Below are 81,563 nucleotides of genomic sequence, written 5' to 3'. Positions count from 1 at the left end.
GGCAGACCCCTCGCCCGCACCCGTATCTCACCCTTCTCAGCACTCCGCCCCGCTGGATGAGATCCAGCGGGGCGGAATTAGCCAACAGCGTCCGGCGAAGTTCCGGGCGGGGACGTCCTCGTGTTGCCGGGGGCGTCAGAGCCCGTGCACGTGCGGCCCCACCGCGTTGGACCACGCGTTGCCCGCCGACGCGTCCCAGTTCGTGGACCAGGTCATCGCGCCGCGCAGGGCCGGGTAGGTCCTGGACGGCTTGAACGTGCCGCAGTTGGTGCCCTTGGCGAGGCAGTCGAGGGCGTTGTTGACGATGGCGGGGGAGACGTAGCCGCTGCCCGCGCCGCTGGTGGAGGCGGGGACGCCGAGGCCCACCTGGGACGGCGCGAGGCCGCCCTCCATCTGGATGCAGGCGAGGGCCGTGAGGAAGTCGACCGTGCCCTGGCTGTAGACCTTGCCGTCGCAGCCCAGCATCGAACCGCTGTTGTAGTACTGCATGTTGACGACCGTGAGGATGTCCTTGATGTTCAGGGCCGTCTGGAAGTAGGTGTTGGAGGTCGACTGCATGTCGATCGTCTGCGGGGCCATCGTGATGACGAGGGACGGGCCGGCCTTCGCGGACAGGGACCTCAGCGCCTGCGTCATGTAGGTCGCGTTGAGGCCGTTCTCCAGGTCGATGTCGACGCCGTCGAAGCCGTACGTCTGCATCAGGGAGTGGACGGAGTTCGCGAAGTTCGTGGCGGACGCCGAGTCGTTGACGGAGATCGTGCCCTTCTCGCCGCCGATGGAGATGATGACCTTCTTGCCCGCGGCCTGCTTGGCCTTGATGTCGGCCTTGAACTGGTCGACGGTGTAGCCGCCGAGCCCGGCCGAGTCGAGGTTGAAGGTCACGGCGCCGGGTGTGCCCGTGGTGTCCGCGAAGGCGACGGCGATGATGTCGTACTGCGACTGGACGTCGGACAGCTTCTGGACCTTCGCGCCGTTGTTGAAGTTCTGCCAGTAGCCCGTGACGGCGTGCGCGGGAAGCGTTCCGCCACCCCCGCCGCCCCCACCGGAGGCGGCCGTCGTGCCGGTGACCGCCGCGGACCTCGCGGACTCACCGGCCGCGTTCGTCGCGGTGACCTGGAAGGAGTACGAGGTGGACGCGGCCAGGCCGGTGACGGTCGCCGAGGTGCCGGTCACCGCCGTGACCTTCGTGCCGTCCCGGTAGACGTTGTAGCCCGTCGCGCCCGAGACCGTGTTCCAGGCGAGGGACGCGGACGAGGACGTGGTGGAGGCGACCTTCAGACCGGCCGGGGCCGCCGGGACCGTCGGCGCCGGGTCGGTGCCGCCCCCTCCGTCGGGGCCGAACACCGAGAGGTCGTCCGCGTGGTAGGCGGCCTGCCCGTACCAGCCGTGCGTGTACACCGTGACCGAGGTCGTCGAGGCGCCCGTGGTGAAGCTGGTCGTCAGCTGCTTCCACGTCGAGGAGTCCGGGGTCCAGGTGGAGACGTCCGTCGTCCCCGTGCCGCTCGCGCCGAGGTAGGCGTACCCGCCCTGCACCCAGGCGCTCAGCGTGTACGTCGAGTTGGGCTTGACCGCCACGGTCTGCGTGCACTTGGCGTTGTCCTGCCCGGCGGGCGTCGCCTTCAGCGCGGCCGAGCCGCCGTGCACCGGCGAGGACATGGTCGTACCGCTGCCCGCGGAACAGGTCCAGTTGCCGAGGCCCGACTCGTAACCGCCGTTCCTCGCGTTGTTGACGTCGGCGGCCTGCGCCTCGGTGGCGAGGCCGGTGAGGGTGAGGGCCGACGCCCCGAGCGCGGCGGCGAGGAGCCCCGCCCATGTCCGTCTGCGTCTGGGCATGCCTGGTACGCGGTCCACTGGTGCCTCCGGTGAGGGGGAGAGGGCGGGGAGGTTGCGGAACGGTGGCCACCGCTGGAGGTCCAAGGTGGTCCAGACCAATACGGTTGTCAAGACCTCTGAAGGCGCCTCGTTCGCCCCAACATCCCCACAGGCACGCCCTGTTGCCGTGGACGCGATTCACTCTCCGTTGATCACGCCCGCACCTTCGGTGAGTTGATCTGCCGAAGTCGGTGTTGGGCGGGGCACACCGTGGATATGGTGCAGATGCAGGAGGACGTCACAGTGACCAGGTGTGGCCATCTGTGACGGTCCATGGCGAAACAGGGGCGATCCGAAGGCGGCGGTGACCATCCCGCCTCGGTGAACGGGGTGGTTCCAGCGTGCCGACCGCGATAGCCGTCACCAGTCCCGATCTGGTGCTCCCGCCGCACGACCGGCAGACCCCGCCCGCGGTGGTGCAGCCGCTGGACACCCTCGAGGACTCCCTCACCGGCATGCACACCCTCATCGAGCAGCACGGGTACGTGATCTCGCTCTACTCGGCCTCCCCCTCCCGCGCCGACGACCTCGCCCGGCGGCTGCACACCGTCCGCTCGGTCCTGGAGAGCGACCGCATCGCGCTGCTCGGAATCGACCTGCCGCCGCTCGGACTCGCGCTGCTGGCACAGCAGTTGCGCCAGCTGTCCGTCTGCGACTTCAGCCCCGGCGTCCTCGCCTCCGCCGCCCGCCTGCTCGCCCACTACATCTACGCGGGCGCCCTGCTCGGCTCCGTCGCCAGACTCGACCGCGTCCCGGTGTCCCTGAAGTCGCACGCCAAGTCCTGGGTGCCCGGCGCCCAGTTCGCCGTCCTGGCCAACCCGCGCCCGCAGCTCGTGCGGGTCGGCCAGGAGGAGCTGACGGGCCCGGAGTTCGGCACCCGGCTGCTCGTCGCTGCCGACCAGCCACCCTCCGACTGGATCACCACGACCCTCGCGCCCGCCTGGCAGGTGCAGAGCATCGCCACCGTCCCGCTCCCCGGCCAGTCCGCGCGCTGGTGGGGGACGGCGAGACTCGCCGAGTTCGCCGCCGGTCTGTACGACGTCTCCGTGCTCTACCAGCTCGTCTCCTCCGTCCGGCGCGAGACGTGCCACTGGTGCGGCCTCGAACTCATCGGCGACCGCTGCGGGTTCTGCTCCGCGCCACTGCCGGCACCGGGAGAGCTTCCGAACGCCGCCGCACGGGCAGGCTCCTCGGTGCGCGCCCTGCCCCCAGCCGTCACCTAGGCCCACCGCACCGTACGCACAGCCGAACAACGCCAGGCACGACCGCTCGACCCCGCTGTCCCCGCCCCCCGATCGAGGTTGTCCGCGTCATGAACTCACGCCAGCGCCGCGGCGTCATCCTGCTGGTCCTCTCGGTCCTGTGCGCCCTCGGCGCCTTCGCCGGAGTGCTCTCGGTGATCCGTGACGTGAACTCGAAGGTGGGCCCCGAGGTGGTGGCGTACCGCCTCAGGAGCGACATCGCGCCCTACCGGGAGCTGTCCGCCGACCAGTTCGAGAAGGTGTCGATGCCCGAGCGCTGGGTGTCGTCCACGGCCGTCACCAGCCTCTCCCAGATCCGCGGCAAGATCGCGGTCACCCGGCTGGAGAAGGGCTCGCTGCTCCAGGCCGACATGATCGTCGACCGGCCCTCGCTGGAGGCCGGCCAGCAGGAGATCGCCATCATGATCGACGCCGCGACCGGGGTGGCCGGAAAGATCGACCCCGGAGCCCGGGTCAACATCTACGCCACCTTCAAGGCGGAGAACGACAAGGGCAGGAACCAGTCCAAGGTCATCGTCGCGAACGCCCGCGTCATCGACGTCGGCGAACTCACCGCGCTGGACCCCGGCCAGTCGAGCGACGACCGGCGCCGCACGGCGAGCGAGGCCGTCCCCATCACGTTCGCACTCGACACCGCCGACGCCCAACGGGTCGCGTACGCCGAGTCGTTCGCGACCCACGTCCGCCTCGCCCTGGTCGCGGGCGGCTCCGACACGACCGTCGCCCCCGGCGACCGTACGTACACCCTCGACGAGGACAAGTAGGAGGCCGCACATGTCGACCGCTCCCGCCGGGGCCCGTCGCAGAGGGTGCCGCCGATGACCGTCCGCATCCTTCCCGCCGTAGGTGACATCGACTCGGCCCGCGCGCTCACCACGCTGCTGAGCCAGCTCGCCGACACCGAACCCGCCCCGCCCGTACCCGACTCGACGGCCCTCCTCGACACCCTCGCGCGTCTCGCGACGCAGTCCCTGGACGAGCTGCCCGAGGTCGTCCTCGTGCACGAACGGATCGGCCCGGTCCCGGCCCTGGACCTGATCCGCGACGTCGTCATGCGCTTCCCGGCGGTCGGCGTCGTCCTCATCACCGCCGACACCGGCAACGGCGTCCTCACCGCCGCCATGGACTCCGGTGCCCGCGGCATCATCGGCCTGCCGCTCGGCTACGACGCCCTCTTCGAGCGCGTCCAGGCCGCCGCCGCATGGTCGCTGGGCATGCGCCGCCACCTGGGCAGCACACCCGAGCTGTACACCGGCCCCGGCGGCACCGTCGTCACCGTCACCGGCGCGAAGGGCGGCGTCGGCGCCACCGTCACCGCCGTCCACCTCGCCCTCGCCGCGCAGGCCTCCGGACGTACGGTCGCCCTGCTCGACCTCGACCTCCAGTCCGGGGACGTCGCCTCCTACCTGGACGTGCAGTTCCGCAGGTCGGTCGCGGACCTCGCCGGGATCAGCGACATCAACCCGCGCGTGCTCCAGGACGCCGTCTTCACGCACGACAGCGGCGTCGGCCTGCTGCTCGCCCCCGCCGAGGGCGAGCGCGGCGAGGAGATCACCGACCGGGTCGCCCGCCAGGTCCTGGCCGCCCTGCGCTCCCGCCACGACGTGGTGGTCGTGGACTGCGGCTCCCAGATGACCTCCGCGACCGCGGCCGCCGTGGAGATGGCCGACCAGGCCCTGCTCCTGGTCACCCCCGACGTCGTCGCCGTACGCGCCGCCAAACGCATGGTCCGCATGTGGGACCGCCTCCAGATCCGCAAGGCCGAGGAGACGACGACGGTCGTCAACCGGCACTCGCGCGGTACGGAGATCCAGCCGTCCCTCGTCGAACGCGTCACCGGCACCAGGGTCGCCCGCACCACGGTGCCCGCCGCGTTCAAGGAACTCCAGTCCGTGGTCGACGCCGGCCGCCTCCAGGACCTGGACGCCCGCTCGACGGTGAAGCAGGCCCTGTGGGCCCTCACCGGCGAACTGGGCCTCGCGGTCCCCGCCCCCGAGGGCGGAGGCGGCCGGCGCCGCAAGGCCGCCCCGGAACGCGGCGCGCTCGCCCTGCGCCGCAAGGGCGGCGACCGGGGCGCGGTGACCCTCGAATTCGCGGGCATGTTCCCGCTGCTGCTCGTCGTGATGACGATCCTGTGGCAGTGCGTGCTGTACGGCTACACCTGGTCCCTGGCCGGGAACGCGGCCGACGAGGCGGCGCGGGCGGCCACGGCGGCGTACGCCGTGAACGGCGACGCGGACGGTGCCTGCCAGGCGGCCGGGGCGGAGCACCTGCCGGGGGCCTGGCAGGACGCGGCCATCGTCTGCACCCTCGAAGGCGACGTGTGGAAGGCCCGCGTCACCGCCCAAGTGCCTTTGTTCTTCCCCGGTTTCGACGCCGGCTGGGAGGTCGCGGGCGAGGCGGGCGCGGCGGCGGAGGGGGACGTGGGATGAGCCCGGTGGTGCTCTCTCTGCTACGCGGACGCAGGCTGCCGGGGCGCCCAGGCCCCGACGGGCGCCGGTCGTCACGCCTGCACGGGCCCCCGGCGCCCGCCGCGTCCCGGCGGCCCCGCCCCTGGGGCGACCGCGGTGTCTCCATGCTGGAGTTCGCCGGGTTCCTGCCCATCCTGCTCGTCATCGGGATGGCGGCCATCCAGCTCGGCCTCGTCGGCTACGGCATCAACCAGGCCGGGTCCGGGGCCCGGGCGGCGGCACGCGTCGCCGCCCAGAAGGACGCGGCGGCCGGAACCGCGGCGGGCCAGGCCGCGATGGACGGCCGGTTCGACGCGAACGTCTCGGTCGGCGGCGGAGGCGACACGGTGGTCGCCACCGTCCAGGTCGACATCCCCTCCGTCATCCCCTTCATGGACGGCTTCACCGCCGAACGCCACGCCACCATGCCCAACGACCAGGACGACTGACCGGGAGGAGCTGAAGACATGAGCCTGCGTTCCCGCATCGCCGCCGCCCCCGAAGAAGGGGGGCCCGCCCGCGAGGACGGACACCTCGTCGCCGTCTACCGCGCCAAGCTCCTCGAGGAGATCGACCTCGCGGAGATGTCCAGCCTGGCGGCGGCCGAACGGCGCGCCCGCCTCGAGCGCGTCCTCGGCCACATCATCAGCCGCGAGGGCCCCGTCCTGTCCTCCGCCGAGCGCTCCCAGCTGATCCGGCGCGTCGTCGACGAAGCCCTCGGCCTCGGCGTCCTCGAACCCCTCCTCGCCGACGCGTCCATCACCGAGATCATGGTCAACGGCCCCGACTCGATCTTCGTCGAGCGGGCCGGCCGCGTCGAACAGCTCCCGCTGCGCTTCGCCTCCACCGAACAGCTCATGCAGACGATCGAACGCATCGTCTCCACCGTCAACCGCAGGGTCGACGAGTCCAATCCGATGGTCGACGCGCGGCTCCCCACCGGCGAGCGCGTCAACGTCATCATCCCGCCGCTCGCCCTCACCGGCCCCACCCTCACGATCCGCCGCTTCCCGCGCGCCTACACGCTCCCGGAACTCATCGGGCTCGGCTCCCTGGACGAGCAGATGCTCATGCTGCTGGCGGCCTTCGTCCGCGCCCGCTTCAACGTCATCGTCAGCGGCGGTACGGGCACCGGGAAGACGACCCTGCTCAACGCGCTCTCCGGACTCATCCCCTCCCAGGAGCGCATCATCACCATCGAGGACTCGGCCGAGCTCCAGCTCCAGCAGGAGCACGTCATCCGCCTGGAGTCCCGGCCCCCGAACGTCGAGGGCAAGGGCCAGATCACCATCCGCGACCTCGTCCGCAACTCCCTGCGCATGCGTCCCGACCGCATCATCGTCGGTGAGGTCCGCGGCGGGGAGACCCTCGACATGCTCCAGGCGATGTCGACGGGCCACGACGGTTCCCTCGCCACCGTGCACGCGAACTCCGCCGAGGACGCCCTGATGCGGCTCCAGACCCTCGGCTCGATGTCCGAGGTGCAGATCCCCTTCGAGGCGCTCAAAGACCAGATCAACTCGGCCGTCGAGGTCGTCGTGCAGCTCTCCCGGCACGCCGACGGCTCCCGCAAGATCGCCGAGATCGCCCTGCTCGTCTCGCACGGCCGTGAACAGTTCCGCATCGCGACAGTCTCCCGCTTCGTCCCGAGTCCCACCGGCCCCGACCGTGTCGTCCACGGCCGCTTCGAACACCTCCCGCTGCCCCGTCAGATCGCCGAGAAGCTGTACGTCGCGGGGGAACCGCTGCCACCGGCCTTCGGCGTCGCCGAGGCAATGGACGTCCTCGACACGAGGCAGGCCATCGGATGACGGCCCCCACCCCGCACGGGAGGCAGGCGTGAACAACCCCGCCCTGCTCACCCTCGGCGCCACCGTCCTGTGCGGCACCCTCGCCGTCGCCGGCGTGCACGCGTACGCCGCGGGCCGCGCCCAGCGCCGGGCCCTGGAGGACCGCCTGTCCGGCGGATCCGTCCGGGACACCGCGGGCCGCGTGCGCCGGTTCACCGGAATCGACCGCCGGCTGCGCCGCACCCGCCTCGGGCGCACCATCCACCTGCGGCTGTCGGCGACCGGACTCGACCTGACGGCCGGCGAGTTCTCCGTCTACGTCGTCGCCGTCGTCGTCGCACTGTGGCTGATCGCGGCCACCACCCTGGCCCCGTTCTTCGGGCCGATCGCCGCTCTCGTCGGCGTCTGGAGCGCGGCGATCTTCCTCAACTGGCAGCGCCAGAAACGCATCGAGGCCTTCATCAACCAACTGCCCGACGTGGCCCGGCTGCTGGCCAACGCGACCGCCGCCGGACTCGCCCTGCGCACGGCGCTGGCGATGGCCGCCGAGGAACTGGAGGCGCCGGCCGGCGAGGAACTGGCCCGGGTGGCCGACCACCTGACCCTGGGCAGGTCCATCGACGACGCGCTCAGCGAGCTCGCCGAGCGCCTCCCGTCCCGTGAACTCGTCGTCCTGGTCACCACCCTCGTTCTCGCCAACAAGGCGGGCGGCTCGGTCGTCAGCTCGCTGCGCAACCTCACCCAGACCCTGGAGGACCGCAAGGAGACCCGGCGCGAGGTCCGCACCATGCTCTCCGAGGTGAACGCGACGGCCTTCACCGTCCCGCTTCTCGGCCTCGGCTCGCTGCTGCTGATCAACTCCTCGAACGAGGGCGCCCTCGCCCGGGTCACCGGCTCCCCGCTCGGCCAGGCGCTCGTCCTGATCTCGCTCGGCCTCTACACCGTCGGCTTCTTCGTCATCCGCCGTCTCGGCAAGATCGAAGTGTGAGGGGGAGATTCCATTGCAGGCCTTGCTGCTCGCCGTCGTGATGGGCGCGGCCGTCGCGGGCGCCCTCCTCGGCATCCGCATGATCCGCGCCGACGCCAAGCTCCCCAGCGACCTGGTGCTCGCCCTGGAGGTCGGCGCGACCCGGGTCTCCAAGGCGGACTCGGCCGTCGACCGCCTCGGCATGCGCTTCGCACCCGTCGTCCTGCGCATGATGGGCCCCAGCCGCGTCGACGCCAAACGGCGCCGCATCGACATGGCGGGCAACCCCGGCGGCCTCACCCTCAGCCGCTACGCGGCCCGCCGCGCGGTGTACGGCGTCTTCGGCCTCGTACTCGGCCTGGTCTTCCTCTCCAACGGCCGGCCCCTCTTCGCCGTCGCCACACTCGCCTTCGGGCTGCTCGCCGCCGACGCCCTGATCTGGCAGGCGATCCGGGAGCGCAAGGACGTCATCGACCGCACGCTGCCCGACTTCCTCGACGTGCTGGCGGTCGTGGTCTCCGCCGGCCTCGGCTTCCGCCAGGCCCTGGACCGGGTCGCGGAGAAGTACGAGGGCCCGTGGGCGGACGAACTGCGCATCACCCTGCGCCAGATGGACATGGGCGTCAGCCGCCGCCAGGCCTTCGACGAACTGCGCCGCCGCAACTCCTCCGAGTCCGTCGCCCAGTTCGTCTCCGCGCTCCAGCAGGGCGAGGAACTGGGCTCGCCGATCGCCGAGACGCTCATCCAGCTCGCCACCGACATGCGCAGGACCGACGCCCAGAACGCCCGCCGCCGCGCCGCGAAGACCATCCCCAAGGCGACGATGGTGACGCTCGTGTTCATGCTCCCCGCCACGATGATCCTCATCGCGACCGGGATGTTCCTCGGGTCCGGCACGAACTTCGGCTCGATCCTGGGCCGCTGATGAGAGGCCTCCGGCTCGGCCGAGGGACGGCACACCGCGGCGGGCGGTACGCGCCGGCACGGCGCTACGACGCGCGTCCGGACGCGGAGACGAGCCCGGGCCCGGAGACGAGCGCGGGCCCGGGGACGAGCGCGGGCCCGGGCGCGGAGGCGGGCCCGGACATGAGCACATACGCACGCACCGGCCCCGGCGGTGACCGGGCCGGCGGGGCGGACCCGGGCTGGCCCCGGGGCGCCGACGCCGGATACCTCGCCGACGACGCCCCGGCCCCCGGCAGCGTCCGACTCCAGCTGAGCGCCCTCCAGGCCCTGTGCCGCCAGGCGTTCGCCGTGCGCCTCGCGGCCGTCGCGGTCGGTGCGCCCTTCGCGATGGCCAACGCGGCGGACGGCCCGGCCCGCCACACGGTCCTCGCCGCGGCCGTCCTCGGCGTGATGGGCTCGTACGCCATGCTCCGGGACTGGGACCGCTTCGGCCCCCGCCTCCTCGCCCACCCGAGCCTGCTGGCCGTGGACCTGACCTTCGGCGCGGTCCTGCTGCTCACCGCGTCCCCGGCCTCCCCCCTCGCCTACGCCACGGTCTGCACCCCGCTCCTGGCGGGCCTGCTGTACGGCTGGCGCGGCTCCGGCGTCTTCACCGGCCTCCAGCTGGCCGTCCTGCTGACGGTGTTCCGGACTTGGGAGCACCGGCCGGGCACCGGCGCCAGCACCCTCCTGATCGCCGGGTTCTGCGTCGGCGCCGGCATCATCGGCGTCACCCTGCGCAACCTGATGTTCCGCTTCGGTACGGCGAGTCAGGCCCTGTCGGAGGCGACCTCCCGGCTCGCGGTGGCCGAGGCCCTGGAGTCCGAACGGGCGCGCCTCGCCCGTGAGATGCACGACTCGGTCGCCAAGACCCTGCACGGCCTGGCCCTCGCGGCGGAGGCGCTGGCCGGATCGGCGGACTCCTGCGACCCCGGCACCCTCAAACGCCGGGCGACGCTGGTGGCGGGCGCCGCCCGCCGGGCCGCGACGGAGTCCCGCGAACTGCTCTCCGGCCTGCGCCACCACACCGACCTGACCGCCGCACGAAGGGACCTGGCCCGCGAGCTCGCGCGCCGCGTGGACGACTTCACGGCCCGTACGGCCCTCCCCGCGGAACTGCGCTGCACGGGCGCCGTCCCCGCACTCCCGTACGCGACGGCACAACACCTGCTGGCGATCGTCTCGGAGGCGCTGGAGAACGCCCACCGGCACGCGCGCGCCACCGTCGTGGTCCTCGGCCTCGACGCCGACACCGCGTCCGGGGTCCTGCGGCTGAGCGTCCGGGACGACGGCGTGGGACTCCCGCCCACCGCCGTGCTCGACGAACTGACGGAATCCGGCCACTTCGGCCTGCTCGGCATGGTGGAACGGGCGTCCTCCCTCGGCGGGCGCCTGCACCTGTCGGGCCCCCCGCAGGGCGGCACGGAGATCCTCCTGACCTGCCCGCTCCCCGGACCGGCCCGCCCCATCCCCCGAGAGGAGGCCGCCCATGCCTGACCAGGCACGCTCCGACCGGCCCCTGCGTGTGCTCGTGGCCGACGACAACCCGGTCGTCCGCGCCGGACTGACCGCCCTGCTGGGCGCCCACCCGGACATCGACGTCGTCGCCGAGGCGGCGGACGGCCGCGAAGCCGTCACAGCCGCGAGCCGGAGCGCCCCGGACGTCGTCCTGCTCGACGTCCGCATGCCCGGCACCGACGGCCTCACCGCACTGCCCCAACTCGCCCTTCGGACACCGGTGATGATGCTGACGTACAGCCGGGAACCCGAGGTCGTGGCCGAGGCGCTGCGCCGGGGCGCCGTCGGCTATCTCGTCCACGGGGAGTTCACCGCCGCCGAACTGATCACCGCCGTACGGGACATGAGGTACGGACGAGCCACCGTCACGGATTCGCTCGGTGTTTCCTACGAACCGGACGAAATCTCTTCGCATGTGCAACCGGCTGTGGCACATTCGTCGCAGACGCGGTCCGCGACCGTCACCGGGCCGCCCCGTCACGGCACCAACCGAGATGACTACGGCCTGAGTTCACGGGAGGTGGAGGTCATGGATCTCATCGCGTCCGGCATGAACAACCGGCAGATCGCCGCCGCCTGCTTCATCAGCGAGAAGACCGTGAAGAACCACATCAACCGCATCTTCGCGAAGCTGCACAGTTCTTCGCGCAGCGAAGCGATCGCCCACTGGCTGGGTACCGCCCGCGGGGGGTGGTCACGGTGATTCCCGCCCCCGGAAGTTGGGCCCCTGGACCCACCCGGAGTAGGCAAGTTCTCACGTACGGTGCTCGGGTCGGAAGTGGCGTCGGGCGGGAGGGCAGTGACGATGAACAGGTTCGACAGCTGGACCAGGACCGTGATCACCCGGATGAAGGGCAAGGACCGGGACGCGGGGGCGGGGTTCGTGGAGTATGCGGGGTTGATGATCATCATTGCGGGGATCTTCACGTTGATCGACAGCCTCGGGCTGGACGGTCTGATCTCGACAGCGATCCTCAACGCCGTCACGGACGTCATCGGCGGCTGACGGGCGTAGGCTCACTGGATGACCATGGGCAGACGCTGCCGATCTATATCTGGCTGACGGCGATCCTGCTTTTCGCCGCTCTCGCCCTTTTCGCGTTCGCCCAAGCAGCGTCCGCCCGTAATGGAGCTCAGTCCGCGGCGGACGCTGCCGCGTTGGCGGCGGCGCAGGACGCCAGGGACGAGATGCTCGACGACCTCTTGGTCGCCATGGGCGAAGGGGGCGACTGGCTGGACTGGCTGGGCGAGGGTCCTCCGGCGAGTGCCGGGGCCACGGCCGCGGCCGAGCAGCTGGCGGCCGAGAACGACTCGGCCCTGCTGAGCGCAGAGTTCGTCCAGGTGAACGGCCTTCCGGGGTACGAGGTCGAGATCGAGACCAACTACACGGTCGGCGACTCGATCCTCCCCGGCACCGAGGGCATGCAGGCGCACGCCCATGCCACCGCCGTCATCGAACCCCGGTGCGACTTCGACCCCGAGGCGGATCCGGAGAAGCCCGTGGAGCTGAACTGTGATGGCGAGAGCGTGAACATCGACCCCGAAGATTTCGATCCGGACGACCTTCCTGACGCGTCCGTGATGTTCTCTGTGCATCTGGCCGAGTGAAGGGAAGCCGTACCGATGTATCTCCGGCACACCATGAAGGGCCGCAGGGCACTGGCCACGGTGGCGATCACGGCGGGTCTGTTCCTCACGGTGTCCGGCTGCGGCGGTGGCGACGACGACAAGTCGGACAAGGGCACCTCGTCCTCGACACCTTCCAAGAGCAGCAGCGATGACGGTAGCGAAACCTCGCAGGCACCTGAGCAGGACCAGGTGCTGGCCGAGGTGAAGGGCGAGAACGGCCTGACGCTCGCAGTCACGTCCGCCAAACGCGACGAAGGCGGGTTCGTCACCGTTGAAGGGACGGTGACCAACAACACCGAAAGTGCATGGGTCGCCGCGAGTTGGCGCGGCGATGAACGCGAGTTGTCCAAGAACGGTGCGTCCATCGCAGGCGCCAATCTGGTCGACCAGAAGGGGAAGAAGAAGTACCTGGTCCTCCGGGACACCTCGGGGCGCTGCCTCTGCACGCAGTTCACCGGCGGTGTGCGCCAGGGGGAAACCGCCCAGTGGTTCGCCCAGTTCCCCGCCCCGCCCGCCGGCACCACGCAGGTCAGTTTCCAGGTGGGCGCCATGCCCCCCGCCTCCGTCGAACTCTCCGAGGGCGAGTGACCCATGCCCCTCCCGAACCGCACCGCAGCGACGACGTTCACGGCCCTGGCCGTGCTGGTCACCCTCGGGCTCCCCGGGCCGGCGTACGCGGACGACGAGGACCCGAGCGCCCCGCCGGGCAGCGTGACGACCTCCCCGCCCCCCGAGGTGGACGGGAACAGCCCGGGCCTGAAGCTCGCCGACGGCGCCACCCTGGCCCCCGCCAAGGTGCTGGACATCAAGTCGGTCGTGGAGGACCTCGGCGGTGAGGAGCGCCGGGAGGACACGAACGAGAACGTGACGTTCGCGTTGCAGGCGGAGGTGCTGTTCCCGAAGGACAGTTCGAAGCTGAACCCCGAGGCGCGCTCCCGTATCCAGGCGATCGCGGACGAGATCAAGGCGCAGAACGCCACGAACGTCCGGGTGTTCGGCTTCACCGACAACCTCGGCTCGTACGCGCACGGCCTGACGCTCTCCAAGAAGCGCGCGGAAGTGGTCCACGAGGAACTCGCGGGCGACCTCGACGGAGACGTCACGTTCGAGGTGCGCGGCTACAGCGAGGACTATCCGATCGCCGACAACACCTCCGAACAGGGGCGCCGGAAGAACCGCCGGGTGGAAGTCTCGTTCCCCAAGGGTGACTCCACGGGCGAGGGCGAGGGCGAACGGAGCTGAACCCGGGCCCGTGGTGAAAGACGCGATGAAGGGGACAGGCTCGATGAGGAAGATCGTTCTGATGTCGGCGGTGTCGCTCGACGGGTTCTTCGAGGGACCCCGCCGGGAGATCGACTGGCACGTGATCGACGATGAACTGCACCGGCACTTCAACGAGCTGGTCCGGGGCATGGGCGGTCTGCTGTCCGGACGCGTGACGCACGAGCTGATGGCGGAGTTCTGGCCGGAGGCGGACGCGGGTCCGGACGTCGAACCCGCGATCGCCGAGTTCGCCGAGATCTGGCGGACCATCCCGAAGACGGTGTACTCGCGGACGCTGCAGCACGCCGACTGGAACACCACGATCGTGCGCGATGTCGTCCCCGAGGAGATCAGGGCCCTCAAGGAGGCACCCGGCGGCGACCTGTGCCTCAGCGGACACGATCTCGCCGCCACCTTCCTGCACTACGGCCTGATCGACGAGTTCCGGGTGTACGTCCATCCGGTGATCCTCGGCCGCGGCAGGCCCCTCTTCGCGCCGGCGGACGCCCCGACCCCGCTCCGGCTCGTCGAGACCCACACCTTCGGCAACGGCGTCGTCCTGCTGCGCTACGAGCGGGACGAGCGGGGCGGGCAGGGCGCGTCGGCCAAGGCGGGCGAACGGTAAAGGAGTTGCCCGGCGGGCGGGCGGTCGGTAGGAAGTGACCATGACCGCACTCGGCGCCGTGTTCCGTCCCCAGCTGCCTCCCGAACGACTCCGTGCCCTGGCCCGTCTGGCGGACGACGCCGGCCTGGAGGAGCTGTGGCTCTGGGAGGACTGCTTCCTCGAAGGCGGGATCTCCACCGCCGCTGCCGCCCTGGCCTGGACCGAGCGGCTGCGGGTCGGCGTGGGCCTGCTGCCGGTGCCGCTGCGCAATGTCGCCCTCACCGCGATGGAGGCGGCCACCCTGCACCGCCTGTTCCCCGGGCGTGCCTCCCTCGCCGTCGGCCACGGCGTGCAGGACTGGATGGGGCAGGTCGGGGCGCGCGCCGAATCGCCGGTGACGCTGCTCCGCGAGTACCTGGCGGCCCTGCGCGCGCTGCTCGCCGGTGAGCGCGTCACGGCCGACGGGCGGTACGTCAGGCTGGACGGCGTGGCCCTCGACTGGCCGCCCGTGACTGCGGCCCCGGTGCTGGCCGGGGTCACCGGCCCCCGTTCCCTGCGGCTCTCGGGCGAGGCCGCGGACGGCACCGTCCTGACCGCCGCCACCGGTCCCGAGGGCGTACGGCGGGCGCGCCTCCTCATCGACGAGGGCCGCGTGTCGGCGGGCCGCACCGACCCGCACCGGGTCGTCGTCTACCTGCACGCGGCGACCGGTCCGGACGCCGCCGCCCGGCTGCGGGCCGAGATCGAGGCCAACGGCGAGGACCCCGCCGAGGAGCACGGCGTGGCGGGGGACGCGGAGGCCGTCGCCGAGGCCGTCCGGCGCCTCGCGGACGCCGGCGCCGACACCGTCGTCCTCCAGCCCACCGCGGACGAGCCCGACCCCGAGGGCTTCCTCCGCTTCGCCGCGACCGAGGTACGCCCCCTCGTGGGCTAAGGACTGTCCCGTGTGAACCGCCCCGGGTCCGCGGCCGGGCCCGGAGTTCAGCCGGGCCGGTGGTCTCCCGTGCCGCCGTCGATCAGCTCGCGGACGATGTCCATGTGACCCGCGTGCCGCGCCGTCTCCTCGATCATGTGGACCAGGACCCAGCGAAGGGACACGGCCGTGCCGTTCCACGACGTGCCCACGTCGTCCGGCGACAGCTCCGCGACGGTGCGGTCGGCGGCGGCGCGGGCACGGCCGTAGAAGTCGGTGATCCGCCGCGTCGTGTCGTCAGGACCCGCGCTCATGTCCTGGTCGGTGAACGGGTCGAACCACAGCGGCTCGACCTCCCGCCCGAAGGTCCGGCAGAACCAGCCGTACTCCACGGACGCGAGGTGCTTCACCAGGCCGAGGAGATTGGTGCCGGAAGGGGTCATCACCCGCCGCACCTGCTCGTCGTCGAGCCCGTCGAGTTTCCACAGCACCGCGTCGCGGTGCCGGTCGAGGCTCGCGCGCAGGACTTCCTTCTCGCCACCGGTGTAAGGCACCGCATCCGCATCGCTCGTCATGCCCGGAACGTAGCAGCGGGCACCGACAGAGAGACGGAGCACACCGTCCCACCGCGGGCACGGACAACGCTCGCGGAGTCACTTCATGAGATGTCCGTCCGTATCCCGGACTTCCTCACGGGGTTTCCACATCGTTACCGGGGGCTGCTCGCGCCCGATCGGCCGCCTCACGTAGGTTCGGATCAACGGAATTCGCGTGAGTAGAGCTGCGCGTGTGGTACCGCGCAGTGGAGGGGGCTGCGCGGTGCCCGTTCCCCTTCGCGGCGTCACGTGGGTGTTCCCGGACCGTCGTCCCGGATGGTCACCCGCACCCCCCGCCGTACGCCCCAGCGTTCCATCGCCCCGGCCTCGGCCTCCAGGACGTACCGGGCCCACGGGCGAGGCAGCCCCACTCGGCCCGGCCGCATCGTGCGCACCGTCCTGACCCGCAACGTCCGGTCCAGATAGGCGACATCGATCGCGAACCGCATCCCCAGGGTGTGCACGGAGTTCGCCGGGCTCAGCAGCAGTGCCCCCTCGATCCCGTCCCGCCCGAGCAGCCCCCGCCGTCGCGCGTGCGCCGACTCGGCGAGTTCCAGCGGAACCGGCGTGGGAGTTCCGGGAGCGGTGAACGTGGCCATGACGGCGAAGTTAACGGCCGCGTCAAGCCGGCGTCCGCGACGCGCGTCACCCACCTGGAGTACGGCGGCCCACGGGTACCGGGCGCCTCATACGTGCGCGAGGACCCCCGAAACCTCCATGGATTCCCCTGATCCTCCTTGGAATCCGCTGCGATCCGGCCGGGGCGATGCCTGGAATCACGGGTTCCGTGTTCATCGGGATGTCGCCGGGCGACTTCGGAGAGTAGTTGTCTGCCGCCGATGCACGCAGCATCACTTACGAAGGGTTATGGTGGAAACCCCCCCTCGGGCCGGTCCGTCTCCCCCCCCACGGACCGGCCCGTTTTTTGTGCTTTCACGCGGTGGCCCCCACGAGGCGTCCCGGCCCGGTTCCGTTCGGTGCCGCGTGCGAGACGGGGGAGTCGTCCATGGATGCGAAAGCGCCTCACCCCGCTGACACCCCTGGGCGGAGCCCCAGTTGCGCGGGGGTAGGCTTCGCCTCCGGGGACCGCCATATGGACAGGGATTGCGCCCGCTCGCGCCTGTCTGATCCGCACGGAGGGGCTGACAACACGTGACCTTGCGCGACAACCTGCGCCGTCTGCTGGTCAGGTTCTACACACGCAGGGTGGAAGGCCACCTCGACCACGACCAGGTGCCCAAGCACATCGGCGTCATCATGGACGGCAACCGCCGGTGGGCCAAGGCCGCGGGCAGCACCGCCGCCCAGGGCCACCGCGCCGGGGCGGACAAGATCGAGGAGTTCCTCGGCTGGTGCTCCGAGACCGATGTCGAGGTCGTCACCCTCTGGCTGCTCTCCACGGACAACTTCGACCGTCCGAAGGAGGAGCTGGTCCCCCTCCTGGAGATCATCGAGGGCGTCGTGCGCACCCTCGCCGCCGACGGCCGCTGGCGCGTCCACCACGTGGGCACGCCCGACATCCTGCCCTCGCAGATGCAGACCGTCCTCAAGGAGGCCGAGGAGACCACGGCGCACGTCGACGGCATAGTCGTCAACGTCGCCATCGGCTACGGCGGCCGCCAGGAGATCGCCGACGCCGTGCGCTCCATGCTCCTCGACGCCGCCGACAAGGGCACCACGATCGCGGACCTCGCCGACTCCGTCGACGTCGACCTCATCGGCAAGCACCTCTACACGGGTGACCAGCCCGACCCGGACCTGGTGATCCGCACCAGCGGCGAGCAGCGCCTGTCCGGGTTCATGCTGTGGCAGACGGCCCACTCGGAGTACTACTTCTGTGAGGTCTTCTGGCCGGCCTTCCGCAAGGTCGACTTCCTGCGCGCCCTGCGCGACTACGCGGCGCGACACCGGCGGTACGGCGGCTGACAACACCGCACCCCGGGGAGACACGTCACCGGGAGTTAACGAACGCGCCGTCATGCCCTTTGGCATGGCGGCGCTCGTTACCGGGCATAAAGCCTCCAGGTCGACACCCGAACCACGGGTGTCGGATCTCAGCGGACGGCACGGGGCCGTCCGCCCGGGAGGCCCTTTGCACCAGCCCGACCGTGTGGTCAGCACGGACGAAGCGGAGGGCCGGTCCCCGGCCCGCGCAGCGTGGCCGAGACCGGTCCAGATCTCCTTCGTCGCTCCCCGACCTCATCCGAGGGGGTACGTCCTTCCGTGGTGACCAGCGCAAAGCGCCACAAGCCAGACCGGCGCACCTATGTTCTCGACACCAGCGTCCTGCTGGCCGATCCGCACGCGATGAACCGCTTCGACGAGCACGAAGTCGTGCTGCCGATCGTCGTGGTCACGGAACTGGAGGCCAAGCGGCACCATCCCGAACTCGGCTACTTCGCCCGGCAGGCCCTGCGCCTGCTCGACGAGTTCCGGGTACGACACGGCCGGCTCGACGCCCCGATCCCGGTCGGGGAACTCGGCGGGACCGTGCGCGTCGAGCTCAATCACTCGGACCCCAGCATCCTGCCCAGCGGCTACCGCCTGGGGGACAACGACTCGCGCATCCTCGCGGTCGCCCGCAACCTGCAGGCCGAGGGCTACGACGTCACGGTCGTGTCGAAGGACCTGCCGCTCAGGATCAAGGCGTCGTCCGTCGGCCTCCTCGCCGAGGAGTACCGGGCGGAACTCGCCGTCACGGGCTCGTCGGGCTGGACCGGGATGTCCGAACTGACGCTCCCGGGCGAGCAGGTGGACATCCTCTTCGAGGAGGGCCACGCCTACGTCCCCGAGGCGGCCGAGCTGCCGGTGCACACGGGCCTGACGATCCAGTCGGAGCGCGGCAAGGCCCTCGGGCGCGTCACGCCCGACGGCAACGTCCGGCTCGTCCGCGGTGACCGGGAGGCCTTCGGGATCAAGGGACGGAGTGCCGAGCAGCGCATCGCTCTCGATCTCCTGCTCGATCCGGACATCGGGATCGTGTCGATGGGCGGCCGGGCCGGCACCGGCAAGTCCGCGCTCGCGCTCTGCGCGGGTCTGGAGGCCGTGCTGGAGCGGCGCCAGCACCAGAAGGTGATGGTCTTCCGGCCGCTGTACGCGGTGGGCGGTCAGGAGCTCGGCTATCTGCCCGGCTCCGAGTCCGAGAAGATGAGCCCCTGGGCGCAGGCGGTCTTCGACACGCTGTCCGCGGTCACCAGCCGCGAGGTCATCGAGGAGATCACCTCACGCGGGATGCTGGAAGTCCTGCCGCTCACGCACATCCGCGGCCGTTCCCTGCACGACGCCTTCGTGATCGTGGACGAGGCGCAGTCCCTGGAACGGAACGTACTGCTGACCGTGCTGTCCCGGATCGGCGCCAATTCGCGGGTCGTACTGACCCACGACGTGGCGCAGCGGGACAATCTGAGGGTCGGCCGGTACGACGGAGTGGTCGCCGTGGTCGAGAAACTGAAGGGCCATCCGCTCTTCGCGCACGTCACCCTCAATCGGTCCGAAAGGTCGCAGATCGCCGCCCTGGTGACCGAAATGCTGGAGGACGGACACATCTAGGGTCACCCGCCCCGTACCGGCCAACTTGGTGCGGTTGCGGACTGATTGGCGCCGTCCGGTAAAGGCCAAGAGCCTAGCCGGACGGCGTCTTGTTGCGCGCCCGTTTCCGATAAACCACTGGGGCAAACGAGGTGTGAGCTTTCACACGCAACGGAGAATTGCCTCGCGGCGTCGGGTTACGGCAGAGTCTCATTCCTGTCAGGCCCCGCATACGACACACGTGTACCCATGGGGGTACCTCCCAGGCCCCTCAAGGCACTGGGGGAGATACGGCACAACAGGAACCACCAGAACTCCATAGAGCCGTCGTATGCCGCCCGAGCACCACGCGGCACTCCCCGAGCGGGAGTTGCCCACCGGGTCCGTGCCTCCCGTGACCCCGCAGTTGGGAGGCCAGCGCCAAGGGGCACGATTGCGTCCGCGAGGGTCACCTACAGCGGGCGATGCTGGAAGGAAACCGAGTGAGCCGGATTTCGGTCCGGGGATTCGCAGTGGCTTCTGCCACCGCGGTCACCGCTGTTGGCGCCGTCACCGGTGTTGCCGCGGGCAGCACCGCGCAGTCCCCCAACGACGCCGAGGCGACGGCCAGCGACGCGACGCTCCTCGCGGACATCCCCGCGGGGCAGCAGGCCCAGGTGCAGACCGCCTCCCTGACGCAGCAGGCGGACGTCCAGGCCATCGCCGCGGACGCCAGCGCCAAGAAGGACGCGGAGGAAGCGGCCCGCAAGCAGGCCGCCGAGGACGCGATCGCCAAGCAGAAGGCCGCGGAGAAGGCCGAGCAGGAGGCCAAGGAGCGCAAGAAGGCGGAGGCCGTTACCAAGGCCAGCCGCTCCGCCACGCGCGACGTCTCCACCTTCGCCGTCCAGAGCTCGTACACCATCGCGCAGATCCAGGCGATGGCGCGCCAGGTGGTGCCGAGCGGCCAGTTCCAGTGCTTCAGCAACATCGTGGACCACGAGTCCAGCTGGAACTACAAGGCGGTCAACGCCTCTTCCGGTGCCTACGGTCTCTTCCAGGCGCTGCCCGGCTCGAAGATGTCGTCCGTCGGTTCCGACTGGCAGACGAACCCGGCCACCCAGATCAAGTGGGGCCTCAACTACATGGACAGCCGCTACGGCAGCCCGTGCGAGGCCTGGTCGTTCTGGCAGGCCAACCACTGGTACTAGGAACGGTCCGGCGGTGACGCGCCGACGGAACCTCACGAAGCCCCTCCCCGTCCTCGGGTGAGGGGCTTCGGCCGTGCCGTGACGGGCGAGGTACCGTCGGACGGTACGACTCCGGGGGAGTGGTGGGGAGCAACGGGGGAAGAGGACGGATCATGTCGCGAGTGCCCAGATGGCTCGGTCGTATCGGCGCAGCACTGACCGAGTTGGAGGAGCGGTTGGACGAGCGCCGCGCCGAGGTCGAGCGAGAGACGCAGGGGGAGCCCGACGACGCGGACATCCCCCGCGGATCCGCGGCGCCCGTTCCGGGCCGCCGCGCGCCCGGCCGTACCCGCAAGGACCCGGCGGACGGCGGGGACGGGACCACCGCCCCCGCGGCGGAGGACTCCGCGCCCGAGCACGTCCCGGCGCCTCCCCTGTACGCGCCCGCCGTGGCCGCCCGCCCAGACCCCTCCGCGGCCGTGCCGTGGGGCGTACGGGTCGCGGCCGAGGCCGGCTGGCGGCTGCTCGTCCTCGCGGGCACCGTCTGGGTGCTGATGCGGGTCATCAGCGCCGTGCAGCTGGTGATCCTCGCCTTCGTGGCGGCGCTGCTCATCACCGCGCTGCTCCAGCCCACGGTGGCGCGGCTGCGCCGATACGGCGTCCCGCGCGGACTGGCGACGGCGCTCACCGCGATCCTCGGGTTCGTCGTCATGGGCCTGGTCGGCTGGTTCGTGGTGTGGCAGGTCATGGAGAACATCGACAACCTCTCCAGCCAGGTCCAGGACGGCATCGACGAGCTGCGCAAGTGGCTCCTCAACAGCCCGTTCCACGTCACCGACAAGCAGATCAACGAGATCGCCAAGAACCTGCGCGAGGCGGTCGGCGCCAACACGGACCAGATCACGTCCGCGGGGCTCGAAGGCGTCACGGTCATCGTCGAGGGCCTGACCGGGATCCTGCTGACGATGTTCTCGACGCTGTTCCTGCTGTACGACGGCAAGCGCATCTGGCAGTGGACGCTCAAGCTCGTCCCCGCCGCCGCCCGTCCGGGTGTCGCGGGCGCCGGTCCGCGCGCCTGGCGCACGCTGACCGCCTACGTCCGGGGCACGGTAATCGTAGCTCTGATCGACGCCATATTCATCGGCCTCGGCATCTACTTCCTCGACGTCCCGATGGCCGTCCCGCTCGCCGTCTTCATCTTCCTCTTCGCCTTCATCCCGCTCGTGGGAGCCGTGGTGTCGGGCGCCCTCGCCGTCGTCGTCGCGCTCGTCACCCAGGGCGTGTTCGCGGCCGTCATGGTCCTCGCCGTGGTCCTCGCCGTCCAGCAGATCGAGGGGCACATCCTCCAGCCGTTCATCCTCGGGCGGGCCGTGCGGGTGCACCCGCTCGCCGTCGTCCTGTCCGTCGCCGCGGGCGGGATGATCGCGGGGATCGGCGGCGCGGTCGTGGCGGTGCCGCTGGTCGCCGTCACCAACTCGGTCGTCGGCTACCTCCGCTCCTACGCCGAGGAATCCGCCCTGTGCCAGACCCCGGTGCAGAACTCCGCGGGGGCTGAACTGCCGCCCCGTCCGGCGTTCGCGGACGAGCGCGAAGCGCGATGACGGGGGTCCGGGGACGGGACGGGTAGGGGCACAGGGGGCGAGAACGGGCGGAGCCCCGCCCACCTGACGGTGGGCGGGGCTCCGGGAAGCGGCCGAGGACTACTCGGCGAGAACGGCTTCCGCGTCCAGCGTCGTACCGACCGCCTGGATCACCGAGGCGATCTTGAACGCCTCCTGGATCGTCTCCCGGTCGACCCCGGCCTTGCGGAGCACCTGCTCGTGCGAGTCGAGGCACTGCCCGCAGCCGTTGACGGCCGAGACGGCGAGCGACCACAGCTCGAAGTCGACCTTCTCGACACCGGGGTTGCCGATGACGTTCATCCGCAGACCGGCGCGCAGCGTCCCGTACTCCGGGTCGGAGAGCAGGTGCCGCGTCCGGTAGAAGACGTTGTTCATCGCCATGATGGCGGCCGCCGACTTGGCGGCGCGGTACGCCTCCGCCGAGAGGTTCGCCTTGGCCTCGGGCTCCAGCTCCCGCAGGACCCGCGGGGAGCGGGACGCGATGGCGCAGGCGAGCACCGTGCCCCACAGCTGCTGCTGCGGAAGCTCGGAGTTGCCGATCACCGAACCGAGGTTCAGCCGGAGGTCCTTGGCGTAGTCCGGTATGGCGGACTTGAGTTCATCGAGGGCCATGAGGGTCACTCACCGGCCAGCAGCGCGACCGGGTCGAGGGTGTTCTCGCCCTTGGTCCAGTTGCACGGGCACAGCTCGTCCGTCTGCAGGGCGTCGAGCACCCGCAGGACCTCCTTGGGGTTACGGCCGACGGAGCCGGCGGTCACCATGGAGAACTGGATCTCGTTGTTCTGGTCGACGATGAAGACGGCGCGCTTGGCGAAGCCGTCCTCGCCCTCGATGCCGAGGTCACGCATGAGCTCGTGCTTCGAGTCGGCCATCATCGGGAAGGGCAGGTCGCGCAGGTCCTCGTGGTCCTTGCGCCAGGCGTGGTGGACGAACTCGGAGTCGCCGGAGAAGCCGAGCACCTGGGCGTCACGGTCGGCGAACTCGCTGTTCAGCTTGCCGAAGGCGGCGATCTCGGTCGGGCACACGAAGGTGAAGTCCTTGGGCCACGCGAAGATGACCTTCCACTGACCCTCGTAGGTCTTGTGGTTGATCTGCTGGAACTCCTCGCCCTTCTCCAGCGAGACGCAGGCGGTCAGGTCGAACTCGGGGAACTTGTCACCAACAGTGAGCACGCGCTCTCCTTGCAGCGAGGAAACACCCCTTTTGAGGATGTATCCCATGGGTTGGACGCTGATGATGTTGGCACAGGCTGCATTGATTAGTGAAATAGCTACACTCGGTCGTGTTGATCGGTGTCAGCTATCAGTAGCAATGAGTAAGGGGTATGGCCATGGTGAGCGCGAGCGGCTCGACGGGTCCCGTGGTCTCCCCGGGTGTGAAGGGCCCCTTCGGGAACGGGCCGCTCGGCTCCAAGGGCTCCCTCGGTCCCAAGGGCTCCCTCGGCTCCAAGGGCAACGGCCGGCGGCAGCCCAGCCTCGCGCAGCTGCGGGCGTTCGCCGCCGTCGCGGAGCATCTGCACTTCCGGGACGCCGCCGCCGCGATCGGCATGAGCCAGCCCGCTCTGTCGGGTGCCGTCTCGGCCCTGGAGGAGACGCTCGGGGTGACGCTGCTGGAGCGTACGACCCGCAAGGTGCTCCTCTCGCCCGAGGGCGAGCGTCTCGCCGTACGCGCCAAGGCGGTGCTCGACGCGGTCGGGGCGCTGATGGAGGAGGCCGAGGCGGTACGGGCGCCGTTCACGGGGGTGCTGCGGCTCGGAGTGATCCCCACCGTGGCGCCGTATCTGCTGCCGACCGTCCTGAAGCTGGTCCACGACCGCTACCCCGACCTCGATCTCCAGGTCCACGAGGAGCAGACGGCCAACCTGCTGGACGGGCTCGCCGTCGGGCGGCTTGACCTGCTGCTGCTCGCGGTGCCGCTCGGCATGCCGGGCGTGGTCGAACTCCCGTTGTTCGACGAGGACTTCGTATTGGTCACCCCGCTCGACCACTGGCTCGGCGGCCGGGAGGGTATCCCGCGCCAGGCGCTGCGCGAGCTGAACCTGCTGCTGCTGGACGAGGGGCACTGCCTGCGCGACCAGGCGCTGGACATCTGCCGGGAGGCCGGCCGCGCCGACGCGCCGGTCACCACCACCGCCGCCGGACTCTCCACGCTGGTCCAGCTGGTGGCGGGCGGGCTCGGGGTGACCCTGCTGCCGCGCACCGCCGTCAAGGTCGAGACGAGCCGCAGCAACCAGCTCCTCACCGGGTACTTCGCGGATCCGGCGCCCACCCGGCAGATCGCGCTGGCGATGCGGGCGGGCGCCGCGCGGGGCGCCGAGTACGAGGAACTGGCCGCAGCGCTCAGGGAGGCGCTGCGGCCCCTGCCGGTCCGGGTGCTGTGACCCGCCGCCGGGTCCGGCCGGTGCTCCTCGGTGCGCAGGCCGTCCGGTGGCAACCCGGCCGGTGCTACTCGGTGCGCAGGCCGTCCGGCCGCATCAGCCGCAGCAGCGGGGGCAGGCTCAGCACTGTCACCAGCAGGACGACGCCCGCGCCGATGCCCGCCATCGACAGCACGCTCGGCCAGTCCACGGCCACCGAGGTCTGCGTCATCTTCAGCAGGACGGTGCCGAGGGTCAGGCCCACCGTGGTGGCGAGCAGCAGGCCGAGTGCGATCGGGATCGCGGTCTGCCACAGCACCGACAGGCTCAGCGTGCGGCGCCGGGTGCCGAAGGCGACCAGCGCCGAAAGGAGCTTCTTGCGCTCGCGCAGTTGCTCCAGCTGTGAGACCAGCAGGCTCGCGCCGATCAGGACGAGGACACAGGTCGCGCCGACGAACAGACCCGTGCGGATGGAGTTGAAGCGCCCCGAACGCTCGCTCTCCGACCAGGAGTTGGTGTTGGTGAGCGGACCGATCTCCGCCGCGGTGTTCCGTACGAGATCGTGGACGTCCGGCACCGAGCGGTCGATCTTCAGGAAGAGCTGGCCCTCGACGGCCGAGGCCGCCTTCGCGGGCAGGGCGCCGGTGGTGATCAGCATTCCCCCGCGCTCCCAGCCCGTCGGGTCCTCGCGCGACGCGGCCTTCTTGAGGTGCCGGGGCACGGTCCAGGCGACCTGGTGGCGCTTGGGGCTGCCGTCGTAGGACGGGTCGATGTAGAGCGTCCGGCCGGACTTGCCCAGGTCCAGGGTCCCCCTGTCGTACTCGGCGCCCTCCACGGCGAAGACGTCGCCGTCGCGGCACGAGGGCAGCCGCGCCACCTCGCGCAGCGACGTGCAGTCGCCGACGGTCAGGTTCACGGACACGTCGGGGTTCCTGGCGCTGTCGCCCAGCGAGGCGAAGGACAGCGGCGTCACGCGCCGCACCCCCCGCGTCTGTTCGAACCGCCCGGCGGCCTCGGTCACCGGGACGCCGTACGGCACCGTGATCTGCATCTGTGCACGCGAGAGGTCGTTGCGGGAGTCCTTGGTGTAGTCGTCCTCGACCCCGGCGAACAGCATCTGCAGGGCGATCGCACCGGCCACCGCCACCGCGATGCCGTTGACCATGCGCGCCGCGCTGCCGCTGCTCAACTGGAGCCGCCGGACGGCCAGTTGCCAGGCGACCCCGCCCGAGTTCAGCCGGGCCACGACGGATTCGACGACCCAGGGCAGCAGTGCGGTCACGCCGACCAGCAGCAGGATGACACCGCCGACCACCATGTACTGGTTGAAGTCCCCGTTGTCCCGCCCCTGCCCGACCATCGGGTAGAGCAGCGCCAGTCCGCCCAGCGGCACCAGCAGCCGCCACCACAGCCGCCGCCGCGCGGGCCTGGCCGTGCGGACGACACCCAGGGGCTCGATGACGACCCCGCGCAGCGCGAGGAGGGTCACCGCGACCGCCGCGGCCGGGACGGTGACGGCGATCAGCGCCACCAGCGTGGGCGTCGGGCGGAGATCTCCGGGGAACACACTGATCTCGAACAGCTCGATCATCCCCGCGAGCCGGCGGCCCGCCAGGAAGAACCCGGCGCCGAGGACCAGTCCGACGAGTGCCCCCGCCAGGGCCTCGCCAGCCGCGATCCTGCGGGTCATCCGCCCGTCGGCGCCGACCAGGCGCAGCGCCGCGAGCCTGCGGTCGCGCCGCTCGCCGCCGAAGCGCACGGCCGCGGCGATGAAGACACCGACCGGCATCAGCAGCACCACGAAGACGATCAGGATGAGCAGCAGCAGGACGGGGTCGAGCCTCTCACCGCTCTGCCGTACCGACCCGAACGAGTCGATGCGCTCGATCCGGACAGCGCTCGTGCGCTCCGTCCCGGAGAGGTCCTGGGAGCCCGCGTAGTAGACGAGTTCGTGCGGGCCGACCAGGCCCGTGTCGCCGACCGTGCCGCTGATCCGGTACGGCAGCCGCTCGCGCAGCAGCCTGCCCTCGCCGGACTTCAGGAGCCGGGCCAGGTCGGGCGAGACGACCATCTCGCCGGCCGCGGGGAACTTCCCCACGCCCGGCGGCAGCGGTGCGCGGACGCCCTCGGGCTGGAGCAGCCGCCCGCGCACGTCCGTGGACCGGAAGGTGGTGTCGGCGGTGCCGATGAGCAGGGACTTGTCGCTCTTCTTGCCGACCACCGAGCTGTACGTCATGTCGTTGCGGGCGCGTTCCCGCTCGTGCCGGGAGTTGAGGGCGCTGGGGATCGCCGTGGTGAGCAGCAGCAGTGCCACCCCGAGTCCCACTCCGACCGCCGTCAGCAGGACGCGTCCCCAGCCCTCACGGCCGCCGGTGACCGCGAACCGGGCGCCCATGGCCAGGTCCCGGGTCCACTGGCGGGCGCTCATACGACGCGCTCCATGTCGCGGGACTTGCCGTCGCGCACGACGATCTCGCGGTCGGAGTACGCGGCCACCCGGGCCTCGTGCGTGACGAGGACGACGGCCGCGTTGGTCGAGCGGGCCGCGTCCGTGAGCAGCTCCATCACGCGCTCGCCGTTGAGCGAGTCGAGCGCGCCCGTCGGCTCGTCCGCGAAGAGCACCCGCGGGGCGGTGACCAGCGAGCGGGCGACGGCGACCCGCTGCCCCTGGCCGCCGGAGACCTCGCCGGGCCGCTTGCCCGCGAGATCCTCGACCTCGAGGCGCTCCATCCACGACAGGGCGGTGCGCTCGGCCTCCCTGCGCCCGGTGCCGTTGAGCCGCAGCGGCAGCGCGACGTTCTCGACGCAGGTCAGCTCCGGGACGAGCTGCCCGAACTGGAACACGAACCCGAAGTCGCTGCGCCGCAGGGCACTGCGCTGCGCGTCGCTCATGCCGGCCATCTCCCGGCCGTCGTACATGATCGAGCCCGAGTCGGGCGGCACGATGCCGGCGAGGCAGTGCAGCAGCGTGGACTTGCCGGAGCCGGAGGGGCCCATCACGGCGACGACCTCGCCCGGGTGGATGGAGAACTCGGCGCCGTCCAGGGCGGTGGTCGGGCCGTACGTCTTGCGGAGTTCCGTCGCCGTCAGCAGGGAACCGGCGGGGGGCGTCACCGGGTCACCGCCTCGGCGAGCTTGTCGAGCCGCGCCGCAGTGAGTTCGAGCCACCGCAGGTCGGCCTCCAGGTGGAACAGGGCGTGGTCGCAGATCAGCTGGTCCGCGAGGTCGCCCTTGCGCTTGCGGTCGGTCAGGATCCGCATCGTCCGCAGGTGCTCGGCGCGCTGCGTGTCGAGGATCTGCGCCGCGTCGCGGTGAGTGAGCAGCGCCAGGACGACCTTCGTGTACAGGGTCGACTGGAGGTACGGGTCGGGGGGTTCGGGGGTCGCGAGCCAGCGCTGGACATCGGTGATGCCCGCGTCGGTGATGGCGTACCGCTTGCGCTCCGGTCCGCCGCCCGCCTCGATCCCGTCGACCTCCACGAGGCCGTTCTTCAGCAGGCGGGACATCGTCGAGTAGACCTGGCCGTAGTGCAGCGACCGGTCGTGACCGAACTTTTCGTCGAAGGCCCGCTTGAGGTCGTAGCCGTGGCGGGGCCCGGACTCGAGGAGTCCCAGGAGTGTGTGACCGATGGACATGCGGAGCACTCTACACAGTGCGTATACACCCCGCGTATACATGCGGCGGACAGACCGCGGCGGGGTGCGCTTCCGGCCAGGTCAGCGACGGATGTCACGGTTCCGTCAGCGAGTCTCCCGGCCCCCGTACGCCACCCTGCTCGTCCTGGATCGCCGGACGGGCCGGGGGTTCCGGGGCGGCCCGGCGGGGATTCGCCACGCCGGACGGGTCAGGGCTTCTCAGCCCGTCCGGCGATCGAGGACGAGGCCGGTCAGGCCGATGGGGTGGCCGTGGCGGGGCTGGGTTCCTCAGCCGATCCGTGGAGGTCCCGGCCCGTCCGGCGTTCGAAGGCGAGGCCGGTCAGGCCGATCCGGCGGGCGTCACTCCTCCGGCTCCCCGGAGACTGCCGGTGGACGCCCCCGGCGGGGAATCGGTCCCGCCGCCCCCGGCAGCCGCCCCGCCTCCCCCAGCGCCCGCCGCAGCAGGAACTCGATCTGCGCGTTGGTGGACCGCAGCTCGTCCCCGGCCCAGCGGGCCAGCGCGTCATGGACGAGCGGGTCCAGCCGCAGCAGCACCTGCTTGCGCTGCTGCGGCCGGCGCCGGGGCGCCCCTTCCGCGGGAGTCCCCTCCGCTGGAGCCGTCACTGGTAGAGGGACCCGGTGTTCAGCACGGGCTGCGCCGCACGGTCCCCGCAGAGCACCACCATCAGGTTCGACACCATCGCCGCCTTCCGCTCGGAGTCCAGCTCGACGATCTCCCGTTCGGCGATGCGGGCGATCGCCGCCTCGACCATCCCGACGGCACCGTCGACGATCTGCCGCCGCGCCGCCACGACCGCCCCCGCCTGCTGGCGCTGGAGCATCGCCGACGCGATCTCGGGAGCGTACGCGAGATGCGTGAACCGCGACTCGATGATCTGGACGCCGGCGGCCTCCACGCGCGCGTGCAGCTCGACGGCGAGCTTCTCGGTGATCTCCTCCGCGTTGCCGCGCAGCGACAGGCCGTCCTCGTCGTGCGCGTCGTAGGGGTACTCGATGGCGATGTGCCGCACGGCCGCCTCGGTCTGGGTGGCGACGAACTCCAGGAAGTCGTCCACCTCGAAGCTGGCCTGCGCGGTGTCCTCCACCTTCCAGACCACGACCGCGGCGAGCTCGATCGGGTTGCCGTAGGCGTCGTTGACCTTAAGGACGGCGGTCTCGTGGTTGCGGACCCGGGTCGAGATCTTGGTCCTCGACGTCAGCGGGTTCACCCAGCGCAGACCGTCCTGCCGGATCGTCCCCCGGTACCGCCCGAAGAGCTGGACCACCCGGGCCTCGCCGGGCGCCACCGTGTTCAGGCCGCACATGGCGAAGAAGGCGGTGGTGCCGATCAGGATGCCCCCGATGATCAGCGCGGCCTTGACGCCGGTGGCGGTGACCGTCGTGGCGCCGGCGATCATGCCGGCGGCCGCCAGCAGTCCGAGCAGTCCCAGCAGCAGCGCGAGCCCGCCGCCGATGCTGTGCGCGGCGAACTCCCGCACGCGCGGCGCGGGCATCTGTGGCAGGTCGGCGTCGGTCGTCGCGTCCGGCGCGGTGTCGTGTGCGGACATGGATGTCCCCCGTTCCGTGCCGCGCGGCGCTCGTCCGGACGGCACTGGTTGCTGACTCAGCAGTATCTAAGTGCTATCACTTTATAGCGTCCGGCAACCTTCTGTGTCCATGGATCGTCGGTTCTGTCAGGACGGGTGCTGATTCTCACGTCCGTAAAAGACCGGATCGGCTGCGCTTTGTCATACCGCGCGGTGTTAGCTTTCTGAGCTGACCTGAGCGGCGAACCTGTGTGACGCATGAGCACCGGCGGGGCGCAGGAGCACGGCACGACCACGCGACACGACCACGCGACACGAGACCGAAGCGGAGCGGATCGGACCCATGGGACGAGCGGAAGAGAGACGAGCGCGGCAGCGTGGTGGCCGCCGCGCGGCGCCCCGGAGCTCGTCCGGGGCCAAGGGCACCCGCGGTGGCATACGCCGCTTCTTCACCTGGAAGAAGATCGTCGGCACGTTCTTCGGCCTGTGCCTGCTCGTGATGGGCGCGTTCGTCGTGCTGTACATGGTCGTCGACGTCCCCGAGGGCAACGCGTCCGCGAAGCTCCAGAGCAACGTCTACGAGTACAGCGACGGCACCGTCCTCGCGCGGACGGGCGACGTGAACCGCGAGATCGTCGACCTCGCCAAGGTCCCCAAGAAGGTCCAGCGCACCTTCGTCGCCGCCGAGAACAAGTCCTTCTACAAGGACTCGGGCGTGGACCTCAAGGGCACCGCCCGCGGAATGGTCAACACCCTCTCGGGCAAGGGCAAGCAGGGCGGCTCGACGATCACCCAGCAGTACGTCAAGAACTACTACCTCACCCAGGACCAGACCGTCACGCGCAAGCTGAAGGAACTGGTCATCTCGCTGAAGGTGGACCGCCAGAAGTCCAAGGACGCCATCCTCGCGGGCTACATCAACACCAGCTACTACGGCCGCGGCGCGTACGGCATCCAGGCGGCGGCGCAGGCCTACTACCACGTCGACGCCGAAAGGCTCTCGGTGCGGCAGGGCGCTTACCTCGCCTCGCTGCTCCAGGCCCCGAGCCAGTACGACTGGGCGGTCGCCACCGACACCGGTAAGAAGCTGGTCAAGAACCGCTGGAACTACACCCTCGACAACATGGTCGAGCAGGGCTGGCTGGACCCGGCCAAGCGCCGGAGTCTCACGTTCCCCGAGCCGAAGGCCCCCAAGGGCGCGCCGGGCATGGAGGGGCAGACCGGCTACCTCGTCGACGCGGCCAACAAGGCGCTGATGAAGCAGCTCGTCGCCCAGGGCTCCGCCGTCAACCTGGAGGACGCCGAGGCGAAGGTCGAGGCGGGCGGCTGGACGCTCACCCTGAACATCGACAAGAAGAAGCAGGAGCAGCTGGAGAAGGCCGTCAAGACCCAGTTGACCAGCAAGCTGAACGCCAAGAAGCGCCCGGTCGACGGTGACGTCCAGGCGGGTGCCGCGTCCGTGGACCCGAGGACGGGCAAGGTCCTCGCGCTGTACGGCGGCAAGGACTACGTCAAGCACTTCGTGAACAACGCGACCCGGCGCGACTACCAGCCGGCGTCGACCTTCAAGCCGCTGATCCTCGCCGCCGCCCTCGACCAGGGCGCCACGACCCAGGACGGCAAGCCGATCACGGCGAGCACGGTCTACGACGGCACCAGCAGGCGCCCCGTCGTGGACAGCGGCGCCAAGGTCGGGTTCGCGCCCCCGAACGAGGACAACCACAGCTACGGCGACGTCACCGTCCAGACCGCGATGAACAAGTCCGTCAACTCCGTCTTCGCGCAGATGGGCGTCGACGTCGGCATGGACGAGGTCCTGGAGACCGCCGGCGACCTGGGCATGGACACCGAAGGCCTGCAGGCGGTGCCCGCGCAGACCCTGGGCACCATGGGCGCCAGCCCGCTGGAGATGGCCGGCGTCTACGCCACCCTCGACAACCACGGCAAGAAGGTCACCCCCGCCGTGGTGAAGTCCGCCGAGCACAAGGACTACGAGGTCACGATCCCGGCCGCGATCGGACAGCGGGTCATCAGCCGCGAGGCGGCCGACACCGTCACCTCCGTGCTGACCGGCGTGGTCGACGACGGTACGGCCCAGGCGTCGGTCGCCCAGGCGGTGGACCGCAACGGCCAGCAGGTCGCCGGCAAGACGGGCACGTCCGACAACAACAAGTCCGCCTGGTTCACCGGCTACACGCCGGCCCTGGTCACCTCGGTGGGCCTCTTCGGCGAGGACGCCAAGAACCAGACGCAGGTCTCCCTCAAGGGCGCCACGGGTCTCCTCCCGGGCAGCGGCCGCGTCAACGGCGGTGGTTACCCCGCGCAGATCTGGGCCTCGTACACCTTCGCCGCCATGGGCAGGGTGACCGCGTTCGACCTGGAGACCACCCAGGGCGCGGCCGTCCCGCCGACCGAGACGCCGACGCCGACTCCGACGCCCAGCGACACGCCGTCGGCGACGCCGTCGACGAAGAAGCCGACGTCGCAGCCGCCGACCAGCGACAGCGCGACCCCGTCGGAGAAGCCCTCCACCAAGCCGACGACCAAGCAGCCGGTCACACCGAGTCCGACGACCAGTGCGGAAGTGCCGGAGGACCCGTTGCGGCCCGACGACGACCGCTGACCACGCGAGGAGGGCGCCCGGCCGTCCGGCCGGGCGCCCCCCGTCGTACACGTGCCCGCGGTGCCGCCGGGCCTCGGGCTCAGCTGCGGTTCAGCTCGAACCAGACGACCTTTCCGGTGCTGAGCCTGGTCGCGCCCCACCGCCGGGCCAGCCGGTTCACCAGATAGAGGCCGCGTCCGCCCTCGTCCGTGGCGCGCGCCTGGCGCAGCCGCGGCAGCTGCGGCACGTCGTCGCCGACCTCGCAGCGCAGCACGTCGGTGCGCAGCAGCCGCAGGGTCACCGGCCGCGAGGCGTAGCGCACGGCGTTGGTCACGACCTCGCTGACGAGCAGCTCCACGGAGTCGCTCATGTCCTCGAGACCCCAGCGGGACAGCGCGCGGCGGGCGAGCCGCCGGGCGCGCCCGGGTGCCGAGTCCTCCGGATCCAGCGTCCAGTACGCCACGTCGCTCGGCGCGATGCCGTCGAACCGGGCGGCGAGCAGGGCGATGTCGTCGTCCCGGTCGCCCGGGCCGAGCATGTCGAGCACCTCGTCGCAGAGCGCCTCCAGCGGCGGCGGATGGTCGGGGCCGGTCAGCTGGGCGGTGGCGGCGAGCCGCTCGCGCAGCTGCTCTATCCCGGTCCACACGTCCCGCAGCCGGGACTCCACCAGGCCGTCCGTGTACAGGAACAGCGTGGCCCCGGCGGGCGCGTCCAGCTCGACCGCCTCGAAGTCCACCCCGCCCACGCCGATCGGGGCGCCCGGCGGCACCCGCAGCACCTCGGCCCGGCCGCCCAGGTGCAGCAGCACCGGCGGCGGATGGCCCGCGTTGGCGATGGTGATCCGGTGCGCGACGGGGTCGTAGACGGCGTACAGGCAGGTCGCCATGCGGTCGGTGCCCAGCCGCTGGGCCTGCTCGTCCAGGTGGTGCAGCACCTCCTGGGGCGGCAGGTCGAGCCCGGCGAGGGTCTGCGCGGTGGTGCGCAGCTGGCCCATGATCGCCGCGGACGTCATCGAGTGCCCCATGACGTCGCCGACGACGAGCGCGACGCGGCTGCCCGGCAGCGGAATCGCGTCGTACCAGTCGCCGCCCACCCGGGCCGTCTCGGCTGCCGGAAGATAGCGGGACGCCAGCCGCACACCCGTGGGCCGCGGCAGGGTCTCGGGGAGCATCGTGCGCTGCAGCTCGTCGGCGATGTACGCCTCGCGGCCGTACAGCACCGCCTTGTCGATGCCGAGCGCGCTGTGCGTGGCGAGCTGGGCCGCGACCAGCAGGTCGTCGGTCTCGAACGCGATGCGCTCCGGGCGGCGCAGGAACAGCGCCGCGCCGATCACCCGGCGGCGGCCCCGCAGCGGCGCCAGGATGGCGCGCTGGCCGCCCGGCACGCGGACGTCGTCGCCGAGCAGTTCGGGAAGGGCGGCCCGGGCGGCGGGCGCGTCCGCGAAGACGGGCCGCACCCCACGCAGCACCTCGGCCAGGGCGCCGCCGGGACGCACCTCGCACAGTTCCGCGGTCGTCGTGGACAGGTCACTCGGCTCGGGCTGGAGCGCGGCGATGAAGCCGCCCTCGGTGTCCCGCTCCTCGGGGATCCGGTCGGTGCGCCGCAGCCGCAGCACGACGGGCCCGGTGGGCCGCTCGTCGCCCACGGGCAGCGGGTCGCGCAGATAGACGAGGATCGCGTCGGAGAAGGTCGGCACGGTCGCCCGGCACAGGCCCATCACGATCTCGTCGAGGTCTATGCCGCGGGCGATCCGCCGGGTCGCGGCGCCCACGAAGCGCAGCCGGTCACCGTCGCGGCGCATCGGCATGGGACCGCTCGGCGGCAGGCCCTGGCCGGTACGCCGGTCCTTGCCGCCGGGGGCCGCGGGTGTCCGCTCCTGCTCGCCGCCCGGCTGGACCGGAATGCCCTCCGGAGCGGGGCGGGGGCGGTGCGGGTCCTGCTCGGCGGCGGAGGGCTGCGCGTGCTCGGGGCCGGACGGTGCGGGCGCGGGCGCACCCGGGCCGGTCGGGGCGTCGCCCGTGCGGGCCTGAGCCGGTAATGCCGAGGGGCCGTGGGCGTCGCCGCGGTCGAACGGAGCGACGGCCGGGGCAGTGCCCGGCTGCTCCGGGGTACGCAGGAGCGCCCCGCGGGGGTCCGCGGGGGAGGGCGGCCGGCCGGCGCTGGGCCGGTGGCGCTCGTGCGAGGTCGGGTGCTCCGTCACGCGTGTCGAATCCATCCGTCCGGGGCCGCGCGCCGTGCGCGCAGTTCGTCCCGCAGAAGTGCCGATACCCGGAATACGTGTCCCGGGAACGGAATTTCCGCGTCATGAGGAACGGACCGGCCGGCGATCGGCGCGGACAGCCCGTCCGGTCGCCCGCAGGCCGTACCCGTGTGGCTCTCGTACCCCTCGCTCACGTCCTGCCGCCCCTCGGTGACGTATGGCCAAGCCCATTGCCTGCTGCGGGAGTTGCCGCCGTGCGCCCTCCCGTCACCGGCCACCACCCCTCAACGACGGTTCCGCGCACCGGCCTTGACCGAATTTGATGCGGAGGACGATCCTACGTTTGTACCACGGGGGCGCATCAAGGGTCTCACGTGGACACGTGCGCGGGCGTACGGTCCCAGTCGTCCGGCAGTGAGGGTACGCCCCATGCCGGGTCCGGGCGCCAGTGCTGCCAGCCGTCCGAGAACGGCGGGCCCCACGCGCGGATCACCTCCACCGCGGAGCGCCCCGCTTCCCGCACCCGCTCCGCCAGTTGAGTATCCATCAGACCGGCCCGCTGCGCCTGTGCGAACTCGTCCTCGTCGAGCCAGCGCCAGGTGCGGTCCGGGTGGACGGCGATGTCCAGGAAGTGGTCGCGGGAGTCGACGCCGCCGGACCAGCGCGCGAGCGGCTCCTCCAGGTTCACGTACCAGTTCTTGAACCGCCAGCCCGGCTCCCAGAACAGCCACACCGACCAGGCGTCGCCCGGACGCGCCAACTTCAGTACGCCGGTGCCGGACCAGCGGCCGCGCCGTACCACCCGCGGCTTGGTGTAACGCGACTCCAGCGGCTCGGAGTGCACCGGCGTGCCGTCGGCGAGCACCGGCTTCACACACTCCGTGCCGGGAGCCATCCACACGGCGAGCAGTTCACCGTCGTCCTGGACGACGGTGACGGGGCGGCAGATGTGGAAGCGCTCGCCGGCGTTCTCCCGGTACCGCCACAGGATCGGGGTCCCGGGGGCCCAGTGCGCCGTCGGTCCGTCCGTTTCCGCTCGTCTCACCGCTCCGCCGTCTGCCATGAACAGATATTAGGTGCCGCAGGCATACGACGCTGCGGTGTGCGTCACGGTTCACGCGGGCCCCGGCTGTCACGGATGTCACGGATGCGTCATCCGCAGCACGTCGAGTGCCTCGTCGAGCTGCTCGCGCGTGAGGTCGCCGCGCTCCACGTAACCGTTCTCCAGGACGACTTGGCGGATCGTCTTCTGCTCGGCCAGGGCCTTCTTGGCGACCTTGGCCGCCTCCTCGTACCCGATGTACTTGTTGAGCGGGGTCACGACCGAGGGCGACGACTCGGCGTACTCACGGGCGCGTTCGCGGTTCGCGGTGATGCCGTCGACCGTACGGTCGGCGAGCAGGCGCGCCACGTTGGCGAGCAGCCGGACGGACTCCAGCACGTTCTTGGCGATGACCGGGAGCATCACGTTCAGCTCGAAGTTCCCGGCGGCGCCCGCCGCGGCCACGGTCGCGTCGTTGCCTGTCACCTGGGCGGCGACCATCAGCACGGCCTCCGGGATGACGGGATTCACCTTCCCCGGCATGATCGAGGACCCCGGCTGGAGGTCGGGCAGGTTGATCTCCGCGAGCCCGGTCCGCGGCCCGGACGCCATCCACCGCAGGTCGTTGGCGATCTTCGTCAGTCCGACGGCGATGGTCCGCAGCTGCCCGCTGGTCTCGACGATGCCGTCCCGCGCGCCCTGCGCCTCGAAGTGGTCGCGTGCCTCGGTGAGCGGCAGCCCGGTCGTCCGGGCGACCTCCTCGATCACCGCGGCCGCGAACCCGGCCGGGGTGTTGATGCCCGTGCCCACGGCCGTGCCGCCGAGGGGCAGTTCGGCCAGCCGCGGCAGCGAGGACCGCAGCCGCTCGACCCCGTACCGCACCTGCGCCGCGTAACCGCCGAACTCCTGGCCCAGCGTCACCGGCGTCGCGTCCATCAGGTGCGTACGCCCGGACTTGACCACGTCCGCGAACTCCTCGGACTTGCGCCCGAGGGAGGCGGCGAGATGCTCCAGGGCCGGCACGAGGTCGCGCGTGACGGCGGCGGTCGCCGCGATGTGGATGCTGGAGGGGAACACGTCGTTGGACGACTGCGAGGCGTTCACGTGGTCGTTCGGGTGCACGTCCCGGCCCAGCCGCTCGGTGGCGAGCGTGGCGATGACCTCGTTGGTGTTCATGTTGGACGACGTGCCGGACCCCGTCTGGAAGACGTCCACGGGGAAGTGCTCGTCCCAGCGCCCCTCGGCCACCTCGGCCGCGGCGTCCCCGATGGCCTCGGCGACGTCCTTGCCGAGCACCCCCAGTTCGGCGTTCACCTTCGCGGCGGCCGCCTTGATCCGGGCGAGTGCCTCGATGTGGGCGCGCTCCAGACGCTGCCCGGAGACCGGGAAGTTCTCCACGGCCCGCTGCGTCTGGGCCCGCCACTTGGCGTGCGCCGGGACGCGGACCTCTCCCATGGAGTCGTGCTCGATGCGGTAGTCACTCATACCGGGTACAGCGTGGGAGGGACGGGGGATGTTCCCCCGCCGCCCCCATCCACCCGGACGGCCGGACAGGCTCTAGCCCAGCCCGGGACCCCGTACGGGGATCGACGTGAACGTCGGTGCCGGGGCGGGGTCCTTGAAGAAGTCGTTGCCCTTGTCGTCGACGACGACGAACGCCGGGAAGTCCTCGACCTCGATCTTCCAGACCGCCTCCATGCCGAGCTCCTCGTACTCGACGACCTCGACCTTCTTGATGCAGTCCTGCGCGAGCCGCGCCGCCGGCCCCCCGATCGACCCGAGATAGAAGCCGCCGTGCGCACCACACGCGTCGGTCACCTGCTGGGACCGGTTCCCCTTGGCGAGCATCACCCTGGAACCCCCCGCCGCCTGGAACTGCTCGACGTAGGAGTCCATCCGGCCGGCCGTGGTCGGGCCGAACGAGCCGGACGCGTAACCCTCGGGCGTCTTCGCCGGGCCCGCGTAGTACACCGGGTGGTCCTTCAGGTACTGCGGCATCTCCTCGCCCGCGTCCAGCCGCTCCTTGATCTTGGCGTGCGCGATGTCGCGCGCCACCACGAGCGGCCCGGAGAGCGAGAGCCGGGTCTTCACCGGGTGCTTGGTCAGCTCGGCGAGGATGTCGTCCATCGGCTGGTTGAGGTCGATCCGCACCACGTCGGACGCCTCGTCCAGGTGCTCGTCGGTGGTGTCCGGCAGGAACCGCGCCGGGTCCGTCTCCAGCTGCTCCAGGAAGACGCCCTCGGCGGTGATCTTCGCGACGGCCTGGCGGTCGGCGGAGCAGGACACCGCGATCGCGACCGGGCAGGACGCGCCGTGCCGGGGGAGGCGGACCACGCGCACGTCGTGGCAGAAGTACTTGCCGCCGAACTGCGCGCCGATCCCGATCCGCTGCGTCAGCTCGAAGACCTTCTCCTCCAGCTCCTTGTCCCGGAAGCCGTGGCCGAGCGGCGAGCCCTCGGCCGGGATCTCGTCCAGGTAGTGCGCGGAGGCGTACTTGGCGGTCTTGAGGGCGTACTCGGCGCTCGTGCCGCCGACGACGATCGCCAGGTGGTACGGCGGGCAGGCGGCCGTGCCGAGCGAACGGATCTTCTCCTCCAGGAACTTCATCATGGAGGACTCGTTCAGGACGGCCTTCGTCTCCTGGTAGAGGAACGACTTGTTGGCCGAGCCGCCGCCCTTCGCCATGAAGAGGAACTTGTAGGCGCCGCCGTCGGTCGCGTACAGCTCGATCTGGGCCGGCAGGTTCGAGCCGGTGTTCTTCTCGTCCCACATGGTCAGCGGGGCCATCTGCGAGTACCGCAGGTTGAGGTTCAGGTACGCGTCGTAGATGCCGCGGGAGAGGGCGGCCTCGTCGCCGCCCTCGGTCAGCACGTTCTGCCCGCGCTTGCCCATCACGATCGCCGTGCCGGTGTCCTGGCACATCGGGAGCACGCCCGCGGCGGCGATGTTCGCGTTCTTGAGCAGGTCGAGCGCGACGAACTTGTCGTTGCCCGACGCTTCCGGGTCGTCGATGATGCGGCGCAGCTGGGCCAGGTGGGCGGGCCGCAGGTAGTGCTGGATGTCGTGGATGGCCTCCGCGGCCAGCTTGCGCAGTGCCTCCGGCTCCACCTTGAGGAAGGTCCGCCCGTCGGCCTCGAAGGTGGAGACACCCTCGGAGGTCACCAGCCGGTAGGGGGTGGTGTCCTCTCCCATGGGGAGCAGATCGGTGTACGCGAACTCAGGCATGTCGCCCATTCCTCACTCGACAGACAGCGGCTGGCCTCCGTTGGCAGCGTCCACTAGCGTAGAACCTGGCGGAAGCGGCGGGCTTGTGAGGTAGGGCTCAGTTCGGGCGGCCGGACGGGTCGGGCTTGCCGCCGGAGTTTTCCACAGGCCGCGACAAGGGGTAGTCGCGATCTATCGCGTTTGGGTACGCTGCTGCCGTGGACCTTCACAAGAGCGCCGCCCCGACCGCCAGCACGCCCGACGCCCGGCCCGTGGCGCCGGCCGAGCTGCGCTGCTCCGATGCCGACCGCGACGGGATCACGGACATCCTGCGCGACGCCCTGGCCGAGGGCCGCCTCACCCCCGACGAGCACGCCGAGCGGGTCGAGGGGGTGCTGAGCGCCCGGACGGTGGGTGAGCTCGACGTGTTCGTGCGGGACCTGCCCGCCGCCCACCGGCGCCGCGCGGCCCCGGCCTACGCGCCCGCGCCGAACCGCCCCACCGAGGGCGCCATCCCCGTCGACGCCGACGAGAACGTGGTGGCGGTCTTCAGCACGGCCGTCCGCAAGGGCCGCTGGCGAGCAGGCCGCCGCATGCACGCGTACGCGATCTTCGGCAACGTCGAGATCGACCTCAGCGAGGCGGTCTTCGAGTACCAGCAGGTCGTGATCAAGGCCATCTCTGTCTTCGGCAACGTGGAGGTCCGCGTCCCGGAGAACGTGTCGCTGCGCGGCAGCGGCGGCGGCGTCCTCGGCAACTTCGAAGTGGCCACGCTGGACGCGGAGGACCCGGACGCCCCCGTGATCTACGTCGACGGGATGGCCGTCCTCGGCAATGTGGAGGCAAGAGCCAAGCGCGGCAAGGTCGTTGCCGACATCCTCGGCCGGGAGGCGGACCAGGTCGCGGGGCGGGTCGACCGCGGCGCGCGCAAGCACCTGGGGCACTGACGGGCATGGACGCCTGTGAAACCGGCGGTTTCCGGAGCGAATTGCTCAGGTGGCGCGGCCGGTCCGCGGCGGAGAAACTCCGCGCTTCGGAACGCAGTGCATAGGCGCGCGTACAGCGGGTAGGCCTTGCTGCATCGTCTCTCGAGGGCGCTGTGGGAAGGTCCGCGGCGCCCGGCACGCTCGCGAAGCCGTCGTCAGGAGTAGACCGTGCTGCAACCGCCGCATCAGTCCCTGCAGGTAGCTGCCGTTCCGGCCCAGCGGACGCCAGTGGGGGACAGGGATCAGGAAGCCCCGTGGCATACGGAGGCCGTCTGCCGGCGTGATGAGGCGGGCCTGTTCTTCGCACCCTCCAAGGAACCCACCGCGGCCCGGCTGTCCCGGGAGGAAGCGGCGAAGCGGGTCTGCGCCCGCTGTCCCGTCATGGTCGAGTGCCGGGAACACGCGCTGCTGCAACCGGAGCCCTACGGCGTGTGGGGCGGCCTCACCGCCGCCGAGCGCCGCGTGGTGCTCGCCCGGCGCCGCCGCAGGGACCTCGAACTGAAGAAGACCGCCCGCGCCTCGGGGGCGATAGCCGCCGCCGGCTGACCGGCGTCGCGCGACGCGCAAGGGGCGCCCTCCCCGCACGGAGGGCGCCCCTTACGCGTACGCACGGGCCGTCGTTCTCACGGCCCGGCGGGCCGGCGGCCCGGCCCGGACTGCTACTTGGCGCGGTCGAAGTCGATCGCGCTGTACGCACGCAGCTTGCTCAGCCGGTGCTCAGACGTGATCTGGCGGACCGTCCCGGACTTGGAGCGCATCACGATCGACTCGGTCGTGGCGGTCTCCGCGCGGTAGCGCACCCCGCGCAGCAGCTCGCCGTCCGTGATGCCGGTCGCGACGAAGAAGACGTTCTCGCCGGAGACCAGGTCGTCCGTGAGGAGGACGCGGTCGAGGTCGTGGCCCGCGCCGACGGCCCGCTCGCGCTCCTCGTCGTCCTTGGGCCACAGCTTGCCCTGGATGGTGCCGCCGAGGCACTTGACGGCGCAGGCCGAGATGATGCCCTCGGGCGTGCCGCCGATGCCGAGCAGCAGGTCGATGCCGGTGCCCTCGCGCAGCGCCAGGATCGAGCCCGCGACGTCGCCGTCGGAGATCAGCTTGATGCGGGCGCCGGTCTCCCGGATCTCCTTGATGATCCCGTCGTGGCGCGGCCGGTCCAGGATGACGACGGTGACGTCCTCGGGCGTGACCCGCTTGGCCTTGGCGACCCGGCGGATGTTCACGGACACGGGGGCGTTGATGTCGACGAAGTCGGCGGCCTCGGGGCCGGTGACCAGCTTGTCCATGTAGAAGACGGCGGACGGGTCGAACATGGTGCCGCGGTCGGCGGCGGCCAGCACCGCGATCGCGTTGGTCATGCCCTTCGCGGTCAGCGTGGTCCCGTCGATCGGGTCGACGGCGATGTCGCACTCGGCGCCGGTCCCGTCGCCCACGCGCTCCCCGTTGAAGAGCATCGGGGCTTCGTCCTTCTCCCCCTCGCCGATGACGACAACGCCGTTCATGGAGACGGTGGAGACGAGGGTCCGCATGGCTCGTACGGCGGCGCCGTCGGCGCCGTTCTTGTCACCGCGGCCGACCCAGCGGCCCGCGGCCATCGCGGCTGCTTCGGTGACCCGGACGAGTTCCAGGGCCAGGTTGCGGTCGGGGGCCTCGGACGGGACCTCGAGTTCGGACGGCAAGTGATGCTCGGTCATCGGAGCGCACCTTTCTGATACGACGACGGCCGGATGAGGGTGTGCCCCGACTCTATCGTCAGGCGGACAGAATGAGCAGGGGGCCCCACGGATGAGCAGGCCACTGCACCTGCGACGATAGGGGGCGTGGCAGGTATGAAAGGCAAGCAGACGGTCCGGGACATGATTCTGTCCCTGGGCTTCATCGGGCTGGTCGCGGGCTTCATCTACATCTTCATCCCGCACGACGACTCCGAGCCCCCGGTCAAGCGCGTCGACTACGCCGTCGAGCTGAGCACGGCCCGCCGCGCCGCGAGCTACCCGGTGGCGGCTCCGAAAGGTCTGGCGGCGGACTGGAAGGCGACGTCCGTGCGGTTCCGGGGCGACAGGTTCGACGCCTGGCACCTGGGCTACCGCGCCCCGGACGGCGAGTACGTGGCGGTGGAGCAGTCCACGCAGCGGCCGGCCGTCTTCATCGCCGACGCCAGTCAGGACGCCCGGGACACGTCGAGGACCCAGCGCATCGGCGACCGGACGTGGCAGCGCTACGAGGGCGTCAAGTACGACGCGCTCGTGCTGAAGGAGAAGGGCGCCACGACGGTGGTGACCGGCACGGCGTCGTTCGACCGGCTCGCCGAGATGGCCAGGGCCCTGCGGACTTCGTAACGCCTCCGAGAGCACGAGAAGGGCCCGCGGCGTGCTGCCGGGGGCCCTTCTGGCTGCTGCGCGGGGATCAGACGGTCGTGATGACCTCGTCCGGCGCCAGGCGCGGGGAGCGGGGGAACCAGGCGTCCTCGCCCGGCCTGCCGATGTTGACGATCATCAACGGGGTGTGGTCGCCGTCCAGGAACTCCTTCTGGACACCGGCGAAGTCGAAGCCGGTCATCGGGCCCGCGGCGAGACCGGCGGCGCGGACGCCGATGATGAAGTACGCGGCCTGGAGGGCGGCGTTGAGCGCGGCGGCACCCTCACGGGCCGGGCGCTCGGAGAAGAACGCGTCCTTGGCCTGCGGGAAGTGCGGGAAGAGCTGCGGCAGCTCCTCGTGGAACTCGTTGTCCGCGGCGAGGATCGCGACCAGCGGGGCGGAGGCCGTCTTCGGCCGGTTGCCCTCGGCCATGAGCGGGACCAGGCGCTCGCGGGCCTCGGCGGAGCGGACCAGGGTGATGCGCAGCGGCGACTGGTTGAAGGCGGTCGGGCCGTACTTGACCAGGTCGTAGATCGCCTGCACCTGCTCGTCGGTCACCGGCTCGTCGGTGAACGTGTTCGCGGTGCGGGCCTCGCGGAACAGCAGGTCCTGGGCGGCGGGGTCAAGGACGAGAGACATGGGGAGAACCTTCTCGAGACGTGCGTCCGATCCGGTGGACCGGCTTGCGGGAACGACAGTACGACCGAGAAGTTCAAAGTTCAACAAAAACGGGGCCGTCGTGATCTGCTTCACATCAGTGAGGTGATGCCGGGCCACTCTCCGAGGTGCGGGGGCCGCTTCCCGAGATGGCAGGGCAATCTCGGAGTGTCGGGGGCCGCTCCCTGCGATGTCAGGGCCACCCCCTGTGCTGTCGGGGCCGCTTCCCGAGGCGGTGCCGGGGCGACTACTCCCCGTCCGCCCCGTCCTCGCCGTCGCTCTCCTCCGCGAGGGCGGCGTCCAGGCGCGCCCGGGCCCCGTCCAGCCAGCGCCGGCACACCTTCGCCAGCTCCTCGCCCCGCTCCCAGAGCGCCAGGGACTCCTCCAGGGTCGTGCCGCCCGCCTCCAGGCGCCGGACGACCTCGATCAGTTCGTCCCGCGCCTGCTCGTACCCGAGAGCCTCGTCCACCTTGCTGGTCATGCGTCCACCCTATGCATCGACTCGTACCGTGAATTCACCCTCGGCGACCCGCGCCCGCAGCGGCTCGTCCGCCGCGACCTCGTCCGGCGCGCGGACCACATGACCGTCGGACTTCTGCAGCACCGCGTATCCCCGCTTGAGGGTGGCGGCGGGGGAGAGGGCCACCACGCGCGCGTGCGTGTGCGTCAGCTCGGAGTCCGCGCGGTCGAGCTGGTGCCCGAGACAGCGCCGGCCGCGGTCCAGCAGCGAGGCGACCTGGTCCGCCCGCTCGTCGACCATCCGGTGCGGGTCCTCTATCGAGGGCCGGGCCAGCGCGTGCGCGAGGCCGCGCTCCTCGCGGTCGACGAAGGACTGGACGGCACGCCGCGCCCGGTCGCGCAGGAACTGCACCCGCTCGTACTCCTCGCCGACGTCCGGGACGACCTTCTTCGCGGCGTCGGTCGGGGTGGACGCGCGCAGGTCGGCCACGTAGTCGAGGAGCGGGGTGTCGGGCTCGTGCCCGATCGCGGACACGACCGGCGTACGGCAGGACGCCACGGTCCGTACGAGCTGCTCGTCCGAGAAGGGCAGCAGGTCCTCCACGCTGCCGCCGCCGCGCGCCACGATGATCACGTCCACGTCGTCGCGCGCGTCCAGCTCCTTCACGGCCTGGACGACCTGGGGTACCGCGTGCACCCCCTGCACGGGGACGTTGCGGACCTCGAAACGGACGGCCGGCCAGCGGTGCCGCGCGTTCTCCAGCACGTCCCGCTCGGCCGCCGAGGCCCGCCCGCAGACGAGTCCGATCAGCTGCGGCAGGAACGGCAGGGCCTTCTTGCGTGCGGCCGCGAACAGCCCCTCGGCCGCCAGGGACTTCTTCAGCTGCTCCAGCCGGGCGAGCAGCTCGCCGACGCCCACCGGCCTGATCTCTGCGGCCCGCAGCGACAGCTGCCCCCGCGGCGCGTACCACTCGGGCTTGGCGAGGACGACCACGCGCGCGCCCTCGCTCACCACGTCGGCCACCGAGTCGAACACCTGTCGGTAGCAGGTGACGCCCACCGAGATGTCGTGCGACGGGTCGCGCAGCGTCAGGAAGACGACGCCCGCACCGGGGCGCCGTGACAGCTGGGTGATCTGCCCCTCGACCCACACCGCGCCGAGCCGGTCGATCCACCCCCCGATGAGCCGGGACACCTCACCGACGGGCAGCGGTGCGTCCGCGGACGTGTTCAGAGCCATGTGCCGAGCGTAACGGCCACCGATGACAACACCGCCCAGCCGGCCGCCCACCCCTCAACCCGCACCCGCAGCTGCCGCGCCCCCGCCCACCTGTCCGGGTCCTGCCGGTGTCCGCACCCGCAGTCGCCCTCCGGCGGGAGGGATCGTGCCGGTACATCAGATGCCTGTTGCAGGTCGGGCGAACATCCCACGGCACCCGCACGACGCAGGGTGCCGCCCGGCATGCAACGGGCGGATGTACCGGCACGTCCCCGCCCCACCTCCCGGAGATCAGGCGCCCCCGGAAGCGGACACCACAAACCCCGGAGCGCTCCGGCCCCGCCCGCCTCACCCGTCGGACGGAACCGCCCGCCCCCGCTGCCCCACCAGCACCCCCAGCCCGACCGCCAGCCAGACCGCCCCCACCACCTGCGCCGTCCGCGACGCCTCCACGATCACCGCGACGGTGATCGCGGCGCCGACGGCCGGCATCAGGACGTGCCGCCACCAGATGACCGGACCGCTGCCGCGCAGGGCGAACCAGCCCACCACGCTCGCGTGCAGCAGCGTGAAGGCGGTCAGCGCGCCGATGTCGACCACCGACACCAGGTGGTCGAGACCGTCGTCGCGCCGCGCCGCCCACACCGCGGCGACCAGCGTGATGACGGCCGCGCACAGCAGCGCCGCCCGCGGCACCCCGGCGTCCGTCCTCGACAGCGCCCGCGGCAGCCGCCGGTCGCGGGACATCGCGAACAGCAGCCGCCCGGCCGCCGCCTGCCCGGCGAGGGCCGCGAACGCCGCCCCGATCGCCTTGCTCACGGCCACCAGGTTGTGCAGCCAGCCGCCCACGGAGGAGTCCACCGCGTCGTAGAAGGCCGACCCCTGCCCGGCCGGGTCGGCGGCAAGCTCGGCGGACGACACCGGCTCCAGGAGCGCCACCAGATACGTCTGCGCCACGAAGAGCACACCCGCAAGCGCCAGACAGAACAGCACCGCCCTGGCCACCTTGTGCGAACCGCCCGTGACCTCCTCGGCGAAGGAGGCGATCGCGTCGAAGCCCAGATACGACAGGACCGCGACCGAGACGGCGCCGATGACCGCCGACAGCGCGAACGCCCCCTGCGAGCCGTCGCCGGACAGCGGGGACAGCCAGCCGCGCTCGGCCCCCTCGCGCGCGAGGACGACGACCGCGGAGACGACGAAGACGAGCAGGACCACGATCTCCATCGCGAGCACCAGGAAGCCCACCCGGGCCGCGATCCGTACGCCCCACAGGTTCAGCAGCGTCGTGAGGACGACGGCGAGCGCGGTCCACACCCACCGGGAGACGTCCGGGACCAGGGCGTTCATCGCGATCCCCGAGAACAGGTAGGCGACCGCCGGGATCAGCAGATAGTCCAGCATCGCCATCCAACCGGCGATGAACCCCGCCCCGCTGCCGAGACCCGCGCGCGCGTAGGCGAACACCGAACCCGCCTGCGGGACCACCCGCACCATCTGGGCGTAGCTGAACGCGGTGAACGCCATCGCGACCGTGGCGACGACGTACACCAGCGCGACCGCGCCGTGCGACCTCGCGTCCAGAGTGCCGAAGATGCCGACGGGCGCCATCGGGGCGATGAACAGCAGCCCGTAGACCACCAGGTCCCGGAAGCCCAGACTGCGCCGCAGCGCGCCGTCCCCACCGGCGTCACCCGCCGCGCCGGGCTTGGTCTGCGTGTCGGACATCCGTGCCTCCCGAGCGTCGCGGCGGCCCCGCCCCTCGCCGTTCGACCCCAGTCTCCCCAAGGAGGCGATCTTCGACCTGCCGGGCGCGGCCTTACGATGGTCTGCATGACCGCTTCGTCTGGCCGCCGTGTCCTGCTCGCCGCCCCCCGTGGCTACTGCGCGGGCGTGGACCGCGCCGTGATCGCCGTCGAGAAGGCCCTGGAGCAGTACGGGGCCCCCATCTACGTCCGGCACGAGATCGTGCACAACAAGTACGTGGTGCAGACCCTGGAGAAGAAGGGCGCCATCTTCGTCGAGCAGACGGCGGAGGTCCCCGAGGGGTCCATCGTGATGTTCTCGGCGCACGGCGTCGCCCCGGCCGTCCACGACGAGGCGGCGCGGGGCAAGCTCGCCACCATCGACGCGACCTGCCCGCTGGTCACCAAGGTCCACAAGGAAGCGGTCCGGTTCGCCGGTGACGACTTCGACATCCTGCTGATCGGACACGAGGGGCACGAGGAGGTCATCGGCACCTCCGGAGAGGCGCCCGACCACATCACCCTCGTCGACGGCCCCGAGGACGTAGCCAAGGTCGAGGTCCGCGACCCCTCCAAGGTCGTCTGGCTCTCCCAGACCACGCTCTCGGTCGACGAGACCATGGAGACCGTCGACGCGCTGAAGGAGAAGTTCCCGCAGCTCATCTCCCCGCCCAGCGACGACATCTGCTACGCCACGCAGAACCGTCAGCTCGCCGTGAAGCAGATGGGCGCCGAGGCCGAGCTGGTCATCGTGGTCGGCTCCCGCAACTCCTCCAACTCCAAGCGGCTCGTCGAGGTCGCCAAGCTCGCGGGCTCGCGCGAGGCGTACCTGGTGGACTTCGCCGACGAGATCGACGACGCCTGGCTGGACGGCGTCACGACCGTCGGCGTCACCTCGGGTGCCTCCGTCCCCGAGGTGCTGGTCGAGCAGGTCCTGGAGCGGCTCGCCGGCCACGGCTTCGAGGACGTCGAGCTCGTCAAGGCCGCCGAGGAGTCCATCACCTTCTCGCTGCCGAAGGAGCTGCGCCGCGACCTGCGCGCGGAGGCGGCGGCCCTGGTCGCGGAGCGCACCACGCGCACGTGAAGGTTCCCGGTGGATCACGGGGGCGCGGAGTGACTGTCAGTCGTACGACGTAACGTAGAGCCATGCAGATCTTCGGTGTGGACATCGGCGGGTCGGGGATCAAGGGTGCCCCGGTGGACCTCGACAAGGGTGAGCTGACCCAGGAGCGTCACAAGGTGCTGACCCCGCACCCGGCCACGCCCGACGCGGTGGCGGACGGCGTGAAGGAGGTCGTGGACCACTTCGGCTGGACCGGCCCCGTCGGCATCACCTTCCCGGGGGTGGTCACCGGCGGCTCCACGATCCGTACGGCCGCCAATGTGGACAAGCGCTGGATCGACACGGACGCCCGTGCCCTGCTCGGCGACCGGCTCGGCGGCCTCCCGGTGACCGTGCTGAACGACGCGGATGCCGCGGGAGTCGCCGAGATGCGCTTCGGCCAGGGCCGCGACCGCCGGGGCACGGTCATCATGCTCACCTTCGGCACGGGCATCGGCAGCGCCCTGTTCATCGACGGCGCCCTCGTGCCGAACACCGAGCTCGGCCACCTGGAGCTGCACGGCCACGACGCCGAGAAGCGCGCCTCCACCAAGGCGAAGGAGGACCACGACCTCAGCTGGGAGCACTGGGCGTCCCGCGTCCAGAAGTACCTGGCGCACGTCGAGATGCTGTTCTCGCCCGACCTGTTCATCATCGGCGGCGGGGTCAGCCGCAAGGCCCAGAAGTTCCTGCCGCTGATCGAGGACATCAAGGCGGAGATGCTCCCGGCGGCCCTGCAGAACAACGCGGGCATCGTCGGCGCGGCGATGCGGGCGGCCGAGCACGCGTAGCGGGCCCGCCGGGGGAGTGCCCTGGGCGGGCGGGCGGCGCGGTCGGCGCCGCCCGGGTGGCACGCGGGTGCTGTGCCGCCCCGCCGTGTCGGCTCCGCCGAGGCCGCCGCTGAGGAGCTGCTGTCACTCGATGACCGGGCCGGAGTTCGAGGAGTGCGGGGACCGCAGGGCGGTCCCCGCGGTCACGCGGTCGGGCGGCGGCGGGGCGGGGCCATCGCCGCTCGCGGGGGCTGGGAGCGGCGCTGGGCGGCCCGCCGTGTCATGAGGCGTGCCTTGCGCACGGTCGCGATGAGCCCCGCGACCAGTGTCCCGCCGTACAGCCAGCCCGCCTGCGTGGCGAGCGCGGTGACGAGCCCCATCAGATGCCCGCCGAAGCCCCCGCCCCCGTCGGCGACCGGCAGCAGCCCGAAGGCGAACGCGATCGGCACGACGACCGGCGCGGTGACGAGGTCACCCCGCCGCACCCACACGGCCGTCACCGCGCACACCGGCAGGAACAGCACGCCGTACACCGTCAGGGACGCCCCGAACAGCAACTGGTCGAGGCAGGCGAGCGCGAACATCAGCGCACCGCAGAACAGCCCGCTGCCGAGCCCGGTGAGCCGGGGGTTCGGCATCCGCCGTACCGCCTGCACCAGGGGGGACACGGGGCGGCGGGCGCCCGGGGCACCCCGCTGCACACCGTTTCCGCCCCGGGCGGCGGCCGCACCGCGCGGTACGGCGGCACCCCGCCCCGCGGACGGTGCCCGGCCGGGCCGGCCCGCGGCGATGCCGCCCCGCCCCGTCTGCGGGGGCAGGGGCGTGCCGCGTCGGGTTCTGGGCTGCGGGGGGCGCGTCCTGTGTTGCTCCACCGGACCAACTTAGGTCGTTTTATGTGTGGAATGGCTCCTGGGACACGCCGACAGGCAGACCTTGGCCATGCGTTCGATACGTCGCCGGTGCGAAGCCCCGCACGCCGTAGACTGGTGGATCGGCCCGCTCACCACGCAGGCCCTGCCGCCCATCCTCACGTACGGGAAGTCGCAACGTGTCGCTCACGATCGGAATCGTCGGTCTGCCCAATGTCGGCAAGTCGACCCTGTTCAACGCCCTGACCAAGAACGACGTGCTGGCGGCCAACTACCCGTTCGCCACGATCGAGCCGAACGTGGGCGTGGTCGGTGTCCCCGACCCCCGTCTCACGAAGCTGGCCGAGATCTTCGCCTCGCAGCGCGTCCTGCCGGCGACCGTCGACTTCGTCGATATCGCGGGCATCGTGAAGGGCGCCTCGGAGGGTGAGGGCCTGGGCAACAAGTTCCTCGCGAACATCCGTGAGTCCGACGCGATCTGCCAGGTCATCCGCGCCTTCAAGGACGAGAACGTCGTCCACGTCGACGGCAAGGTCTCGCCCAAGGACGACATCGAGACCATCAACACCGAGCTGATCCTCGCGGACCTCCAGACCATCGAGAAGGTCCTGCCGCGCCTCCAGAAGGAGTCGCGCATCAAGAAGGACGTCGCGCCGAAGGTCAAGGCGGTCGAGGAGGCCAAGGAGATCCTGGAGCGGGGCGACACGCTCTTCTCGGCGGGCATCGTCCAGGGCTCCGGCAACGAGGAACTCCTCCACGACCTGCACCTGCTGACCACCAAGCCGTTCCTCTACGTCTTCAACGTGGACGAGGACGAGCTGGTCGACGAGGACTTCAAGGCCGAGCAGCGCGCCCTGGTGGCCCCCGCCGAGGCGATCTTCCTGAACGCCAAGCTGGAGCAGGACCTCGCCGAGCTCGACGAGGAGGACGCGATGGAGCTCCTCCAGTCCGTCGGCGCGGAGGAGCCGGGCCTCACCACCCTGGCCCGCGTCGGCTTCGCCACCCTCGGCCTGCAGACCTACCTGACGGCCGGCCCGAAGGAATCCCGCGCCTGGACCATCAAGAAGGGCGCCACCGCCCCCGAGGCCGCGGGAGTCATCCACACGGACTTCCAGAAGGGCTTCATCAAGGCGGAAGTCATCTCCTTCCACGACCTCGTCGAGACCGGCTCGGTCGCCGAGGCCCGCGCCAAGGGCAAGGCACGCATGGAGGGCAAGGACTACGTGATGCAGGACGGCGACGTGGTGGAGTTCCGCTTCAACGTGTAGCGGGTGACGTATCGCCACGTCGCTGATCTGGCAAACATGCAGGGAAGACGAACACCATCGCCTGGACGGCCCACCGGCTGGCCCGGCTGCATGTCGATGATCGGAAGGTCTTCGACTCGGTCATCGTGGTCGTGGACCGTACTGTGCTCGACTCCCAGCTGCAGGATGCGATCCGGCAGATCGACGGCACCGGCAAGATCGTCGCGACGATCAGTCCCGAAGACGTCCGCAAGGCCGGTGCGAAGTCGAAGTCGGGTCTGCTGGCACAGGCGTTGAAGAACGGTGAGCTGATCATCGCGGTGACGGTGCAGACCTTCCCGCATGCGCTGGATGAGATGCGCACCGACGCCGGCCTGAAGGGCAAGCGGTTCGCCGTCATCGCCGATGAGGCACACTCCTCCCAGTCGGGCCAGATCTCCTCGAAGCTGAAGCAGGTGCTGACAGCCGAGGAGGTTAGGGAGATCGAGGAGGGCGGCGAGGTCGACGTGGAGTCGATCCTGGCCTCGGAGATGACCGAGCGGGCCGAGTCGGAGAACATCTCCTACTTCGCCTTCACTGCGACGCCGAAGAACAAGACCCTCGAACTCTTCGGCCGCAAGGGCGCCGACGGGAAGCCGCACGAGTTCCACCTGTACTCGATGAAGCAGGCGATCGAGGAGGGCTACATCCTCGACGTGCTCAAGGGCTATCAGTCCTACGACACCGCGTTGAAGATCGCCGGCAGGGCCGAGAGCGGTGACGGGGGAGAGGTCGAGGAGGCCGCCGCTCGCAAGGGTCTGATGCGGTGGGTGCAACTCCACCCGACGAACATCAGCCAGAAGGTGCAGATCATCGTCGAGCACTTCCACGCCAACGTCGCCTACCTCCTCGAAGGCAAGGCGAAGGCGATGGTGGTGACCGACTCGCGCAAGTCCGCGGTGAAGTACAAGCTGGCCATCGACGCCTACATCGCCAGGCGTCGCACCGAGGATGCCTCGTACAACTACCGCACCCTGGTCGCTTTTTCCGCCGGGGTGACGATGGCCGAGGACGAGACCTGGCACAGCGACTGGGGCCCGCAGCCGTCGAAGGATGACGAGTTCACCGAGGCCAACATGAACCCCGGCGCCGGGGCTGATCTGGCGGCCGCATTCAAGGGCGATACGTACAAGATCATGCTGGTCGCCAACAAGTTCCAGACCGGCTTCGACCAGCCCCTGCTCTCGGCGATGTACGTCGACAAGAAGCTGTCGGGGGTCACCGCGGTGCAGACGCTCTCGCGGCTCAACCGCACCCACCGCACCGCTGGTGGGGAGCAGAAGCGCAAGACGTTCGTCATCGACTTCGCCAATAAGCCCGAGGACATCAAGGCGGCCTTCGAGCCGTTCTTCAAGAACGCGACCCTGGAGACCGAGACCGATCCGTACGTCGTCGTCCACCTGGCTGCCAAGCTCGCCCAGGCCGGGATCTACACCGAGGGCGACGTCCGCAAGGTCGCCGAGCTGTGGGTGACGCGGAAGGGTAACAACGCGCTCTCGGCGGCGATCGGCCCGGCGCAGCACGACTTCCGGCGCCGCTACGCGCGGGCGATCGAGGAAGAGGACAAGGTCGCCCTCAACGCGCTCGACCTTTTCCGCAAGGATGTCTCCACCTACATACGCCTCTATGACTTCATGTCCCAGATCGTCGACTACGGCGACCCCTACATGGAGATGCTCTCGATCTTCCTGCGCCTGCTGGAGAAAGTCATCGCCGAGTCCGCTTGGGCGGCCGACATCGACCTCTCCGACGTGGTGCTGGTCGGGGTCAAGCACAACAAGGCGATCCCGGTCGACATCTCACTCGTCGGCGATGGGCAACTGAAGGGCATCAGTGCCGCCGGCACGGGAGCGAAGAAGGATCCGAAGTACGTTGCGCTCCAGGTCGTCATAGACAAGATGAACGACCTCTTCGGCGCCGAATCGTTCGCCGAGTCCCAGGTCAGGGAGTTCGTACAGGGGCTCGTCCAGCGGTTGCTTGCCGACCCGAACCTGATCAAGCAGACCCAGGTGAACTCCAGAAAGCAGTTCGTGGAGTCGCAGGACTTCCAAGCAGCCGTTACGGAGGCGGTTGCAGACAACCAGGACGCCCACAACACGATGGCTGACTACTTCTTCACCGACGGGCCGGCTATCAACTCGATCATCGTCGCCCTCGCGGACGCCTTCTACGAAGCAGCGGTCGATCAGCAGGTGGATTCCACCTGAGTGGACGCCGAGGTCAGACGTCCTTGATCTGTACGCGGTCGCCGCACAGTTTCGACCAGTCGTCGCGGTCCGAAGTCAGCACAAGGACGGGTGCCGGGGAGCGGAGCGCCATCGCGGCGACGAGGGCATCGATGGCGTACTTGTGGCCGTGCAGGCCACCGGCGTCGCTCAGCAGCTGCACCGCGGTGAGACTGTCCGCCTGGGTGACGTCTTGGACTTGAAGCCTGGAGAGCATCCAACGCAGCCGGGCGGTATCTGTCTTCCCGTAGACGGCCTCCACCACCGTCAGGGCCGACACGAGGACGGGCACGCCTACGCGCCGTGCGGCCTCGATCCGGGTGACCATCTGGCGGTCGTTGCGCAGGAGCAGCGACAGTGCCTGGGAGTCCAGAACCAGGGACCTGGCCGCGGGTGTCTTCATGCGGCGCTGTCGCCGGACGCGTACGGCGCCGGTGCGTCACCGAACAGTTCGCGTTGCGCGGCCTGGACTTCGACCTCGCTCAACGGTTCGTGCTCGGCTTCGTAGGCGGCCACGATCTCGGCGAGGCCGTCCATCGCCAGTTGGTGCCGGACCGCCGCTGTCACGTACGCGGACACGCCGCGCTTGCCTGTGCGCGTGCGCAGAGCACCGAGGAGTTCCGAGGGCATCGAGACGGAGATGTTCTCCGTGCCTCCGGGGCGGGGTGACTTCATGACGTCAGTCTAGTACAGGAACTATTACATCGGGTGGAATGCTGCGCAGCCCGCATCTGGCGGCGTGGTCTCGGCGCCATTGGATCTTCTTGTACTTTGTCGCGGCTCCCGTGCTGGGATGGTGCTGGGATGCGCCTGCATTTCCGCAGGTCAGAGCCTTGTGGTGGAGTTCCGCTTCAACGTGTAGCGGGTGACGTGTCACCACGTCGCTGATCTGGCAAACATGCAGGTCAAATTGGGTCCGGCTCTTCGGAGTCGGGCTCTTAGTTTTTCCCGTGCTGGGATAGCTGTGGGATCGTGCTGGGATGCCGGTGGGCTGCCCGCGCTGGGATGAACCTGGCGTACAGCTCAGCTCTTCTGTGTCTACAGCCATCTGGGCGGGGCGTTCCCGCCAGTTCCGGAGTGGTCATGATCCAGCACTGAACACGTGGAATGCTTGCTGATCTGAACCGGTGTGAAGGGGGCTACGCATGCTCGAAGAGCCGAGCGAACCGTTGGGCGGAGTGGATGAGGGGATATACATCCCCGCGCGCACTGAGGAGAACTTCTCCAGTAGACACTCACGCATCGAGTTCATTTCCTTCGAGCACCGAGTCGCGTCTCTCGCCTGGCTAAGCGGCAAGATCGAGAACAACGTCGACCTTGAACTGTCGGAGTTGCGGGCGATAGGTGCGGCTGGAACGCACAGGGTCAAGGGTTGGGAGGGCGAGTCCGATGAGGCGCTCGATGAGTCGGTGTTCATGCTGGACTCGGACATCCGGCAGATCAGTGCTGGAGTGATCATCGTGGCTGCTGTTGCCGCGCTTGAGTCCCTCATGAATCAGATCTTGGACCAGCCCGGCGACGAGGCTCTACACCGGGCCGGCCTGACGCGAAAGGCTCGTGAGTTCGCTATCCGGTGGTCGGAGGCTTTGGACCCCGCAGCCCTTGAAGAGGATGTGGTCTGGCTTCGGAAACGACGCAACTCCTTCGCGCACCGGTTGATCGATGACGTTGACGTCCAGTGGCGAGGGAACGTTCCGGACTGGGACTTCGATGGCGAGGCGGCGGACGAAGCCCTGGTAAGGGTCGGGCAGATCGCGTCGATGCTGGAGGAGGGCTGGGAACAGCAGCTGCTCAGTGCTGGGAGGTGACCTGCCCTTGTCCTAGGTCGTCCCGCTCCTGGGACCACACCGCCCATGCCTTGGGTGCGCCTCGGCCTTTCCCTAGGCTGGTGAGCCTCAACCTCGCGCAGTCACCCTGCCCAACACTTCCGACCTCCTGGCCGACGAGGCTGAAGGCGTCGCGTCTGAGGCACTCCGAGGCTGTATCGGTGAAGGTCGTTGCGCCTCTGGCGGGCGGTGCACTGGCCGCGCTGGGGTGCTCAGAATCGTCTGGTAGGGCGAGTGCTGTTAACGGGTGCCACCTTGAGCTTCTGAACGAGCCGTGCGTGAGTCGTTAGTTCCGCCCCATTGTCTGCGCTCTCTACGCGCGACAGCCTAGAGAGAGAACTGCAAGGCTGAGGCGAACGCTAGGTACTGGGACGGTGAGGCGGCGATCTTCCGCGTCCTCATCGCTCACTCCGCTGAGGCCCCGGCGATACGGCTGCCCCACGAGTCCAGCTGCCGCAGTAACGGATGTGGCCCTTCGGTGCCTTCTGTCGTACCAGGTTGCCCATGGGGCCGGCGACAACGTCGCTGCGGCCCCCGATCCAGGTGCTCTGGGCATCCAAGCATGCCGATGTCATTTGTGGCTTAGAATTGATATCATTGTTCGGTCGTTGGGCTGTGGAGGGATGACTGATGGCCAGGACTGTGATCGATCTGGACGAGGAGATCGTCGAGCAGGCGATGCGGGTATACGGGGTGAAGACGAAGGCCGCCGCAGTGCGGGCGGCCATGGAGGAGGGGGTGAGGCTGCGGCTGCGCCGGGAGCTGTTCGATGCCATTGACGAGGGTGAGTTCGAGGACGCGTTCGCGGAAATCCGGGCGAAGACGGGGCCGCGGAATCCGGACGGCTCGCTGAAGCGCGAAGGCGGGGCTTCGGCGGCGTGAAGGAGCGTTACCTCATCGACAAGTCGGCGCTGGCCCGCCGAGGTAAACCGGCAGTGCGGGCGCGGCTGGATGTGCTGGACCGCGATGGGCTCCTGGCAGTGTGCGCCCCGACCGAGTACGAGGTTCTGTACTCGGCGCGGGCAAAGCCCGAAGCGCTGCGGCTGCGCACCCTGCTCCGTGGCTTCGACTACCTGCCCTGCAACGACGAAGAGTTCGAGCGGGCGCTTGAGATCCAAGCCCTGGCCCTGAACGTTGGCTTTCACCGGGCGCTGTCGTTGGCCGATGTCCTCATCGCGGCAACTGCCGAGCGGCACCGAGCCACGGTCCTGCACTACGACGGCGACTTCGACATGATTGCTTCGGTGAGCGGGCTGCAAGCCGAGTGGGTCGTGGAGCCAGGCACCGCCGACTAAGCGGGGAACGTGCATCGGAAGCCACGGGGGTTGGGTAGCGTTCTCGGTGTCGATTTTTTTGTACTTTGTCGAGACCCCGTGCTGTGATGGTGCTGGGATGCGCCCACATAACCGCAGGTCGGACTGGTTGTGGTGGAGCTCCGCTTCAACGTGTAGTCATGCACATGCTGTGCGCTAGTCGTTGAGTCAAGCGTGCAGGTCAGGAGGGGGCGGACTTGGTCGAGTCCGGCCCCTTCGTCGTCACCGTGCTGGATGGGTGCTGGATATTCTGACGTGGGATCAGAGGCATCCAGGTCTCGTAGCCGGTGGACCGGTGTCCCACGTGAACGACCCAGACCACCAGCTCTCCTCGGCCTCCCTGGCTCCGCTCCGGCCCCCGGGCCTCTGTCGGCACCCGCGTCGGCCCCCGGCCTCCCGCTGTCGGCACCCGCTCCGGACCCCGGCCTCCCGCTGTCGGCACCCCGCCCCCGCGCCCCGATGTCGTCCCCGCTGTCAGTCCTCCGTGGAAGACTGCGCGGATCCGGGCGGGCAGCGCAGGCGGCGAGCACACGAGGGGCGTCATGGCGGGTGGCGGCGGGACGGCGGGCGGGGCTTCCGCGGTGCCGGGCGCGGGCGGTACGCGGGAGCGGGCCGGGGGGCCGCGGCCGGAGGAACCACCCGTGGGGCGCAGGGCCCGGGACCTGCTCGCGGAGGGCGGGCGGCTGTACGACGCCGCCCGCACCGTCCTCGCCGACCACACCCGCGCACGGGAAGCCGTACGGGCGGCGCTGGAGCCGCTCCGGGCCGAACTCGTCGCCGGCGAGCTGGAGTCCATCCCCGTCTCCCGGCTCAAGGACGTCACCGAGGGCCGGCTGCGGCTCGCGGCGATCGAGGCGGCCGGCCTCGGCTCGGTCCGGGCGGTGCACGAGGCGAGCCGCTACGAACTGCGGCAGATCCCCGGAGTCGGCGCCCAGACCGCCGACCAGGCGCTCGCCGCCGCCCGCCAGATCGCCCGGGCGGTCGAGGAGACCGTCTCCGTGCGCATCGACGTGGACCGTCCCGAGCCGCGGACCGCCGCTCTCGTCGTCGCGCTGCGCAGGCTCGTCGAGGCCGGCCCGGAGCTGCGGCGCGCCGTGGACGCCGCCGGGCGGCTGGACGAGCGGCTCGGCGCACTGCTGCCCGCGGCCCGCCCGGCCGCCGGGCGGCTGCGCATGGCGCTCGCCGGACGCCACGGGCGCGAGAGCGCGACCGCGGCGATGACCGAGCTGCGCGAGCTGACGGCCGACGCGAGGGCACGCGGCCTGCGGCTGCTGCTCGCCCAGGCCTCCGCGGACCTGCTGCGCGAACCGGCCTCCGACATCGAGGCGTGGGTCGACTTCGAGCTGCGCTCCGCCGACTACTACAGCCAGCTCGCCGAGGTGTCGGACCAGGCACCCGACGTCGCGGCCGCCGAGGGTTTCCTGCCGTCGGAGGTCGCCGAACGGGTGCACGCGCAGGCGCTCGACGACACCCACCTCCGGGTGTCGTTGCGCGGCTACCAGTCCTTCGGTGCCCGTTTCGCGCTGGCCCAGCGCCGGGTCGTGCTCGGTGACGAGATGGGGCTCGGCAAGACGGTGCAGGCCATCGCCGCGCTGGCCCACCTCGCGACGGAGGGGCACAGCCACTTCCTGGTGGTGTGCCCCGCGAGCGTGCTGATCAACTGGACGCGCGAGATCCGCTCCCGCAGCACCCTGCGGGCCCTGCCGGTGCACGGCCCCGACCGGCAGGACGCGTACGCCGAGTGGTGCGAGCGCGGCGGGGTCGCGGTCACCACCTTCGACGTCCTGCACACCCTGCCCCGGCCGGACGCCGCGGCGAAGACCACGGTCCCGGCCCCCGGCGGCCCGCGACCGGTCCCGGCCCACGGCGGACCTCGACGGATCCCGGCTCCCGGCAGAGCGCGGCGCACCACGAAACCCGACGCGGCGCGGGCCACGGCGCCCGGTGCCACGCGGCCGGCCACGGCACCGGGCGCGGCGCAGGCGATCACGGCACCCGGCGCGGCGCAGGCGACCACGGCCGCCGACGCGGCGCCCGCGGCCCCCGTACCCGGCGCCCGGCCCGGCCTGCTCGTCGTCGACGAGGCGCACTACGTGAAGAATCCGGAAACCCGCCGGGCCAGAGCAGTGGCCGTCTGGACCGCGCACTGCGACCGGGTCCTGTTCCTGACGGGCACGCCGATGGAGAACCGGGTCGGGGAGTTCCGCAGCCTCGTGCGCCATCTCCGTCCCGAGCTGGTGCCCGGGATCCACGGCAGCGACGCGGTCGCGGGCCCGCACGCGTTCCGCAGGTCGGTCGCCCCCGCCTACCTCCGCCGCAACCAGCAGGACGTCCTCACTGAACTGCCCGCGCTCGTGGAGGTCGACGAGTGGGAGGAGTTCGGCGCGGCGGACCAGGACGCCTACCGCAGGGCGGTCGAGGCGGGGAACTTCATGGCGATGCGCCGGGCCGCCTACGCCGACGCGGAGCAGTCCGCCAAGCTGCAGCGGCTGCGCGAGCTGGTGACGGAGGCGGCGGAGAACGGACTGAAGGTGGTCGTGTTCTCGTACTTCCGGGACGTGCTCGGCACCGTGCACGAGGCCCTCGGCGAGCGCGTGTTCGGGCCGATCTCCGGATCGGTGCCCGCCGCCCGCCGCCAGCTTCTGGTCGACGCGTTCGCGGCGGCCGACGGGCACGCGGTGCTGCTCTGCCAGATCGAGGCGGGCGGCGTCGGCCTCAACCTCCAGGCGGCGTCCGTGGTGATCCTCTGCGAGCCGCAGGTCAAGCCGACCCTGGAGCACCAGGCCGTGGCCCGCGCCCACCGCATGGGCCAGGTCCGCACGGTCCAGGTGCACCGCCTCCTCGCCGCGGACAGCGTGGACGAGCGGCTGTTGGAGATCCTGAAGAACAAGGACCGGCTGTTCGACGCCTACGCGCGCCGCAGCGACGTGGCGGAGGCGACCCCGGACGCGGTCGACGTGTCGGACGGCCGGCTCGCCCGCCGTCTCGTGGAGGAGGAGCAGCTGCGGCTGGCCGCCACCCGCACCTGACGCGCAGGCGGCCGAGAAGCAGCTGCGGCCGGCTCGCCGCCACCCGCGCCTGACGCGCCGGCGGCCGAGGCGGCGTCAGATGCCGTGGACCTGGGCCACCGTGAACGGGGTCCGGGGTGTCCCCGGGCCCATCGGTCCGCCCTTGTCGAACTGCGACCGGACGACGAGCGTGCGCCCGCCGTGCCGCACGAGCGTGGTCGGGATGCACAGGGCGGTGTCGGTGACCCTGCGTTCCAGGCGGGCCGCGGTGCCGTCGCGAGAGAGCCGCCAGCGGGTGATCGTGTCGGTCGTGTTGTGGGCGGCCCACAGGGTGCCGCGGACCAGTTCCAGTCCGTCGCCGTTCACCAGGTCGCCGCCGGACAGCGTGACGGGGCGTATGCCGCCGGTGGCGAGGTCCACGCGGTACAGAGCGCCCGCGGTCATGTCGACCGTGAGCAGGTAGTGGCCGGTGGCGACGATGCCGTTCAGGGTGAAGGTGCCGGGCGGATGCGGGGCGAGGACACCGCCGAGGTCGTACGCGGTGGTCAGCGCCGACCGGCCGCCGTGCGCGGCCGTTCGGGCCAGCTCGGCCGGCGTCACGCGGTAGACGACCTCGCGCACGCTGTCCGTCAGGTACGCGCTGCCGTCCGGCGTGATCGCCAGGTCGTTGACGAACCGGGCGGCGTCGCCGGGCACGTCGAAGCGGGCCAGCAGGGCGCGGGTGCGCAGGTCGTAGACGTCCACGCCGGACGTCGAGTCGGTCACCCAGAGCCGTCCCGCGCGGTCGGCCTTCAGCCCGTTGGCGGTGGTGCGGCCGTCCGTGCCGCCGGGCAGGAAGACCTCGGCCGTACGGCGGCCGGGTGTCGCGCGGTAGACGGCTCCCGTGGCGTACGAGCCCACGTAGAGGTCGCCCGTCCGCGGGTCCGCGGCGATGCCCTCGGGGTACACGCGGTCGCCCGGAAGCTCGTACGCGGTGGTGACGCGGGCCGGGGCGGTGCAGGTCGCGGCGGTGGCCACGGGCGGTGCGGTGACCGCGGTCGCCGCGACGGTCAGGGCGGCGGCGGTCAGGAAGGTGCGGCGCTGGATCGGACGGGACACGACGGTGCCTCTCGGTCGGCGTCTGAAGCGATGAACAGGTACGAAGTTAAGTTAGGGCTCTAATGCTCGTCAAGGTAATCATGTGCGTAAGAATGCTCGGCATCGAGTGGTCGATACGATGCGGACATGACGTCCATGCCCGCGGCCGAGCGGCTCGGCTCCCACATCAAGCGGGCCGAGCAGGCTCTCAACGCGACCAAGACCGCCGTCCTCAAGCCGGCCGGCCTGACCGTCGCGCAGTACGCGGCCCTGCTTCACCTCGGCGCGAACGCCGGCATCTCGGCCGCCGCGCTGGCCCGCCTGTGCGGGGTCACCCCGCCCACGATGAACACGGTCCTGAAGAACCTCCAGGACCGCGGCCTCATCGAGCGCACGCCGCACGAGTGGCACCGCAACGTGCTGGAGACGCGTCTCACCGACGAGGGCCGGGCCGTTCTGGCCGACGCGGACGCGCGGGCGGTGCGGGTCGAGCGGGCGCTGGCCGCGGAGTTCACGGACGAGGAGCGCACGGCACTCGTCGCCCTGCTGGGCCGCTGTGTCGGCCTCCTCGAGGACGAACGGCCCTGAGAACCCGGGCCGGGGTGACGCCGGAATCCTCAGCCACACCACCTGCGTACCCGGCTCATCCCGGGCCAGCGAAGGCCCACGTACGGCGCGGACGCGACCGACGTTCGGCGCGGACGCGCCGCCGCGTACCCCGCGCCGGGCGGCGTAGCGCGCTGATGTTTTCGCCCCCCGGGCGCCGCACGGGCTGAGAACCTCCGCCCGCCCTCCCGTGAGCCGCTATCCCCGGGCCAACCCCGTCTTCATCCCCGCCCCGCACAACGGCACCACCGCCGTGCGTTCCCCGAGCTGCTCCTCCCGTACGGCCGCCCAGCACGCGACCCCCGTCGACTCGACGTACAGTCCCCGCGACGCCAGGTCCGTCTGCGCGTGCCGGATCTGGTCCTCCGTCACCGTGAGGAACGTGCCGCCCGACTCCCGTACCGCCCGCAGGATCTGGCGGGCCCGCGGCGGCCGGGGGATCGCGATGCCCTCCGCGAAGGTGGGCGCCGCGGCCGTGACGCCGACCAGGTCGTCGGCGCCCTCGGCCCAGGCGTGGGCCAGCGGGGCCACCGCGGCCGCCTGGACCGCGTACAGGGCGGGCCGCCGGCCGATGAACCCGGCGGCGTGCAGCTCCGCGACGGCGAGGGCCGCGCCGAGGAGCAGCGTGCCGTTGCCGACGGGGACGACGAGGATGTCCGGGAGCCGCCCGTCGAGGGCCTCCCACAGCTCGTGGACGTAGGTCTTCGTGCCGTGCAGGAAGTACGGGTTGAAGACGTGGGAGGCGTAGAACGTCTCCGGGTCGTCCGCCGCCTCCCGCACCGCAGCCGCCGTGTCCTCGCGGTCGCCGTCCACCACGTGCAGCCGCGCCCCGTGCGCCTCGATCTGCTCCAGCTTCTTCGGCGAGGTGCCCGCGGGGACGTACACCGTGCACGGCAGCGCGGCTCGTGCGGAGTACGCGGCGATCGCCGTGCCCGCGTTGCCGCTGCTGTCGGCGACCACCCGGCGGGGCCGCAGCCGCAGTGCGAGCTCGGCCAGCAGCACCGCGCCGCGGTCCTTGAAGGACAGCGTCGGCATCAGGAAGTCGAGCTTGGCCGAGATGCCGTCGCGCAGCGGCACCAGGGGGGTGCGGCCCTCGCCGAGGCTGACCGTGGGCGCGGCGAGCGGCAGGCACTCCGCGTACCGCCAGAGCGAATTCACGCGCCCGGAGAGGGACTTGAGCGAGGCGGGCGTCGGGGAGAAGTCCAGGTCCAGCGGACCGCCGCAGGCCGGGCAGCGCCAGGCGAGCGAGCCGGCGGGGACGCGTGTGCCGTCCGCGGGGCAGAAACAATCCGGCAAGGGTGTCATGAACGCAGGGTAGATCGGCCCATTGGTGACGGTCTGTCATGACAGGCATATGGCACTCGCGTTACGGCCGTGCAGGACCCTTGTGCAATTCCTGTGGAAGCCTCAATCTTTCGGCTGACGCACAGGGAGAGCTCCACCAGGTTGTCATGCCCCTGTCGCTTCGACATCACCCCCCACCAGCGCACCACCGATCGAGGAGGATCCCTCAGATGGCAGTGATGCGTCACACCCGCCGAAGACTGGCCGGCGCGGCAGCCGCGGCCCTCGTACTCGGCATCGTCTCGGCACTCCCCGCGAACGCGGCCCCCGCCCGCGAGGGCCGCATCCAGTACGCCGGCGACGCCGACGCGGTCGCGAACAGCTACATCGTGACCCTGGACCCGCAGGCCGCGAAGTCGTCCTCAACCCGGGGCAAGGCCCTCGCCAAGACCTACGGCGCCGAGATCGAGCGCACGTACACCAAGGCCCTGAACGGCTACGCGGTGGAGGCGACCCCCGCCGAGGCGAAACGATTCGCCGCGGACCCGGCCGTCGCCTCCGTGGTCCAGAACCGCACCTTCCACATCAACGCGACCCAGACGAACCCGCCTTCCTGGGGACTGGACCGCATCGACCAGAAGGCCTTGCCGCTCGACAGCAAGTACACCTACCCCGACAGCGCCGGGCAGGGGGTGACCGCCTACATCGTCGACACCGGCGTACGCATCACGCACAGCGACTTCGGCGGCCGTGCCTCGTACGGCTACGACGCCGTCGACAACGACAACACCGCGCAGGACGGCAACGGCCACGGCACGCACGTCGCGGGCACGGTGGCCGGCACCGCGTACGGCGTCGCCAAGAAGGCGAAGATCGTCGGCGTCCGGGTGCTCGACAACGCGGGATCCGGCACGACCGCGCAGGTCGTCGCGGGCATCGACTGGGTGGCCCGGAACCACAGCGGCCCCTCGGTGGCCAACATGTCGCTCGGCGGCGGCGCGGACAGCGCGCTCGACACGGCCGTGCGCAACGCCATCGCCTCGGGCGTCACCTTCGCCGTGGCCGCGGGCAACGACAGCGCGAACGCCTCCAACTACTCGCCCGCGCGGGTCGCCGAGGCCATCACCGTCGGCTCGACCACGTCCTCCGACGCCCGCTCCAGCTTCTCCAACTACGGTTCCGTGCTGGACATCTTCGCCCCCGGCTCCTCGATCACCTCGTCGTGGAACACCAGCGACACGGCGACCAACACCATCTCCGGTACGTCGATGGCGACCCCGCACGTGACGGGCGCGGCGGCGCTGTACCTCGCCGACCACCCCGGCTCCACGCCCGCACAGGTCGCCTCGGGCCTGGTCGCCGCCGCCTCGACGGGCGTCGTCACCAGCCCGGGCACCGGCTCGCCCAACCGCCTCCTGAACGTCGGCGGCGGCACGACGACCCCGCCCGGCGCGCGCTTCGAGAACACCGGTGACTACGCGATCGCCGACAACGCCACGGCCGAGTCGCCGGTCACCGTCAGCGGTGTCTCCGGCAACGCGCCCTCCGCGCTGTCGGTCGAGGTCCACATCGTGCACACCTACATCGGCGACCTCCAGGTCCAGCTGATCGCCCCCGACGGCTCGGCGTACACGCTCAAGGCGTACGGGACCGGCGGCAGTGCGGACAACATCGACACCACGTACTCGGTGAACGCCTCCTCCGAGGTGGCCAACGGCACGTGGAAGCTGCGCGTGAGCGACAACGCGGCGGCGGACACCGGGAAGATCGACGCCTGGGCCCTCCAGTTCTGACGCATCGCCAGTGAGATGCCTCGTCCTCGCGGTAGGGCTCCGGGTCGTCGACCCAGCCCGCCGCGAGGACGAGGCGCGTACGGCGGTGCACCGGCCGAACAGCTCGTGCGGGCACAGCAGGTCACGCTCGGCGGACAGCGTGAACGGCACGGTCGTGACCTCCGGGGACGGCGGCCGGGGCGCCGCGCTCGCCCAGCGGGAGATGGACGTCGACGCCGGTCGTGCCGAGGACCTTCACTTCGGTGAGCACGCCGTGCGTCCCCGTCGGCAGCCCGGCCTCCCACGCCTCCCGCAGCTCCAGCGTGCGCGGGGTCCACACTCCGAGAGCCGACTCGAGGCCCCGCTCTCCGCGGGCGTGCCCAGCAACTCCCGTGCCCGGACAGCGGATTCCTCCGCCGGCAGACCGACCGCCTCCGTCAGCTCGGCCCGCGCCGCGCCGCCCGCCCCGTCCGCTAGGAGCCCCAGAAGGGGTCACACCCCGGCCGCGGCGAACACCGTCGCGCCGGACGCGGTCTCCGCCCATCTCGCGGTGAGGCCGTTGACCGCCCGGATCGTGGCATGCGTGACGCGCGTACCGCCCCCGTCCGTGCCCCGCTTACCATTCGCCCAGCCGTACGACAGGCGCTCGGCCGTCCGTACACCCGCACGAGGAGCAAGGTACTAGTGGCCATACCCCCGCCGCCCGGGCCCGAGCGGTCCCAGGGCCCGTATCCGCCGCAGTACCCGCAGGCTCCGTACCCACAGACTCCCTACCCGCAGCAGCCCTACCGGGCCTGGGGCCAGGGCTATTCCCCGTACAACCGCCCGGCGCCCGTGAACGGCCTGGCGATCGTCGCCCTCGTGCTCGGCGTCCTGTGCTTCCTGCCCGCCGTGGGGCTGGTCCTCGGGATCGTCGCGCTGCGGCAGATCAAGCGGCGCGGCGAGCGGGGCACGGGCCTGGCGGCGGGCGGCATCGTCATGTCGTCGATCGGTGTCGTGCTGCTCGTGCTCACCGTCGCGACGGGCGGTGCCGGCGACTTCTGGAAGGGCTTCAGGGAAGCGGCGGCCGAGGGGTCCGAGGTCACCTTCTCCGCCGGCAAGGGGGAGTGCTTCAACGCGCCGGGCGGCTCCCTCGAAGGCTATGCGTACGACGTCGACCGGGTGCCGTGCGAGGGCGAGCACGACGCCGAGGTGTTCGCCGACTTCACCATGCCGCGGGAAAGTTACCCCGGCGAGGACGAGGTCACCGACACCGCCGACACGAAGTGCTACGCGCTCCAGGACCAGTACGCCATGGACTACTGGGCCGTCCCCGACGACGTCGACGTCTACTACTTCACCCCGACCCGGCAGAGCTGGAACCTGGGCGACCGCGAGATCACCTGCATGTTCGGGAACACGGACGAGAAGGGCGGCCTGACCGGCTCGCTCCGCAGCGACGGCACGACGCTCGACGCGGACCAGCTGGCCTACCTCGAGGCCGCGCGCGTCCTCGACACGGCGATGGACTCGGCGCCCGAGGAGGAGTACGTCGAGGACGACCTGCCCGGTCACCGTAAGTGGGCGACCCGGATGTCGGGCGCGCTCGCCGAGCAGGCGGACCTGCTGCGCGGCCACACCTTCGCCCCCGGGGCGGAGAAGGCCGTAGCCGCCCTCGTCGAGGACCTCGAAGCGGCGCGGAAGCAGTGGTCCGAGGCGGCCGGGGCGGCGGACGCGGAGGCCTTCTACCCGCCCTACGAAAAGGGTTCGAAGCTCATCGACCCCCACCGGACGGTCACGGCACGCAAGGCTCTGGGCCTCGACACCACCCCGCCCGCGTACGAGGAGGAGGGCGGCGGCGAGGGCGACGGGGGAGCCGGTGCCGGTCTGGAGGTGTGACGACCGCCATAGCGGGGAGAAAGTGCCTGCGTAAAGCCCTCACCGGGCCCATGTCATCACATCGAGTGATTCTCTGGCCTTTGCTTGCACGAGAGAACCCAGGGTTGCCAGGCTGTTGCTGTCTGTACAGCCTGATGGGAGCGGCCAGTGACATTCGGTGAGCAGCCGGCATACCTGCGCGTCGCGGGTGATCTCCGCAAGAAGATCGTCGACGGTTCACTTCCCCCGCACACCCGTCTTCCCTCCCAGGCCCGGATCCGCGAGGAGTACGGGGTCTCGGACACCGTCGCCCTGGAGGCGCGCAAGGTGCTGATGGCCGAGGGCCTGGTCGAGGGCCGCTCCGGATCCGGCACCTACGTCCGGGAGCGCCCCGTCCCGCGCCGCGTCGCCCGCTCCGGCTACCGCCCGGACAGCGGCGCGACCCCCTTCCGCCAGGAGCAGGCGGAGGTGTCCGCGCGCGGCACGTGGGAATCCCGCAGCGAGCAGGCCGAGGCGGGCGGCGCGATCGCCGAGCGCCTCGGCATCAAGCCCGGTGACCGTGTGATGTGCACGAAGTACGTCTTCCGGGACGCCGGCGAGGCGATGATGCTCTCCACCTCGTGGGAGCCGCTCGCCGTCACGGGCCGCACCCCGGTCATGCTCCCGGAGAAGGGCCCGCTCGGCGGCATGGGCGTCGTCGAGCGCATGGCCGCCATCGACGTGATCGTGGACAACGTCACGGAGGAGGTCGGGGCGCGCCCCGGTCTCGCCGAGGAGCTGTTCACGCTGGGCGGTGTCCCCGGCCATGTCGTCCTCGTCGTCCAGCGGACGTACTACGCGTCGGGGCGCCCGGTGGAGACGGCCGACGTGGTGGTGCCGGCCGACCGCTATCGCGTGGCGTACCACCTTCCGGTGAAGTAGCCGCCCGGCAGGGGCCGTTGAGCGTCTCCCGGTGTCGCGCGTGAGTCAGTGGCCGCCAAGTGGCCTGCGGCTCCGCGCGGTTGGAAATTGGCCGTTCTCCGGCGCCGCCCCCGGCCCGTCCTCCCCCCTGCTCGTGTGCTGCTCGACAGGCGCCCGGCCGGCGGTCGACGGCGCAGACGGCGGCGTGCGCCCCCTGCGCCGTGGCCGGTTGCGTACCTCTTCGTGAAAACTCGTATTCGCTGCGTGAAGGTTGGGCGTAGGCTCGGGCATATGCGGATTGCGGTTTCCTTACCGAGCGGGGTGCGGAGCAGGCCGGGGACGGCAAGTGGAGGCGCGCGATGAACGACGGCACGATCACTCTCCCCTGGCTCGTCATACGGCAGGACGACAACGGCAATCGCTACCGCGTCGGCCGGTACGCGACCCGCGCCGAGGCCCAGAAGATCGCCGACAGCCTCGACGCCCGCGGCCACAGACAGCTCTACTGGGTCGAGCGCATCGGGCCGAACGGCACCGGATGATGCGCGGGGAGGGCGCCCGGCGCCGCCCCCTCCGCCGGTCCCTGAACCTCGTACCGCTCCCGCAGGCTCCGCCGCCCCGGTGACCCGCACGGCTCGCGTCACTCCGGGAGCCGTGGAGCCCGGGAGCCGCACCGTTCCCCGCAGGCCCGGCGCCCAGGCGTCCCGCACCGCTCCCGTAGGCTCCGGCGCATGACCGAACGGACCGTGGTGGTCGCCGCCGCCCTGCTGAGCGGCGGACGTCTGCTCGCCGCGCGCCGCAGCGCCCCTCCCGAACTGGCCGGCCGCTGGGAACTGCCCGGCGGGAAGGTCGAGCCGGACGAGGCCCCCGAAGCCGCCCTCGTCCGCGAGCTGCGCGAGGAACTCGGCATCGAGGCGGAGCCCGTCGACCGCGTCCCGGGGGAGTGGCCCCTGAAACCCGGGTACGTCCTGCGCGTGTGGACCGCGCGCCTGCTCCCCCGCTCGGCCGCGCCGCAGCCGCTCCAGGACCACGACGAGCTGCGCTGGCTGACGCCGGACGAGATCGAGGACGTGGACTGGCTCGACCAGGACGTCCCCGCCGTACGGGCCACCCTGCCCCGGTGGGCCCCCGGCGCCTGACCGGCCCCAGGCCTCCGGCCGGCCCCCGGGACCGGGGCGCGCGCCGCCCCCGGGCCCGGCGCCTGCGTACGCCGTTCGTGCCACAGTGCACCGACAAAGGCGGTAAGGCGGCCCGGATATCGGGTATGTGCCCATTAACCCCATGAAAGCGGACATGGGTGGGCTTCTTCTGGCCGGGAAGTGATCGGCGTGCTCCACACCGACGGCGAATACGCCGAGTGGACCTTTCCCGCGGAACCGGGCGCCGTACGCAGCGCTCGCGCACTCGTCCGCGGCCAGCTGCGCACCTGGGATCTCGACGCGCTCGGTGACATCACCGCCCTGCTGGTCAGCGAGCTGGTGACCAATTCCCTGCGGCACGCCACCGGCCCCATCGGCGTCCGGCTGCTGCGTCCCGCCGCGCTGCCGGACGCCCTGCTCGTCGAGGTCTCCGACCCGCTGCCCGACCTGCCCTGCGAACGGACCGCCCGGCCGGACGACGAGGGCGGCCGCGGCCTCCAGCTCGTGGCCGGCTCCTCGCTGCGCTGGGGCATGCGGCCCGGGGACGCCGGCAAGACCGTCTGGTTCGAACTGGCGGTCCCCGGATGACGGCGCGCGACAGGCGCGAGGGCGCGCCGCCGGGCGCATGGGCCGCCGGTGCGCGGGCACCCGGCCGGAGCGCGTCGGCCACGGGACGCCGACGCGCGGCGGGATCGACAGGATCCGGCCAGAGGTGCGGCCTGGAGACTTTGGTTCGACTGGGCCTCACCTGGTTAGAAGACTGGAAGTATGAGGCGGCCGGTCCAAAAATCATCGGGACCGTGCTGTGATCGTGAACACCGTGTTGTGCGGGGCCGTAGTGCTGGATACTGCGGGCAGCCGCCCCCGGTGACCGGTGCCGGACGCGGTGAGCTGGAGGGGACGGTTCGCGTGAGCGAGATACCAGCGAAGGCCACGGAGTCCGAGGACCCGTCGGACCGCGCCAGGGCCGACGCCGCGGGCGAGGTCCCGCCCGACGGATCCGGCGGGACCGTGGGCTACGCGGAGGGCGCGGGCGACGCGATGTGGCAGAGCAGTCCGCCCGGCTCGATCTACGACTACATCAAGGTCGCCTCGTTCTCCATCGGCCCCGACGGGCTCGTCGACCAGTGGAGCCTGCGTGCCGAGCACCTCTTCGGGATCCCCGCCGGGAAGGCCGTCGGCATGGATCCCATCGAGGCCTTCGTCGCCTCCGACCAGCGCGAGCGCGGCCACCGCAAGATGGCGGAGATCCTCGACGGACGCGAGTGGACCGGCGTGGTTCCCTTCCGGCTGCCGGCCCCCGCCGAGGACGGCGGACCCGTGGAAGGTCTCGCCGAGGTCTACGTGATGCCCACCACGACCGAGCACGGCGAGCGGGCCGCCGTCTGCATCGTCGTGGACGTGCGCACCCTGCGCCGCATCGAGACGGACCTCGCCGCCTCGCAGGCGATTTTCGGTCAATCTCCCTTCGGCTTCCTGCTGATCGACAGCGACCTGCGGATCCGCCGGGCCAACGAGCGGTTCGCCTCGGTCTTCGGCGGCGGCGTCGACGACCACCGCGGCCGGACCGTCCACGACTACCTGCCGCGCTCGGAGGCCGAGCGCGTCGCTGCGACGCTGCGGCGCGTCCTGGAGACCGGCAACTCCATCACCGACATGCACGTCACGGGCCAGGTGCCCGACTCCGACGAGCGCCGCCACTGGTCCGTCAACCTCTACCGCGTGCACAGCGGCACCGGCCGCCCCATCGGGATCGCGTGGCTGGGAACCGACATCACCCGCCGCCGGGCCGCCGCCCGCGAGGCCGCCGCGGCCCGCCGCAACCTGGCCCTCCTGAACGAGGCCGGCGCCCGCATAGGGAACTCCCTCGACCTCGAGACCACCGCCCGTGAACTCCTCGACGTCGTCGTCCCCGGCTTCTGCGACCTCGCGACCGTCGACCTCTACCAGGGGCTGCTGGCCGGCGACGAGACCCCGCACCGCCTCGCCGACGGCAGCGCCGAACTGCGCCGCGTCGCCTTCTCCAGCGCCGTCTCCGACGCACCCTTCGACGGCGGGCCCGCGCCCGTGGCCGTCGGGGCCGTGCACCACTACCCCTTCAACTCGCCCTGCGCGGACGCCCTGCGCACCGCACGCCCGCAGCACATACCCGCCGACGAGAGCGGTTCCATACAGTCCACCCTCGCCGTGCCGATGGTCGCGCACGACACCGTCGTGGGACTGGCCCAGTTCTCCCGTACGAAGGGCAGCGAGCCGTTCGGCGAACGGGACCGCGCCCTCGCCGTCGAGCTGGCCGCGCGTGCCGCCGTCTGCATCGACAACGCCCGCCTGTACCGGCGTGAGCACGAGCGGGCGTTGATGCTGCAGCGCTCCCTGCTGCCCCCCGGCGACCCCGAGGCCTCCGGCCTCGACATCGCCTGCCGCTATCTCCCGGGCAACGCGGCCACCGAGGTCGGCGGCGACTGGTTCGACGTCATCGAACTCCCAGGACACCGCACGGCGCTGGTCGTCGGCGACGTGATGGGCCGCGGTCTGCGGGCCGCCGTCGCGATGGGGGAGCTGCGCACCGCCGTACGGACCCTGGCGCTGCTGGACCTCGAACCGGCCGAGGTGCTCTCGGCGCTGGACGAGATCGCACGCGGGCTCGGCACCCCCGGCGGCGTCCAGCAGGCCACCCGCACGGCCCGCCAGCCCCGCGACGCCGACCTGTCCGAGGTGTACCTCGCCACCTGCGTGTACGCGGTCTACGACTCCGTCACCCGGCGGTGCACCTTCGCCAACGCGGGCCATCTGCCGCCGGTGCTGGTCGAGCCCGGCGAGACCGCGCTGATGCTCGACGTGCCGCCCGGCATGCCCCTCGGGGTCGGCGGCGAACCCTTCGAGGAGGTCGAGGTCGAGCTGCCGGAGGGCGCTCTGCTCGCGCTCTACACGGACGGACTGGTCGAATCGCGCGACCATCCGCTCGACGAGGGGCTCCAGGCATTCATCGGCGCCCTCACCGACCCGACCGACCCCCTGGAGGACGTCTGCGACCACGTCCTCAGCACCCTCGACACCCATCACGGCGAGGACGACATCGCGCTGCTCATGGCGCGTGTCCAGGGGCTGCCCGCCGACTCCGTCGGCGACTGGACGCTGCCGCGCGAGCCGCGCAGCGTGGGCCGCGCCCGTGAGTACGCGCGCGCCCGGCTCCAGTCCTGGGACCTGGAACCCCTCGTCGACACGGCGGAACTGCTGGTCAGCGAACTGGTGACGAACGCCCTGCGGTACGGCGAGGGCGAGATCCGGCTGCGGCTGCTGCTCGACCGGACGCTGGTGTGCGAGGTCTGGGACGCCGGGCTCGTCCAGCCGCGCAGGCGCCGGGCGCGCGACACCGACGAGGGCGGGCGTGGCCTGCAGCTGGTCGGGCTGCTCTCCGCGGCCTGGGGCTCGCGGCGGACGCCCCGCGGCAAGACGGTCTGGTTCGAACTCCCGCTCCCCGACGGGGAGACCAGTCTCGCGGACCCGGCCGAGGCCCTGCTCAGCCTGTTCTGACCCTCACCGGCCCTCACTCCGGAGGACCCGGCGGTTCGTCCCGCCCGGGTGAGCCGGGTGTGTCGTCTCCGCGGGGCCGGGGGGCACCACCGGGCGTCGTACGGGTACGGGCGCGCCGGGTGCGCCGCAGGTACCCGTACGCGGCCAGCGCCCCCGCGACGGTCACCGTGGCGAGGGGCAGCACCAGGTCGGCGGCGGATGTCTCGTTCTCGTCGGCGGGGTCCGCGTCTCCATGGCCGGGGGACGACGGCCGTGCGGGAGGTGCGGCGGTGACATCCGGCCGCTCGGCCGCACCGGCCGCCGGGCCCCCGGCCGCCGTCGCCGCGACCGGCGGGAGCAGCCAGCCCGCCGTCATCAGCCCCCCGGCGAGGGCGTACGCCGCCCGTGCCCGGCTGCGGCTGAGGAGTGACGTCACCTTCGGCAGCGTATGGCGCCCTGCGTGACGGCGCGAGCGGTCCGCCGCCGGGGTGCGGCGCCTAAGGTACGGGGAGTTCGGGGGAGCAGCGGAGGGGCGTGGGGGATGCACACGGGGCCGGGCACATCGGATCCGCGGAACGCGGCGAACGGCGGCGACGACGAAGCCGGGAGACAGCCACGGCCGGTCCGTCCCGGGAACCCGGGCGAGGACGGAGCACGGTCACCATCCGGCGCCGAAGCCAGCGGCGCCGAGGGGGACAAGGGGGACAAGGGGCCGCCCGCGGTTTCCGTTGAGGACCGGGCACGTCCGTCCGCCGGTGCCGGGTGGCGGCGGCGGGTGCTGGACCTGTGGCGGCGGCCGTCGCTGAGGTGGCCCAGACGCGTCGCGCTCGCCCTCGTGGTCGTCCTGCTGCTCCCGGTGCTGGCGGCGGGCATCGCCCTGCGGGTCAACTACGCGGGAGACCCGGCCCCCGGCACCCGGACCCGCGACCGGGACGCCCTCTGGCTGGGGCACGCCTGGGTCGACGGGCGGAAACGGGACGCGGACGTCGAGGACCTGGCCCGGCGGCTGCGAAGGACAGGGATCCGGGACCTGTACGTGCACGCGGGACCGCTGGAGCACGACGGGACGCTGCCCCGGTCGGCGTACCCGAGGGCCCGTTGGCTGATCACGGCCGTGCACCGTGAGCTGCCCGGTGTCCGTGTCCAGGCCTGGCTCGGCGACGCGCTCGCGAGTGAGGGGCCGCACGGGATGCGGCTGGAGCGGGAGGCGACCAGGGCCGCGGTCGTCCGCTCCACCCGGCAGGTCCTCGCGGCCGGCTTCGACGGCGCCCACTTCGATCTGGAACCCCTGCACTCGGGCGACCGGAACTACCTCTCCCTGCTCGACGGCCTGCGCCGGGTCACCCGCGCCGAGGGCGTCCCGCTGTCCGTCGCCGCCCACCAGATCGACCCGCTCCCGGCGGCCAACTCCGTCCGGGGCGCCCTGACGGGACACCCCAAGTGGTGGTCGCAGGCGTACTTCGGGCAGGTCGCCCGCCGGGTCGACCAGATCGCCGTCATGACGTACGACACGGCGCTGCCGCTGGAGAGCCTGTTCGGCGGGTACGTCGCCCAGCAGACGTCCCTCGCCCTCGAAGTCACGCCCGAGTCGACGGACCTGCTGATGGGGCTGCCGTTCTTCCACGAGGACGACATGAGCCACCACGAGTCCGCCGAGACGGTCGCCGCAGCGGTCCGCGGCACCCGCCTCGGCCTCTCCCGCACGGACCGCACCCGCACCCGCTTCGGCGTGGCCCTGTACGTCGACTTCGCGGCCCAAGATGAGGACTGGACGGCGTACCGGGAGGGCTGGGCCGGGTGACCGCGGGGGCCGCCTGCCCGCTCAGGACCGCCGCCTCCCGATCCTGGAGCCCAGCCACACCAGGGGGTCGTACTTGCGGTCCACCGCTCGTTCCTTCAGGGGGATCAGGGCGTTGTCCGTGATCTTGATGTTCTCGGGGCAGACCTCGGTGCAGCACTTGGTGATGTTGCAGTAACCGAGGCCGTGGTCCTCCTGGGCGGAGCGTTTGCGGTCCAGGCCGCTGTCGGCGGCGGCGTCCAGGGGGTGCATGTCCAGTTCGGCGACGCGCATCAGGAAGCGGGGGCCGGCGAACGCCGGTTTGTTCTCCTCGTGGTCGCGCACCACATGGCAGGTGTCCTGGCACAGGAAGCACTCGATGCACTTGCGGAATTCCTGCGAGCGGTCCACGTCCTGCTGCTGCATCCGGTACTCACCGGGTCCAAGGCCGGCGGGAGGCACGAAGGCGGGGACCTCGCGGGCCTTCGTGTAGTTGAAGCCGACGTCCGTCACGAGGTCACGGACGACCGGGAACGCGCGCAGGGGCGTGACGGTGATCGTCTCCTCCCGGGTGAACACGGACATCCGGGTCATGCACATCAGCCGCGGCCGCCCGTTGATCTCCGCGGAGCACGAACCGCACTTGCCCGCCTTGCAGTTCCAGCGCACGGCCAGATCGGGAGCCTGCGTCGCCTGGAGACGGTGGACGATGTCGAGGACGACCTCCCCGTCGTTCACCTCGACCGTGAAGTCCTCCAGGTCACCGCCCCCGACGTCGCCGCGCCACACCTTGAAGCGGGCCTCATAGCTGCTCACTCGTACAGCTCCTCTTCGGCGAGGTACTTGACCAGCTCCTCCTTCTCGAAGAGGGCGAGCAGGTCGGGGCGGATGCGTTCGGTGGTCGTCCGGACGAGGTCGATCTGACCGCGCACCGGATCCGTGGCGGCCAACCCGCCCGTCGGGTCGGTCAGTCGGCACAGCAGGTTGACTCGGCGCCAGGCGCGGTCCATCGCCGGGTGGTCCTCGCGGGTGTGGCCGCCGCGCGACTCCGTCCGCTCCAGCGCGGCCCGTGCCACGCACTCGCTGACGAGGAGCATGTTGCGCAGGTCCAGGGCGAGGTGCCAGCCCGGGTTGAACTGGCGGTGGCCCTCCACCCCGGCCCGCCGGGCCCGTACCCGCAGGTCGGCGAGCTTCTCCAGCGCCGTCTCCATCTCCGCCTCACGGCGGATGATGCCGACGAGGTCGTTCATCGTCTGCTGGAGTTCCTGGTGCAGGGTGTACGGGTTCTCCGGCGGGCGCCCGTTCTCCCGGCCCGGCTCGGGACCCTCCGCGGAGAAGGGCCGCAGGGCCTCGGCGGCCGCCGCGTCGATCTGGAGGTCCTCCACGCCGGGGCGCTCCCCGGCGAGACCGGCTGCGTACTCGGCGGCGTGCAGGCCCGCGCGGCGCCCGAACACCAGCAGGTCGGACAGGGAGTTGCCGCCCAGCCGGTTGGACCCGTGCATGCCGCCGGCGACTTCGCCCGCCGCGTACAGTCCCGGCACTCCGCGCGCCGCCGCCGTGTCGGACTCCACGGCGATGCCGCCCATCACGTAGTGGCAGGTCGGGCCGACCTCCATCGCCTCGGCGGTGATGTCGACGTCGGCCAGTTCCTTGAACTGGTGGTACATGGACGGCAGTCGGCGCCGGATGGCCTCGGCGGGCATCCGGGTGGAGACGTCCAGGAAGACCCCGCCGTGCGGGGAGCCGCGGCCCGCCTTGACCTCGGCGTTGATGGCTCGCGCGACCTCGTCGCGCGGCAGCAGCTCGGGGGGCCGCCGGTTGTGGTCCGGGTCCTCGTACCAGCGGTCGCCCTCCTCCTCCGACTGGGCGTACTTCTCCTTGAAGACGTCGGGGACGTAGTCGAACATGAAGCGTTTCCCGTCGGAGTTGCGCAGCACGCCGCCGTCCCCGCGCACGGACTCCGTCACGAGGATGCCCTTCACCGACGGCGGCCAGACCATGCCCGTCGGGTGGAACTGCACGAACTCCATGTTCAGCAGGGGCGCCCCGGCGAGAAGCGCGAGCGCGTGGCCGTCGCCGGTGTACTCCCATGAATTCGACGTCACCTTGAAGGACTTGCCGATGCCGCCGGTGGCGATGACCACGGACGGCGCCTGGAGGACGAAGAAGCGTCCCGACTCCCGCTCGTAGCAGAACGCGCCGGAGACCCTCCGCCGGCTTCCGGCCGGGGGGACCCCCGTCCCGTTCCGCTCGCCGTCCATCAGGATCCGGGTGACCGTGCACTCCTGGTAGACCTTCAGGCGCGACTCGTAGTCGCCCGTCTCCCGGTAATCCTCCTGCTGGAGGGAGACGATCTTCTGCTGGAGGGTGCGGATCAGTTCGAGGCCGGTCCGGTCGCCGACGTGCGCGAGCCGCGGATACTCGTGCCCGCCGAAGTTGCGCTGCGAGATCCGTCCGTCGCCCGTGCGGTCGAAGAGGGCGCCCCAGGTCTCCAGCTCCCAGACCCGGTCGGGCGCCTCCTGGGCGTGCAGCTCGGCCATCCGCCACTGGTTGAGGAACTTGCCGCCGCGCATGGTGTCGCGGAAGTGGACCTGCCAGTTGTCGCCTGAGTTCACGTTGCCCATGGCGGCCGCGATGCCGCCCTCGGCCATCACCGTGTGCGCCTTGCCGAACAGCGACTTGCAGATCACGGCCGTACGCGCGCCGCGCTCGCGGGCCTCGACGGCGGCCCGGAGTCCGGCGCCGCCGGCACCGATCACCACGACGTCCCACTCCTGCCGCTCCACTGCGGACATCAGAAAAACCTCGGATCGTCGAAGGCGCCGGACGCGACCAGGTACACGTAGAAGTCGGCGAGCGCCACGCTCACCAACGAGGCCCAGGCGAGCGCCATGTGACGGGCGTTCAGCCTGCCGACCCACTGCCACATCCGGTAGCGCACGGGATGCCGGGAGAAGTGCTTGAGCTTGCCGCCGACGATGTGCCGGCACGAGTGGCACGAGAGCGTGTACGCCCAGATCAGCACGATGTTGACCAGGAAGACCAGGCTGCCGAGGCCCATGTGGCCCCACGCGTAGTGCTCGTCGCGGAACGCGAGCACGGTGTCGTACGTGAGGATCCCGGCGACGCCGATCGCGGCGTAGAAGAAGTACCGGTGGATGTTCTGCAGGACCAGCGGGAAGCGGGTCTCGCCGGTGTACTTCTTGTGCGGCTCGGCGACCGCGCAGGCCGGCGGGCTCGCCCAGAAGCCCCGGTAGTAGGCCTTGCGGTAGTAGTAGCAGGTCAGCCGGAAGCCGAGCGGGAAGATCAGGATGATGATCGCCGGCGAGAGGGCCCACCAGCTGCCGAAGAGGTCCGCGTTGGGCCCGGAGTGCATGGGCGCGCACCGCTCGGCCAGGCAGGGCGAGTAGAACGGCGAGACGTACGGGGCGGAGTAGTAGTCGGTGTCCGCGAAGGCCCGCCAGGTCGAGTAGACGACGAAGGCGAGCAGCCCGGCCGCGGTGCCGGCGGGCGCCAGCCACCAGCGGTCGGTCCGCAGATGCGGGGCGGCGATCGCGGCACGCGTACGGGTCCGTACGCCGCCGCCGTCCTGATGGGGTTCCGTACCAGTGGTCAACTGTCGCTCCGGTCGGTGGTCAGGGGGCGTGCCGGTCGCGGGCGCCGAGTCCCTCGTCGTCCGAGTCGGTCCACAGGGAGCTGTCGTACGGGGTGTCGGGGATCGAGAGCAGGTCGGTCCGCCCGGGTGCGGTCAGCGCCGGGGCGGCCTCGCGCAGCAGGGCGAAGCTCTCGCGCAGGTGGTCGGCGTCGGTGCGCACACGGCGCATCTCCAGACCGGCGCCCATCTGCTGTTCCAGTCGTCCCACGCACCTGGCGAGGTCGTTCAGGCAGCGCTGGACGGACGTCAAATCGTCGTGCACGGACATGACTTGCCCTCACTTCCATGGGCCTCGGGCCCCAGGCGGCAACGTTCATGCGCCTGCGAGTGTCGCGCGTCACACGAGCCCCTGTGAAGAGATCTGCACGGATTCCCGGCTCGCGGCCCACGAGCGCGCTCCGTGCACGCCGGGTGCGCCGTGGCCCGGAAGCGTCGCCCGTGGCCGGGAAGCTCCGCACGGGGCGGAGCTCCCGGGAGCTCCGCCCCGCGGCTCGGGGGCTTCGCCCCGTGGCCCGGGAACGCCGCCCGCGACCCGGAAGCTTCGCCTCGTGCCCCAGGGGGACTTCGCCCCGCGCCCCAGGGGAGCTTCGCCCCCTGCCCGGGAGCGCCGCCCGCGGCCCGGGAGCTTCGCCCCCTGCCCGGGAGCGCCGCCCGCGGCCCGGGAGCTTCGCCCCCTGCCCGGGGGCCTCCCGGGCCCGGGCGCTCCGCCCCGTGGCCCGGGAACGCCGCCAGCGGCCCGAACCTTCGTCCCGTGCCCCTGTGGGCTTCGCCCCTGCCCCAAGGGCCTCGCCTCGTGGCCCTGGGCATTGCGCCGCACGGGTGGGCTTCGCGCCCGCCCCCGCCGTGTCGTCGCCCCGGGGCGTCGGGGCTCCCCTTCAGTGGGCCGCATAGATCTGATCAGCTCCATATACCGCCAAACGTGATCAGAATCCGCACTGTCCTCCTGGCGGAGCGGCAGCGCGGCGAGACCCGGAGGTTGCAGTGGTGTCCCACGACGGCATCGGACTGCGCGCGGTCATGCGCTCGGTCGCGTTTCTCACCGCGGGCGCACTCGCGGTGCCCGCCCTCGCCGCGTGCAGCGCGGAGGACCAGGCGGGCAGACCCGTCGCCGGGCAGGACATCGCGCCCGCGTCCCGTGACCAGGTCGCCGACGGCGGCACCCTGCGCTGGGCGGTGGACGCCGTACCGGAGACGCTGAACACCTTCCAGGCGGACGCCGACGCGGCGACCTCACGGATCGCGGGCGCCGTCCTGCCCGCCATGTACCGGACCGACGCCATGGGCCGCCCCGTTCGCAACGGCGACTTCCTGGAGTCGGCCAAGGTCGTCGACCGCGAGCCCAAGCAGGTCGTCCTCTACAAGCTCAACCAGCAGGCGGTCTGGAGCGACGGCCGCGAGATCGGGGCGGCAGACTTCACCGCCCAGTGGCGGGCGCTGTCCGGCAAGGACACCGCGTACTGGACGGCCCGCAACGCCGGCTACGACCGCATCGAGAAGATCGAGCGCGGCGCCAGCAACCTCGAGGTCCGGGTCACTTTCAGCCGCCCCTACGCGGACTGGAAGTCGCTGTTCTCGCCGCTGTACCCCAAGGAGGTCATGGGGACCCCCGACACCTTCAACGACGGCGCCCGCCGCAGGCTGAAGGTGACCGCGGGCCCCTTCGCGCTGAAGAAGATCGACCGCCAGGACGGCGACATCACCCTCACCCGCAACCCGCGCTGGTGGGGCAGTCCCGCCAAGCTCTCCGAGCTGGTGCTGCGAGCCGTGCCGCGCGACCAGCGGGCCGCCGCCCTCGACGCCGACAAGGTCGACCTGGCCGAGATCGACCCGGAGGAGGCCCGGCGGATCACCCGCGCCGCCACCAAGGGCAGCGCTCCGCACCAGGGACCCGGCGCCGCGGCCGGCACCGCCGGGGCGCTGCGCTCCTGGGCCGTCGCAAACGGCTCGGACGAGAAAGCCGCGGACACGGAGACCCGAGCCCGCAAGAAGCAGCGCAAGGCACTCGCGAAGTACGCGGACCGGCAGTCGGCCCTGCGCGGCTTCGAGGTCCGCAAGTCGCTCGAACCCTCGTTCACCCAGCTCGCCCTGAACGGTGCCGAGGGCCCCCTCGCCGACGAGCGCGTCCGGCGCGCCGTCGCCCGCGCCATCGACCGCGAGGAGCTGGCCCGGATCGTCCTCAAGCCGCTCGGCCTGCCCGCCGTCCCGGTGGGCAGCCACCTCGCGCTGTCCGGCCAGCTCGCGTACGCCGACAACAGCGGCACCCTCGGCGGCCAGGACACCGCCGAGGCCCAGGCGCTGCTCGCCGACGCCGGCTGGGTGCCCGGCGGGCCCGTCAAGGAGCAGAAGAAACCCGACAAGGCGGCCGGGTCCGAGGGGAGGAAGCCGGACGCCGACTCCGGTTCCGGCGACGACGGGACGTACATCGTCGGTGAGGACGACAAGCCGGCGGGCAGGGTCTCCGAGGGCGAGCGGGAGCAGAAGGCCGGCCGGGAGCAGAAGAAGGACTCCGAGGATCACGCGCAGAAGCACGGCAAGGACGAGCGGCGGACCGCGGACGACCAGGCCGCCAGGCCCCTGGACGGGCGGCGGTACGTACGCGAGCACGGCAGGCGGGGCGGCGCCCCCGGGGCGTACGCGCCCAAGGGCACGGCCGCTCCGGCCGGCGCCGCGGCCGGCGCGCTGGCCAAGGACGGCAAGCCGCTGACCCTGCGGTTCGTGCTGCCCTCGGGGCCCGGCTCGGAGTCGCTGCGCGCGGTCGGCGCGCGGATCGCGAGGATGCTGGACCGGGTGGGGATCCGCACGGAGATCTCGAAGGTCTCGGACGGCAGCTACTTCAAGGACCACATCGCGTCCGGCCAGTACGACCTGGCGCTGTACTCGTGGCCCGCCTCGGCGTTCCCGGCCACCGACGCCCGGCCCATCTACGCCAAGCCGGTCCCGGCCGCCGACGGCTCGCTGAACGTCGAGCAGAACTACACCCGGGTCGGCACCGACCAGGTCGACCAGCTGTTCGACCAGGCCATCGCCGAGCTCGACGAGGGGGAGTCGCGGGATCTGGTGCGCAAGGCGGACTCCCGCATCTGGGCCGCCGCAGGATCGATTCCTCTCTATCAGCGCCCCCAGCTCACGGCCGCACGCCTGAATCTGGCCAACGCCGGGGCCTTCGGGTTCCAGACCCCGCTCTACGAGGACATGGGCTTCCTGAAGAAGGGCGCGAAGCCCGCCCCGGGCCCGTCGAAGAGCTGACTCGGGGCGGCCGCGACCGCCCCGCCGGCCCGGCCCGCGTGGCCCTGCGGAGGCTGCCTCCGCCAGGGCCACGTACCATGGGGTAAGGCCGTGGCGTGTTCAGCCCGGCAGGCCCCGCGCAGCGGAGGCCGTCCACTCACCCCGGGAGAAGCGCCTCAATATGGCTGTGACTGCAACGCGTCACGACATCCGCAACGTCGCCATCGTCGCCCACGTCGACCACGGCAAGACCACCCTGGTCGACGCCATGCTCAAGCAGGCCGGTGCCTTCGCCGCGCACGCCGCCGAGTCGCTCGACGACCGCATGATGGACTCGAACGACCTGGAGCGTGAGAAGGGCATCACGATCCTGGCCAAGAACACGGCGGTCAAGTACCACCCGAAGGATGGCGGCGACGTCATCACCATCAACATCATCGACACCCCCGGCCACGCCGACTTCGGCGGCGAGGTCGAGCGCGGTCTGTCGATGGTCGACGCGGTCGTGCTGCTGGTCGACGCCTCCGAGGGCCCGCTGCCGCAGACGCGCTTCGTGCTCCGCAAGGCCCTGCAGGCACGGATGCCCGTCATCCTCTGCATCAACAAGACGGACCGCCCCGACTCCCGGATCGACGAGGTCGTCAACGAGACGTACGACCTGTTCCTGGACCTGGACGCGGACGAGGAGCAGATCGAGTTCCCGATCGTCTACGCCTGCGCGCGTGACGGTGTGGCCTCGCTGACCAAGCCGGAGGACGGCACCGTCCCGGCGGACAGCGACAGCCTGGAGCCCTTCTTCTCCACGATCCTCTCGCACGTCCCGGCCCCCCAGTACGACGAGGCGGCCCCCCTCCAGGCGCACGTCACGAACCTGGACGCCGACAACTTCCTCGGCCGTATCGCGCTGCTCCGCGTCGAGCAGGGCGAGCTGCGCAAGGGCCAGACCGTCACGTGGATCAAGCGCGACGGCACGATGTCCAATGTGCGCATCACCGAGCTGCTGATGACCGAGGCGCTCACCCGCAAGCCCGCGGAGAAGGCCGGCCCCGGTGACATCTGCGCCGTCGCCGGTATCCCGGACATCATGATCGGCGAGACCCTCGCCGACCCCGAGAACCCGGTCGCGCTGCCGCTCATCACGGTCGACGAGCCGGCAATCTCGATGACCATCGGTACCAACACCTCGCCGCTGGTCGGCCGGGGTGCCACGGGCAAGGGCGCGGACAACAAGGCCGCGGTCAAGGACCGCAAGGTCACCGCCCGCCAGGTCAAGGACCGCCTGGACCGCGAGCTGATCGGTAACGTCTCGCTGCGCGTGCTCGACACCGAGCGTCCCGACGCCTGGGAGGTGCAGGGCCGCGGTGAGCTGGCGCTGGCCATCCTGGTCGAGCAGATGCGCCGTGAGGGCTTCGAGCTGACGATCGGCAAGCCGCAGGTGGTCACCCAGGTGATCGACGGCAAGGTCCACGAGCCCGTCGAGCGCATGACGATCGACGTCCCCGAGGAGCACATGGGCGCGGTCACGCAACTCATGGGCGTCCGCAAGGGCCGGATGGACAACATGTCCAACCACGGCTCCGGCTGGGTCCGCCTGGAGTTCGTCGTCCCCTCCCGCGGTCTCATCGGCTTCCGTACGGAGTTCCTCACCGGCACGCGCGGCACCGGCATCGCGCACTCGATCCACGAGGGCCACGAGCCGTGGTTCGGCCCGCTGACGACCCGTAACAACGGTTCGCTGGTCGCCGACCGCTCCGGCGCCGTCACCGCGTTCGCGATGACGAACCTCCAGGAGCGCGGTGTGCTCTTCGTGGAGCCCGGCACCGAGGTGTACGAGGGCATGATCGTCGGTGAGAACTCGCGCGCCGACGACATGGACGTGAACATCACCAAGGAGAAGAAGCTCACCAACATGCGCTCGGCCGCCGCCGACTCCTTCGAGGCGATCGTGCCGCCGCGCAAGCTCTCCCTGGAGCAGTCGCTGGAGTTCTGCCGCGACGACGAGTGCGTCGAGGTGACCCCGGAGGCCGTGCGCATCCGCAAGGTGAACCTGGACGCCCGGGAGCGCGCGCGCTCCGCGAGCCGCGCCAAGCACGGCTGAACCACTGGCTGAACCGACGTCGGGGGGGCCCGCCCCCCCTGGTGTCCGCCCGTCTTTTTGGGGGGGAGGCGCTTTCCTCCCCGGTGGTTGGACCGCGGGGCTGGGGGGCGTGGGTGGGGGGCAACGGGG

The 81,563-nt window shown here is 71.2% G+C and carries 73 protein-coding genes and 1 pseudogene; 44 read left to right on the top strand and 30 right to left on the bottom strand.

The annotated features are described in order from the left end of the window. Positions 1-135: 135 nt before the first annotated feature. A complete protein-coding gene (locus AC069T_RS27810; RefSeq protein ID WP_478785342.1) occupies positions 136-1,833 on the bottom strand; it encodes a chitinase in 1,698 nt (565 codons plus the stop codon). A gap of 380 nt (positions 1,834-2,213) precedes the next feature. On the opposite strand from AC069T_RS27810, the gene AC069T_RS27805 reads away from it, so the two are divergent. The 15 genes from AC069T_RS27805 (at position 2,214) to AC069T_RS27735 (ending at position 15,234) form a co-directional block, all read left to right on the top strand. Further along, entirely contained in the window at positions 2,214-3,095 is an 882-nt protein-coding gene (locus tag AC069T_RS27805; RefSeq protein WP_478785341.1) for a hypothetical protein, read from the top strand. Between the two features lie 89 nt (positions 3,096-3,184). Beyond that, complete coding sequence (gene cpaB / locus AC069T_RS27800; RefSeq protein ID WP_478785340.1) at positions 3,185-3,898, top strand: Flp pilus assembly protein CpaB; 714 nt, start codon at positions 3,185-3,187, stop codon at positions 3,896-3,898. 54 nt (positions 3,899-3,952) lie between these two features. Continuing rightward, on the top strand, positions 3,953-5,566 hold the full coding sequence (locus AC069T_RS27795; protein ID WP_478785339.1) for a CpaE/TadZ family protein: 1,614 nt from the start codon (positions 3,953-3,955) through the stop codon (positions 5,564-5,566). Positions 5,567-5,709: 143 nt separating this feature from the next. Beyond that, entirely contained in the window at positions 5,710-6,033 is a 324-nt protein-coding gene (locus tag AC069T_RS27790; RefSeq protein ID WP_478785338.1) for a TadE/TadG family type IV pilus assembly protein, read from the top strand. Between the two features lie 18 nt (positions 6,034-6,051). Continuing rightward, positions 6,052-7,395, top strand: a complete 1,344-nt coding sequence (locus tag AC069T_RS27785) for a CpaF family protein (protein ID WP_478785337.1) — start codon at positions 6,052-6,054, stop codon at positions 7,393-7,395. A 28-nt stretch (positions 7,396-7,423) separates the two neighbouring features. Then, entirely contained in the window at positions 7,424-8,362 is a 939-nt protein-coding gene (locus tag AC069T_RS27780; protein WP_478785336.1) for a type II secretion system F family protein, read from the top strand. 13 nt (positions 8,363-8,375) lie between these two features. After that, positions 8,376-9,266: a DUF5936 domain-containing protein gene (locus AC069T_RS27775; protein ID WP_478785335.1), complete on the top strand. Its 891-nt coding sequence runs from the start codon at positions 8,376-8,378 to the stop codon at positions 9,264-9,266. Between the two features lie 161 nt (positions 9,267-9,427). After that, positions 9,428-10,783: a sensor histidine kinase gene (locus tag AC069T_RS27770; protein ID WP_478785334.1), complete on the top strand. Its 1,356-nt coding sequence runs from the start codon at positions 9,428-9,430 to the stop codon at positions 10,781-10,783. Then, the gene (locus tag AC069T_RS27765) at positions 10,776-11,507 is read left to right on the top strand and encodes a response regulator (RefSeq protein WP_478785333.1); all 732 of its coding nucleotides are present in this window, start codon (positions 10,776-10,778) and stop codon (positions 11,505-11,507) included. The genes AC069T_RS27770 and AC069T_RS27765 overlap by 8 nt, the downstream gene beginning before the upstream one ends. A 102-nt stretch (positions 11,508-11,609) precedes the next feature. Further along, the gene (locus AC069T_RS27760) at positions 11,610-11,810 is read left to right on the top strand and encodes a hypothetical protein (RefSeq protein WP_478785347.1); all 201 of its coding nucleotides are present in this window, start codon (positions 11,610-11,612) and stop codon (positions 11,808-11,810) included. Then, complete coding sequence (locus tag AC069T_RS27755) at positions 11,807-12,412, top strand: pilus assembly protein TadG-related protein (protein ID WP_478785346.1); 606 nt, start codon at positions 11,807-11,809, stop codon at positions 12,410-12,412. Before AC069T_RS27760 ends, AC069T_RS27755 begins: the two co-directional genes overlap by 4 nt. A gap of 15 nt (positions 12,413-12,427) precedes the next feature. Next, a complete protein-coding gene (locus tag AC069T_RS27750) occupies positions 12,428-13,021 on the top strand; it encodes a hypothetical protein (RefSeq protein ID WP_478785332.1) in 594 nt (197 codons plus the stop codon). A gap of 3 nt (positions 13,022-13,024) precedes the next feature. After that, positions 13,025-13,675 (top strand): OmpA family protein, encoded by a 651-nt coding sequence (locus AC069T_RS27745; RefSeq protein ID WP_478785331.1) that lies wholly within the window; start codon positions 13,025-13,027, stop codon positions 13,673-13,675. Positions 13,676-13,718: 43 nt separating this feature from the next. Further along, positions 13,719-14,321 carry a dihydrofolate reductase family protein gene (locus AC069T_RS27740; RefSeq protein ID WP_478785330.1) on the top strand — a complete coding sequence of 201 codons (603 nt, stop codon included), beginning with the start codon at positions 13,719-13,721 and terminating at the stop codon, positions 14,319-14,321. Positions 14,322-14,361: 40 nt separating this feature from the next. After that, positions 14,362-15,234 carry an LLM class flavin-dependent oxidoreductase gene (locus AC069T_RS27735; protein WP_478785329.1) on the top strand — a complete coding sequence of 291 codons (873 nt, stop codon included), beginning with the start codon at positions 14,362-14,364 and terminating at the stop codon, positions 15,232-15,234. 47 nt (positions 15,235-15,281) lie between these two features. Here the strand turns inward: AC069T_RS27735 and AC069T_RS27730 are convergent, their stop codons facing one another. Both AC069T_RS27730 and AC069T_RS27725 read right to left on the bottom strand, forming a co-directional pair. After that, a complete protein-coding gene (locus AC069T_RS27730) occupies positions 15,282-15,788 on the bottom strand; it encodes a DinB family protein (RefSeq protein WP_478785328.1) in 507 nt (168 codons plus the stop codon). A gap of 266 nt (positions 15,789-16,054) precedes the next feature. Next, positions 16,055-16,408 (bottom strand): DUF192 domain-containing protein, encoded by a 354-nt coding sequence (locus tag AC069T_RS27725; protein WP_478785327.1) that lies wholly within the window; start codon positions 16,406-16,408, stop codon positions 16,055-16,057. 553 nt (positions 16,409-16,961) lie between these two features. Here AC069T_RS27725 and AC069T_RS27720 point away from each other — a divergent pair. The 4 genes from AC069T_RS27720 (at position 16,962) to AC069T_RS27705 (ending at position 22,104) form a co-directional block, all read left to right on the top strand. Beyond that, a complete protein-coding gene (locus AC069T_RS27720; RefSeq protein ID WP_358851688.1) occupies positions 16,962-17,735 on the top strand; it encodes an isoprenyl transferase in 774 nt (257 codons plus the stop codon). 297 nt (positions 17,736-18,032) lie between these two features. After that, entirely contained in the window at positions 18,033-19,358 is a 1,326-nt protein-coding gene (locus AC069T_RS27715; protein WP_478785326.1) for a PhoH family protein, read from the top strand. Positions 19,359-19,801: 443 nt separating this feature from the next. Then, the gene (locus tag AC069T_RS27710; RefSeq protein WP_478785325.1) at positions 19,802-20,524 is read left to right on the top strand and encodes an aggregation-promoting factor C-terminal-like domain-containing protein; all 723 of its coding nucleotides are present in this window, start codon (positions 19,802-19,804) and stop codon (positions 20,522-20,524) included. A gap of 152 nt (positions 20,525-20,676) precedes the next feature. Further along, positions 20,677-22,104, top strand: a complete 1,428-nt coding sequence (locus AC069T_RS27705) for an AI-2E family transporter (RefSeq protein WP_478785324.1) — start codon at positions 20,677-20,679, stop codon at positions 22,102-22,104. A gap of 99 nt (positions 22,105-22,203) precedes the next feature. Here AC069T_RS27705 and AC069T_RS27700 read toward each other — a convergent pair whose 3' ends face one another. Then, positions 22,204-22,737: an alkyl hydroperoxide reductase gene (locus AC069T_RS27700; RefSeq protein ID WP_478785323.1), complete on the bottom strand. Its 534-nt coding sequence runs from the start codon at positions 22,735-22,737 to the stop codon at positions 22,204-22,206. 5 nt (positions 22,738-22,742) lie between these two features. After that, positions 22,743-23,297: a peroxiredoxin gene (locus tag AC069T_RS27695; protein WP_476752499.1), complete on the bottom strand. Its 555-nt coding sequence runs from the start codon at positions 23,295-23,297 to the stop codon at positions 22,743-22,745. Between the two features lie 152 nt (positions 23,298-23,449). Between AC069T_RS27695 and AC069T_RS27690 the strand changes: the two genes are divergently transcribed. Continuing rightward, positions 23,450-24,505, top strand: coding sequence for a LysR substrate-binding domain-containing protein (locus AC069T_RS27690; protein ID WP_478785322.1), 1,056 nt, complete (start codon positions 23,450-23,452; stop codon positions 24,503-24,505). Between the two features lie 64 nt (positions 24,506-24,569). On the opposite strand, the gene AC069T_RS27685 is transcribed toward AC069T_RS27690, so the two are convergent. From AC069T_RS27685 to AC069T_RS27665, 5 genes are all read right to left on the bottom strand, one after another. Then, positions 24,570-26,909 (bottom strand): ABC transporter permease, encoded by a 2,340-nt coding sequence (locus AC069T_RS27685; protein WP_478785321.1) that lies wholly within the window; start codon positions 26,907-26,909, stop codon positions 24,570-24,572. After that, positions 26,906-27,595: an ABC transporter ATP-binding protein gene (locus tag AC069T_RS27680; protein WP_478785320.1), complete on the bottom strand. Its 690-nt coding sequence runs from the start codon at positions 27,593-27,595 to the stop codon at positions 26,906-26,908. Before AC069T_RS27680 ends, AC069T_RS27685 begins: the two co-directional genes overlap by 4 nt. Beyond that, positions 27,592-28,116, bottom strand: a complete 525-nt coding sequence (locus AC069T_RS27675; RefSeq protein ID WP_478785319.1) for a PadR family transcriptional regulator — start codon at positions 28,114-28,116, stop codon at positions 27,592-27,594. The genes AC069T_RS27680 and AC069T_RS27675 overlap by 4 nt, the downstream gene beginning before the upstream one ends. Before the next feature lie 360 nt (positions 28,117-28,476). Continuing rightward, complete coding sequence (locus AC069T_RS27670; RefSeq protein WP_478785318.1) at positions 28,477-28,740, bottom strand: type II toxin-antitoxin system antitoxin; 264 nt, start codon at positions 28,738-28,740, stop codon at positions 28,477-28,479. After that, entirely contained in the window at positions 28,737-29,684 is a 948-nt protein-coding gene (locus tag AC069T_RS27665; protein WP_478785317.1) for an SPFH domain-containing protein, read from the bottom strand. Before AC069T_RS27665 ends, AC069T_RS27670 begins: the two co-directional genes overlap by 4 nt. Before the next feature lie 322 nt (positions 29,685-30,006). Here AC069T_RS27665 and AC069T_RS27660 point away from each other — a divergent pair, with 322 nt between their 5' ends. Next, positions 30,007-32,286: a transglycosylase domain-containing protein gene (locus AC069T_RS27660; RefSeq protein WP_478785316.1), complete on the top strand. Its 2,280-nt coding sequence runs from the start codon at positions 30,007-30,009 to the stop codon at positions 32,284-32,286. A 79-nt stretch (positions 32,287-32,365) separates the two neighbouring features. On the opposite strand, the gene AC069T_RS27655 is transcribed toward AC069T_RS27660, so the two are convergent. The 4 genes from AC069T_RS27655 to AC069T_RS27640 all read right to left on the bottom strand — a co-directional run bounded on the left by AC069T_RS27655 (position 32,366) and on the right by AC069T_RS27640 (position 38,732). Next, on the bottom strand, positions 32,366-34,480 hold the full coding sequence (locus AC069T_RS27655; RefSeq protein ID WP_478785315.1) for a SpoIIE family protein phosphatase: 2,115 nt from the start codon (positions 34,478-34,480) through the stop codon (positions 32,366-32,368). A 355-nt stretch (positions 34,481-34,835) separates the two neighbouring features. Beyond that, positions 34,836-35,528, bottom strand: coding sequence for a cytidylyl-2-hydroxypropylphosphonate hydrolase (gene fomD / locus AC069T_RS27650; RefSeq protein WP_478785314.1), 693 nt, complete (start codon positions 35,526-35,528; stop codon positions 34,836-34,838). A gap of 78 nt (positions 35,529-35,606) precedes the next feature. Then, positions 35,607-36,992: a class II fumarate hydratase gene (locus AC069T_RS27645; protein ID WP_478785313.1), complete on the bottom strand. Its 1,386-nt coding sequence runs from the start codon at positions 36,990-36,992 to the stop codon at positions 35,607-35,609. Between the two features lie 72 nt (positions 36,993-37,064). Next, positions 37,065-38,732 (bottom strand): fumarate hydratase, encoded by a 1,668-nt coding sequence (locus AC069T_RS27640; protein WP_476752488.1) that lies wholly within the window; start codon positions 38,730-38,732, stop codon positions 37,065-37,067. Between the two features lie 197 nt (positions 38,733-38,929). On the opposite strand from AC069T_RS27640, the gene AC069T_RS27635 reads away from it, so the two are divergent. Both AC069T_RS27635 and AC069T_RS27630 read left to right on the top strand, forming a co-directional pair. Beyond that, positions 38,930-39,658: a DUF1707 SHOCT-like domain-containing protein gene (locus tag AC069T_RS27635; protein ID WP_478785312.1), complete on the top strand. Its 729-nt coding sequence runs from the start codon at positions 38,930-38,932 to the stop codon at positions 39,656-39,658. A gap of 207 nt (positions 39,659-39,865) precedes the next feature. After that, the gene (locus tag AC069T_RS27630) at positions 39,866-40,243 is read left to right on the top strand and encodes a WhiB family transcriptional regulator (RefSeq protein WP_358850291.1); all 378 of its coding nucleotides are present in this window, start codon (positions 39,866-39,868) and stop codon (positions 40,241-40,243) included. Between the two features lie 113 nt (positions 40,244-40,356). Here the strand turns inward: AC069T_RS27630 and glpX are convergent, their stop codons facing one another. Beyond that, complete coding sequence (gene glpX / locus AC069T_RS27625) at positions 40,357-41,388, bottom strand: class II fructose-bisphosphatase (protein ID WP_476752486.1); 1,032 nt, start codon at positions 41,386-41,388, stop codon at positions 40,357-40,359. A 126-nt stretch (positions 41,389-41,514) separates the two neighbouring features. Between glpX and AC069T_RS27620 the strand changes: the two genes are divergently transcribed. Beyond that, the gene (locus AC069T_RS27620; RefSeq protein WP_478785311.1) at positions 41,515-42,033 is read left to right on the top strand and encodes a DUF4245 domain-containing protein; all 519 of its coding nucleotides are present in this window, start codon (positions 41,515-41,517) and stop codon (positions 42,031-42,033) included. Between the two features lie 67 nt (positions 42,034-42,100). On the opposite strand, the gene AC069T_RS27615 is transcribed toward AC069T_RS27620, so the two are convergent. The 4 genes from AC069T_RS27615 to AC069T_RS27600 all read right to left on the bottom strand — a co-directional run bounded on the left by AC069T_RS27615 (position 42,101) and on the right by AC069T_RS27600 (position 46,115). Then, the gene (locus AC069T_RS27615) at positions 42,101-42,691 is read right to left on the bottom strand and encodes a malonic semialdehyde reductase (protein ID WP_478785310.1); all 591 of its coding nucleotides are present in this window, start codon (positions 42,689-42,691) and stop codon (positions 42,101-42,103) included. Between the two features lie 265 nt (positions 42,692-42,956). Then, entirely contained in the window at positions 42,957-43,190 is a 234-nt protein-coding gene (locus AC069T_RS27610; protein WP_476752484.1) for an exodeoxyribonuclease VII small subunit, read from the bottom strand. 9 nt (positions 43,191-43,199) lie between these two features. Continuing rightward, positions 43,200-44,408 carry an exodeoxyribonuclease VII large subunit gene (xseA, locus tag AC069T_RS27605; RefSeq protein ID WP_478785309.1) on the bottom strand — a complete coding sequence of 403 codons (1,209 nt, stop codon included), beginning with the start codon at positions 44,406-44,408 and terminating at the stop codon, positions 43,200-43,202. Positions 44,409-44,735: 327 nt separating this feature from the next. After that, complete coding sequence (locus AC069T_RS27600) at positions 44,736-46,115, bottom strand: APC family permease (protein ID WP_478785308.1); 1,380 nt, start codon at positions 46,113-46,115, stop codon at positions 44,736-44,738. Positions 46,116-46,211: 96 nt separating this feature from the next. Here AC069T_RS27600 and AC069T_RS27595 point away from each other — a divergent pair, with 96 nt between their 5' ends. Then, a complete protein-coding gene (locus tag AC069T_RS27595; protein WP_478785307.1) occupies positions 46,212-47,216 on the top strand; it encodes a 4-hydroxy-3-methylbut-2-enyl diphosphate reductase in 1,005 nt (334 codons plus the stop codon). Positions 47,217-47,278: 62 nt separating this feature from the next. Continuing rightward, positions 47,279-48,025 carry a polyphosphate--glucose phosphotransferase gene (gene ppgK / locus AC069T_RS27590; RefSeq protein ID WP_478785306.1) on the top strand — a complete coding sequence of 249 codons (747 nt, stop codon included), beginning with the start codon at positions 47,279-47,281 and terminating at the stop codon, positions 48,023-48,025. Between the two features lie 182 nt (positions 48,026-48,207). Here ppgK and AC069T_RS27585 read toward each other — a convergent pair whose 3' ends face one another. Beyond that, complete coding sequence (locus AC069T_RS27585; protein WP_478785305.1) at positions 48,208-48,876, bottom strand: DUF6542 domain-containing protein; 669 nt, start codon at positions 48,874-48,876, stop codon at positions 48,208-48,210. Between the two features lie 176 nt (positions 48,877-49,052). Here AC069T_RS27585 and ychF point away from each other — a divergent pair, with 176 nt between their 5' ends. From ychF to AC069T_RS27570, 3 genes and pseudogenes are all read left to right on the top strand, one after another. Continuing rightward, complete coding sequence (ychF, locus tag AC069T_RS27580; RefSeq protein ID WP_358850281.1) at positions 49,053-50,141, top strand: redox-regulated ATPase YchF; 1,089 nt, start codon at positions 49,053-49,055, stop codon at positions 50,139-50,141. A gap of 50 nt (positions 50,142-50,191) precedes the next feature. Next, a pseudogene (locus AC069T_RS27575) lies at positions 50,192-50,809 on the top strand (DEAD/DEAH box helicase family protein); the annotation flags it as partial. A gap of 111 nt (positions 50,810-50,920) precedes the next feature. Next, positions 50,921-52,366: a type I restriction enzyme subunit R domain-containing protein gene (locus tag AC069T_RS27570; protein ID WP_478785345.1), complete on the top strand. Its 1,446-nt coding sequence runs from the start codon at positions 50,921-50,923 to the stop codon at positions 52,364-52,366. Positions 52,367-52,379: 13 nt separating this feature from the next. Here AC069T_RS27570 and AC069T_RS27565 read toward each other — a convergent pair whose 3' ends face one another. Next, complete coding sequence (locus tag AC069T_RS27565) at positions 52,380-52,787, bottom strand: PIN domain-containing protein (protein WP_478785304.1); 408 nt, start codon at positions 52,785-52,787, stop codon at positions 52,380-52,382. Further along, a complete protein-coding gene (locus AC069T_RS27560; protein ID WP_478785303.1) occupies positions 52,784-53,059 on the bottom strand; it encodes a hypothetical protein in 276 nt (91 codons plus the stop codon). Before AC069T_RS27560 ends, AC069T_RS27565 begins: the two co-directional genes overlap by 4 nt. Positions 53,060-53,529: 470 nt before the next feature. Here AC069T_RS27560 and AC069T_RS27555 point away from each other — a divergent pair, with 470 nt between their 5' ends. From AC069T_RS27555 to AC069T_RS27540, 4 genes are all read left to right on the top strand, one after another. Beyond that, positions 53,530-54,192, top strand: a complete 663-nt coding sequence (locus tag AC069T_RS27555; RefSeq protein WP_478785302.1) for a hypothetical protein — start codon at positions 53,530-53,532, stop codon at positions 54,190-54,192. A 648-nt stretch (positions 54,193-54,840) separates the two neighbouring features. Continuing rightward, positions 54,841-55,092 (top strand): type II toxin-antitoxin system VapB family antitoxin, encoded by a 252-nt coding sequence (locus AC069T_RS27550; RefSeq protein WP_478785301.1) that lies wholly within the window; start codon positions 54,841-54,843, stop codon positions 55,090-55,092. Beyond that, positions 55,089-55,505, top strand: a complete 417-nt coding sequence (locus AC069T_RS27545) for a PIN domain-containing protein (protein WP_478785300.1) — start codon at positions 55,089-55,091, stop codon at positions 55,503-55,505. Before AC069T_RS27550 ends, AC069T_RS27545 begins: the two co-directional genes overlap by 4 nt. A gap of 560 nt (positions 55,506-56,065) precedes the next feature. Then, positions 56,066-58,552, top strand: coding sequence for a DEAD/DEAH box helicase (locus tag AC069T_RS27540; protein WP_478785299.1), 2,487 nt, complete (start codon positions 56,066-56,068; stop codon positions 58,550-58,552). A 75-nt stretch (positions 58,553-58,627) separates the two neighbouring features. Here AC069T_RS27540 and AC069T_RS27535 read toward each other — a convergent pair whose 3' ends face one another. Next, positions 58,628-59,629: an SMP-30/gluconolactonase/LRE family protein gene (locus AC069T_RS27535; RefSeq protein WP_478785298.1), complete on the bottom strand. Its 1,002-nt coding sequence runs from the start codon at positions 59,627-59,629 to the stop codon at positions 58,628-58,630. Between the two features lie 126 nt (positions 59,630-59,755). Between AC069T_RS27535 and AC069T_RS27530 the strand changes: the two genes are divergently transcribed. After that, the gene (locus AC069T_RS27530; protein ID WP_358850273.1) at positions 59,756-60,196 is read left to right on the top strand and encodes a MarR family winged helix-turn-helix transcriptional regulator; all 441 of its coding nucleotides are present in this window, start codon (positions 59,756-59,758) and stop codon (positions 60,194-60,196) included. Between the two features lie 216 nt (positions 60,197-60,412). Here AC069T_RS27530 and AC069T_RS27525 read toward each other — a convergent pair whose 3' ends face one another. Further along, positions 60,413-61,519, bottom strand: a complete 1,107-nt coding sequence (locus tag AC069T_RS27525) for a pyridoxal-phosphate dependent enzyme (protein WP_478785297.1) — start codon at positions 61,517-61,519, stop codon at positions 60,413-60,415. 209 nt (positions 61,520-61,728) lie between these two features. Here AC069T_RS27525 and AC069T_RS27520 point away from each other — a divergent pair, with 209 nt between their 5' ends. Beyond that, complete coding sequence (locus tag AC069T_RS27520) at positions 61,729-63,291, top strand: S8 family peptidase (protein WP_478785296.1); 1,563 nt, start codon at positions 61,729-61,731, stop codon at positions 63,289-63,291. 121 nt (positions 63,292-63,412) lie between these two features. On the opposite strand, the gene AC069T_RS27515 is transcribed toward AC069T_RS27520, so the two are convergent. After that, entirely contained in the window at positions 63,413-63,610 is a 198-nt protein-coding gene (locus AC069T_RS27515; protein WP_478785295.1) for a hypothetical protein, read from the bottom strand. 344 nt (positions 63,611-63,954) lie between these two features. Here AC069T_RS27515 and AC069T_RS27510 point away from each other — a divergent pair, with 344 nt between their 5' ends. The 6 genes from AC069T_RS27510 (at position 63,955) to AC069T_RS27485 (ending at position 70,700) form a co-directional block, all read left to right on the top strand. Beyond that, positions 63,955-65,148, top strand: a complete 1,194-nt coding sequence (locus AC069T_RS27510) for a DUF4190 domain-containing protein (protein WP_478785294.1) — start codon at positions 63,955-63,957, stop codon at positions 65,146-65,148. A 147-nt stretch (positions 65,149-65,295) separates the two neighbouring features. Next, positions 65,296-66,048 carry a GntR family transcriptional regulator gene (locus AC069T_RS27505; RefSeq protein WP_478785293.1) on the top strand — a complete coding sequence of 251 codons (753 nt, stop codon included), beginning with the start codon at positions 65,296-65,298 and terminating at the stop codon, positions 66,046-66,048. A gap of 338 nt (positions 66,049-66,386) precedes the next feature. Beyond that, positions 66,387-66,569, top strand: a complete 183-nt coding sequence (locus AC069T_RS27500) for an SPOR domain-containing protein (RefSeq protein ID WP_358850267.1) — start codon at positions 66,387-66,389, stop codon at positions 66,567-66,569. Between the two features lie 189 nt (positions 66,570-66,758). Beyond that, on the top strand, positions 66,759-67,166 hold the full coding sequence (locus AC069T_RS27495) for a (deoxy)nucleoside triphosphate pyrophosphohydrolase (RefSeq protein ID WP_478785292.1): 408 nt from the start codon (positions 66,759-66,761) through the stop codon (positions 67,164-67,166). A gap of 180 nt (positions 67,167-67,346) precedes the next feature. Further along, on the top strand, positions 67,347-67,754 hold the full coding sequence (locus AC069T_RS27490; protein ID WP_478785291.1) for an ATP-binding protein: 408 nt from the start codon (positions 67,347-67,349) through the stop codon (positions 67,752-67,754). A gap of 321 nt (positions 67,755-68,075) precedes the next feature. Then, positions 68,076-70,700 (top strand): SpoIIE family protein phosphatase, encoded by a 2,625-nt coding sequence (locus tag AC069T_RS27485; RefSeq protein ID WP_478785290.1) that lies wholly within the window; start codon positions 68,076-68,078, stop codon positions 70,698-70,700. A 13-nt stretch (positions 70,701-70,713) separates the two neighbouring features. Here the strand turns inward: AC069T_RS27485 and AC069T_RS27480 are convergent, their stop codons facing one another. Next, complete coding sequence (locus tag AC069T_RS27480) at positions 70,714-71,115, bottom strand: hypothetical protein (RefSeq protein WP_478785289.1); 402 nt, start codon at positions 71,113-71,115, stop codon at positions 70,714-70,716. Between the two features lie 105 nt (positions 71,116-71,220). Here AC069T_RS27480 and AC069T_RS27475 point away from each other — a divergent pair, with 105 nt between their 5' ends. Continuing rightward, on the top strand, positions 71,221-72,480 hold the full coding sequence (locus AC069T_RS27475) for a glycoside hydrolase family 18 protein (RefSeq protein ID WP_478785288.1): 1,260 nt from the start codon (positions 71,221-71,223) through the stop codon (positions 72,478-72,480). A 21-nt stretch (positions 72,481-72,501) separates the two neighbouring features. Here the strand turns inward: AC069T_RS27475 and AC069T_RS27470 are convergent, their stop codons facing one another. From AC069T_RS27470 to AC069T_RS27455, 4 genes are read right to left on the bottom strand one after another with little or no spacing between them, the layout of a single operon-like run. Next, on the bottom strand, positions 72,502-73,272 hold the full coding sequence (locus AC069T_RS27470) for a succinate dehydrogenase/fumarate reductase iron-sulfur subunit (RefSeq protein ID WP_478785287.1): 771 nt from the start codon (positions 73,270-73,272) through the stop codon (positions 72,502-72,504). Beyond that, positions 73,269-75,251, bottom strand: a complete 1,983-nt coding sequence (locus AC069T_RS27465) for a fumarate reductase/succinate dehydrogenase flavoprotein subunit (RefSeq protein WP_478785286.1) — start codon at positions 75,249-75,251, stop codon at positions 73,269-73,271. The genes AC069T_RS27470 and AC069T_RS27465 overlap by 4 nt, the downstream gene beginning before the upstream one ends. Next, complete coding sequence (locus AC069T_RS27460) at positions 75,251-76,072, bottom strand: hypothetical protein (protein ID WP_478785285.1); 822 nt, start codon at positions 76,070-76,072, stop codon at positions 75,251-75,253. The genes AC069T_RS27465 and AC069T_RS27460 overlap by 1 nt, the downstream gene beginning before the upstream one ends. Before the next feature lie 19 nt (positions 76,073-76,091). Continuing rightward, positions 76,092-76,379, bottom strand: coding sequence for a hypothetical protein (locus tag AC069T_RS27455; RefSeq protein WP_478785284.1), 288 nt, complete (start codon positions 76,377-76,379; stop codon positions 76,092-76,094). A 716-nt stretch (positions 76,380-77,095) separates the two neighbouring features. On the opposite strand from AC069T_RS27455, the gene AC069T_RS27450 reads away from it, so the two are divergent. Together AC069T_RS27450 and typA are read left to right on the top strand one after the other, a co-directional pair. Next, positions 77,096-79,357 carry an ABC transporter family substrate-binding protein gene (locus AC069T_RS27450; protein WP_478785344.1) on the top strand — a complete coding sequence of 754 codons (2,262 nt, stop codon included), beginning with the start codon at positions 77,096-77,098 and terminating at the stop codon, positions 79,355-79,357. Positions 79,358-79,517: 160 nt separating this feature from the next. Beyond that, positions 79,518-81,434, top strand: coding sequence for a translational GTPase TypA (gene typA / locus AC069T_RS27445; RefSeq protein WP_478785283.1), 1,917 nt, complete (start codon positions 79,518-79,520; stop codon positions 81,432-81,434). The last annotated feature ends 129 nt before the right edge of the window (positions 81,435-81,563 follow it).

This window comes from Streptomyces sp. NPDC043867, from assembly GCF_056435845.1.
Note: the sequence above shows the minus strand (reverse complement) of the source record. Positions and strands in the feature narration are given on the sequence as shown.

Excerpts from the sequence above, each read along its gene's own strand:
- AC069T_RS27810 (WP_478785342.1), bottom strand. The coding sequence starts at position 1,833 with ATGCCCAGACGCAGACGGACATGGGCGGGGCTCCTCGCCGCCGCGCTC.
- cpaB (WP_478785340.1), top strand. The coding sequence starts at position 3,185 with ATGAACTCACGCCAGCGCCGCGGCGTCATCCTGCTGGTCCTCTCGGTC.
- AC069T_RS27795 (WP_478785339.1), top strand. The coding sequence starts at position 3,953 with ATGACCGTCCGCATCCTTCCCGCCGTAGGTGACATCGACTCGGCCCGC.
- AC069T_RS27790 (WP_478785338.1), top strand. The coding sequence starts at position 5,710 with ATGCTGGAGTTCGCCGGGTTCCTGCCCATCCTGCTCGTCATCGGGATG.
- AC069T_RS27785 (WP_478785337.1), top strand. The coding sequence starts at position 6,052 with ATGAGCCTGCGTTCCCGCATCGCCGCCGCCCCCGAAGAAGGGGGGCCC.
- AC069T_RS27770 (WP_478785334.1), top strand. The coding sequence starts at position 9,428 with ATGAGCACATACGCACGCACCGGCCCCGGCGGTGACCGGGCCGGCGGG.
- AC069T_RS27765 (WP_478785333.1), top strand. The coding sequence starts at position 10,776 with ATGCCTGACCAGGCACGCTCCGACCGGCCCCTGCGTGTGCTCGTGGCC.
- AC069T_RS27760 (WP_478785347.1), top strand. The coding sequence starts at position 11,610 with ATGAACAGGTTCGACAGCTGGACCAGGACCGTGATCACCCGGATGAAG.
- AC069T_RS27750 (WP_478785332.1), top strand. The coding sequence starts at position 12,428 with ATGTATCTCCGGCACACCATGAAGGGCCGCAGGGCACTGGCCACGGTG.
- AC069T_RS27745 (WP_478785331.1), top strand. The coding sequence starts at position 13,025 with ATGCCCCTCCCGAACCGCACCGCAGCGACGACGTTCACGGCCCTGGCC.
- AC069T_RS27740 (WP_478785330.1), top strand. The coding sequence starts at position 13,719 with ATGAGGAAGATCGTTCTGATGTCGGCGGTGTCGCTCGACGGGTTCTTC.
- AC069T_RS27735 (WP_478785329.1), top strand. The coding sequence starts at position 14,362 with ATGACCGCACTCGGCGCCGTGTTCCGTCCCCAGCTGCCTCCCGAACGA.
- AC069T_RS27730 (WP_478785328.1), bottom strand. The coding sequence starts at position 15,788 with ATGACGAGCGATGCGGATGCGGTGCCTTACACCGGTGGCGAGAAGGAA.
- AC069T_RS27725 (WP_478785327.1), bottom strand. The coding sequence starts at position 16,408 with ATGGCCACGTTCACCGCTCCCGGAACTCCCACGCCGGTTCCGCTGGAA.
- AC069T_RS27710 (WP_478785325.1), top strand. The coding sequence starts at position 19,802 with ATGCTGGAAGGAAACCGAGTGAGCCGGATTTCGGTCCGGGGATTCGCA.
- AC069T_RS27705 (WP_478785324.1), top strand. The coding sequence starts at position 20,677 with ATGTCGCGAGTGCCCAGATGGCTCGGTCGTATCGGCGCAGCACTGACC.
- AC069T_RS27700 (WP_478785323.1), bottom strand. The coding sequence starts at position 22,737 with ATGGCCCTCGATGAACTCAAGTCCGCCATACCGGACTACGCCAAGGAC.
- AC069T_RS27690 (WP_478785322.1), top strand. The coding sequence starts at position 23,450 with ATGGCCATGGTGAGCGCGAGCGGCTCGACGGGTCCCGTGGTCTCCCCG.
- AC069T_RS27685 (WP_478785321.1), bottom strand. The coding sequence starts at position 26,909 with ATGAGCGCCCGCCAGTGGACCCGGGACCTGGCCATGGGCGCCCGGTTC.
- AC069T_RS27675 (WP_478785319.1), bottom strand. The coding sequence starts at position 28,116 with ATGTCCATCGGTCACACACTCCTGGGACTCCTCGAGTCCGGGCCCCGC.
- AC069T_RS27665 (WP_478785317.1), bottom strand. The coding sequence starts at position 29,684 with ATGTCCGCACACGACACCGCGCCGGACGCGACGACCGACGCCGACCTG.
- AC069T_RS27660 (WP_478785316.1), top strand. The coding sequence starts at position 30,007 with ATGGGACGAGCGGAAGAGAGACGAGCGCGGCAGCGTGGTGGCCGCCGC.
- AC069T_RS27655 (WP_478785315.1), bottom strand. The coding sequence starts at position 34,480 with ATGGATTCGACACGCGTGACGGAGCACCCGACCTCGCACGAGCGCCAC.
- fomD (WP_478785314.1), bottom strand. The coding sequence starts at position 35,528 with ATGGCAGACGGCGGAGCGGTGAGACGAGCGGAAACGGACGGACCGACG.
- AC069T_RS27645 (WP_478785313.1), bottom strand. The coding sequence starts at position 36,992 with ATGAGTGACTACCGCATCGAGCACGACTCCATGGGAGAGGTCCGCGTC.
- AC069T_RS27640 (WP_476752488.1), bottom strand. The coding sequence starts at position 38,732 with ATGCCTGAGTTCGCGTACACCGATCTGCTCCCCATGGGAGAGGACACC.
- glpX (WP_476752486.1), bottom strand. The coding sequence starts at position 41,388 with ATGACCGAGCATCACTTGCCGTCCGAACTCGAGGTCCCGTCCGAGGCC.
- AC069T_RS27615 (WP_478785310.1), bottom strand. The coding sequence starts at position 42,691 with ATGTCTCTCGTCCTTGACCCCGCCGCCCAGGACCTGCTGTTCCGCGAG.
- AC069T_RS27610 (WP_476752484.1), bottom strand. The coding sequence starts at position 43,190 with ATGACCAGCAAGGTGGACGAGGCTCTCGGGTACGAGCAGGCGCGGGAC.
- xseA (WP_478785309.1), bottom strand. The coding sequence starts at position 44,408 with ATGGCTCTGAACACGTCCGCGGACGCACCGCTGCCCGTCGGTGAGGTG.
- AC069T_RS27600 (WP_478785308.1), bottom strand. The coding sequence starts at position 46,115 with ATGTCCGACACGCAGACCAAGCCCGGCGCGGCGGGTGACGCCGGTGGG.
- AC069T_RS27595 (WP_478785307.1), top strand. The coding sequence starts at position 46,212 with ATGGTCTGCATGACCGCTTCGTCTGGCCGCCGTGTCCTGCTCGCCGCC.
- ppgK (WP_478785306.1), top strand. The coding sequence starts at position 47,279 with ATGCAGATCTTCGGTGTGGACATCGGCGGGTCGGGGATCAAGGGTGCC.
- AC069T_RS27570 (WP_478785345.1), top strand. The coding sequence starts at position 50,921 with ATGCGGTGGGTGCAACTCCACCCGACGAACATCAGCCAGAAGGTGCAG.
- AC069T_RS27565 (WP_478785304.1), bottom strand. The coding sequence starts at position 52,787 with ATGAAGACACCCGCGGCCAGGTCCCTGGTTCTGGACTCCCAGGCACTG.
- AC069T_RS27560 (WP_478785303.1), bottom strand. The coding sequence starts at position 53,059 with ATGAAGTCACCCCGCCCCGGAGGCACGGAGAACATCTCCGTCTCGATG.
- AC069T_RS27555 (WP_478785302.1), top strand. The coding sequence starts at position 53,530 with ATGCTCGAAGAGCCGAGCGAACCGTTGGGCGGAGTGGATGAGGGGATA.
- AC069T_RS27550 (WP_478785301.1), top strand. The coding sequence starts at position 54,841 with ATGGCCAGGACTGTGATCGATCTGGACGAGGAGATCGTCGAGCAGGCG.
- AC069T_RS27540 (WP_478785299.1), top strand. The coding sequence starts at position 56,066 with ATGGCGGGTGGCGGCGGGACGGCGGGCGGGGCTTCCGCGGTGCCGGGC.
- AC069T_RS27530 (WP_358850273.1), top strand. The coding sequence starts at position 59,756 with ATGACGTCCATGCCCGCGGCCGAGCGGCTCGGCTCCCACATCAAGCGG.
- AC069T_RS27525 (WP_478785297.1), bottom strand. The coding sequence starts at position 61,519 with ATGACACCCTTGCCGGATTGTTTCTGCCCCGCGGACGGCACACGCGTC.
- AC069T_RS27520 (WP_478785296.1), top strand. The coding sequence starts at position 61,729 with ATGGCAGTGATGCGTCACACCCGCCGAAGACTGGCCGGCGCGGCAGCC.
- AC069T_RS27500 (WP_358850267.1), top strand. The coding sequence starts at position 66,387 with ATGAACGACGGCACGATCACTCTCCCCTGGCTCGTCATACGGCAGGAC.
- AC069T_RS27495 (WP_478785292.1), top strand. The coding sequence starts at position 66,759 with ATGACCGAACGGACCGTGGTGGTCGCCGCCGCCCTGCTGAGCGGCGGA.
- AC069T_RS27475 (WP_478785288.1), top strand. The coding sequence starts at position 71,221 with ATGCACACGGGGCCGGGCACATCGGATCCGCGGAACGCGGCGAACGGC.
- AC069T_RS27465 (WP_478785286.1), bottom strand. The coding sequence starts at position 75,251 with ATGTCCGCAGTGGAGCGGCAGGAGTGGGACGTCGTGGTGATCGGTGCC.
- AC069T_RS27455 (WP_478785284.1), bottom strand. The coding sequence starts at position 76,379 with ATGTCCGTGCACGACGATTTGACGTCCGTCCAGCGCTGCCTGAACGAC.
- typA (WP_478785283.1), top strand. The coding sequence starts at position 79,518 with ATGGCTGTGACTGCAACGCGTCACGACATCCGCAACGTCGCCATCGTC.